A 114,562-nucleotide genomic window follows, 5' to 3' on the forward strand; every position below is an offset into this window, starting at 1 on the left:
GGAAACTCGTATCCAGCGCCTTGAGTCTCGGAACGGTCACCACTCGCCAGGCATCGAAATGCTGACCCATGTCGCCGAGGTACGCAGCAAACTGCGGATGCTGGAAGATGGTTTGCTTGATGGCCGCTTTGTCCACCGCCAGGGTCACATAACCGTCGCGCAGCGGCTGGAACAGCGCATCCTTCAGTTGCGGGCACACGGCCCAGTAGTCGTTCAGGGCGTCCACGTCCGCCAGAGGAATGCCGCCTTGCAGATGGCCCTGAATGTCCTGGATATCCTCCGCCACACTGCTGTCGATATAGCGTGGCAGGTTGAGGTTGAAGTCGTTCCTCTCGATCTCATCAAGGCCAACCAGACGCGCAAAACGCAGATCGCTTTCATCCTGGCGGGTGAACACATCCACGATGCGATGGATATCCTGTTCGCGCAGGCGGTTCTTGGGACCATCCTTGATGAAGCCGCTGCTGGCATCGACCATGAAGATGCCCTTGCGAGCCTGGGCGTTTTCCTTGTCGATGACGACGATGCAGGCGGGAATGCCGGTGCCATAGAACAGGTTCGCCGGCAGACCAATGATGCCCTTGATGTAGCCGTGGCGAATCAGGTTGCCGCGGATCTCGGCTTCAGCATTGCCCCGGAACAGCACACCATGCGGCAGGATGCACGCGCCCTTGCCAGCAGATTTCAGGCTACGCACGATATGCAGTAGATAGGCATAGTCGCCCTGCTTGGCTGGCGGCACGCCAAATGTGTCGAAACGCCCGTGCGGATCGCTAAGCGGATCAAGCCCCGTGCTCCAGCGCTTGTCGGAGAACGGCGGATTGGCGACTACAAAGTCGAAGGTCTTCATGGCCGCACCATCCAGAAACTTCGGATCGGTCAGCGTATTGCCCTGGGCAATCAGCGCCGTGGGGTTGTCGTGCAGGATCATGTTCATGCGCGCGAGGCCGCTGGTCGCTGAATCCTTTTCCTGCCCGTACAGGGTGACATCCGTGTGCGCGGCATCGCCGACCTTCAGCAACAGCGAGCCGGAACCGCAGGTCGGATCGTATATGGTGGTGTCCGTGCTGGTCTCGGCATTCCCGATGCCGATGACCGCAGCCAGGATGCGACTGACTTCGGCCGGCGTATAGAACTGTCCCTTGCTCTTGCCACTTTCAGTGGCGAAGTGGCGCATCAGGTATTCGTAGGCGTCACCGAGAATGTCATCGCCGTCTGCCCGGTTCTTCGAGAAGTCCAGTTCCGGGTTCTCGAACACAGCGATCAGGTCGCTCAGCCGCTTGACCATTTCCGCGCCGCTACCGAGCTTGCCGGTGTCGTTGAAGTCCGGCATGTCCGACAGCCTGTTGGCCGTGGCCAGCGGGCCGACGATCTTCTTGTTGATCTGGTCGCCGATGTCCGGCTTACCCTTCAGGGCCACCATGTCCGCGAAGCTTGCGCCGTCGGGAATCGTGATCGGCGCATAGCGCTGCCCGGCGTATTTATCGCTGACGTACTTGATGAACAGGAGGACCAGTACATAGTCCTTGTACTGGCTGGCATCCATGCCGCCGCGCAACAGGTCGCAGGATTCCCAGAGGGAAGGGTAAAGCTCGGATTTCTTGATTGCCATGGGTTCGAGGGAGCGGAAGTCGGTATCTGCCGGACAGCTCAGGCGGTGGATTGGCTGGGATTTTAATACACGACTACGGGGCGGCAGTCTGGCTCTTTCCTCCTGCCCGGATGATCGTGTCCTATTTTTTGAGGACCTATTTCACTTCTCTGATACAGGAAGAGTTTCGCGTAACGCAACGCCGAACCGAGGAGCCGCCCTGATCGCCGGCGACGAAACCACCACGTAGCACAAACCACGCACCGCGACGCCCAATGGCAACCGTCCCGCTCCCGCCAACCTTCCCCCAATCACCTAAACTTCCCCCAACGACCCGCAGCACCACCGTGCGCGCAGGCCAGCACCAAAGAAGCCGCCCACCCACGCGGCAAACGGAGGCCGTCATGTCCGGTCCGCAAGTGCCGTTTCAGAAGTTCGATTACGAAGGATTCGAGATCCACGTCGCGCCGGCTCCGGCGGACGATGGCAGCAGCCGTTACACCTACACCGCCTACGTTTGCCACCCTGGCGCGAACCCAGCGCTACCGGGTCACACGATAGCGTTCCACCCGAACGGCGACGAGACGTTCCGCAGCGCTGAGGAAGCGACGGAAGAGGCGATCCACGTGGGGCACAGCATCGTCGATGGCACGCACCCCGACCTGTCTGTCCTGTCGCTCGTCACGCACGGTTTCTAGCCGGTGGCAGTTAGCACGAGCATGCGGCAGCAAAGAGGAAAAAGGCCCGGACACGAGGTCCGGGCAAAGCCACCGGAGGCCCGGCGGCGGAGGTATCAGCTTGAGCGCCGTGCCCAGTGGCTCGACGCAATAACAACGGGTCCGCTGACCAGATCAGATCGAACTGGAGAGCAGACCCGTTATCACAATCCTCGCACGCGCAATTCGCGCGCGCCGCGCGAGGGGCTTAGTGGCCCGACGCGTTCGAACCACATCATTGCCCGAAGTAAACCGACTTCACGTTCTCACGCACCCCAACCTGGGTCGATCCATTGGCCGGAGCACCGTAGGCGGTAGCCTGCGCCGCGTCCTTGTTCGCTGCAACGCGAGCCATGGCGGTCTGGATGTCCTGCGGATAGTACGGGCTCGAGAGTCCCGGGTTATAGCCGACCTTTTCCAGCTCAGCGAGTTCTGCGCGGATCTGTGCGCGGGTCACTGGCTGCTGGCTTTGCTGAGCGAACGAGAGAGCCGGCGCGGCGAGGACGGTAGCGGCAAGTGCTGCAGCGATCAGGGTCTTCATGGTAACTAACCTCCAAAGATTATATTTCGGCTCGTAACAATCAAGTGATTGGAACGATTAAGTGGAACTGTATTCCAGCGATAATCAAAGAAAAATAGCGCCATGCGGCAAACATAATTACGAGTTCCGTGAAAATTGCTCACCTCATCTGCCGTTTGATCCCATGCGGCTATCTGCCGGGTAGCCCAAACTTCATTGCCGCCGATAGGGCAAAATGCTGCGATTAAGCCGCACGCGTCATATGCGGCATTAACGACATACGGGATTCAAGGAGCCGCCGCATGAAGAACAATCTCAGCCGCCAGGCGTTGATCGCGGCCGCGTTGGCGGGCCTTGCGACGGCGGGTGTTGCGCACGCGGACGAACAGGTGAACTGCTACGGCGTCGCAAAAGCCGGTCAGAACGACTGTGCGAGCAAGACCGGCGTGCACGATTGCGCGGGACAGGCGAAGGTCGACCACGACAACGGCGACTTCAAGACCATGCCTAGGGGCACTTGCGAGAAGCTCGGCGGCACGCCGGAAAAATGAGCGGCGACCGTTGCCGCGTAGCGTGCGCGCGACGAGCGCCGCGCGTGCACCAGCGGGCGTCGGCGTCGGCCTGCGTCACGCGCACTACGATGCGTTCATGGCGGCGCCACCTGCCGTCGACTGGGTCGAGGTCCACAGCGAAAACTATTTCGGCGATGGTGGCTACGATCTGCACGTCCTTGAAACGGTGCGCCGCGACATCCCGGTGAGCCTGCACGGTGTCGGGCTGGGTCTGGGGTCAGCTACGCCGCTTGATGCGGGCCATCTCGCTGCGTTGCGGCGCCTCGTCGAGCGCATCGATCCCGCTGTTGTCTCCGAGCATCTCTGCTGGGGCGCGACGCCGCAAGGTGCGCTGCATGACCTACTTCCGATGCCGCTCAACGCGGTCTCACTCGATCATCTGTGCGCCCGGGTCGAGCAGGTTCAGGACGTTTTGCAACGACCGATCCTTATCGAAAACGTTTCGGTCTACGTGAGGTTTCGCGGCGATACGCTCGGCGAAACCGCCTTTCTCGCCGAACTCGCGCGCCGCACGGGCTGCGGTGTGCTACTCGACGTGAACAATCTCTACGTCAACCAGTGCAATCACGGCGAGGACGCTTTCGCGGCAATGGCTGCATTGCCGCGGGACCTGGTGGGCGAAATCCATCTCGCGGGCCATCGCGTGACGCAGGCTGCCGTGATCGACGATCACGGTTCGCGCGTCGCGGCCGCCGTGTGGTCGTTGTACGAGTCCGCGCTGCAACGCTTCGGCGCGACGCCGACGCTCATCGAGTGGGACACCGATGTGCCGCCGCTCGATGTGCTGCTCGACGAGGCGCAGCTTGCGCGCACGCGCATGGTGTCGATGTGCGGCGCCGCGAGCGCTCGGGCGCAGTCATGACTCGCCACGACAACGACACGCTCGCGTCGCTGCAGGAGGCGTTTGCCGCCGCGCTAGCCGATCCCGACGCCGACGCCTCGCTCGCCGGGCGTCTGCAGGCCGTGCGTGCGAGCGACAGTTCGCAAGCGGATGCGTTGCTGCGTGAGCGTATCGGCCTGTACCGCGGCAATGTGCGTGCAGCGCGGCGTCAGGCGCTGGTGCATGCGTACCCGGTACTGGCGGAGCTGACCGGCGAAACCTACTTCGATGCACTCGCGCTCGCGTACGCACGCGCATATCCGACGCGCGATGCAGATCTCAACCGCTTCGGCGCGTCGCTGCCGTCGTTTATCGAAGGTTACGAACGCGATCCGCGCTATGCGTACTTCGGCGATGTAGCGAGGCTCGAATGGGCGCTGCACGTTGCGGCGTACGCGGCGAATGTCGTGCCGCTCACGCCACAGGCGTGGACGGACCTCGGCGCCGAACGTCTTGCGACGGCGCGCCTCGCGGTGCATCCGGCGTGTGCGGCGCTAGCGTCGTGCTACGCCGTGGAGGCGATCTGGCGCGCGCATCGTCCGGGCGCCGAGTGGCCTGGGTGCATCGATACACCGTCCTGGACACTGGTCTTGCGTCCGCAGTGGCGTCCAGCGCTGGTCACGCATACCGAAGCAGCCCACGTCGCGTTTGTCGCGCTGCAGCGTGGCGACACGCTCGGCGAAGCGCTCGATGAAGCGTTCACCGTCGATGCCGGTTTCGATTTTGCACGCCTGTGGCGAGTGTGGATTAATTCGGGCGCGATTACAGGGCTGCGCGATGGTTGAACCGTCGGCGGTGAAGGCGTCGATCGAGTTTTTCGGCGATCGCAATGCGCATCCGATCGAGTCCAATCGGTGCTGATGATGGCGCAGCTACAACGCAGGCACAAAAAAAACCGCTCAGGCCGTGAAGCATGAGCGGGAAGTCGGAGAGTTTACAGCTAACAACCTCTGCATGAGCTGTTAAAGGGTCACGCAGAAAGGCCAGTGTATCTGAGGCCCTATAGGTGACCCATAGGACGAGTCTGAAAGCAACACGTAAACCCTCGGGCAGACTTGGGTTTAGCGCGGCTTGCCACGCGAGTTCCGGCTCCGTACACTCGCGCCTGGATTTCCCTTAAGCGCGTCGTCGGAGTTCGCGCTTGCGTTACCGATCACCCTCAAACAATCACACGCAGCTCACGCAGATAAGAGGAGCCCTAATGTCAGATTCCTATTTCCCCCGCTGGCGCGAGCAATCGAGCGCCGCGAAGAGCATCGTCGCCACCGACGAGCGCCTGCCCTGGCCGCAAATGTTCGCGATGGGCGTGCAGCACGTTGTCGCGATGTTCGGCTCGACTGTGCTCGCACCGCTGCTCATGGGCTTCGATCCGAACCTGTGCATCTTGATGTCCGGTATCGGCACGCTGCTGTTCTTCGTGCTGGTGGGCGGGCGGGTGCCGAGCTATCTCGGGTCGAGTTTCGCGTTCATCGGTCTCGTGATCGCCGTCACGGGCTACGCAGGGTCCGGGCCGAATCCGAACATTCCGATCGCGCTCGGCGGCATCATCGCGTGCGGCGTGGTCTACGCGATCATCGGGTTGATCGTGTCGGCGGTCGGCACGAAGTGGATCGAGACGCTTATGCCGCCCGTCGTCACGGGCGCGATCGTCTGCGTGATCGGCCTGAATCTCGCGCCCATCGCCGTGAAGGGCGTGAGCGGTTCGTCCTTCGATTCGTGGATGGCGCTCATCACGGTGCTCTGCGTCGGCGGTGTCGCGGTGTTCACGCGCGGCATGCTGCAGCGGCTCCTGATTCTCGTCGGCTTGTTGATCGCCTATGTGATCTACGCAGTCGTCACCAATGGCATGGGTCTCGGCAAGCCGATCGACTTCTCGGTTGTCGGCAACGCGGCCTGGTTCGGCATGCCGCAGTTCGTCTCGCCCGTGTTCGATCCGCACGCGATGACGCTGCTCGCGCCGATCGCCGTGATCCTCGTCGCTGAAAATCTTGGCCACATCAAGGCCGTTTCCGCGATGACCGGCACGAACCTCGATCGCTACATCGGCCGCGCGTTTATCGGGGACGGTCTTGCCACGATCGTTTCGGGCTTCGCTGGCGGCACGGGCGTCACGACCTACGCCGAGAACATCGGCGTGATGGCCGTCACGAAGATCTACTCGACGCTCGTTTTCGTGATTGCCGCACTGATCGCGATCGTGCTCGGCTTCTCGCCGAAGTTCGGCGCCGTGATCCAGACGATTCCGGGGCCTGTGCTGGGCGGTGTGTCGATCGTCGTGTTCGGTCTCATCGCCGTCACCGGCGCGCGCATCTGGGTCGTGAACAAGGTCGACTTCTCCGATAACCGTAACCTCATCGTCGCGGCCGTCACGCTCGTGCTCGGTGCAGGTGACTTCTCGCTGAAGCTCGGCGCGTTCGCGCTCGGCGGCATCGGTACCGCTACCTTCGGCGCGATCATTCTCTACGCGCTGCTGCGCCGCAAGCCCGCGCAACAGGCAGCGGTCTGACGCCGCGCTCAGCCAGTGCGGTAATCAAAGGCGGCATACGTGCCGCCTTTTTTTATGTGCGTTTGGTCGAAGCGAGGCGCAAACCGGCACCTTGCGCAGCCCCTCGATGCGCGCTCACGCGCGGCCACGCGCGCGCGATTTCAACGCCGTTTCGGTCAAATCCACTTCGCGCATCAACTTCGCCATCGTCTCGTCGTTGATCTTTTGTTGATTGCGCAGCGCGAGCAGCGTCGCGCGTTCGGCGCGCATCGCGGCGAGTCGCATCTGCAGTTCGAGCGTCTCCGCGCGGCCCGCGTGCGGGCTGCGGTCCTTGTCGAGCGTCGCGAGCCGTCGGCGATACAGGTCCATTACGCGTGCCGTCGTGTCGGCGGCATAGGCAGCTTCGGATTCGTCCATGCCACGTGTGGTTTCGTCGTACAGCGCGTCGACCGCGCGGATCGCGGACTGCGCGGCCTGGATGCGCGCCGCGCGTTCCTCGGCGGCGTGTGGCGGTACGCGGCCGCGTCTTGCGCCCCGCAGCAGGAGCGGCAGTCCGACAATCGCCACGAGTAGCGAGGCCAGGATCACCCCAGTCGCGATGAAGATGGCGGTGGCGCGTCCCGGCAGGGGGCTGCCGTCTGCGAGCACCACGGGCAGCGAGAGCACGCCCGCGAGCGTCACGGCGCCGCGCACGCCCGCCACCGTAGTGATCGCGACGGTACGCAGCCCCGGCACCGCGTTGACGAGGCCGTGACGCGCGGCGCCCCGGCTCGCGAACCAGCGCAATACCCAGACCCACGCGAAACGCATCGCGTAGAGCGCCGCCAGGACGGCAGCGATATAGCCGATGAGCCTAAGCATCTCGACGTTGCTCGTCTGATGCGCGTCGAGCAGCGCCTTGCCGAGAATGCCGGGAAACTGTAGTCCGAGCAGCGTGAACACCATGCCGTTGAAGACGAACTCGATCATGGTCCAGGTGCTCGTCGCGCGTATGCGCTCGGACACGGGCCCCATGTGCGCGGCGCTCGTGTAGTTCATCATCATGCCCGCTGCGACAGCGGCGAGCACGCCGGAGCATTCCAGATGTTCGGCGAGGAGATACGCGGCGAACGGGATCAGCAGGGTCAGCACGACGCCGGGCGCGGGGTCGCCTTCATCGGTGGTGTTGAGAAATTTCGCCGACACGAAGCTGAAAAGCCAGCCGATCGCTGCACCGATCGCGAGGCCGCCCGCCGCGATCAGGACGAAGCTGAGTGCCGCTGCGCGCAGGGAAAAATATCCCGTGAGCGCCGCGGCAATGGCGAACTTCAGCGCGACGAGGCCGGAGGCGTCGTTCATGAGCGCTTCGCCTTCGAGGATGTGCATCAACTGGGCGGGTATCCGGTCTTTGCCGGCGATGGCCGAGAGCGCGACGGCGTCGGTGGGCGAGAGTACGGCGGCGAGCGCAAAGGCGACGGGCAGCGAAATCTGCGGCACGAGCCAGTGCGCAAAGTACCCCACCGCGACGACGGTGATGAGCACGAGGCCGAGTGCGAGCATGAGGATCGCGCGGCGCTGCAGGAAAAATTCGCGCTTTGGGATGCGCCAGCCGTCGGCGAACAGCAGCGGCGGAATGAACAGCGCCATGAAGATATCCGGATCGAACGTGACGTGCGGATTGACACGCGGAAACGTGAGCAGCGCGCCAATGCCGATCTGCACGAGCGGCAGCGGCAACTTCACGCGCACGAGCCGTACGATGACGCCCGAAAGCGCCACGGCGAGGAGCAGAATGAGGACTGTGAGCAGGATTTCCATCGATCAGGCGAAGGCGGGGATGCTGATGCGTCCCTTCAAGGCGGCACGATTGCGGAGTGTTGCGTTTGGCTTTAGAGCCAGAACGGTCGTCGGACAGTGTAGCCCGAGGGCGACTGCGGGCGCCGCGAAGCGAGCAGGGCGCAGCGGCCTGCGGAGCCGCTGGTGTCGGGGTGCCGGAGCAGTCCGGCACGCTGCAGCAGGATTGCTGCGGCGCGACGCACGCGCATCGGCTACGCACGCTTATGGTGCGTGGTGTGCCTGTTTGCGGCGCAGCGCAGCACGTGGCGCCCGCATTTCGTTGCTCGCCGCCATGAGTGGAAAGCGCGCACGGACTTTGCTTACACGCAGCCTGTGACGCAATGAATCTGGCTGGCTACCTTCCCGCGTGTGAGCGTCACGCGGATGCCAGCGATGACCTCGCACGAGAGGCACGCATGACCACAGAACAGCAGGACAGAACGGCCGTTGTACCGCACGGCTTCAACATCAGCGTCACCTCGGGGTTTGAGCGCTATAGCACTCAACACGGCGATCTCACGCTGACGAGCGTGTTCCAGCCCGTCTTCAGCCTTTCGCACATGCGGGCGATCGGCTACGAGGGGTTGCTGCGCGCGCACGATGCGCTCGACCGGCCTGTGCCTCCGCTCGACGTGTTCGGCGAGGCGGCGCGTATCGGTGAGGCGCTGCAGGTGGATCGTCTCGCACAGGCGCTGCATCTGGAGAACTTCAAGCTGCTCGGCGCCGAGCGCGAATGGCTCTTCCTCAACGTGCATCCGGGTACGCTGATCGAGCCGTATCACGCGGCCGCGCTGCTTGCGAATCTCGTGCGACTCGACTTGCCGCCGCGGCGCATCGTGCTCGAAGTGCTCGAAGATCCCGCCACGGATCTCGACGCATTGGCGCAAGCCGTCGCGTCGTTTCGCGAGCGCGGCTTTCTTGTCGCGCTCGACGATTTCGGCGCGGGCCACGTCGATATCGGTCGCGTGTGGCAACTCAATCCCGACATCGTGAAGCTCGACCGCATCTTGCTTCTGCACGCGGCGCATCGCGCGGACATGGCGGCGACGCTGCCTGCGCTCGTCGCGCTGCTGCACGAGGCGGGCAAGCTCGTGCTCTTCGAGGGCGTCGAAACCGAGCAGGAAGCGCAGCTCGCGCTCGCCTGCAATGCCGATTTCGTGCAGGGTTTTTTCTTCGCGCGTCCGGCGCCCGGGCTCACCGATGCGGCGCTGGCGCGATCCGTGATCGCAGAGGCGACCGAGCGCTTCCGCTCGCAGGCCGAAGAGCGCGAGCGCGGCACCGCCAATCGCCTCGCGCCTCACGTGCGGGCGATCGAGCGCGCGGCGGAGCGGCTCGCCGCAGGTGAGCCGCTGGAGGAGGTGTGCTGGAATTTCCTCGGACTCACTCACGCGGCGCGTTGTTTTCTGCTCGACGCGAATGGACGGCAGGCGGGGCGCAATATCGTGTTGCGCGTCGATCGCGCACAGCACGATGCACGGTTTCTGCCGCTCGACGATGCGCAGGGCGCTAACTGGCTAAGACGTCCTTACTTTCGTTCAGCGGTTGCGGTGCCGGGTCATGTGCATGTGACGGCGCCGTATCTGTCGATCAACGAGGCGCTGCCGTGCGTGACGCTTTCGATTGCGGTTCATGTCGGAGAACGGTTGTGCGTGCTGTGCGGTGACGTCGACTGGATTTTCGACGAGGTTGTTTGAACACCGCTCGCGTCACAAAGTTAAAAGGGCGGCTTTTCGAAGCCGCCCTTTTCGCATTCACACGCGTTGTACGCGTTACTTCGCGACCACCACCGGAATGCCGCGCAACGCTCCGGCGCCCTTGAACGAATCGAGTGCTTTCTGCACCACCACACTCGTTTTTACGTCGAGTTGAAGGCGCCCCGCGAGTTCGCGCTCGCTGCGCTTCACTGCCGCGAGGTTCGCGAGCTTCACGTGACCGTAGCCACGCACCCGCTGATGGAGGCTTGCGAGTGCCGCGATATCGGAGGCGTTGTGCGCGTTGATACGAGTGAGTGCGCCGCGCATGGTCGCCTCGTAGTCGTCGGCGAGCGCGCGCTCCATGCGACGCTCCACTGTGCGTCCGAACGGATCGAACCACGTTCCGCGTATGCCGCGTCCCTTTGAGAGCAGCGCGAGTACGCCCCAAAGCCACTGCCCGAACTGCATCTTTCGCGGCGCTTCGCCGTGCTTCGCGCGCGCGACGAGCGGCGGCGCCATGTTGAACTTCACCGTGAAGTCACGGCCTGCAGTGCCTTCGAACTGCGCTTCGAGCGCGGCGCGGAAGGCAGGATCGGTGTGCAGTCGCGCGACTTCGTATTCATCCTTCACGGCGAGCAGGCGATAGAACGTCGTCGCGACGGCGCGCGTCAGCGCATCGTCGGTGCTCTTGTCCGCGCTTCGGGTTGCATCGACGAGCGCACGGAAGCGCAAAGCGTAACGTGTGCCGCCATACGCGACGAGACGCGCTTCGCGATCGGCGATCAGGTCGTCCAGCGTCTGGGTTAGCGACGGCTCGCTGGCGGACCTGCGTTTGGCGTCGAGCGTATCGAGGGCTGCCGCGTCGGCGGCTGCGAGACGGCCGACCGAAAACGCGAGCAGGTTCGCGGGCACGGCCACGTTGTTCAATTCGATCGCTCGCGTGAGCGCTGCAAGCGAGACGGGCACGAGACCGAGTTGCCACGCGAAGCCGAGCATCAGGACGTTCGCGCCGATCGTATCGCCGAGGAAACGTTGCGCCAGCGCCTGCGCATCGCACGTCGCGAGCGGGTCTTGCGCGCCCTTCGCCGCGCCGCCCGTCGCCGCGTGGCGCATCTTCGCGAGCAGCGCGTCGGCGTGAAGGTTCGCATCGGGGTTCTGCACGAACGAAGCGTTCGGAATCGCGTGCGCGTTCACGACGATGCGCGTGCGGTCGTGGCGCACCGTTTGGAGGGCGTCGGCGCTCGCACCGACCACCATGTCGCAGGCGAGCAGCAGGTCGGCCTGCTGCGTGTCGATGCGGACCTGGTTGAGCAACGCATCGGTTGCGGCAAAACGCACGAACGAGAGCACGGAGCCGCCCTTTTGCGCGAAGCCCATGAAATCGAGCACCGACGCACTCTTGCCTTCCAGATGCGCAGCCATGCTGATGAGCGCGCCCACCGTCACAACACCGGTGCCGCCCACGCCCGTCACGAGGATGTCGTAGGGAGCATTGTCGAGCGGCGTCTGCGGCACGGGCAGCGCGCTCACGCGCGCGGCGAGCGCTTGCGGATCGAACGCTGCGCCCGCGGCCTTCTTGAGCTTGCCGCCTTCGATCGTCACGAAGCTCGGGCAAAAGCCGTTCACGCACGAGTAGTCCTTGTTGCACGACGACTGGTCGATGCGGCGCTTGCGGCCGAGTTCGGTCTCGACAGGTTCTACCGAAAGACAGTTCGACTGCACGCCGCAATCACCGCAGCCTTCGCATACGGCTTCGTTGATGAAGAGACGCTTGTCTGGATCGGGGAATTCGCCCTTCTTGCGACGGCGGCGTTTTTCGGCGGCGCAGGTCTGGTCGTAGATCAGCACGGTTACGCCTTGCGTGTCGCGCAGTTCGCGCTGCACGGTGTCCAGTTCACGTCGATGGTGGAACGTCGTGCCCTTCGGGAAGATGTCGTGGTGGCCATCGTACTTCTCGGGCTCGTCGCTCACGACGACGAAGCGCGAGACGCCTTCGGCTTCCACCTGACGCGCGATCTGCGGCACCGAGATGCTTCCGTCGACGGGTTGTCCGCCCGTCATCGCAACGGCGTCGTTGTAGAGGATCTTGTAGGTGATGTTCGCCTTCGTCGCCACGGCCTGGCGAATCGCAAGGATGCCTGAATGAAAGTAGGTGCCGTCACCGAGATTCTGGAAGACGTGGCGCGTGTTCGTGAACATCGAGTGCGCGGCCCAGTCCACGCCTTCGCCGCCCATCTGGATCAGGCCCGTCGTGTCGCGCTCCATCCACGACGCCATGAAGTGACAGCCAATGCCGGCCTGTGCGATCGAGCCTTCAGGCACCTTCGTGGACGTATTGTGCGGACAACCCGAGCAGAAGTACGGCGTGCGGCGCACGGCGTCGGCTTCGTTCGAGAGGATCTGATGCGCGATGAGATCGACCACGCGTTCGCGCCGGTCGAGCGTGCTCTTGTGCCTCGCGAGCCACTCTGCAAACACAGGCAGGATACGCGACGGGCGCAGTTCGCCGAGTTCGGAGAGTTGCGCTGCGCCGTCCTCGGTCTCCTTGCCGGTGATCGTCGGGCGTGCGCCCGCCTTGCGGTTGTAGAGATGGTCCTTGATCTGCTGCTCGACCACGGGGCCTTTTTCTTCGATCACGAGCACGTCGGTGAGACCGGCGACGAAAGCGTCGATGCGCGACATCTCCAGCGGGAACGAGAGCCCCACCTTGTAGATGCGCACGCCCGCCGCGTCGAGATCGGCTACGGAGAGGTCGAGGCGTCGCAGCGCCTCCATCAGATCCAGATGCGCCTTGCCGCACGTGACGATGCCCACGTTCGCATGCGGGCTCGGCGCGATCCACTTGTCGATGCTGTTCGCGCGCGCGAAGTGGCGCACGGCGTCGAGTTTCGCGGCGAGGCGTGCTTCGATCGCGAGGCTCGGCAGATCGGGCCAGCGGTTGTGCAAGCCACCTGGTGGCGGCGTGAAGCCATCGGGTGCGGGCCAGTCGGTGCGAATGGCATCGAGATCGACAGTCGAGCCCGATTCGACGGTCTCCGATATCGCCTTGAAGCCGACCCATGCGCCCGAGAAGCGCGAAAGCGCCCAGCCGTACAGGCCGAATTCGAGCATGTCGGCGACGTTCGACGGATTCACGATGGGCATGTGCCACGCCATCATCGCGAAGTCGCTCTGATGCGGCATCGACGACGACACGCACCCGTGGTCGTCGCCCGCCACGACGAGCACGCCGCCGTGCGGCGACGAGCCGTAGGCGTTGCCGTGCTTGAGCGCGTCGCCCGCGCGATCGACGCCCGGGCCCTTGCCGTACCACATCGCGTAGACGCCTTCGACGGTACGCTCGGGATCGGCTTCGACGCGCTGCGTGCCGAGGACTGCCGTACCGCCGAGTTCCTCGTTGATCGCGGGGAGAAAGCGCACGCTGGCCGCGTCGAGCAGCTTTTGCGCCTTCCACGCTTGCTGATCGACCATGCCGAGCGGCGAGCCGCGGTAGCCGCTGATGAAGCCTGCGGTGTTCAGGCCACGCGCGCGGTCACTGGCGTGCTGCATCAGCGCGAGGCGGATCAGCGCCTGCGTGCCGGTGAGGAAAATGCGGCCGCGCGTCGCCGTGAGGTTGTCGCTCAGACGGTAGTCGGCGAGAGGCGGGTTGGTCGAGTCGCCGAATTCGGGGCGGGCGGTCATGGGAGGGTCTCCGTTATTTGGCGCTTACATGCCCTTCGGGCATGTGGCCGGAGCAAGTGCTCTGCGTGGGGCTGGAATACGTGCGTACGCACTAACTCCGGTCGACAGCGAAAGCGCCACTCCGGACAAAATGTCGCAGGAGGCTCTATTTTTCAGCGCCAATGACGGAAATGTTTTGCTAACTACCCTCGCGAATGAGGCGTGTGCGCGAGATGCTCCCCGAAGATCGTTATTTTTGAGGACGATCTTGCCGGCCCACCGTAACGGCCCGGCTCAGACCTCTTGCGAGCCTTGCGCGGGCGGCCCGTCGTAAGGCTCGACGTCGTGAAATCGCGTGTAGTCCATATGACTCACGCCGTCGATGTCGTGCAGCATATCGACGTAGCGGTAATGCCAGCGGATCTGGTTGTCCGACCAGCTATGTCGCGCCTGCATGGTCTGCGCGGTCGATTCGTCGGAGCCTTCGATCATCACGAGCAGCGACGCGTTCTGACGCGCAAGCGATTCCGGCGTTTCGCCGTAGAGCGGGCTCGATTCGTCGATCACGTGCATGAGGTTCCAGCCGAGCGAGAAGATCGGATGCTGGTCGCGGACGAGCTTGAGGTCGTAGATGCGGCGCGCAGTGTAGCCATCCGACGAGGTTTCGAGGCGCATCAGCCGCAGCTTCGCGCTCGCTTCGGCGATTACGTTCTGGCGCGCATTGGCGGCACGCGCCATGAGCGTCGTGCGGCCTTCGAGCGGATGCACCACCACCCTGCGCGCGAACACGATCTTCGCGTGCGGGCGCGAGAAGCGCGCAAAGATGAGCCCCGTGGACAGCGCGATCCCCGACATGCCGATGAAAATCTCCAGCGTCGCGATGATGTGCGCGTAGAGCGTCTGCGGATGCATGTCGCCGTACCCGACCGTCGCGAGCGTTTCGACGCTGAAGAAAAACGCGCCGCCGAAGCCGGCTGGGAACTGGTTGGCGATGGGCGCGTGGCCAAGCAGGTAGAGGCACGCGAAGAGCGTGTTGAGGAGCAGGAACAGCGCCGCGAGCGATGCGAAGAAGGTGGGCCACCGCATGGTGAGCGCGCCGTGATAGAAGTCGCGCCAGCCGGTTGCCGGCATGCCGTGGACCATGACCACCCGGTTGCCGATGCGCAACTTGCGCGGCGCGCCGCGTTTGGGCGGTGCGGATGCGCTGGTCGGCTGGTCGACGTTCTGATTGGCGCTGCGCTCCGGTGGCTCGGGCGTCATGGTGTTCCCTTCGGGCTCGACTCGAAATGGGAAGAAGGGTAGCAACGACGGATGGGCTGGACAAGCGCGCGGACGGTGCTTGTGTGGCATGCGCGCGTCGTATGCAGCGCGCTGCCTTGCGATGCGGTGCTGAATGGCCGCAATGGCCGGGGCTTGCGCAGCCAACGCGCACAACGAACTTGCACGCGCGGCGCTAACCGCTCACACAAGACAAGCGGTGCGCACAGCCTCAAGGAAAAGTATGCGGTTTAGGGATGCCCGCGCCATGCTCGATATCGGCGATGGCCTGGCGGCGCGCTGCATCGACGGCGACGGTTACCGCATCAAACCCCGCGTTGCCGCCGACGGTGATCCACGGCTGCACGGGTTTATCGCGGTGCGTGATCTGGTATTCGGCGTCCCAGCGCGCCCCCTGCAACTCCAGCGGATGCACATGAATGGCGTAGACGCCGTAGAGAAAGAGCTGTTCGGCCATGATCGCCTCCAGCCGGATACAGGTAACACAGCCAGGTAGCACAACCCGAACATAAAGCCGCGCAATGCCGCTTTACAGTTCGAGCTCGCCAAGGATGCGATGCGCGAGGGCCTTGGCTTCCTCCAGCGCTTCTTCCGGCGTGCCCGATGTGCCTTCCACTTCGTAGACGGAGTTCTCGAGTTCCTCGCCGTCGTCGCGCTCCAGCGAAACCACGCCCTGGTAGAGTCCGCTGTCCATGGTCCGCGTCGTTGCGACCGCTGTGTAGATACCCTTGGTATAGCTGACGTCTTCCATAGCGTGCTCCTGGTCGAAGGAAACGCCGTCCCGGAGCAGCGCGGGCGCACAGTGCCGGAAAGGAATTTCCATGCTAGCACGTTGCCCGCGCGACTGCGGGGCACGGATGTGTCAGCGGGACTTCACTTTCGTGTCACACCCAGCGTGACGTCGCTCAGACGATTGGGCGGCTCTCATCGCCTTCAGTCGGCGAGCAGCGCCACCACTTCGTCGAGCGTCGGTGAATGCGCGCCCGGTCGACGGCACGCCGCCGCGCCCGCTGCCAACGCGAAGTCGAGATGCTGGCGCCACGTGCGCCGCGGCGCACTCATGAGGCTGAAGAGCAGCCCGCCGATCGACGCATCGCCTGCCCCTACCGTATCCGCCACCTCGACGCGCGGCGGCGCGGCTTCGATGACTTCCCCTGCGGCGTAGAGCGTCGCCGGATGCGCACCACGCGTCACGAGCAGCGTGGCCGCCGGATTGAGCGAGCGCATTGCGTCGATCGCCTCGGCTTCGCTGTGACCCGGGAACAGCATGCGCAGGTCTTCGTCGGAGACCTTGATGAGGTCCGCGAGCGCCGCCATGCGATGCAGGATCGGCTCGTAGCCGTGTGCCATCAGGTTGCGGTAGTTCGGATCGAAGCTGATCTTGACGCCCGCGTCGCGCAGTTCAGCGGCGAGCGTCGCGAGCGTTTCGCCGAGCGGCTGACGCACGAGGCTGATGCAGCCGAAGTGCGCCCACTTTGCTTGTGCGCGCCAGCCAACGGGCAGTTTCGCGGGATCGAATGCGAGGTCCGCACTTTGCTCGCCGATGAAGTAATACGCAGGTGGATGCGTCTGATGCACGATCGCGAGCAGCGGCGGACGCTCGACGCGCTGCATGAAGCGCATGTCGAGGCCTGCGGCGACGCTTGCGTTCCAGAGTTCGTCGGAGAAATTATCGGTGCCGAGTGCGCCGGCGCATGCCGTCGGCAGGCCGAGCCGCGCGACCGCACGCGCGACGTTCCAGCCTGCGCCGCCTGGATGCGCGCGCCATTGGGAGTCGGCCTGGAGCGGCGTGCCGTCCGGCGCGGGGACGCGCACGAGATCAGTGAGGATGTCGCCGGCCGAGATGAAGGCCGGGAAGCCCGACGAGAAGTCGGGGCCCGTGTTGCAGGTGCTCATGGTGTGGCTCCCTCATGCTGGGCGTCGCCAGCGCCCAACGCCTGTGCGAACGCGCCGCGGCGGCCAGGAACCGGCGCCATGCCGCGTCCCGGCAGTGCGTTGAGCGTCTCGTAGCACGCGCCCATCGTGTGATAGTCGGTCTTGCCCGCAGGGCTCTTTTCGTCGCCGTACTTGCGGTTGTCGCAGGTGAGAATGCGGTACCACGCGCCGTAGCGGTGATCGACGAAATACGTCCAGCTATAGCGCCAGAGTTCGTCATACCAGTCCCAGAAGCGCTCGTTGCCCGTGCGTTTCGCGAGCAGTGCAGCCGTCGCGAACGTTTCGGCCTGCACCCAGAAGTACTTGTCGTGATCGCAGACCGTGCCGTCCGTGCCGAAACCGTAGTAGAGCCCGCCGTGATCGTTGTCCCACGCGCGCGCCATCGCGGCGTCGAACAGTTCGATTGCGCGCGGCAACAGCCACGGCAACGGACGATGGCGCTCGAGGATCAGCAGCAGCTTCGCCCACTCCGTCTGGTGTCCCGGCTGGAAGCCCCACGGACGGAAGATGTTCGAACTGTCCTCTTCGTTGTAGTGCCAGTCCACCGACCAGTCCGCGTGATAGTGCTCCCACACGAGACCGTACGAGAGCTTCGCCTGGCGCAGCGTGAGGTTCGACGCGAGACGTTCGGCGCGGTCGAGATAGACGAGGTGGCCGGTCGCCTCATACGCGGCGAGCAAGGCTTCCGTCGTGTGCATGTTCGCGTTCTGGCCGCGATAGCTCGATACGACCCAGTCGGCGCTCGCTTCGTCGGCGTAGAGGCCCGCAGCGGCATCCCAGAAGCGGTGGTCCATCAACTCGAACGTCGCGCCGATCATCGGACGCGCTTCTTCGATGCCCGCCATCGCAGCGTGCGAGTAAGCGAGCAGCACGAACGCGAGGCCGTAGCAGTGGCGCGTGGCGTCGAGCGTGCGCTTCTTGCCGTCGCGCCAGTCGATCTCCCAGTCGTAGCCTTCGTGCTGCGGATCCCAATGCCCGTCGCGCAGGAACTGCAGGCCGTGGCGTGCGTACTCGAGATACTGAGCGTCGCCGAACTCGCGATACGCCATCGCATAGTTGAAGACGAAACGGCAACTGCTCACCAGATGCCGCGAGTGCGCGTTGTAGACCGTACCGTCGTCGCGAAAGTAGTGGTAAAAGCCGCCCGATGCGTCAAACACGTTGGGCGCATAGAACCGCAGCGTGTCCTTCACGTGCGAAAGCAGGAAAGCGCGGTCGCGAAAATTTTCGACTGGCGGCACGCCCGCTTGCGGCGAGTGCGCTTCGGGCGTGGTGACAGCGGCGGTCTTGGTGAGCTTCGTCATGGCGTTCTCATCATGGCGTTAGCGTGGTTTCAGCGCGGCACGCGCTGCGGTGCCGCGCGTGGACGGTGCGGCGGCGGTGTCTTCTTCGGCGATCGCGTCGTCCGCGCCATCGCAGGTGAGCATGGCGTTCGGCGCGGCGGCGCGGTCGGTCATCTGCAAATCCGGTTGCGTAGCGCGCGTACCCTCGGTCACTGGGCGTGCCCCGGCTGTCGTGCTGCCGCGTGCGATCAGTTGCACCGGCAGGCGGATTTCAGTGACCGTGGGCGCTTCTTCGAGCAGCAACTCGACCCCGCGCCGCCCGAGCGTTTCCTTGTCGACGGCGATCGTCGAGAGCGACGGCACCGCATGGGCCGCGCCCGCGATGTCGTCGAAACCGATGATCGCGATGTCCTCCGGCACGCGCAGGCCGCGCGACTGGCACACGCGCATCGCGGCGAGCGCGGCGGCGTCGTTGTAGGCGAACACGGCGTCGGGTGCAGCGCCGCGCGTTTCGTCGAGCAGACGTGCCATCGCGCGCGCGGCGCCGGTATCGGGGTCGAGCCCGGCGTCGATCGTCACTTCGAGCGATGGATCGAACAGGAGCCCCGCTTCGAAGAACGCGCGCCGGTAGCCGAGCGCGCGCTGCGCGATGCTGAAGTGCGCGAGCGATCCGCCGATGAACGCCACGCGCCGGCGCCCCATTGCGAACAGGTGATTCATCGCCAGCGTGGCGCCCGCGACGTTGTCGATGTTCACCGAGCGCAGGTCCGGTGCCCACAGGTCGATCAGCACGAGCGGCCGCTGCAGCGCGACGAGCGCACCGAGCGTCTCCGGTTCGACGAAGCCTGCTATGGCGATCGCGTCAGGCGCGTGCAGGCGAAGCTGGCGGATGGTGTCGTCGGCGGGGCCGGCGGTGAGCAGCGCGGGCACGATGCCGTGCTCGCGGCAGGCGTCCTCGACACCGTGCAGCACGTGCGAGAAGAACGGGCTTGCAGCGAAGTTGTTGTGCTGGCGATGCAGCAGGAACGTGAGCCGGCGGATGCGCGGGCGCAGTTGGGCGCAATCGTAGCCGAGCGATTGCGCGACTTCAACGATGCGCGCTCGCGTGGACTCGGAGAGGCCGGACTGGTTTTTGAGCGCGCGTGAAACCGTGCCGATCGACACGTTGGCTGCCTGCGCGACGTCGCGAATGGTTGTCCCCATGACTCCCGGCGGGCGGCGCGCCACGGCGCCGCGTGGTGTTCGTCAGATATCGGGGCGATTGTATAGTAAAAATTCGGCTAAACAACCGGCGTTGCGCCACAGTTATTCCCGTAAATAACCGAAGCGGAAGCGATAAAACTCAAATTAAGTGTTTAGTAAAAACAACGAAACAAAGGCCGTTGGTCAGGTCGGACGCGCAAGGCGGCGCGTCGCGGATCGCGTGAGCGGCGCGTTGGTGCGCTTCGGTTTGCAACGGTAGTGGAGGCGTGCGCCGTCCGCCGCCGCGTGATGTTCCGAGGGCGTGCTGATGCGCATGGGGCTGCCATAGCGCCCCATGCGTGCCGCGCGGCGAGTGCCGCTGGAAAGAGAAAAAGCGGGCGTTAGCCCGCAGGCGAAGCAAGTTCGCCGTGCACAGGCAGTCGCGCCGCGCTGTCGCTGCCGTCGATCACAACGAGGCCCGCCGCCTCCTGCTTGGCCTGGCGTTTGGCGCAGGCCGCGAGCGACGCGATCGCCTCACTGGTGTGCCGCCCGCTGCTGCCAGGCGCGATGTGCACGCAGCCGATCGCCATCGTCACGAAGCCAAAGAACACGCGATTGCCCTGGCGGTCCTCGCCTTCGATGCCGCCCGCGAGCCGGTCCGCAGGCGCGTAGAAGCGCTGTGCGCCCGCGTTGAACGTCTCGATCGCACATCGCGCGCGTTCGAGCCACGTCTCGCTCTGGAACAGGATCAGGAAGTCGTCGCCGCCCACGTGGCCGAGGAAATCGCGCGTCGGGTCGCATGCGTCGGCGAGCACGGTCGCGGCGAATTTCAGCACCTCGTCGCCCTGCCAGTACCCGTATTGATCGTTGAACGGCTTGAACTGGTTCAGATCGACGTAGCACGCGTAAAAGCCCGCATCGTTCGAGAGCAGCCGCTCGATGTGCGAACTGATCGGAATGTTGCCAGGCAGGAACGTGAGCGGATTCGCGTAGCGCGCGGCCTGAATGCGCACCTCGGTCACCGCGCGCACGAGGCTCTCGCCGGTGCCGAGGCCCGCGTAGCGGCCGTTGTCGGTGATGACGAAGCCATCGGCGAGATAGCGCTGGTCATCGCTCGCGAGCAGCGTCGCCATCTGCTCGACCGTCATCGACTGCTCGATCAGCACCGGCGACACGTTCGCGAACTGCATGCACGCCTTCTTGCCGAACAGTTCGCGGTGATAGGGCAGCGCATAGCGGTCCATGAACGCGCGGCGATTGATGAGCGCGACCGGCTTTTCGCCCTCGACCACCGCAAGCGCATGCAGCTCGGGCGCGCCGTTGAAGACCTGGAGGACGTCGTTGTTGGTGGCGTGACGCGGCAGCGTCGGTGCGTGAACCATCATCTTCGCCGCGGGCGAGCCGCTGCCCGCTTGCACCGTCGCGGCGCGGCGCGCGGCTTCGGGAAATACGGCGATGTGATCGGCGCGGATCGCTTCACGTGCGTCGTGCGCGAGCGCGAGCGTGGGACGCGTCTCGGGGCGGCCGAAGAAATAACCCTGCCCACTGCCGATGCCCATGTCGCGCACCACGATCAGATCGGCTTCGCATTCGATGCCCTCGGCGACGATCCGCGCGCCGCTCGCCTGCGCGAAGTGCTGCATCGCGCGCACGGCTTCGAACTTGAGCGAATCCTTCGCGATGCCGTCGATGAAGAAACGGTCGATCTTCACGATGTCGGGGTGGAGGCGCACCCACAGGTTCATGCTCGAGTTCGCGGTGCCGTAGTCGTCGAGCGCGAATTGCGCGCCGGCCGAGCGCAGGGCCTCGACGACGGGGATGAAGTCGTCGCTGTGGTCGATGGCGCTCTGCTCGGTGAGTTCGATCACGATGCGGCGGGCGTCGAGCGTGCCGTCGAAGAGCGCGAACATGTCGCGGCCGGACGCGGTGAGTTCGCGCAAGGCGTCGGCGCTGAAGTTCAGGAATAGCTTGCCCTTGCCGCCGAACTGCGAGAAGGCGTCGATGCAGACGCGCGCCGCAGCGTGTTCGAGCGCGGTCGTACAGCGTTCCTGGTGCGCGCGCGCGAAGAGCGCCGCGGGCGATTCGAGCGGCGATCCGGCGGGGCCGCGGATCAGGCCCTCGTAGCCGAGGATCGCACCGTCCGCGAAATCGACGATCGGCTGGAATACGGCGCGCAGATTACACCGTGCGATCAGATCTGCGGTGCGGGGCGGGATGGACGGTGAGGATGCGCAAGCAGACATAAGCGAGCCACTACAGGCAGTAACGACACGCTTAACGGCAACAACGCCCGACTATTAAGTGAATTTTTGGTGACACGTGCTCGCAATCGTTAGCGAGGCTAAGCAACGGGCGATATGCGGGGAATGGGTCTGGTGGCGAGGCGTTGCTTCGTGAAAGGCGGGGGTAAGAGGCGGGGGTAAGAGGCGGGGGTAAGAAGCAGGGGCAGGAAGCAGTGGTGAAAAGTAGAGCGGGCGACAGCCGAAGATCGCGCGCGCCCGCCCCGGACGGCGCAAATCTCCCACGCGATTTAACGCCGCACCGCAGCCGCCGTGCGCTTCGTGCCGCCTGCGCGCGATTCGTCGCCCGCGAGCGCGTCGCGCTCGCTGCTCATGTCGCGCGCGCCCCAGTGCTGCGCGAGCGCGGCGCAAACCATCAGCTGGATCTGGTGAAACAACATAAGCGGCAGCACGACCGCACCGACCGCGCTCGACGCGAAAATCACCTTCGCCATCGGCACCCCGGCCGCGAGACTCTTCTTTGAGCCGCAGAAAATGATCGTGATCTGGTCCGCTCGCGAGAAACCGAGCTTCTTGCTGGTGAATATCGTGATGCCGAGCGCGAGCGCGAGCATCAACGCACACACGACGATGATGCCGGCCAGCGCTGAAAGCGGAATGTGGTGCCAGAGCCCTTCGTTGACGGACTCGCTGAATGCGCCGAAGACGACGAGCAGGATCGACCCTTGGTCGACGAACTTGAGCACGCCGCGATAGCGCTCGATCCACCGGCCGATCACGGGGCGCAGCAGTTGCCCGGCGATGAACGGCACGAGCAGTTGCAGCACGATGTTCCAGATCGTGTGCCATGCGGAGCCGCCGCTCGCGGCCTGGTTCGTGATGAGAAGGCTCACGAGCGCGGGCGTGACGAAGATGCCGATCAGGCTCGACGCCGACGCGCTGCAGACCGCGGCGGGCACGTTGCCGCGCGCGATCGACGTGAAGGCAATCGACGACTGGACGGTCGAGGGCAGCGTGCAGAGGAACAGCACGCCCGCGTAGAGCGCGGGGGTGACAAGTGGCGAAAGTACCGGCTTGAGCGCGAGGCCGAGCAGAGGGAAGACGACGAAGGTGCTCGCCAGCACGACGAGGTGGAGGCGCCAGTGCGTCGCGCCCGCGATGATCGCTTCGCGCGAGAGCTTGGCGCCGTGCAGGAAGAACAGCAGGCCGACGGCGAAGTTGGTCAGCCAGTTGAAGGCCGTGGCGGCCTGGCCATGCACCGGGAAAAGGCTTGCGAGGATCACCACGCCGATGAGGGACAGGGTGAAGTTATCGGGAATGAATTTCGGACGGGCCATCGGGGCAATCTCAGGTGCGCATCGGCGCGGCGCGGGTTGCTATGCGACGTCAGGTCGTGCGCCGCATTCATCAAAAACGCAATTGTCCCCGCAAGCCTATTGAAAAAGCAAATTCATTTGAAGAATTGATTAATGATACTAACGCATGAGCCGGATGCGGCCATGCTCCAGCGGCATCGCGCGGCCGCACGCATTCGAGATACCTCGGCACCGGTGCGGCACTCGTCCGGCACCTGTTGTGCGGGCATCAATCGGACCGGCTCGAAGCGCCTTTCCCGATTACCCTCCGAAGCCCGAAAAACCGTGCAGTAACATGGCGTTACAACCCTACTCGCGGCATAACATCTTTTGGCTCGACACCCATCCGGGGCGCCCATAAATTACCGTCAAAGGGCGCTCGGGCCCGTCGCGGTGGCAATCATTGTGCGCCACGCGAGTGCCCGCGTCAGAACAGGCCCCGCCACGGCCCGAGTGGCGGACCTTCACGCGGAACGTCGGGCGGACGATCGACACAATGCACGCAGGTTTGTCACGAATGGGACGGTGGGTCTTCGGTGCCGGATTGATGGCGCTGGTCGCGTATGCCCACGCGCAGCCTGCGTATTCGTCGTCGCATTACGGCGGAGGAGGCGGCGGCTTTCAACGGGCACCGATGGCGAGCCCGCAGTCCGGCGGCGGAGGGCGCGGCGGCATGCCGTGGGCGGGCCGCGAGCGCGGCGCCTGGGGCGCGCACGAGCCGTCCCCCACGGGCCGTGAGGCGGGCGGCTATCGTGGCGGCTATGGCGGCGGTTCGGGCCGCTACGGCGCAGGCTCCGTGCGTGTCGCCGACCAGGGCGGCTTGCGTGAGCGCGGCGGCCGAAATGCCGGAAGCGTAAATGGTCAGCCCGTTCGCTCGATGGGCGGCGGCTATGGAATCTACCGCAACGGGCCGATCACACCGGTCAGCGAGCCGATGCGTCAGGTACCGCATCCACCGGCAGACTCGCCGGTGCGGGCGGGCTCGATCCGCGAAGACGTGGCGCGCTACAACGAGGAGCGCGGCTCGTTCCGGCCTTCCCCTCGTGGCGGCGGTGAAGTGCCCCGTCCGCCGATGCCGTCCCCCTATCGCAACTAGCACTCCCTGGCGCTTTGGGTATGGAGCTGGCTGCCATCGCCCGACATAAGCCCCTCTCAAAAGCGCCTGGCCGCGCGCCGGCCGCCGCATCAATAACCTCCCGTCGATTTCCTCCTTCTGGCGACGCGTCCCGTTGCGCGCGCATCGATCTCCTTCGCTATTGCACTGCGGATTCGCAAGTCCCCGGCGCGAATCGGCCCAATCTGACGCGCGGATACCACACTTTTTGAAAAATCGCTCGCCGTACACAACCCTTTCATCATCAAATCTCGGCTTCGATTTCGCAGTGCGTCAATAGCGGTCCGGGGCGCCCGGAAAAAACCCGCAAAAGCGGTTCAAATGCCCGAAAAGGTGCACGCTGCAACGCAGCGCAATGCGGCCGCCACGCGGCCGCTGTGGCTCACCCTGACGGCGATACCCTGCCCCACATAACGGTGGTAACCGCGGACATTTCTGGCCGCGCAGCCGGTCCGCGAAGGTGGCCGGGCCTCGCGCCCAAGGCCCAGGGCCTCAAAACGGCCACGCCTGCGAACGACGAAAAACAATTATTGGTTTGCGCGAGCGTCATCCGCCGCGAGCCCCGTTTTTATTTTGGAAAGGTCTGGAGAGTTCATGAAAACAACCGTTAGCCGCGCGCTGCGCACCACCCTGAAGGCGAGTGCACTCGCCGCCGTTCTTGCTGCTGCTTCGTCATCGGCGTTTGCGCAGTCGAGCGTCCAGCTCTACGGTCAGGTCGATGCGTGGGCCGGGGTTACGAAATTTCCGGGCGACAACGCAGCGGTGGGCGTCGGCGGCGGTGGCATGTCGACGTCTTACTGGGGCCTGAAGGGCTCCGAGGATCTCGGCGGCGGCTACAAGGCGATCTTCACCCTCGAAAGCTTCTTCCGTCCGCAGAACGGCCAGTTCGGCCGCTTCCAGGGCGACACGTTCTTCGCCCGCAACTCCTACGTCGGCCTCGAGACGCCGTACGGTACGCTCACGGCAGGCCGCCTGACCACGCAGCTGTTCGTCTCGTCGATCCTGTTCAACCCGTTCATCGACTCGTACACGTTCTCGCCGATGGTGTACCACGTGTACCTCGGCCTCTCGACGTTCCCCACCTACACGACCGACCAGGGCGTGGTGGGCGACTCGGGCTGGAACAATGCGGTTCAGTACTCGACGCCTGACTTCAACGGCCTCTCGGGTTCGGCGATGTACGCGTTCGGCAACCAGGCCGGCGAGAACGGCGCGAAGAAGTGGAGCGTGCAGGGCCTGTACTTCCATGGCCCGTTCGCCGCGACGGCTGTCTATCAGTACGTGAACTTCGACCAGAAGCCGGGCGACATCGGCACGGTCTCGGCCGATGGCGTGACGGCGCTCGGCCTGAAGAGCCAGGGTGTCGGCCAGATCGGCCTGTCGTATGACCTGAAGTTCGTGAAGTTCTTCGGCCAGTACATGTACACGTCGAACACGCAGCAAGTCGGCAGCTGGCACGTCAACACGCTGCAGGGCGGCGTGTCGGCGCCGGTCGGCCCGGGTACGGCGATGGCCTCGTACGCGTACTCGCGCGACACCGGCGGCTTGAACCAGACGCGCCAGACCGCGGCGGTCGGTTACGACTACCCGCTCTCGAAGCGCACCGACGTCTATGCCGCGTATATGTATGACCACTTCGACAACATGTCGTCAGGCATGACCTACGGCGCCGGTATCCGCGCGAAGTTCTAAGCTTCCGGGACCGCATCGACCAACCCCGCGCTGCTCCGCAGCGCGGGGTTTTTCGTTTCTGAAACCGGCGCGCGTTGGCGGCTCTGCACACCCGGAATTGATAAGGCGCGCACAATGGCGGCGATTGATTCCCCGTGTTTCACGATGCTCAACCTGCCATACCCGCTCAACCGTTAAGCAAGCGCCCGATGGATACCCTCGTCAGCATGAAAGTGTTTCGCCAGGTCGTCGAGTCGGGGAGCTTCGTCGGAGCGGCCGAGCGCATGAACCTGTCCGCGGCGATGGCGAGCAAGCACGTCGCGCATCTCGAACAGCAACTGGGTGCGCGCCTGCTCAACCGCACGACGCGCCGCGTCGCGCCCACCGAAGCAGGGCGCGAATACTACGAGCGTCTCGCGCAGGCGCTCACCGAACTCGACGAAGCCGGTCAGGCGGTCGGCGCCGCGAGCGTGGTGCCGCAGGGGCGGTTGCGCGTGTCGTCGTTGACCGCGTTCGGGCTGCGCCACGTGATGGGCGCGGTTGCCGACTACGCGGCCGGTTACCCGCAAGTCACCGTCGATATCACGCTCTCCGACCGCGTCGTCGAACTGATCGAAGAGGGCTTCGACGTGGCGATCCGCGCGGCGCCTTCCGGGCTCAAGTCGTCGTCGCTGATTGCGAGGCCGCTCGCTACCGCGCACATCGTGCTGTGCGCGTCGCCCGAGTATCTGCGCCGACGCGGCGTGCCGAAGACCGTCGCCGACCTTGCGCGTCACGACTTCGTTCATTACGCGGGAGCGTCGGCGCAGGAACTCGCGCCAGTCTCCGAAGCACTCGCGCGCCCGATGCCGCGCGGCAACCTGATCGTGAACCACCTCGAAGCGCTGCGCGTGGTCGTGCTGCAGGGCGGCGGGCTGTCGATGCTGGGCACTGAGGTGGTCGGCGACGACATCGCCGAAGGCCGCCTCGTGCCACTGCTCGTCAATGCGCTGCCGCTGCGCGAGTTGCCCATCTACGCCGTGTATGCGAGCAGGCGGCATTTGTCGGCGAAGGTGCGCTCGTTCGTCGATTTCCTGGCGGAACGTTTCGACGATCGCGGTCTATGGCCCGGTGTCGAAGCGATTCGCGCGATGGCGGCTTCGTAGACGGCGGGAGCGTCCGGATCGCGCGTTGCGGGCTTGCGTTGGCTGTCCGTGACGCTCTCTACGACCTTCAGCGCCCCACGCCGAGCCGCGAGCGCGTCTCGTCGTACTCGCGCCTGAGCCGCGCGACGAGTTCCGCAACAGTCGGAATGTCGTCCATCAGCCCCACGCCCTGGCCCGCGCCCCAGATGTCCTTCCACGCTTTCGCTTTGTCGCCGGCGAAGTTCATCTTCGTTTTGTCCGATTCGGGCAGCGCGTCCGGGTCGAGCCCGGCGTTCATGATGCTCTCCCGGATGTAGTTTCCGTGCACGCCGGTGAAGAGATTCGTGTAGATGATGTCGGCGGCTTTTGCCGAGAGGATCGCGCGTTTGTACGCTTCGACCGCGTGCGCCTCCTGCGTGGCGATGAAGCGCGTGCCCATGTAAGCGAGGTCCGCGCCCATTGCCTGCGCCGCGAGAATCGAGCCGCCGTTTGCGATTGCACCCGATAGCACGATCGGCCCGTCGAAGAGTCGCCGCACTTCGCCCACGAGTGCGAACGGCGACGTCGTGCCTGCGTGGCCGCCCGCACCCGCCGCGACGAGGATCAGCCCGTCGACGCCCGCTTCGAGCGCCTTGCCGGCATGGCGCAGGTTGATGACGTCGTGCAGCACGATGCCGCCGTAGCTGTGCACGGCGTCGATGATCTCGCGTGCCGGTGCGCGCAGGCTCGTGATGAAGATCGGCACCTTGTGCTCGATACAGACGCGCACGTCATGTTCGAGGCGCTCGTTCGACTGATGGACGATCTGGTTCACGGCGACCGGTCCGATCGTGGCGCCGGGGTTCGCGGCTTTGTACGCGGCGAGTTCGGTTTCTATCTGCGTGAGCCAGGCGTCGAGCTGTTCGGCGGGGCGCGCGTTGAGCGCGGGGAACGAGCCGACGATGCCAGCCTTGCATTGCGCGAGCACGAGTTCGGGATAGCTGACGATGAACATCGGCGAGCCGACGACGGGCAGCGAAAGATTTTGCAGGACGGCGGGTAGTGCCATGGCGAGCGTCTCCTTGTGCGCCTCGCGACCGGACGATATGCGCGGTGCGGACGGCTTCTTCAGCTTTCAGGACATGGACAACGGAACCGGCGACGGATCGGATCCGTTGGAGCAGATCGTACCGCCTCGATGTTCGATGTGTTCGAAGCGTTCAATGCCGTCGATGGGGTAACGCACGTGGCCGTTATCCGCATTTAAGAACGAACGTTCGATTATATGCACGTATCTGCCGCTGGATGGCCCGTTCGACTTTCGAGCAAGTGCTCGGTTTCTACGGTTGTGGACCCAAAATCGCGCGGGACGATTGCGCACGCCTCATACAATGTCGGGACACTAAAAAGCACATTGGAGATGCCATGCCGTTTCAGGGATTCACGCCCTTCACCGTTCGCACGGCGGACGGAATCGACATTCATGGCGTAAAGGGCGGCGAGGGCCCACCGCTTTTGCTGCTGCACGGCCACCCGCAGACGCACATGATCTGGCATCGCTGCGCCGACGAACTCGCGAGGCACTTCACCGTGATCGCGACGGACCTGCGTGGCTACGGTGCATCGTCGAAGCCGGCCGGCGATTCTTCGCACGTCACGTATTCGAAGCGCGAGATGGCCAACGATCAGGTAGCGGTGATGCGCCACTTCGGTCACGAGAGGTTTCTCGTCTGCGCTCACGATCGCGGCGCGCGTGTCGCGCATCGCATGGCGCTCGACCATGCCGATGCCGTCGAACGCCTGATGCTGCTCGACATCGCACCGACGCTCGCGATGTACGAGCAGGCCGACCGCAAGTTCGCCACGCTCTACTACCACTGGTTCTTTTTGATTCAACCTGAACCGCTGCCCGAGTCGCTGATCGGCGCGAACACCGATCTCTACGTCGAGCGCGCGATGGGCAATCGTCACGCCGGGCTTGCGCCGTTTGCGCCCGAGGCGCTCGACGCCTATCGCGCGGCGCTGCGCCAGCCCGGTGCCGTACATGCGATGTGCGAGGACTACCGCGCGTCGGCGACGATCGACCTCGAACACGACCGTGCCGATATCGAACGCGGCAACAAGGTGGCGTGTCCGCTGCGCGTCCTTTGGGGTGCGGAAGGCGTGATCGAACAGTGTTTCGATGCGCTCGGCGAATGGCGCAAGGTCGCGCGTGACGTGAGCGGTCGCTCGCTCGCGTGCGGCCACTACATCCCCGAGGAAGCGAGCGGCGAACTCGTGGCCGAGATGCTCGCGTTCTTCGAGTCAACCGATCGCTGACAGGGCGTCGTCACTTCGGTCGGTCGACGGGTGCGAGGTGCTGGGGTGATTGTTGCGACAGCAACGCACCTTCAGGCCCCGTGTGCGGGCTGTCCGACGCAAGTCTCGCGGCAGCGATCCGTTCCAGTGCAGGAATGCATGGCGGTGATGGAATACCGCCGGCCTGGCGCATGCAAATCGCCAGGGACCTGCTGCAGCGGAATCGTTGCACGGTCCCGAAATCGCAGAATTGGGCGGCTATCGCTCAGTCAGCGCGTTCAGTGTGGCATTCGGTCACCACGTCGGACTTCCGGCAGCCGCGCTATGCGCGCGAGCGTTGATGTCCAGACCCTTTTGTAACCGAGTACCGACCGGCTTATGCGTCTTTCCGACGGTATGGTTAGTGACTCTCAGCCCGAACAAGTCGTTGCGGGCGCATCTCAATTTAACGATTGCCTGACAAAGTCTTTCTTGATTCTGACGGCCGTCTCGATATACTTGAAGCCAGTGAAAGGTTGTTGAAAGACATTATCCGGTTGCAACAAGCCTCGACTGAGACACCGCGAAAGCGGCTGACATCGGGCAGACGACGCAGCAACGAGTCGTTGCGCAAGCAACATGGTTCCACCGGCAGCCTGAATTAAATATCGTTAGGTTTGCTAACTTAAATATTTTGGGATCTACCATGAAAAAGCATCTTCTCGTCCTCGCCCTCGCCGCCGTTCCTGCGTTTGCTTTTGCGGCCCCGAACACGATCAACTTCCAGGGCGAAGTCACCGATCAGACCTGCCAGGTTACTGTCAACGGCAACCCGGGCAACCCGACCGTCCTGCTGCCGACCGTGCCAGCCACGGCCCTGAGCGCCGCAAACAGCACCGCTGGTCAGACGACGTTCACGGTAGCGGTCAGCGACTGCATGGCGCCAGTGAGCACCACGCAGGCGATCAACACCGTCTTCGTCGGCAACCTCGTGACGACTGCCGGCAACCTCGGCAACACCGGCACGGCAACGAACGTGGCGCTGCAGCTGCTTGACCCCGCCCTGCCGGCTGCTCCGTTCGATCTGAGCGCCGCCGGTGGTGTCTACGCTCCGGGCCTCCAGCTGCAAGTTGGTGATACGGCCGCTGCGCACGACTTTGCTGTCCAGTACATCTCGGAGACAGGCGCCGCGACGGCGGGCTCGGTGCTCGGCAGCGTGCAGTACTCGGTCAACTACGAGTAACCCATGAAAATCATGGGGTAGCCTGCAGAGGTCGCCCCATGAAATGCCGGACTTCGACGTCATCTGACTATCACAATTAATTAGCATTACTAATATTTGCAACAGGGATCTACCATGAAAAAGCATCTTCTCGTCCTCGCCCTCGCCGCCGTTCCTGCGTTCGCCTTTGCGGCCCCGAACACGATCAACTTCCAGGGCGAAGTCACCGATCAGACCTGCCAGGTCTCCGTCAACGGCAACCCGGGCAACCCGACCGTCCTGCTGCCGACCGTGCCAGCCACGGCCCTGAGCGCCGCAAACAGCACCGCCGGTCAGACCACGTTCACGGTAGCGGTCAGCGACTGCATGGCGCCGGTGAGCACCACGCAGGCGATCAACACCGTTTTCGTCGGCAACCAGGTGACGACGGCGGGCAACCTCGGCAACACCGGCACGGCAACGAACGTCGCGCTGCAGCTGCTTGACCCCGCCCAGCCGGGTACTCCGTTCGACCTCACGGCGGCAGGTGGTGTCTACGCCCCGGGCCTCGTGCTGCAGGATGGTGCGACGAGCGCTGCGCACGACTTCGCCGTCCAGTACATCTCGGAGGCGGGCACCGCGACGGCGGGCTCGGTGCTTGGCAGCGTGCAGTACTCGGTGAGCTACGAGTAACTCGCTGACGATCAGGGGTTTGCCCGAAAAGGCAGCCCCTGACGTTCCACGCTTTCGCAATTAATCCTGTGGCTTTTGCCACTGCAACGGACATTAATCCGATGCCATTAGTCACGTGATTTTCCGTTGCTCGAATGAGAGCGCGGTTTGCTAGCTTATTCGAGCGCGGTCATGAAAAAGCAACTCCTTGCTCTCGCCCTCGCTGCTGCGCCTTTTGTCGTCTTTGCGAGCGGCGCACACGCACGCGACTTCCAGAGCGGCGTCGCCGATCAGACCTGCCGGATCAGCGTCGACGGCGATGCGGCCCGCCTGTCGGTGCTACTGCCACCGGTTTCGGCGACCGAGCTGACAACTGCGGGCGACACCGCTGGCCACACAGCCTTTGCGTTGACAATTAGCGACTGCATCGTGGCGCTCGCGATCCCGCAGGCGATCAGCACCGCCTTCGTGGGCGATGTCGTGACCGCCGGCGGCAACCTCGGCGGCTCCGGCAGCGCGACGAACGTCTCCCTGCAACTGCTCGACCCGGCCTCTTCCGCTGATCCGGTCGATTTCACCGCGAGCGGCGGGATTCACGTCACGAACCCCACGCTGCAGGACGGCTCGACGTCCGCTTCGCACGACCTCGCGGTTCAATACATCACAGAAGAGGGCAGTGCATCCGCCGGTTCGGTGCTTAACAGCGTGCAATACCGGATGACCTACGAATAACTCGCGGCGTTGATGGACGGCCTGCGGGAGGCAGGTCGAATAACTCTGAGATACTGTCTCCGCACACCCGGGAGGACTCAGAATGTCCACTCAACGGCTTCGGTTGTCTCTTTTCCGCGCGATGGTGGTCGTTGTGTTGCTTTCGCTCGCGGACTTGTCCGGTGCGGCGGTCAGCATGATCGGCACGCGCGTGATCTACGACGCCAGGTCCCAAGGGCAAACCCTGTCATTCAACAATCCCGACAGCGCCCCGAGCGTCATGCAGGTATGGGTCGACTCGGGTAACGAGAAATCCACGCCTGAGACAGCGGATGGACCGTTCGTCGTCACACCACCGATATTTCGCATCGATCCGGGCGCCGGGCAGACGGTTCGCCTGCTCTTTACGGGCAAGGAACTGCCACAGGACCGCGAATCGGTGTTCTATCTGAACACCCTGCAGATTCCGTCGCTGAACCCGGCCACCGCCGAACAGAATCAGATGCTGGTGATGGTGCGTAACCGGCTCAAGATTTTCTATCGTCCACCGGGCATCGAAGGCAGTCCGGCCAGAGCCGTCGACAGACTGACCTTCCGCGTGAACGGACAAGACAAGGATCGACGGGTCGACGCCAATAATGCGTCGGGATACTACGTATCTGTCGCGAACGGCAGTCTGACCTGCGGTTCGCATACCGCGCCGCTCAGGGCCGTGATGTTTGCTCCTCGCTCCGAGACGGCACTGAGCCTGGAGGGTGACTGCCCGCTGGACGCAACGCCGATTCGCGTGAAGATTCGATACATCGATGACCACGGCGCCGTTCGCGACGCGGAGTTTCCGGTAGCAGCACACGGCACGCAATGACATGCGCGGCGTGCGAACCGATCTCGGGCCGGCTCATGTACATGGAAGATCCTGTTGGTCGCTTCTTCTGTCTGCCGCCGCAGCGGCGTCGGGCTTCGTCGTACCCGCGAGCAGGGTTGTCGCCGCACCGGTAGTCAGCGATGTGCCGCCGTCGGACACGGCGCCGGCGAGCGCCGTGCCTGGCGAAAGCGGTAGTTCCGCTGGTGCGCATCGCGAGAACGGTACGGCGGGTAATGCACCTGTTGAGAAGGCTTCTGCTAAGAACGCTCCTGCGGAAAGCGCTCCCGCTGGAAATGCGCCTGCTGGAAATGCGCCCGCTGGAAATGCGCCTGCTGGAAATGCGCCTGCTGGAAATGCGCCTGCTGGAAATGCTCCCGCTGGAAATGCGCCTGCTGGAAATGCGCCCGCTGGAAATACACCCGCTGGAAATGCGCCCGCTGGAAACGCCCCCGCCGAAAATGCCCCCGCCGCAAACGCCCCAGCCAGCAAAACCGCCACCAGCACCGCGCCCGTCGAGTACCACTTCGACAGCAAACTTCTGCTCGGTTCATCGCTCGGTGTAGCCAACATCGAGCGCTTCAACAAGCTCAGCGCGATCGAACCTGGGAATTACCAGGTCGACATCTTCGTCAACAGCCTTTTCTTCTCGCGTCGTACGATCGATTTTCGCTCCGTGGAAGGCGGACCCGTCAATCCGTGCCTGAGCGACGAGATGCTGACCTCGATCGGTGTGCTGTTGCCGGAGAGAGGTTTTGACGACGACGTCTCCGACGAGGTATTGCCTGAGACCGATTCGTTCACGGAAAAGCATGCCTCGGAAGAACCCGAGTGGAAACCCGCAGCGTTGTCCGCCCAATGCGTTCCGCTCACAGAGCGCGTGCCGGGCGCGAGCGCCAAGTTCGATATATCGCGCCTGCGTCTTGACATCAGCGTTCCGCAGGCGCTGATGAAGCGTGTGCCCCGCGGCTACGTCGACCCGGAAAGCCTCGACCCGGGCAACTTGATGGGGTACCTCAACTACGACTCCAGCTTTTACACGGCGTCGTCCTCGGGAAACCGGACGGATTCGTTCTACACCGGCATGAATGCCGGCGTGAATATCGGGCTGTGGCGTATTCGCGATCAATCGGCATTCACGTATCTCAACAGTTTCGGAGGTAGTACCTCACGCCGGAACAACATCCGCACGTACGCCGAACGGCCGCTGATTTCGTGGCGCAGCCGGCTCCTGATCGGCGAGGACTTCACTGGCGGCAACCTGTTCAGTTCGGTCGGCTATACGGGTGTTCACCTCGAAAGCGACGACCGCATGCTGCCGGACTCGCTGCGCGGATACGCGCCCGTGATCAATGGCATCGCGAACACCAACGCGCGGGTCGTGGTCACGCAAGGCGGCAACACGATCTACCAGACCACGGTCGCGCCCGGCCCATTCTCGATCACCGACCTCAACCCGACCGCATTCCAGGGAGACCTGACGGTCACGGTGTTCGAGGCCAACGGACAGGTCACCACCTTCACGGTGCCATTTTCCGCCGTGCCGAGCTCGCTTCGTCCCGGCATGTCGCGATACAGCTTCACAGCCGGCGAAGTTCGGCAGATCCAGAACCTGCATACGCCGTTCGCAGAAGCAACCTACGAACGCGGCCTCACCAACTCGCTCACCGCGAACGGCGGCGTTCGTGTGTCGTCCGATTATCAGTCGGTGCTCGGCGGCATCGTGCTCGGCACGAAGTTCGGCGCATTCGGGCTCAACGCCGCATGGTCGAACACGACCGAAGTCGGGGGGAACCGCGTGAACGGCTGGAAGGCGGCACTCCTCTACAGCCACACCATCACACAGACTGCGACGACGTTCTCGCTCGCGAGTTACCGGTATTCGACGAGCGGATATCGCGATTTCACCGATGCGCTGAATGAACGCGCATTTGCCGAGCACGGTGAGTCCTTCACCTCAGCGACGTTCCAGCAACGCGATCAATTCGTCGTCAACCTGAACCAGAATTTCGGGCGGTATGGCAGCGTGTCGATGTCCGCGTCGATCAGCGACTATTACGGCAACCGGTCGCGCGATACGCAGTTTCAGTTCAGCTATACGAACCACTACAAGCAGATCAGCTTCAACCTGTCGTTCGTGCGCCAGCAGACCGGAACCCTGTTCGGCCAGAACGTGCCACCCGGTCAGGAGGCGACGCTGACGCCCGAGCAGACACGCCTGACCAACGCCGTGATGTTCATGGTGTCGATCCCGCTCGGCTCCGGGCCGCGTTCCGCGTCTGTCTCGGCCGGCGTGACGAACAGCACCGATCAGGGCACGTCATTCCAGGCGTCACTGAGCGGCATCGCCGACAAGGCCCAGACGCTCAGTTACGGCCTGTCTGCTACCGGCGAACCGAACAACGGCGCGAAGAGCTTCAGCGGCAACGTGCAGAAGAGCTTCCCGGTCATCACAGTAGGCGCAAACTACTCGGACGGCTCGGGCTTCTCACAGGCGGGCGCGAATGCGCGCGGCGCGGTGGTCGCGCACGAGGGCGGCATCACGTTCGGCCGGTTCCTCGGCGATACGTTTGCAGTCGTGGAGGCGAAGGGCGCGGAAGGCGCGACGCTACGCAATACACAGGGTGTATCGATTAATAGCGCCGGCTACGCGATCGTTCCGTCACTCACGCCGTATCGCTACAACGACGTCGCGATCGATACGAAGGGCATCAATCCGAACGCGGAGCTGTCGGGTGGACAAGTCCGGGTCGCACCGTACGCTGGTTCGGCCGTACTGTTGAGGTTTGCGACACTGACCGGCCGCGCACTGCTGATCACCGCGAGCGCGCCTGGCGGGGAACCGCTGCCGCTCGGCGCGGATGTGCTGGACGATACGGGCGCTGTGATCGGCGTTGTGGGTCAGGGCAGCCTGGCTTACGCGCGGGTGCCCGCCGATCAAGGCACGCTGACGCTCAAGTGGGGCGAGCGCGACGAAGATCGGTGCATGATCGACTACGATCTGAAAGGCACGGATCCGAAGGCGCCGATCACGCGCCTCGAAGCGCAATGCAAGCCGCTCACTGTTGCGGCACCGACGGCGGCGGCACCGGCAACGGCGCCATCCGCGGCACCAGCGCCGGCAACGGCACCAGCGCGAACAGAGTAAGGGCATGCGCGATCTCCCGCACACGCATCCGCTCGATCCGGCAACACCGGCGGCGACGAGGAGGATCGGTCCATGAACAGTTGGCTTGTGAACCTGTTGCTCGCCAGTGGCCGTCGCGGTCGCTGCGCACTGCCTGCCACGCTGATGCTTGTCGCCGCCGTGCTGATGCCGATTGGAGCGTCGGCTCAGTCGACTTACACCGGATGCTGGACGATCACAGGGGCGACGACCGACACGAATTCCTATCTGCACACAGACGCGGGTGCTGTGGTGGGTAGTTGGATCGGTGCGACCGACACCGCAGGGCAAGGCGCGTTTCCGATGACCGTGAACGTCAACGTCCCCGCGTTCGTGCCGGACGGCACGTTGCTCGGCAGCGGCATATCGCCGATGTATAACCTCGGCGCAAATGGCGTGGGAGGCTACAGTCCAGAGCAGATTCTGTTCCGGTGCTCGCCCAATGCCGACGGGACCATCTACGAGTATTACGCGACGAATGGGGACTCGGCTTATGCCGGTGCAACGGACGTAAGCGCGCAGTCCGGCATTCCAGGCACCTACCTGTCGTATTACACCGGCATCGTCACGCGCGTAACCAACATGACCACAGGGGAATATCTGACCCGCTACTGGAACGCGCGACCGCTCACGGGTCTGGATCACGACAGCCAGGGGTGGATTCTCGTGAAAGCCAAGAATTTCAGCCAGTTCCAGCTGGAACTCTTTCAGTGCACCGCCTGCGCGGCCGGCGGCACGAGCGGCACCGGAAGCTGGGCACAATCGCAACCGCAAGGCTACGTGATTTTCGTCGGCGGAGCGACTGGCAGTACCAACGTCATCCAGGGCAACATATCCGTCGGCGCCGACTCGGCCAACCACTACGACGGCTGGTATGCCGACTGGCCCGGCGCCATCAACGCGTACCTGACGGTGAACGTGAGAAGAGACGCCACCTGCGCGGTCACGAACGCGACGCCCGTCGTGCTATTCCCGACGATCACCGCGGTGGAACTGAACCAGGGCGGATCGCGCCAGGCGCCGGTCACGATCCAGATACAGTGCCAAAGCACGGCCCCTACCGGCATGAGCGCGTTCGCAAGTGGCACGGCGGCAAACCAGACGGCGCTCGGCATACTCGCGTCGCCCGCCAATGCGCAAAGCGCTACGAATGCCGGTCTCACGACGAGCGGCACCGCCGTGACCTATCTGCTGTCCGATAACTACGGCACGCCGGGCATCGCAACCGGTGTCGGCGTAGCGTTGACGAGACCCAACGGTACGGCGCTCAATTTTCTGACCAACCAGTTCGTGACCACCGGTGGCGCTGCGTACGGCTGGGACGCTGTGCTGAACGACGCCACCGCGGATGGCCCGACAAGCGGCGGATACACTTCGTACACCAGAACGATCTACGCGACGTTCAAGGCGTTCGCGCCCGGCACGACGCCGGTCACACCCGGAAGCTACGATGCGACCGCGACGGTGATCGTTCGCGTGCAGTAATGGCGATGATCCGATGAGGAGCCTATGAACGACGAAACTTCCGCGCCCACGCTCGGCAGACATCGACGCTTCGGTGCGTTCGGTTTCGCATTAATCGCTGGCCTCGCCGCCGTCATGATGGCGTGGCGGACGCAGGCCGTTGCTGGCGTTGCGCCTGAGGTGTCGCGTGTCGTGTTTTCCGAGGGTGCCCACGAACAATCGCTGCATGTATTCAACGTCAACAAGTATCCGGTACTCGTTCAGACGTGGATAGACGACGGCAATATTCTCGCGTTACCGCAGGATTCGAAGGCCCCGATTGTCGCGCTGCCGCCGATCTTTCGCATGGACCCCGGCGACCAGATGAGCGTGCGGCTCATCAATTCGGGCGCGAAACTTCCTGAGGATCGCGAGTCGCTGTTCTGGCTCAATCTGTATGAAATTCCGGCGACGCAGAAGATTGCCGCGCCTGACAGCGAAAAAGTCACGGTCACGATGCGTACACAGATCAAGGTTTTCGTGAGGCCTGAAAAGCTCCCGTTTCCGGAGACGGATTTGCCGAAGCACCTGACGTTCGCGCTTGTCCATCGGCCCAACAAGGTCACACTCGAAATCGGCAATCCCACGCCGTATTACGCGACGATCGGCGCCCTTCAAATCACGATCGAAGGGGCGCCGCGACCGGAAACGGTCGACATGATCGCGCCGTTTTCGCATGCCGACGTCGATCTCGGCGGGCTTGTCGGTACACCGGGCGAGCATGCGAAGGTGCTTTTCACACTGCTCAACGACGAAGGCAATCCGATGCTCGGAGAGCGTGAGCTTGCCGTCAGGAATGCGGGAAAGTCGCCACCGCAGTGAGATCGCGCTGGGCCGCGCGGTCCAACTCACGCATGACCATTGAATCCGTGATCTGAATCGATTCCGAAGACTCGGCGTTGATTGGAAGTCGTCTCGGTGGACATGACCGAAGACTACTCAGTTGTTCTGATCATGAGCGTTCATTCGACAAGCAGGCTCACCCACATCCGCCGCTATAAGCTCGCGCAGTTCGATCGCGTGATGCGCAAGGGCGTCGCTGCAGATGGACACAATCTCTATCCTGGCGATGCCGTACCCATGGTTTGCGAAGCTGAAAGTGGGTTGGCTGAGTTTGACGAAAGCTCAAACGGGAAAACAATCAGTGCTTTGCCTCATGATTCAACGCTTGCAATTCCATAACGATCGAAATCCAGTGTTGGCGATCTGTAGGGAAATTACCGATGCGTCGAACAAGCAGCCGCGAGTATGATGGCCCGATAGTTTGATCACGTCAGAGCAAGACACTAACGCTCGTCCCGCAACGGATGGGCGTTTTTTTTCGCTCACGCAGCCGACGCAGGCGCGTCGATACGATCACCGCCCAGCGTCAGCGCACCGCTCTTCGCGAGTTCGCCGGTCAATTCCCGCAGAAGCGCGGGCCATGCCGCCCGCGGCGCGAGTTGCGACGCCGCAGCGCGCATGGCCGAAGCGTCATCGAGCATCGCCTCCAGCATGGCGAACGTCATCGAGCGCACTTCGAGCAGCTTGAACACGATCAGCACCTTGAGCGCGTTGCGCGGATTGCGCATGGGATCGGCGCGCAGCCACGCGAGACGCGAGAATGCCTTTTCGAGTGCCGCCTCGACATTCGCGAACGGCGCGCCGTGGCCCGGAATTACGGTGGCGACATCGAGCTTCGAGATCGCTTCGAGCACGGCTTGTTGTTCGGCAAAGCCGCTTTCGCCGTCGAGTTCGGGAAAGATCACGCCGAAGCCGTTTTCCCAGAGCGCGTCGGCGCTGATCAACAGACGCGGCTCGGCTGCGTAGAGCATGATCGAATCGGGATCGTGACCCGGTGCGCCGATCACTTGCCACTCGAATCCGCCGAGCGTGATGCGCTCGCCCGGCGCGAGCGTGCCGGTGACGCAAAAGCGCTCGCAGGTCTGCCCGGTCGCGAGAAACGACAAACGCGCTTCGTCCCATTCGCGCGCCGCGTCCGCGCCGCCTGCTGGAATCAGCGTTTCGCAGGACCAGGCCTTTTGTAGTTGTGCGTTGCCGCCGCAATGATCGGAATGCAGGTGCGTGTTGACGACGAGATCGAGCGCGCGCTCGCCCAATGCGCGTCGCACGAGCGCGACCGTCTGCGCGGCGTGCGTGGCGTAGCCGGTATCGACGAGCCCCGCGCGCGCGTCGTCGACGAGCAGCACGTTGTTCGACGAGAGCCAGCCGCGCTCGAACACGCGGATCGACGGCGGGAGTGAAACAGTGGCGCTCATGGCTTTGGCATCACGAGAATCGTTGCAGAACCGGTGACGACCGTTTCGCCATCCTGATTAACGGCCGTGCCCGCGAGCTTAACGAGATCGCCGTTCAGGCTTGGCTTCCACCATGCGTCTTCCACGCGCCACTCGAAGGTGAGCACGTCGCGCGCGTAGGTGGCGCGCTTGAGTTTGATCTCGAACTCGAGGCCAAGCGGTTGCGCAAACGTCGAGTAATGCGTCGCAAGTAGCGCCATGAAATGCGCGGAGGGCTGCGTGCCCGATGCGATCAGTCCGCCAAAGCGGCTCTCTTCTGCGTAAGCGTCGTCGTGATGAAGCGGGTTCAGGTCGTTCACGAGCATGGCGAACGACTTCACCGAATCGGGCGAGAGTGCGAGCGTCGAACGGATAGTCTCGCCGATTTTGACAACCCGTGGCGGCGCGTTCATTGCGTGCCTCCGCGGTTTGCGTCCGTCGAGTCGAAGCGCTGCGCCATCCACTGCGCGTGGCGCGCGTCGATGGCGTTCCAGACCGCGCGCTTTGCGTCGTCGTCGAGCGTGGACCATGCCGCGATCTCGTCGATTGTGCGCAGGCAGCCTTCGCACAGGCCGCTCGCTTCGTTCATGCGGCAGATGTTGATGCACGGCGAAACGGGCGTCCCAACAGCGGAAATCGCCGTCATGCTCAGGCGTCGCGCTGTGCGACGTCGACCACGGGCGCGCCGGTCAGCGCGGCCAGTTCGTGCGGCGACAGGTTGAACACGGCATGCGGGTGTCCCGCCGCGGCCCACAGGCTGTCGAGTTCGAAGAGGTCTGCGTCGATGAGCGTGACGGGGGGCGTGGCATGGCCGATCGGGCACACGCCGCCAATCGCGTAGCCGGTCTTCTCGCGCACGAACTTTGCGTCGGCACGGCCGATGTCGCCCACGTGAGCCGCGACTTTCTTTTCATCAACGCGATTAGCGCCGCTCGCGATCACGAGCACAGGGGCATCGTCTTTGCGGCGGCGAAAGAGGATCGACTTGGCAATTTGCGCGATTTCACAGCCGAGTCCCGCTGCGGCTTCGGCGGAGGTCTTGCCGGTTTCGGGCAGCATCACGACACGTTTCGCGTGGCCGCGTTCGCGCAGCAACAGGGCGACGCGCCGCGCCGATTCGGGCAGTGCATCGAGATCGTCTTGAGAGGGGGAAAGGGTTTCCGTCATGTGGCTGTTTCATTCGTACTGCAATTCAATATTCGATGTGTCACGCACACGCCGGTTCGCTGCGCTGTTTCGCGAGCAGTGCCTTGCCGGCGCGCGAGACGTTGGCGCGGCCGATGGCGCTCGAAATGAAGTCGCCCGCCGCGACGACCTGGTTCAGGTCGATGCCGGTATGAATGCCGAGGCCGCTCATCAGATAGAGCACGTCTTCAGTTGCGACGTTGCCGGTCGCGCCCTTCGCATACGGGCAGCCGCCGAGCCCTGCGACGGACGCGTGAAAGATCTCGATGCCTTCCTGCAGCGCCGCGTAGATGTTCGCGAGCGCCTGGCCGTAGGTGTCGTGGAAGTGCCCCGAGAGACGCTCGCGCGGAAACACCTTCGTCACGGCCTCGAATACTTCACGTGTGCGTTCGGCTGTGCCGACGCCGATCGTATCGGCGATATCGATTTCGTCGCAGCCGAGCGCGGCGAAGCGCTCGACAACGTCGACTACGGATGCAACCGGCACGTCGCCTTGATACGGGCAGCCGAGCGAGCACGAGACGCTGCCGCGAATGCGAATGCCGTGATCCTTCGCAGCTTGCGCGACCGGCACGAAGCGCTCGATGCTCTCCGCAATCGAGCAATTGATGTTCTTCTGCGAGAACGCTTCGCTTGCGGCGCCGAAGATCACGATCTCATCCGCGCGCGCGGCTAGCGCGCCTTCGAACCCGCGCAGATTCGGCGTGAGCACCGAATAGACCGCACCGGAACGCCGTTCGATGCCGGCCATGACTTCGGCGCCGTCGGCCATCTGCGGAACCCATTTCGGCGAGACGAACGAAGCCGATTCGATGTTCGGGAAGCCGGCCGCCGAGAGGCGATTGATCAACTCGATCTTGGTCGCGGTCGGAACGAAATCCTTTTCGTTCTGCAGACCGTCACGCGGCCCGACTTCGACGATCTTTACTGCTTTGGGTAGTGTCATGGGTGTCTCCAGCCTTTATTGCCTTTGTCACGGATTATGTGCGCCGCCACGAATTGCCGGTGCAGTCGATCCGCGTGCACGACGCGAACCTCGAAACTTCAATACCCGCGTCCGAGATGCACGATGCCGCTCACGGTCTCGCCGCGAGCGAGCGCTTCAATCTTGTCTGCGACCTGAGAAATGGCTTCGTCACGCAACGTCAGCGCCGAACTGTGCGGCGTGATCGTGATGCGCGGTTCGCGCCAGAACGGATGATCGGCCGGGAGCGGTTCCTTGCGGAACACATCGAGTGTCGCTGCGGCGAGCGTGCCGTAGGCGAGCGCATCGAGCAGATCATGCTCGACCAGATGCGAGCCGCGCGCCACGTTCACGAGATACGCGCCGCGTTCGAGCTTCTCGAATACCCGCGTGTCGAGGATGTCCTCGGTATCGGGCGTGGCGGGCAGCAGGTTCACGAGCAGCTTCACGCCGTCGAGGAACGCGTCGAACTGCGGGCCATGCAACGCGCCCGAATAAGTCTCGATGCCGTCGAGCGTCTTCGCGCTGCGCGAGAAGCCGCGCACGGGCACGCCAAGCGAGGCGACCGCGCGCGCGACCTGCGAGCCCAGCACGCCGAGTCCGAGCACGCCCACCGTGAACGCTTCACGCGGATGCGGCGCGAGCACATGCCATTCGTGCCGCGCCTGCGCCGCCGCGTATTCGTCGAATCGGCGCAGATAGCGCAGCACCGCGTGCTGCACGTATTCGCTCATCTGCTGCGCCATTCCGGAGTCTTCGAGGCGCACTAGCAGCACGTCGCTCGGCAACGTTCCCGGCTTTTCGTGTTCGAGACCGAGAATGGCATCGACACCCGCGCCGAGGTTGAATATCGCGCGCAAGCCGGGCCGCGCGGCCAGCAGTTCGCGCGGCGGATGCCAGACGACGGCGTAATCGGCGGGGGCGGTGTCGCCCGGTTGCCATTCGCGCAGTTCAGCGCCGGGCAGCGCGCGAGCGAGACCGTTGAGCCATGCGGACGCATCGGCCTGCGGCAGCCAGAACAGGATTTTCATTGTGACGGATGCCTTACTTCGCAAAGAGCTGGCCGATATCGGCGAATGCCTTGAATTCGAGCGCGTTGCCGCTCGGATCGAGGAAGAACATCGTCGCCTGCTCGCCGACCTGACCCTTGAAGCGGATATACGGCTCGATCACGAACTTCGTGCCCGCGGCGCTAAGGCGGTCTGCGAGGGCGTGCCAGTCGTCCATCGAGAGTACGACGCCGAAGTGGCGCACCGGCACGTCGTGGCCATCGACCGGGTTGCGGCTGCGGTGGCCTATTTCGTCGGGGGCGAGGTGCGCGACCAGCTGATGGCCGAAGAAGTCGAAGTCGACCCAATCGGGTGAGCTGCGCCCTTCGGCGCAGCCGAGCAGTCCGCCGTAGAACGCGCGCGCGTCGTCGAGGCTCGTGACCGGAAAGGCGAGGTGAAACGGCTGCAGCGGACGCTGATTGATGCTCGTAGCCTGCGACATGGGATCCCCCGTGGCTGGTGGTACTGCCCACATTCTACTTTTTCAGGACCTTGCCCGCCGCCCTTTCACCGCGCGAGGCGCGGTGCCACGGCCGCAGGCGGGCGATGCTGCAAAGCAAAGCGAAAAAAATTGGTTTGGCGCGCGGGCGCTGCGGATCACAATCGATTCACGCTTTGTCGCCACAAGGAAAAAATCATGCTTTCGAGCGGAGGGACGCCCTGGCCGCCGGGACTCGTCACCGTGCCCGGGCTGCACGGCAGCGACGGCGCGCATTGGCAGACCTGGCTCGAGGGTCAGTTTTCGCGTGCGCTGCGGGTCGAGCAGGCCAACTGGGATGCCCCGGATCTCGCTGTCTGGAGCGCTGCGCTTTGTAGCTTGCTCGCGCGTGAGCGCGGGCCGTTCGTACTGGCCGCGCACAGCTTCGGCTGCCTCGTTGCGGCACATGCGTTGCAGCACGGTGCTGCTCGCGCCGATGTCGTGGGCGTTCTGTTTGTTGCGCCTGCAAGCCCGGAGAAATTCCGCTTCGCGGGCGCGTTCGATGCGCGACGCCTGAGTGTGCCGTCGATCCTGATCGGCAGCGAAACCGACCCGTGGATGCCGCTTTCCGGCGCACGCGAGCTTGCGCAGCGTCTGGGCAGCGCGTTTGTGAATCTCGGCGACGCGGGGCATATCAACACGGCAGCGGGCTTTGGGCCGTGGCCGCGTGCGAAGGATTTCATCGACACGCTTGTGCAGTGCGAGGCACCAAGGTCGCTGCACCATGCGCCGAACGCGAGCACCGAGGGCGGCCAGCGCGCGCTCGTGTGAGCCAGAGCCCGTCTTTCAGGACTTCAACATCTCGCGCAAGAGACGCGCCGTGTGCAGCGCGATCATGCCTTCCTCGTCGGTGCGAATGGCGAAGACCGGCACGCGGCTTTCGCGCGTGCTGACGTGATCGTGATTTGCGGCGTTCGCTTCCGGGTCGATTTCCATGCCGAAGAGCGGCTTGAGCCGCTCGACGACCTTCGCGCGGATCGGCGCCGAGTTTTCGCCGATGCCAGCCGTGAACACGAGTCCGTCGATTCCGCCCAGCCCCACCGCGAGCTTGCCGATCTCCTGCGCGATACGGAACGTGTAAAAGTCGACGGCGAGCTTCGCGTGTTCGCTGTCGCTCGCGAGCAGTTCGCGCATATCGCTGCTCACGCCCGACAGGCCCTTGAGCCCCGAGTCGTGATAGAGCAGCTTTTCGATCGCGTCGTGATCCATGCCGCGTTCCATCATCCACAGCACCACGCCCGCGTCGAGCGCGCCGCAGCGCGTGCCCATCGGCAGGCCGTCGAGCGCGGTCAGGCCCATGGTCGTCTCGACGCTTTTGCCGTTGTTCATCGCGCACAGGCTCGCGCCGTTGCCGAGATGCGCGACGATCACGCGTCCACGTGCGATGTCGGGCGCAACGAGATGCAGATGCCGCGAGATGTATTCATACGACAGGCCGTGAAATCCGTAACGGCGGATACCGTCCGCGAAATAGCTGTACGGCAACGCGAAGAGTTGCGCGAGGGTGCCCGTCGTCGCGTGGAAGGCCGTGTCGAAGCACGCGACCTGCGGAAGTTCGGGCGCGGCCTCGCGTACCGCACGGATCGCCGCGAGGTTGTGCGGCTGGTGTAGCGGGGCGAGCGGCGTGAGCGCGTCGAGCTCGTCGATGACTTTGTCGTCGATGAGCACCGCGTCCGCATAGTGCGGACCGCCGTGCACGACGCGATGTCCGATCGCGGCGGGCGGCGTTTCTCGCAGACCCACCGCGAGCACGAGGCGCAGGAGGCGGAAGGCGCCGTCGTGGTCGGCGACCTGTGCGACGGGAAAGTGCTCGTCGACGATGAGCTTCCCGTCGGCCATATGTGCGACCACGCGCGGCGCGACGCCGATGCCTTCGATCTGGCCGCCCGCGCCATGGATCGCGCGCATGCCGCCCTCGACGTTCGGATCGTCGATGACGCGATACACCGAACACTTGATGCTCGACGAGCCCGCGTTGACGACGAGCACGACATGGCCTTCATCGTGATGCGGATGCGCTGGTTGTGTACTCACGTGATCTCCTGTTGGCACGAGTCAGTGCTTTAGCTGTCGGGCTGAGTTAGCGCTTCAGCACTTACTCCGGCCCCACGCAGGGCACCTACTCTGGCCTCATGCAGCGTTGTTCTTGCCCGCGCGCCGCGCGTGCGCGACCAGCACCGCGATCGCGCAACTGCCGATGCGCGATCGCACAGTGTCGGCGCGGCTCGTGAGAATGATGGGCACGCGCGCGCCGAGGACAATACCGGCCGCTTCCGCGCCGGCAAGGAAAGTGAGTTGCTTCGCGAGCATGTTGCCCGCTTCGAGGTCGGGCACGAGCAGGATGTCCGGGTCGCCCGCGACCTCGGAGACGATGCCCTTGATATGTGCCGCTTCCTTGTTGATGGCGTTATCGAAGGCGAGCGGACCGTCGAGCATGGCACCCGTGATCTGGCCGCGGTCGGCCATCTTGCAGAGCGCGGCGGCGTCGATCGTCGAGGGCATCTTGTCGGATACGGTCTCGACTGCGGCGAGAATTGCGACCTTCGGCGTGACCATCCCGAGCGCCTGCACGAGTTCGATCGCGTTGCGTACGATGTCGGCCTTGTCGGCGAGCTTCGGGAAGATGTTGACGGCCGCGTCGGTGATGAAGAGCGGCTTGTGATACGAGGGCACGTCCATCGCGAAGACGTGCGACAGACGGCGCTCGGTGCGCAGGCCCGTGGTGGCCGATGCAACTTCGTGCAGGAGTTCGTCGCTGTGCAGGCTGCCCTTCATGAGCAGTTCGGCTTCGCCCGAGCGCACGGCGAGCACCGCGCGCGCCGCCGATGCATGGCTATGGGGCGCGTCGATGATCGTCACACCGTCGAGCGAGTGCTGTGCCTCCTCGGCCACGGCGCGAATCCTCGCCTCGGGTCCGATGAGCAGGGGGACGATCAGGCCGAGGCTCGCGGCGTCGAGTGCACCCGTGAGCGAAGAGACGTCGCACGGATGCGCCACGGCCGTGGGCACGGGCGCCAGGCTGCTGCAACGTTCGAGCAAAACCGAATACTTGTCGTGCGATGAAGCCATGGGGTGTCTCCAGGCTGTACCACGGAAGGACGGCGCCGTGCGTGGGGTCGGATGCTGCGGCGCGCAACGCGCTGACAGTGTAATGCAGCGCATCGCTTGCCGGCCGGAAAATGCGACGCACTGACGCTGCAGGGCGCGCAGCGCCGTGTCACGCGCCGTTCACGCGGTCCAGCGATGATGAACGATGGGCCATACGCTGTAGCCCTTTTTTACCTGCCTTGACTTTCGACAAGTCGCTGCCTACATTGGGATATTGCAGTGCAGCATAAATGCTGTGTCCCTACGTTATTCGGGCCCCCATGCGTCAAGCGCCGCGTTTTTTTCGCGTGCGCACATTGGCAGTCTGGCCGTGCTGAGCGCAGGCCGTGCGCGATGCGGCCGGTGGTTCCCCGTTAAAGGAGATTCGTGTCGTGGCAGTTTCCGCCCCTACGTCCGCCGCCGTTCCGTCCCTCGCTTCCTTTCCCGGCGTACCGGTTCCGGTCCCGGTTGCGATGCAGCCGCTCTATGAGTACCTCTACGACGCCTGGCAACGCAGCGTGCTGTTCCTCGACGTCCTGCGCGAGCGCGGCAATGAGACCTATCTGCACGAGAAAGCCGGCATGCCGCCGGTGCTGCGCTTCGAGTACGAAGTGATCGCCGATGGCCGCGAACTGAGCGATCCGTGCAACTACGCGCTCCTGCGAATGTTGCCCGAGGAGGGTGCACCCACCGATCCGCGCAAGCGTCCCTTCGTCGTCATCGATCCGCGCGCCGGCCATGGCCCCGGCATCGCGGGCTTCAAGATGGACAGCGAAGTGGGCATCGCCTTGCGCAAGGGGCATCCGTGCTACTTCGTGACGTTCTTCCCGGCGCCGTGCGAAACGCAGACCATTCAGTCGGTCGCGAAGGCCGAAGCCGTGTTCATCCGCAAGGTGCGCGAACTGCATCCGCAGTCGGATGGCCTGCCGTTCATCATCGGCAACTGCCAGGGTGGCTGGGCCGCCGCGCTGCTTGCGGCGTCGGCGCCGGAACTCGTCGGGCCGCTCATGCTCGCAGGCTCGCCGCTCTCGTACTGGGCGGGCGTCAAGGGCAAGAATCCGATGCGCTATTCGGGCGGCATGCTCGGCGGCACGTGGATGTCGTCGCTCGCGTCGGACCTCGGCGACGGCCACTTCGACGGCGCGCATCTCGTACAGAACTTCGAGAACCTCAATCCCTCGAACACGTTCTGGGGCAAGCTCTACAACCTCTACGCGAACGTCGATACGGAGCGCGAGCGCTTCCTCGAATTCGAGCGCTGGTGGGGCGGCCACTTCCAGCTGAACCGTGCCGAGATCGACTGGATCGTGCAGAACCTGTTCGTCGGCAATCACCTGACGCGCAATGAGGTGTATGCGAAGAACGCACGCGCGCCCGTCGATCTGCGCAACATCCGCACGCCGATCATCGTGCTCGCTTCCTGGGGCGACAACATCACGCCACCGCAGCAGGCGCTGAACTGGATTCCGGACCTCTACGCGAGCGTCGATGAAATCATCGCGAACGAACAGGTCATCGTCTATTGCCTGCACGACAAGGTCGGACACCTCGGCATCTTCGTTTCGTCGAGCGTGGCAAACAAGGAGCACACCGAACTATTTTCGGCGCTCGATTTGATCGACGTGCTGCCGCCGGGCCTCTACGAGGCGAAGATCACCGACACGAAACCGGAAGCGGGCCGCCTCGAAGCGCAAGAAGGGCGCTACGAGATCCGCTTCGAGCGGCGCGAGATCGAGGACATCCTCGCGCTCGACGACGGTCGCGACGACGAGCAGCCGTTCGAGGTGGTGCGCCGCTTCTCCGAGGTCAACCAGCGGAATTATGACCTGTATGCCTCGCCGTTCGTGCGGGCGTCGAGCAATGCGTTCTCCGCGCACATGCTGCGCGAGACGCATCCGTCGCGTCTCGAGCGCAGCGTGCTGAGCGACGCGAATCCGGCGCTACTCGTGCTGCCCGCCGTCGCGGAGCAAGTGCGCGAGCATCGTCAGCCCGCCGCGCCCGACAATCCATTCACGCTGCTCGAAAAGCAGATGTCGGCGAGCATCGAATCCGCGTGGGACACGTTCCGCGATACGCGCGATGCATGGATCGAGAGCACGTTCTACAACGTCTATACCGCGCCGTGGGTGCAGTCATTGCTGGGCGTCGCGCCGAACCAGCCGCTCGATCCGATCGCGCCGCCGATGGTGGAGCTGCGCAAGGAGCTTGCACAGCTGCGCTTGCGCGCGGCGCGCGAGAACCTGCGCACGGGCACGATCCTCGATGCGTTCATGCGCATCAGGGCGTACATCGTCGACGAGATGCGCACGGTGTCATACCGTCCGTTCCAGCGTATGCGTGAGCTTGCGCGCGAGTACCTCGGCGCGAAGGAGCCGACCATCGCCGAACTGAAGGAGGCTGCGCGACGCCAGGGTGCGATCGTGCAGCTCGATCCGAAGGCCGCGATCGCGGCGCTGCCCGACCTCGTGCCCGAAATGGCCACGCGGCGCGCGCTGCTCGCGGCGGTCTATCGCATTGCGACGGTGGCGGGTCCGCTCGAAGGCGAGCGCCGCGAGCGTTTCCGCGACGTGCAGCGGGCGCTCGGCATCGAGCCGGGCAGCGAGCGTGGTGAGTTGCCGCCGCCGAACGGTGGGGCGGCGTCAGGTGGCGGCGTGCCGGTGTCGGGTACGGTGGGTTCGGGCAACGTTGCGGGTGCCACGGGGCAGGTTGGCGCCGCTCAGGCTTTCGACCGTGTGGTGATCGCCGCGCCGGGTGACGGCGCGCCGAAGCAACCTGTCGCGAAGACGCCGGCGCGCGAGGCTGTCGCCACTGCCGATGCCACCAGCAAGAAAACGAAGCGCACACCGGCGAAGGGCAAGGTGGCGGCGAGTCGTGCCCATGCAAGTGCCGCGGACGCGCCCGCCGCCAAGACCGCGCGCCGCGCGCGTGCGGGTGCTGCGCCGTCGTCGGCGCGCGCCGCGGGAACGGCACCCGCACGCCGCCGCGCTACGCGCGCGTCGGGCGCATCGGACGAGTAACGTTACCGGCCCGGCGCTCGCCGGGGCCGCTCAAGTCGCGCGCGGCGTCGGGACTGCCCGACGTCGACCCGACGGTCGCCCACGCCGTCGAGGGCGTCAACATCACGGATGTGGGCGACACCTCGGCTTACCGCTCGCCGCGCTACGCGTGCCACATGAGCGGCAACACGGTCTGTATCGACGGCGGCGCGCACGTCACGGCGTGCGCGCCGCGCCGCTTATAACGAAACGGCAGAAGCTACATTCGAATCAATCTAACGAGCGCGTGGGATCCCGCTAGAATCGGTCGTCCGTTGTCAGCCGTATGAAAACAGCGGTAAACGACGACGCTTTCTTTCGACAGACGGGGACCATCATGGCAGGCTGGGGACGCGCATCGCGCTGGGTAGGCGCGGGCATCATCGCACTGGCGACGGGTGCTGCGCATGCGGACACGTCGCTGCTCAACGTCTCTTACGACGTGACGCGCGAGCTGTACAAGGACATCAACGCAAGCTTCATCGCCGACTATCAGAAGAAGACCGGCGAGACCGTATCGATCAAGCAGTCGCACGGTGCGTCGAGTGCGCAGGCGCTTTCGGTGCTCCAAGGCCTGCAGGCCGACGTCGTGACGATGAACCAGCCGAACGACATCGACTTGCTCGCGGAGAAAGGGCACATCGTGCCAGAGAGCTGGCGCGCTCGTCTGCCCAACGACAGCGCCCCGTACACCACGACGATGGTGTTCCTCGTGCGCAAGGGCAACCCGAAGCACATCAAAGACTGGGATGACCTCGCGAAGCCGGGTGTCCAGGTCGTGATCGCGAATCCGAAGACCTCGGGCAACGGCCGCTATACGTACCTTGCGGCGTGGGGCTATCGCAAGCTGCACGGCGCAACCGATGCGCAGGCGCTCGATTTCGAACGCGCGCTGATCAAGAACGTGCCGGTGCTGGACGCGGGCGGCCGGGGTGCCACGACGACGTTCACGCAGCGCGGTATCGGCGACGTGCTCGTGACGTTCGAGAACGAAGTGTCGCTGATCGACACGGGCGCCGATGGAAAGGAGTTCGAAGCAGTTTATCCGTCGGTGAGCCTGATTGCGGCGCCGCCGGTGACGATCGTCGACAAGGTCGTGGACAAGCGCGGCACGCGCAAGCTGGCGCAGGCGTATCTCGACTATCTGTACTCGCCGGCAGCGCAGGAAATCATCGCGCAGCACCACTTGCGTCCGCGCGATGCCGGCGTACTCGCGAAGCACGCCAGCGAATTCAAGCCGATCAAGACCTTCACGGTCGAGCAGATGTTCGGTGGCTGGCAGAAGGCACAGGCCACGCACTTCGCGGATGGCGGCACGTTCGACCAGATCGTCACCGGACGTGAATAACCGTCGATAACCGCCGCGCCGTTGCGCGCAAAAGAAAAAACGCCTCGCAGGTCACAGCCTGCGAGGCGTTTTGCTATTGGCGACCGGTTATCGGCTGGCCGCGCGCATCACCAGCGCCGCGGACCGTACCACTCGCGGCGGCCCGACCAGCGGCGGCCGTCCCAGTAGCGGTCGCCGTGCCAGCCGACATAGACGGCCGGCATCATCACGGGCGCAGGCTGATAGGCGGCGACGCGGACCGGCGGCGGCGCGACATACACCGGTGCGGGTGCAACGTACACCGGTGCGGGCACCCCAATGCTCAGGCCCACGGACACATGTGCCATTGCGGCTTGAGATGCGGTAAGGACGAGCGCCCCAGTGGCCACGGCAGCGAACAGTTTCGTTTTCATTGAAGCCCCCTTCGGTGGAAGAACGATTGCATGGCTTCAATCTAGCGGAGCGCGTTTCGCCTTGAGTTACCAAACTGCAACCATGTTCGACGAATTGTTCCAGGCTTGCTGGCGCGCTTTGGCGCTGTGCGATACACCATGCGCCCACGGCTGCCGCACGTTAATCGGCGCGTCGTACTGCGGTGCGTTGTAGCCGCGTTGATGGTGACCGCATGGCGTGCCCCACGCCTGAATAGGGCCGCTCGTGCAGAGGCCTGTAAGGCGGCGTAATAAAAGGGGGGCATTTCGTAATGAATGTAAAAAACCCGTAATTTAGAATAAGTACTTCATTAAGACGCGAAGCTTTCAGGGGTTCGCTTCAGCGTGAGGTATGTGATGCTTAACAAAATAGGTGTGCGGCAGCCCTCGCGTGCAGGCGAAGAGGCGTACAGAAAATCGCGCACATGGTCTGCGCCTGCACGGCGCGCCAGGAATACGTTTTTCAAGCTGTTCTACCGCTGGACCCACACGTGTGCGTTTCGCCACAACGAGCGGATCGCACATGGCGTCGAAATTTCGCGCGACGAAGGTGGCCGCCTCACTGGCATGAGCATCCGGGGCCACGCGCTCCCGTGCGTGAACGGCGAGCCGCATGTCGCGCCCGATCCGGCGGGCTGGCATCTCATTGCCACGGGCCCATCCGTCAACGAAATCGATTACAGGGCGCTGCCCATGCGCCGCGTGATGGGCGTCAACGGCGCCATTGCGTTGCAGGAGCGGCAGGGCGTGCGCTTCGACGACTACTGCATCGTGGATTGCGGCTTCGTACGGAATCGGCCCGACCTCGTCGAACGCATTATCAACGAGCCGCTCACGTTGTACGCGACGCCGTTCGTGCTCTGGTGCATCGCGGAGAAGTTCGACATCGCGCAAATGCGCTGCCGCGTGTTCCTGATCGATGAACTGTTGCGTCCCGCTGGACAGCGTGCGCTCACCGTCGATGACTTGCGTGCTGCGCACGACTACACATCACTCGCGCTGTTCGACGCACCCGAGGCGCTGGGTTTCAGTCTCGATATCCGGCGCGGTGTCTTCGAGGGCCGCACAGTTGCGTATGCCGCGCTGCAGGTGCTCGCCTCGCTCGGCGCGAAGCGCATCTTTTTGCACGGCGTCGATCTCTCCGATGCCGCACGCACGCCGCGCTTTTATGAATCGCCGGGCCAGATGCAGCCGAACCATCTCGACTGCAGTTTCCACGACTTCATCGAGCCGTCCTTTCGTCACGCGGCGGCGCTGCTGCGCAGCCGCGGTGTGCATGTGATGAATCTCTCGATGAAGAGCGCACTAAGCGAGGACGTCTTTCCGAAGGTGCGCTGGCAGACGCTCGCGCACGCGGCAACTGTGTGCGAGCCTGAACTCGCGGGACAAGCCGCGTCGGTATGATGTGACGCGCGTCGCGCGAACCGGGTGCTGCGGGGCGTGGCAACACCGTCGCTGCCCGCAACCTGGTCTCGAATTACTGCACCGAGACGTCCGCGAAGTTCTGGCGCCCGAACGGACTCACACGATAACCGCTCACATTCGTGCGGGTGATCGCCGCGGCGGTCGGGTAGCCGAGCGGAATCCACAGCGCCTGATCGTGGATGATTTTCTGCGCGGCTTCGTAGAGCTTCACGCGTTTGGCCTGATCGGCGGTGGCCTTGCCTTCGGAGATCAGCTTGTCGAGTTGAGGATCGCAGAAGCGCGCGAAGTTGATGCCCGATTGCACCGCATTGCAGCTGAAGAGCGGCGAGAGGTAATTGTCGGGGTCGCCGTTATCGCCGGCCCAGCCCATGAAAAGCGAGTCGTGCTGGCCTTGCTTCGCCTGCTTGATCAACTCGCCCCATTCGATCACCTTGATGTCCGCCTTCACGCCAATCTTCGCGAAGTCGGCCTGCAACAGTTCGGCACCGGCGCGCGGATTCGGATTGAGCACACTGCCGTTGGGGCGCACCCAGATCGTCGTTGAAAAGCCGTTCGGAAAACCCGCCTCGGCGAGCCATTGCTTCGCCTTCGCCGGATCATACGGATACGGCTGTACAGACTTGTTGTAGCCCCAGGTGATCGGCGGCCACGGATTCGTCGCCGGCGTCGCCGTGTTGTCGAACACGGTCTTCAGGTACGTCGTGCGGTCGAACGCCATGTTCAGCGCTTGACGCACCTTCTGGTTGTCGAGCGGCTTCTGCTGCGTGTTCAGCGCGACGAACGCCGTCATGAACGCGGGCGTCTCGACCACGTTCAGCGTCTTGTCGGCCTTCGCCGCCGCGACGTCCTGCGGCTTCGGAGAAAGCGCGATCTGGCATTCGCCGGCCTTCACCTTCTGTGCGCGCACTGCGGCGTCGGGTGTGATCGCGTAGATCAGACGTTCCACCTTCGGCTTCGGCCCCCAGTACGCCGGGTTCACGTCGTAGCGGATCAACGCGTCCTTCGTGTAGCTCTTCAGCACGAACGGGCCCGTACCGACCGGCTTCGCGTTGAGGTCGGTTTCATTGCCCGCTTTGTGGAGCTGGTCGGCGTATTCGGCGGAATAGACCGACGCGAAGCCCATCGTCAGGATCGCGAGAAACGTGGCGTTCGGCTCGGTCAGTACGAAGCGGACAGTGCTGTCGTCGACTTTGGATACGGACTTGATGAGCTTCGGCAATCCCATCGACTGTGCGTGCGGAAAGCCGCTCGCGCCCGCCACCTTGTGCCACGGATTGTTCGCATCGAGCATGCGTGCGAACGTGAAGACGACATCGTCGGCGTTCAGCGCGCGCGTGGGCTTGAACCATCCGGTCGTCTGGAATTGCACGTTGGGGCGCAGATGGAACGTGTACGTGAGGCCATCGGCGCTTACGTCCCACTTGTCGGCGAGCGCGGGCGCGACTTTCTTTGCAGCCTCGTCATACGCGACGAGCGAGTTGAAAATCACGTCCGCGGACGCGTTGGTCGTCACGAGCGAATTGAACTGCACGACGTCGAAACCGTCCGGGCTCGATTCGGTGCAGACCGTCAGTGGCTTCGCGAGCGTGCTCGCACTTGCGCAGGCGAGCGTGGCGCCGAGGACGCACAATGCGGCGGCGCGCAGGCCGACGAGCGCAGGGACGGGCGAGATGAGGCGCATGGATACTCCGGTTGTCTGCGGTAGCGTTCTGGCACACCCCGTCACGTGGGGTTGTTTTGCGCGCGACGCGGAATGGACGACGTGCGGTGTGGCGAGCGTGGGACGGCCCGATCGGGAAAGCTTATCGAAGGGAAATTGTCGGGACAACAACTTAATCCGCCTGGCCCGTGTGCACACGCGTTTTTTTCACCGCGTGTACCGGGGCCGCGCGGGCGTGCACGGCTCAGTGGTCGGCGGTGGCGCGCGGCTTGCGCGGGGCCTTCTCGAACACGCGGTCGTAGAGCCAGCGCGGCAGCGCGCGCAAGAGCGTTGCGGCCACGCGCATCGGCCACGGAAAGACCGCAAACGACGTGCCGTGCGCGATCGCATCGGCGGTTTTGGCGGCGAAGCGGTCGACGTCCATGAGAAACGGCATGCGATACGGATTCTTCGCCGTCATCGGCGTGCGGATATAGCCCGGCGCGATCGTGACGACGTTCACGCCGAACGGACGCATCTCGACGCGCAGCGCTTCGAGATAGGTCAGCGCCGCGGCCTTCGATGCGCTGTAGGCCCCCGAGCCTGGCAGCCCGCGCACACCGGCCACGCTCGCAATGCCGACTAGCGCGCCGTGCCGCGCTTCGCACATTGCGGCGGCGAACGGCTCGAAGGTGGCGACCATGCCGAAGTAGTTGGTGTCCATCACATCGCGAAAGGTTGCGAGGTCGCCGTGACCGGTGAGGGCGCCGCGGCTCACGCCCGCGTTGGCGATCACGACGTCCGGCAGGCCGTGCTCCGCGATGAACGCGCGCGCGGCAGCGGCGAGCGCATCGGCGTCGCGCACGTCGGCGGGGTAGATGGCGATGGGATGCTGCGGGTGGGACTGCTGGAAGCCAGCGATGGCATCGGCGCGGCGCGCGACGAGCCCGAGAATGGCGCCGCGCCGCGCGTATTCGGCGGCCAGCGCCGCGCCGATACCGCTCGACGCGCCGGTGATGAAGACCTTGAGCGGTTGACTCATACGGGCGCGCCGGGACTTACATCTGCTTCGCGCGGACTCGCGAGACGAGGTAGTCGAGCACCTCGAGCGTGCGCGGCAGGCTGTTGGTCTGGCCCGGGCCGGTCAAGTACTTGCCCTGAACGGCGAGCGTCGGGACACCGTTGATGTTGAACGCGGCGGTGACTTCCTTGTCGCGCTGGAGGGCGCTCTGCACCGAGAACGAGTTGTACGCCTCCATGAACTTCTTCGGATCGACGCCTTGGGTCGCGAGGAACTTGGCCTGATCCTCCGGCGTGAGCAGGTAGTTCTTGTTCACGTGGATTTCATTGAAGATAGCGGGCGTGAGCTTCTGCGAGAGACCCAGCGAATCGACCGCGTAGAACAGCTTCGAATGCGGGATGAAGTCGTCGCGGAACGCCACCGGCACGCGCTTGAACACGACGTCCGGGGCTTGCTTCTTGATCCAGGCTTCGAGGAGCGGATCGAATTCGGCACAGTGCGGGCAGCCGTACCACATGAACTCGATGACTTCGATTTTGCCCGCGGGCGCATTGACCGGCTGCGGAGTCGCGAGGGTCGAGTAGTCTTTGCCGGCCACGGGCGCGGCAGGCGCCGCATGCGCGAGCCCGACGAACATCGAGAGCGAGAGCAAAAGCGAACCAAGAATTCGTTTCATGTTCTGTTGACCTTCGTTGACTTGGCCGGCATAGCCGGCGTTGAACCGCATTGCCCCTTGCGCGAGCGACGCTCGTACCGGGCTTGCTCCGACATGCGGGGTTGCTGCGTTGCTTGTTGCCCGCGGGGTGCGCCGCCCGCGCGCCCTGCAAGCGGGCGGGACGGCGGCGCGGTGCGGGCGCCTGGGTTACTGCTTGCTGAAACGGATAACGGCTGTATCGATTCCCGCGTCTGACAGACGCTGACGCGTGGAGTTCATCTCGTCGAACTTCCCGAACGGGCCGATGCGGACTCGATAATACGTCACACCGCCCGCGTCGCGCTGGGTGACCTTCGATTCGAAGCCCTGAAACGCGAGACGCGCGCGCTGCTGCTCGGCGTCGGACGAGGTCTTGTACGCGCCTACCTGCAGGAAGTAGCCGGCGTTCGCGTCTGCGGCGCCAGGCGCTGCCGCGCTGCTCTGCGCAGGCTTGGCGGCCGGAGCGGGGACGGCCGTTGCGGACTTTTGCGGCTCATTGTTCGCGAGCGTCTGCGGCGGAATACCCGTCGACGACTTCTTCACGGGATTGGCCGCGTTGGCGTTGGCCACATCATTCGAACCGGCGGCGGGCGGGGCGACGGCAATGCCGTTCGCGCTCGCCGGGGCCGATCCCGGCACTTCGACGATCTGCGGCTCGTCGAGCATGCCCGGCTGCGACGGGTTCGCGGATTGACCCGGTGCTGTATTGGGCGGCGTGGTTTGCGCCGTCTGCGGTACCGGCTGGCCCGGCGACTTGCCCTGCAGCGCGCGGTTCGGGTCGTACTGGGCGTCGGGCTGGCTCGCGTCGGAGGCGGCCGGCGGGGCGACCTTCGCAACGAACGGCGTCGGCGCGCGCGTGATGTAGAGCGCTACCACCACCGCGATCGCGAGGCCGACAATCAGCCCCAGGACGACACCGAGAAACGTACCCCCGGACTGCTTCGACTGCTGTTTTGTAGTGCGGCGCGGTTGTGCCATCGTCTGAATCACCTGCAAACAAGGAATCCTGGAACTACCGCCCGCAATCAAGCGGACGGCCCCATACATGTCGCTTCGCGTGTCGCTCTCGCGCGTGGTCGCTGTTACATGCGCTCGGGCGCGGAGACGCCGATCACCGCAAGACCGTTCGCGAGCACCTGGCGCGTGGCCGCGAGCAGGGCGACGCGGGCGTCGCGCTCGGCGGCATCATCGACGAGTACGCGTTCGGCATTGTAGAACGAGTGAAACTCGGCGGCGAGTTCGCGCAGATAGAACGCCACGGCGTGCGGTGCGAGTTCGGCGGCGGCGTGCGTGAGCATGTCGGGGAACTCGCCGAGCTTCGCGATCAGTGCGAGCGAGCGCTCGCTCGACAGCGGCGCGAGACCGACCTTGGGCAGCGCAGCCAGGTTGCCGCCGTGCTTCGCCTGCCAGTCGTTCAGGATCGACGAGATCCGCGCGTGCGCGTACTGCACGTAGTACACGGGGTTTTCATCGTTCTGCTTGAGCGCGAGGTCGATGTCGAACACGAATTCGGTGTCGGCCTTACGGGAGATGAGGAAGAAGCGCACGGCGTCGCGGCCGCGGCGGATCGTGGCCTCGTCGAGCAGTTCGGGCGAGACTTCGCTGTCCGGCGTGGCGCCGCCCGACCATTCGATCAGATCGCGCACCGTCACGTAACTGCCCGCGCGCTTGGAGATCTTCACTTCCTGGCCGTCGCGCATCACGGTGACCATCTTGTGCAGCACGTAGTCGGGATAGCCCTTCGGAATGCCGATGCCGAGCGCCTGCAGGCCCGCGCGCACGCGTGCGATGGTGCCGTGGTGGTCCGAGCCCTGCACGTTGATGACCTTCGTGAAGCCGCGCTCCCACTTGGTGACGTGGTAGGCGACGTCGGGCAGGAAGTACGTGTAGGTGCCGTCGGACTTGCGCATCACGCGGTCCTTGTCGTCACCGTAGTCGGTGGTCTTGAGCCACAGCGCGCCGCCCTCGTCGTAGGTCTCTCCCGACGCGACCAGTGCCTCGACGGTCTTCTCCACGCGGCCTTCGGTGTAAAGCGACGATTCGAGGTAATAGCGGTCGAATTTCACGCCGAACGCCTGCAGATCCAGATCCTGCTCGTGGCGCAGATACGCGACGGCGAAGCGGCGGATTGCGTCGATGTCTTCGGGATCCTGCGCGCCCTTCACCGGCTCGCCGTCCTTCGCGGCGACCGTTTCGCCCGCGAGATAGTCCTGCGCGATATCGGCGATGTACTCGCCGTTGTACGCGGATTCGGGCCAGCCCGCGTCGCCGGGCTTCAGGCCGCGCGCGCGCGCCTGGGTCGAGACGGCGAGATTGTGGATCTGCACGCCCGCGTCGTTGTAATAGAACTCGCGGTGCACGTCGTAGCCCTGCGAGGCGAGCACGTTGGAAATGGCGTCGCCGAGCGCGGCCTGGCGGCCGTGGCCGACGTGCAGCGGGCCCGTGGGGTTCGCGGACACGAACTCGACCAGCACGCGCTTGCCCGCTTCCAGCTTCGAGCGGCCGAACGCCTCGCCTTCGGCGAACACGGCGCCGATTACGTCGCGTTTCGAGCTCGCCGTGAGGCGCAGGTTGATGAAGCCGGGGCCGGCCACTTCGGCCGCTTCGACGAGGCCCGCGGCTGCAGGCAGCGCGAGCGCGGCATCGACGATCTGCTGCGCAAGCTGGCGCGGATTGGCGCGCAGCGGCTTGGCGAGCTGCATCGCGACGTTGCAGGCGACGTCGCCGTGCGCGGCGACCTTGGGTCGCTCGAGCGTGATGGCGGGCATGACGAATGCCGATTCGGTGGCCCCTTCGATGGCTTTGGCCACCTGACCAACTGCGTCGGCGAGCAGGGTCTCCAGGGTGTGTTTCTGTGCGGGCAGCATGCTTGTTGCAGATCCTGTGCGGGTGATTGGGTGCGGTCCGATGACACGGGCCGGGGCGTGCCGTCAGTGTGCCGTCGACTGCGACGGGTGAGGGCGGGCGTGGTGGCCGTGGCTCGCGCGCGCTGTCTGGCGCGAATCCGGCCCGCGCCTTGCCGGCCGCGCCCTACGGGTAATTCGTTCAGAGGGATTTTAGCAGGTGCTAATATGTGTAATGCGATGCCCTGCAAGGGCGGACGCGGCCCCGCAGGCAGCCGCCGCGCGGGTGCCTTGCCGGGTGGGCTTGTCGGCTGCGCGATGGGCGTGTTTCGCGGTTTGTCGGCCGGAAGGTGCGGACCTCAAAAATCAAAAGGGAGCAGTCATGCTGGTTACATTCAAATGCCATGCGGCGCCTGATGTCATGATGATGGACAACCTCGCACAGTACCTGCTCGGCATCATCGGCAAACGGCTTGCAGCGCGCGGCGTGATTACCCACGACGAACTCGATACCGCGATCACGAAGCTCGAAACGGCGATCGCCACGGACAAGAAGGAGGGCGCCGAGCACCAGGGCCACTTCCACGAAGGCGAGGACGATCACGCTCCCCACGAGTTGCCCGTTGGCCTTGCCCAGCGCGCGTTCCCGTTCCTCGACATGCTGCGCGCGGCGCGCAAGGAACAGAACGATATCGTGTGGGGCCTTTAAGGGCACACACGGGCCGGTCTGGCTGATGGCTTCGCGGGAGCGCGACCCGCGTTGCGTTGGCGCCGGTTTCTTCAGGACAAAAAAGAGCCCGCATTTGCGGGCTCTTTGCTTTTTGCGGGCCGCGTGACGCGGCATTGGACGTGGCTGCTGGCGGCTAGGCCGCGGCGGCGGTCGAGGCCGCGTCTTTTTTCGCCTTTTTCACCTTCGGTTTCTTCACATGCTTTTCAGTGGGCGCCGAGTACGACGACACGGCACTCGATTCCTGCGGCGCAACCGCCTGGGCAAACGACGGCTGGGCAAGCGCGGCGACGCCCAAGGCTGTCACCATCAACATCAGCTTCTTCATACGATTACTCCGTCGGTAGTTGCTTTTCATGACTTGCTGATGGGCCAGCCGGTATGGCGCCGGAGACGACGCAACGCGTCGCCTGCCGTAATCGCTTGACCGATACGGCCCTCAGGCCTGTGGAGGTGTCCCATCTTACAAAGACGAAGCGCCGCGTGCAGCAGAACGTTCAGGCCGCCGCACGCGCGCTTCCAGTTGTCACAGCAGCGGCGCGAGCGCGCGGCGGGCGTCCGCGTCGGAGAGTGCCATCCGGCGTGCGTAGTCTGCGAGCTGGTCGCCGCCGATCTTGCCCACCGAGAAATACGTGCTGTCCGGATGCGCGAGATAGAAACCCGAGACGCTCGCGGCCGGCAGCATCGCGAGCGATTCGGTCACGCTCATGCCGACTTCGTCTGCCTGCAGGAAGTCGAACATGTCGCGCTTCACGAGGTGGTCCGGGCACGCTGGATAGCCCGGGGCCGGACGGATGCCCGAATACTTCTCTGCGATGAGCGCGTCGTTGTCGAGCGTTTCGCTCGTCGCGTAGCCCCACAGGTCGCGGCGCACGCGTGCGTGCATCGCTTCGGCGAACGCTTCTGCGAAGCGGTCCGCGAGCGCCTTGAGCATGATCGCGCTGTAGTCGTCGTGGTCCTTTTCGAACTGCGCTTCTTTCACGTCCACGCCGATGCCCGCCGTCACCGCGAACATGCCGATATAGTCGGCCACGCCCGATTCCTTCGGCGCGATGAAGTCGGCGAGCGAGCGGTTCGGGCGCATCACGCCGTCCACCACAGGACGAACCGACTGCTGGCGCAGGTTGCGCCACGTGAGCGCCACCTTGCTGCGCGACTCGTCGGTGTAGATCTCGATGTCGTCGTCGCCCACGGTATTGGCGGGCAGGAGCGCGATCACGCCGTTCGCCTGGAGCCAGCGGCCCTGGATCAGGCGCGCCAGCATCGACTTCCCATCGGAGAACACCTTACGTGCCGATTCGCCGACGACCTCGTCGTTGAGAATCTGCGGATACGGACCCGCGAGATCCCACGTCTGGAAGAACGGACCCCAGTCGATGTAGTTCGCAAGTTCGTTGAGATCGAAGTTCTTGAACACGCGGCGGCCGATGAACTTCGGCTTCACGGGCTGATAGCTCTTCCAGTCGATCTTTGTTTTGTTGGCGCGCGCTTCTTCGAGCGTGACGAGCGGCTGTGCCTTCTTGTTCGCGTGCTGTTCGCGAATGCGCTCGTAGTCGCTCTTGAGTTCGTCGATGTATTTCGTCGCGCCTTCGTCCGAGAGCAGGCTCGACGCCACCGACACCGAACGCGACGCGTCCGGCACGTACACCACCGGTCCTTCGTAGTGCGGCGCGATCTTCACCGCGGTATGAACACGCGACGTGGTCGCGCCGCCGATCAGGAGCGGAATCTTCTTCACGCGGAAGTAGTCGTCGCGCTGCATTTCAGACGCGACATAGGACATCTCTTCGAGCGACGGCGTGATGAGCCCCGAAAGCCCGATGATGTCCGCGCCCTCGATCTTCGCCTTCGCGAGGATCTCGTTGCACGGCACCATGACGCCCATGTTGACGACTTCGAAGTTGTTGCACTGGAGCACGACCGACACGATGTTCTTGCCGATGTCGTGCACGTCGCCCTTCACGGTCGCGATCACGATCTTGCCTTTCGCGCGCACGTCGCCGCCTGCTTCGGCGAGCAGACGCTTTTCTTCTTCGATGAACGGAATCAGGTGCGCGACGGCCTGCTTCATCACGCGCGCCGATTTCACGACCTGCGGCAGGAACATCTTGCCCTGACCGAACAGGTCGCCGACGATGTTCATGCCGTCCATCAGCGGACCTTCGATCACGTTGATCGGGCGTCCGCCGCCGCCCATGATCTTCTGGCGCGCTTCTTCGGTGTCCTCGACGATGAAGTTCGTGATGCCATGCACGAGCGCATGCGCAAGACGCTTCTCGACATCCTGGTTACGCCATTCGAGGTTTTCTTCCTTCTTCGCCGCGCCGGTCTTGAACTTGTCTGCGATTTCGAGCAGACGGTCGGTCCCGTCGGCGCGGCGGTTGAGCACGACGTCTTCCACGCGCTCGCGCAGTTCCGGATCGAGGTCGGCATAGACGCCGAGCTGGCCCGCATTGACGATGCCCATGTCCATGCCAGCCTGGATCGCGTGGTAGAGGAACACGGTGTGGATCGCCTCGCGCACCGGATCGTTGCCGCGGAACGAGAACGACACGTTCGACACGCCACCGCTGATCTTCGCGTAAGGCAGGTTCTGCTTGATCCAGCGCGTCGCTTCGATGAAGTCGACGGCGTAGTTGTTGTGCTCTTCGATGCCCGTCGCCACCGCGAAGATGTTCGGGTCGAAGATGATGTCCTCGGGCGGGAAGCCCACTTCGTTCACGAGGATGTCGTACGAGCGCTTGCAGATTTCGGTTTTGCGCGCGAACGTGTCGGCCTGGCCCTGTTCGTCGAACGCCATCACGACGGTCGCTGCGCCATAGCGGCGAATCAGCTTCGCATGGTGAACGAACTGCTCCGTGCCTTCCTTCATCGAGATCGAATTGACGATCGCCTTGCCCTGCACGCATTGCAGGCCCGCTTCGATCACGTCCCACTTCGACGAGTCGATCATGATCGGCACGCGAGCGATATCGGGCTCGGACGCGATGAGGTTCATGAAGCGCACCATCGCCGCCTTCGAGTCGAGCATGGCTTCGTCCATGTTCACGTCGATGGCCTGCGCACCGTTTTCGACCTGCTGGCGCGCGACGGCGAGCGCTTCGTCGAACTGGGCGTTCAGGATCATCCGCGCGAAGGCCTTCGAGCCGGTCACGTTCGTGCGCTCGCCCACGTTGATGAACAGCGTGCCTTCCGTGACGTTGAAGGGTTCGAGGCCGGAGAGTCGCAGGGTATGGTCAGTCATGGCGTGGGGCCGGGTCGTCGGGTTGTCTTGGGTGGCGGCGGGGCTTGCACCCCGCGCGATTGCGGCACCGCGCTTCGCGGCCGCATCGTGAATCGTGAGTTCAGGCGGCGTCGCGATACTGGCCAGGCCAGCGGCGTGGTTTCACCTCGGCAAGCGCCTTGGCGATCGCGGCGATGTGATCGGGCGTCGTGCCGCAGCATCCGCCCGCGATGTTCACGAGGCCCGCCGAGGCGAATTCCTTGAGCAGTCCCGAGGTGTCGGCGGGGAGTTCGTCGAAGCCGGTGTCGCTCATCGGGTTCGGCAGGCCCGCGTTCGGGTAGCACGACACATACGTGTCGCACAGCTTCGCGAGTTCGGCGATGTACGGGCGCATCAGCGCCGCGCCGAGCGCGCAGTTCAAGCCGAACGTTAGCGGCTTCGCATGACGCAGCGAGTTCCAGAACGCCTCGACGGTCTGCCCCGAGAGAATGCGGCCCGATGCGTCGGTGACGGTGCCCGAGATCATGATCGGCAGTCGCTCGCCCGTGTCCTCGAACAACTGGTCGAGGGCGAACAGCGCGGCCTTGGCGTTCAGCGTGTCAAAGATCGTCTCGACGAGGAACAGGTCGCAGCCGCCGTCCATCAGGGCCTTCGCCTGCTGGTAGTACGCGGCGCGCAGTTCGTCGAACGTTACGTTGCGCGCGGCCGGATCGTTCACGTCGGGCGAGATGCTTGCGGTCTTCGGCGTCGGTCCGATCGCACCCGCGACGAAGCGCGGCTTGTCGGCGCTCGAGTACTTGTCGCACGCAGCACGCGCGAGCTTCGCCGATTCGAGGTTCATCTCGTCGACGAGGTCTTCCATGCCGTAATCGGCCTGGGCGACGGTGGTCGCGCCGAACGTGTTGGTTTCGATGATGTCGGCGCCCGCGGCGAGATACTGGTCGTGGATCTCGCGGATGATCTGCGGCTGCGTGATCGAGAGCAATTCGTTGTTGCCCTTGATATCGCGCCCGAAGTCCTTGAAGCGTTCGCCGCGATATGCGGCTTCGTCGAGCTTGTAGCGCTGGATCATCGTGCCCATCGCACCGTCGAGGATCAGGATGCGCGACGCGAGCAACGCGGGCAGGGCGGCCCCGCGCGTGTACTGGGCTGGAGCGGCGCTAAGAACGTTATCGGCAGGCTGGTTCATGGAAGGCGGAGGGCTTGGCGCCGGTTGAACGGTGAAACCCAATATTGTAGCCGCTGACGGGCAGATTCGCCGGGCGGCGGCGCTGTCCGCCGCGTAGGCGGCGCGGTGCGTGCGCGGATGGCTGCAGAAACCGGGGAACGCGCTGATACGGGCGGACTGCGGCGCGAACACGCTGCGCGACGAGCCTCAAACGTCCGCGAAAGACGCCAGGCTTCAGTGCGCTGGCTGAATGATTCCGTCGATCCGTTGAATCTTCAGGAGGAATGCGACGTTTCGGCGGTACAGTTCTTCCGGTTGAATTGCTGAATTGCGTAAGGACGTCGGCGTAACGCCATCACGAACGAGGACCACCATGAGCCTGTATCTGATCAAAAGCCAGGACATCGCTGAGATGGAGGGCACGAGAAAGACCCATTTCATCAACCCGAACGCAAAACGTATCAACAAGTCGCTAGGGGAAGCGACCGGCCTCACCGGATTCGGCTTCCATCTCATCGAGGTCGAGCCGGGCGATGAGACGACGGAGCATCACTTTCACCATCATGAGGACGAGTGCGTCTTCGTACTGAGCGGAACGGCGACCGCGGTGATCGGGGATGATGAATACCCCATCGGGCAAGGGGATTTCATCGGCTACAGGAAGGGGGGCTTGCCTCACTCGATCAGGAATACCGGTTCGGAGACCTTGCGCTGTATCGTTGTCGGAGAACGTCGTGCCCATGACGTTTGCGACTATCCTCGCCAAAACAAACGGCTGTACCGCAATTCGGACATGCCGAGGAATCTCGTGAACTGGTCCGATATCGAGGAGCCCGGTGGCGGTGTCGGCAAAAAGTGATGCTGCCGATCTCCCGGCAAAGAAACGAAGAAGCAGAAAAAGAAAACCCCGTCCGGCGATGCGGACGGGGTTTTCTGGGCGGATGTGGAGCGTCGCTAACGTGGGAGGTCAGTGAAGCACCACTGGATGCATCATGAGACTGTCGAATTGCCCGAGGAACTCGTCGACTTCATCGAGCGACGGTTCTTCCTCGATGAGCTTCTGCACATGCTCGCGAAAATGTGCCGCCATCACGCCGTCGATGAAGATCTCGCGCCGTGCATTCTTGTCGACGATTTCATAGCCACCCGACTTCATCGCGCCGTGACCATCCTCCGGCGGGAATTCGACGACACAATAGTTTGGACTGTTGTAGATCATTTGCATGGCGACACTCCTTTTTCCTGTGCTCCCTGGCTTCCTTACTGCAATACATGGAGCGTTGGTTCTGGAATTCAAGGGGGTCCCTCATTACTGCTCTTGTGGGCTGCTCTCTTTCTCGTTCTCGTGCTGCTTCCTGTATCAGGTGCTTCCGTTAGACCGATTGATGCAGAAACGTTTCAAGCAACGCCGTGAATCTGTGGGATTCCTCTACAGGGGCCAGATGTGCCGCGTCGAGGATCTCGAAACGTGCGTCCGCGATGGCGTCAGCGAGCGCTCGTGTGGCAGCAGCCGGCGTGCCGCTGTCGTAACGTCCGGCGACGGCGAGCGCTGGTACGCGCAGTTCTGCGAGCCGCTCGTGCGCGTCGAAATCACGCAGTGCCTCGCAGGCCATCGCATAACCTTCTGAAGCTGTCCGTAATAAAACGTCACAAATTACTTTGACGGTTTCGCCGTGTGCCTGGCGGAATTCCGGCGTGAACCAGCGCTCCATCGTGGCGTTCGCGAGCATCACTGTGCCTTCGCGGCGCACGAGCGCGGCACGTTGGGTCCACATGTCGCGTGCTTCGTGTGGCGTGCGGCTCGACGTGTCGCAAAGCGTCAGCGAGAGCACGCGCGCCGGATAGTCGATTGCAAACTGCTGCGCGATCATGCCGCCCATCGACACACCGACGAGGTGCGTTCTCGTTACGCCGTTCGTATCGAGGATGGCGTTGAGATCGGCGGCAAGCTGTGCGAAGCCGAACGGTTCGCGCGAAATCGCGCTGGCTCCGTGACCGCGCACGTCATAGCGCAGCACGTTGTAGCGATGACGAAAATGACCGGCCAGGTGGTCCCACACGGTGTGATCGCCGCCCAGTTGATGCACGAACGTGAGCGCGGGTCCGCCACTTCGCGCATCGAGGACGTAGTGCGTATCGATGCCGTTGACAGTCACTTGCATGGTTTCCTCCTTCACGTTGCCGGGTCGGGAGTCAGGCCGTCTGCGAGGTGCTGCGTGGACGTGATGCCGGTGGAGCAACCCGCGCGCTAAAACGTGCGCGGGACGGTATGGGGTGCGGTCCCCGGAATTCATATTGGCAGCGCGCTTCGATTTTTTCGTCTGTTCTTTTCTTCAGATTGAGGCGGTGCGAAGTGCAATGCTGGAAGCTGTGATGACGATCGAGGATGCAGTGAATGGACTGCCAAATGTTCCCGATAACGTTCGCTTCCGGTGTTTGCAGTATGCGCTATTTCACGGCGACTTGCCGAGTGATGAACCGCACTGATCGCGTTCGATTGTGAGCGCGTGTTACCGCACGTTTCGACTGGGCGTTGCTGATACGTGCTTCGACGTTCAGGGCTTGATGGTGTCACTCATGCCAGGTATTGCATCCCGGCCTGCGTGTATTGGCGAAGGCGCAGCCGGTAACGCTTCCGATTGCGGCGCCATGTCGGGAGGCGATGAAGTTTGCGATCCGGTCACGGGCGTCACTGATGCGGGCGATTCTGGCGTCGCGTTGCCCGCGGACGCTGCCCCTGTTTCGCTCGATGGCGCTGCTTCGATCGCAGGCGCCGCCGCGCTCGCACCGTTGCCTGCCGTGCCTGTGCCGCCGGTGTCGTTCGATGCGACCGGTTTGACGGCACCACGCCACAGCAATTCGAATTCCGTACCATTGGGCTCGGTCTGCACGAGCCGTACCGGCAGCCAGCCAAGCGACGGCGCGAGCCACACATCGATGCGCCGCTTGTCGCCCTCGCGGCGAGGCAGTCGCATGAAGTGGCGCGCCGTGAGATACCCGTGATATGTCCGCACCGTCTCGTCGCCGATCGTCGTTACGGGCCAGGTCTCGGCACTGTCGTTGTCGGCGACGTAGAACTCGCGCGTGACGCCGGGCTGGTATGCGGCGGGGTCCCCGCGAACGAGGCTCGCGAGTTGCATCACCATGCTGAAGCGATCCTGCGCGGCGTCGGGCAACGCACGCGAGACCGGCGTGCGCGTGAACACGATCTGCTTGTCGCTGCGGTTGAAGTGGGTGACCTCCTCGGGGCGATGACCTCGCTTCTCGACGTACTTGTCAGGAGCCAGGCCGAACGCGTCCACGTGTCCGCTGCTCGTCCAGCTGAACGTGCCGACGAACGGCAGCGGCACCGATACCACCATGTCGTAACGCTCGCCATCGCTCATCCAATGGATCGTGCCCGGCTGGTTGCGCACGCCGTTATAAAACGTGTCGTACTGCAGATCGCCCGAGGGCGGGATCGAGAACTTCACGCCGTGCGACGCGTTCGCAGCGGGCGCCGAAGGCGTATTGCCGGTGCCCGCCGCAGCGTTCGCGTTGGCGTTCTGATTCAGGCTCGCGGCCGTCGATGTGCCGGTTGCGGCGGTGTCCGACGCCGCGGTATCGGCGGCGGCGCTTGTCGTGGGCTGTTCCGCCGGCAACGACGCATGCGGCTGCGGCGGCGTAATGGCACGGAGCGTGTGTGGGTCAGGCGCTTTGCGGTGCACGGGACGCGGGGCCGGTTTCAGCGCGTGCGCGGACAGCGACGCGGGATGTGCTTCGCGTTCGATACGCGCGGGCTTCAGCAGGGCGACCTGGACCGGCACGTGCACCGTGGTGACGGGTGGTGGAGCATCGCGATGACGCTCGAACCACTCGCCGGCGACCCCGTGCAGGATCGTCACCGCGACGAACGCCGTCACCCAGCGCCACGCGTATGCGCGGCGCGGCCGGACAGGGCCGGGGCGGGTGGGGACGGTGGCGGTCGACATGGGTTGGCGCGTTGGCGATGACGATGAACGTTAATGTGACATGAACCGGGTTCGACCGTGCACAGCGACGCGACGTTCCACTCCGGCGGTTGCGTGCCGATGGTGGTTCAGCGTTCGTCTGGACTGTACCCCAATTCCCAGGACAGCTTCTGCGCGCACGCGCGCAATGCCGTATCGACCGAGCCGCTCCAGCGGATGTCGAACGCGCCTTCGTGACCGAGCGCGATCAGGCCGAGCGCGAGGTCGCCGGTTGCGTCGAAGACCGGTGTGCAGAACGCGTGGATCGTCGGCAGAAGCATGCCTTCGACGCGCGCCGCGCCGTGTTCGCGCACTTCGGCCAGTGCGCGTTCGAGTTGCTCGGCCGTGCGCGGTGTCGAGCCCGTCGTGAAGTGCTGCGCGCCGCTGAGTTCGCGCTCGATCAACGGGCCGGTCTTGCTGCGCGGCAGGTACGCGGCGAACAGCAGGCCGGTGGCGGAGCTGAGCATCGGCATCACGTCGCCGAGCTTGAGCGATGCCTTCGCCGGATGGCTCGACTCGATCCAGTGGACGACGGTGGGCCCCTGATTGCCCCACACGGCGATGCCGAGCGTGACGTCGAGCGCATCGTGCATTTCTGCCAGCGCCAGTCGTGCGAGCTTGACGCCATCGACGCGAGCGAGTCGCGCGAGGCCCAGCTGCAGTGCGAAGCCGCCGAGTTCATAGCGCCCCGAGAGCGGGTCCTGCGCGACTACGCCGAGCCGCAGAAAACTCACGAGATAACGGTGCGCCTTGGCCGGACTCATGCCCGCGCGCCGCGCGAGGTCGCGCAGCATCATCGCGCGCGGCTCGCTGGTCAGCACTTCCAGTAGACGAAAACCCACCTCGATCGACTGGATGCCCGATCGCAGTTTTTCTTCGCTGCCAGCGGAGGCGTCGGGGTTGTCGTGGGCGTCGGCGAGGTCGTCCGGGCCGAGGTCGTCCGTGGCGGCCGGGTCGGTCGGACCGGCGGCAAAGCGCGGGGCGGTGCGTGCGGTTGGTGGCATGGATATCGTTCTGGTCAGGGCAACAGCGAGTGGCGTAACGGGCGGCAACACGGCGAGCAAGACAGCGCGGGCTGGGCGCGTCGGCGTAGCCTGGCCGCAGAGACGGGCGGCGCGGCTACGGTTTCAGCGGCCATCGCCCGCGGTGGCTGCCAAAGCCACCGCAAGCCCCGAGCCACGGCCCCAGCGCGGGAGTGGCCTGCCACCCATGTGCCGCCACCACTTTGGCTGCGCGGATTCACCATCGTAGAATACATTTCCTCTATCGTCATCCGGACAACGCCCGCTTCCATGAAACTTGCCACACTGAAGGACGGCACCCGCGACGGCCAGCTGATCGTCGTTTCCCGCGACCTGCGCACCGCCGCCATCGCCGACCAGGTCGCGCCCACGCTGCAACGCGCGCTCGACGACTGGCGCTTTTACGCGCCGCAGTTGCTCGATCTCTACGATGCGCTCAACCAGGGCCGGGCCCGCAACGCCTTCAATTTCGATGCCCGCGAGTGCATGGCGCCGCTGCCGCGTGCGTATCAATGGGCGGACGGATCGTCGTATGTGAATCACGTCGAGCTCGTGCGCCGCGCGCGCGGCGCCGAAATGCCTCCGGAGTTCTGGACCGATCCGCTCATGTACCAGGGCGGCAGCGATGACTTCATCGGCCCCGCCGACGACATCGTGTGCGCATCCGAATCGTTCGGCATCGACTTCGAGGCCGAGGTCGCGGTGATCACCGGCGACGTGCCGATGAGCGTTACGCCCGACGAAGCGCTCAAAGCCGTGCGTCTCGTCACGCTTGTCAACGACGTTTCGCTGCGCAACCTGATTCCAGCCGAACTCGCGAAGGGTTTTGTCTTTTTCCAGAGCAAGCCGGCCACGTCGTTCGCGCCGGTCGCGGTGACGCCCGACGAACTCGGCGGCCACTGGCGCGAGGGCCGCGTGCATCTGCCGATGCTCGTCCACTGGAACGGCAAGAAGGTCGGCCAGCCCGACGCGGGAACGGACATGGTGTTCCACTTCGGCCAGTTGATCGCGCACGCGGCGAAGACCCGCAATCTGCGCGCGGGCGCGATCGTCGGGTCGGGCACGATCTCGAACAAGGACGCGAAGCGCGGCTACTGCTGCATCGCCGAGAAGCGCTGCCTTGAAATGATCGAGCATGGCGAGGCGCGCACGGAATTCATGAAGTTCGGCGACTCCGTGAAGATCGAAATGCTCGACGAGGCTGGTAAGTCGGTTTTCGGTGCGATCGATCAGGCGGTGGTGCCGTTGCATGAAGCGGCCGGAGTGTGACGTGAGCGTGGCGCGCTTGTATAGGAGGCTCGTGCGAGATGCCCTCCGAAAGGGTTTCGCCGGATGCCGCATCCGGCACGCGCCGCTACACTGAAAAACGCACCCGACAGGGCTCGCGCCGCGCCGCTGCTGGCACTATCCGGTAACGGTGCGGTGAACGACGCGATACGAAGAATGCGCACGCACCATAAATCTGGAGACACCATGAAGCCCTCTCGACTGAGTCGTGCGGCCGTGCTGCTTGCATCCGCGTTCCGCCGTGCGCTGCGCGACGCGCTCGAATCGACGCGTGGTCTCGTCGATGCGAATGGCGTCGTCAACATGAGCACCACCGATCACCGCGGCCTCGACGGTCGCGCCCGCGTGATGGTCGAGATCAGCGACGGCAAATGGGTTTGTCAGCCGCACTGAGTCGCGTCGCAGGCATTGCAGTCCCGTCCAACCAATCAGTAATACGAAGCAAGGAGTATCCGTCCATGAACGATCCTTTTTACGCCAGCTATCGCGCGCTTCGCGTAGAGCGGCACGAGCACGGCATCGTCGAGATCGTGATGAGCGGCGAAGGCACGAACAAGAGCGGCCTCGCAACCGCCGACGCCAGCATGCACCGCGAACTCGCCGAAATCTGGCGCGACGTGGACCGCGACCCCGATGCGCGCGTCGCGCTGATCCGCGGCGAGGGCAAGGGGTTTTCGGCGGGCGGCGATCTGAAGCTCGTTGAGGACATGGCCACGCATTTCGACGTGCGCGCGCGCGTCTGGCGCGAGGCGCGCGACCTCGTCTACAACGTGATCAACTGCAGCAAGCCCGTCGTGTCGGCGATGCACGGGCCGGCCGTGGGCGCGGGGCTCGTCGCGGGCCTTCTCGCCGATATCTCGATCGCGGCGAAAACGGCGCGCATCATCGACGGGCACACGCGTCTCGGCGTAGCAGCGGGCGACCATGCGGCGATCGTCTGGCCGCTGTTGTGCGGCATGGCGAAGGCGAAGTACTACCTGCTGCTGTGCGAGCCGGTGAGCGGCGAGGAGGCTGAGCGCATCGGCCTCGTGTCGCTTGCGGTCGATGAAAACGATCTGGTGCCGAAGGCGTTCGAAGTCGCGAAGCGGCTCGCGAACGGCTCGCAAACGGCGGTGCGCTGGACGAAGTACGCGCTCAACAACTGGCTGCGCATGGCTGGGCCGAATTTCGACACGTCGCTCGCGCTCGAATTCATGGGCTTCTCGGGCCCGGACGTGCATGAGGGCGTGAAGTCGCTGCGCGAGCGCCGTGCGCCCGATTTCCCCGGCGGCGATCCGTTCGGGGCGTGATGGCCGTGGCCTCACGGTCCACGAGTCGCGCGAGCGGCACGATGGCCTGAATGCATCGGCCGCGCGAGCGCCGACCGTCGCGCACGGTGCGGCTCGCGCGGTATGATCGGAACGCATGTCTCTTGACCTCCAACCGTGCGAGGAGATCCGCATGACCGAAACAGCTGGTTCCGTGCCGCCGTTCCCGGGATTTCCCGGTTTCCCGCCCGCAGAAATGCTGGACCGCATGTGGGGGATGATGCGTCTCACACCGTTCGGCAGCGCGTTCCCGGGTAGCGAGCCGGGGATGGCGCAGGGCTTTGGGCCGTCACTGTCGATGATGTCCGACATGATGACCCCGCTCACCAACATTGAGGAACTCGACAAGCGCATTACCGACCTGCGTGCCGTCGAGCAGTGGCTCAAGCTCAACCTGAGCATGTTGCAGTCGTCGATCCAGGCGCTGGAGGTGCAGCGCGCGACGCTCTCGACGCTGCGCGCGTTTGGCGCGTTCGCGCAATCGCAGATGACGCCGCCGCCCGCGTCGTCGAGGGAGTCTTCGCATACGTTCACCCGCGCCGCGCCCGAGCCGGAGCCCGCGGCTGAGGCGTCCGCTTCGGACAGCCCGCCGCCCCCGGGTTTCGACGCCTCGGCCTGGTGGAATCTGCTGCAGGCCCAGTTCAATCAGCTCGCGCAGTTCGCGGCGGCGCAGCCCGTCATGGCGACACAGGAAGGCGACGCTGCGGCGGCGAAGAGCGCGGACGCGAAGCCCGCGGCCAGGCGCACCAGCGGCACGAGCAAGCCGTCCGCGTCGCGCCCAGCGAAGAAGGCGCCGGCGAAGCCTGCGTGAGGCGCGCGGCGCAGGCCTGAACGGCGCGAGAGCGCATACGGGGAGCGTCGGCATCATGCGGCTTGCGCTCGTGATGATGGGTGGTGGCGCACGCGCGGCCTACCAGGCCGGCGCGTTGCGCGCACTCGCCGAGCTGGCGGAAGCGGCCGATCCCGCGCGCCGCGCGATGCCGTTCACGATCGTCTGCGGCACATCTTCGGGCGCGATCAACGCCACGTCGATCGCCAGTCACGCCGACCATTTCACGCAGGGCGCGGCACGCCTCGTCGACGTCTGGTCGAACATCTCGGCCGATCAGGTCTATCGCACCGACTGGCCCGGCATCGCGGCGGCGGGCGCGCGCTGGCTCGGGGCGCTCGCGTTCGGCTGGGCCACGTTCGGCCTCATGGCGCGCCGCGTGCCGCGCACGCTGCTGGACAACACCCCGCTCGAACACCTGATCGCGCGCACCCTGAGCTTTCACCGCATCGAGCAGATGCTCGACGAGCGGCGTCTCCATGCGCTTGCCGTCACGGCGCTCAGCTATTCGTCGGGACGGCATCTCACCTTTTATCAGGCGAGCGAACCCATCCACGCCTGGCGCCGCGCCCAGCGCACGGCGCGCATGGTGGCGCTCACGCCCGCGCATCTGCTTGCGTCGGCGTCGATTCCTTATGTGTTTCCTGCGGTGCGCCTCGAACTCGACGGCCATCACGAATATTTCGGCGACGGCTCGATCCGCCAGATCGCGCCGCTCAGTCCCGCGATCCACTTCGGCGCGCAGCGCATCGTCGTGATCGGCGCCGCCGCGCCGACGCCCGAGGTGCCTGCCGCGGGCCCCGACATCGACGTCTATCCGACGCTCGCGCAGATCGGCCAGCAGGTGCTCGCGAGCGTGTTCCTCGATTCGCTCGGCGCGGATATGGAGCGCCTCGAGTACATCAACCGCGTGGTGCAGCAGTTGCCGCACGCGGTTGAGCCCGAGAGCGGCTGGCATCACGTCGACGTGCTCGCCATCGCGCCCAGCGAGCGTATCGAACTGATCGCCGCACGACATCTGCTGCGCTTGCCCGCGTCGGTGCGCATGCTGCTTGGCGCGGTCGGCGGCAATCGCGCATCGGGAGCGGCGTTCGCGAGCTATCTGTTGTTCGAGCAGGCGTTCACGCGCGAGCTGATCGAACTCGGATATCGGGACACGCTGGCGCAACGCGACCTGCTTTTGATCTGGCTCCAGGCGCCGACCGGCGCTCCGGAAGCCCATCCCGAGGCGCGCCGGGCCTGAAAGACCGCCGTGCTATCATTCCGTAATGTTTTAATGCGAGTTTTTTGACGCTGTTGGACCCGGTTTCACCCACTTCGGCAACTTTTCAGGTAAGGCGCCGGGTGTTCGTGAAGCGGCGGATGGCAGCGTTGCGGCAATCTGTCGCAGTGGGCGATGGCCCGCAGGACGACGCGAGGGACCAGCGGTAAGGGCTAAGCCCGGCGGACACACCGGCAGCCCGGATTGAGGTGCGGATTCCACCACGGCCTGCCAGGCCGTCTTTCATTCGGATATCGCGGATTGTTGTGCGGCAGGCGGGAGACTGCATGCTGCACGCATCTGGGCGGCCGATTACCGCGTAAAATTAAATGCTTTTCGCCTGCGCGCCGCGTTGTCCCGCGGGCTCGCGGCACGCTATGAAATCGTCATGCGCACGTCATGCGCAGATCTGGGGCGGAACTATGAACACGATGCTTTATCCGGAACTTTACAAATCGCTCGAATCGGTCCGATGGGACATGGAGAAGGACATCCCCTGGGACAAGTTCGACGCATCGCTCCTCACCGACGAGCAGGCCAGGACCATCAAGATGAACGCCATCACGGAATGGTCGGCGCTGCCGGCCACCGAGATGTTTCTGCGCGACAACCATAACGACAGCGACTTCTCGGCGTTCATGAGCGTGTGGTTCTTCGAAGAGCAGAAGCACGCGCTCGTGCTGATGGAGTACCTGCGCCGCTTCAAGCCGGAAATGGTGCCGACCGAGGAAGAGCTGCACGCCGTGCGCTTCGAGTTCGATCCGGCGCCGCCGCTCGAAACGCTGATGCTGCACTTCTGCGGTGAAATCCGCCTGAATCACTGGTATCGCCGCGCAGCCGAATGGCACACGGAGCCGGTCATCAAGGCCATCTACGAAACCATTTCGCGCGACGAAGCGCGTCACGGCGGCGCGTATCTGCGCTACATGAAGAAGGCGCTCACGAACTTCGGCGACGTCGCGCGCGCGGCGTTTGCAAAGATCGGCGTCCTGATGGCCTCGGCGCGCCGCACGGAAAAGCCGCTGCACCCGACGAACCTGCACGTGAACCAGTCGCTGTTCCCGCGCGACACCGTGCAGTCGCGCCTGCCCGATCCGGAATGGCTCGAGCGCTGGCTCGACGAGCAGATCCGTTTCGACGACGGTTGGGAAAAGAAGGTCGTCGAGCGCATTCTGCACAACATGTCGATCCTGTTCGAGCGCACATTCACCACGGCACAGGAACTGAACCGCTATCGCAAGGAAGTGGTTCTGCGCCTGCAGGCCGAGCAGGGCACGCAGCAGCACGCCTGACGCAGCAGATCCGCGAGGCGCAGGCGCTTGCCCGCACCTCGCCCGAATCAGGACACGGCCCGGAGCGCTCGCGCGTACCGGGCCGTTTTCGTTTTCTATTGGCTCTTCTTCTTTTCGATTCTCATCCGATGCCCGCTTCCTTCGAACGCAAGATCACGACCCGCGAGGCACTCGCGCAACTTCGCTCCTCGCTCGCCGGCCCGGTGGTTTTCACTAACGGGGTCTTCGACATCCTGCACCGCGGGCACGTCACCTATCTCGCCGACGCGAAGGCGCTCGGCGCGACGCTGATCGTCGGTGTGAATAGCGACGCGTCGGTGCGCATGCTCGGCAAGGGCGACGATCGTCCGATCAACACGGAAGGCGACCGCATGGCGCTGCTGGCGGCGCTGGAGAGCGTGGACTGGGTGGTGTGTTTCGGCGAGCGCACGCCGGTCGAGCTGATCGAGGCGCTCCGTCCCGACGTGCTGGTGAAGGGCGGCGACTACGACATGGATGCGCTACCCGAGTCGGCGATCGTGCGCGGCTGGGGTGGACGGGCGCTCGCGATTCCTTTCGAGCATGACCGCTCGACGACCAAGCTTCTCAAGAAGGTGCGCGCGCAAGAGGAGTAAGCGGGGGAAACCGTCGTCAGCGGTGCTGGCCGCGTCGCACGCGCGCCGCGTGTGTACGACTGCTTTACTGCGCAAGCGGCGTAGACTGCACGGCAGGGTCCGAAACAGGGCCGCCGACCACCGGCACATCGACCGATTCGGACGCCACGATCGGCCGCACCGAGAGACGTTCCGGATGGATCTGCCGGGCGAGCGGCGCGCTGTCGCGCGGTCCCGAAGCGGGCGTCGGGCCGAATACGCCGAGGTTCGCCGCAGCAGCGGCGCCGTTGGCGAGAATCAGGAGAGGGATCACCCAGCGCAGCATCGTGTGAAGCTCCGTCGCAATTGTTCGTCAGTTAGTCACAGCGCGGGCCGCGCGGTGCTTGTTTCTGCTGGTTTCCGTTTGTTTCATGCGTCACCGGCGCTCGCTCAGGATTGCGCCGCGATCAGCGCGAGCCCCGCGAGCACGAGCGCGTCGTGGCGAGTATGCGGCACCTTGAGCGCCGTTGTCACTTCGGCGGCTGCACCGCCGCTTACCACGAGCCGCACCGGCACCTTCCAGGCATCGTTCAGATCCGCCCACGCGCGCTCGATCAGCGCCGCCTGCGCGAGCGCGCAGCCCGCGGAGATGGAGCGCTTTGTGTCGGTGGCGAAGAGCGGGCCGCGTGTCGCAACACCAGCGTCATCGTTTCCGGCAACGCCACCAAGCTCGCGTGCCGTGCCCGCATCGATTACCGGCAACTGTGCGGTGTGCTCGCCGAGCGAGCGCATCATCAGCGACCAGCCCGGCGCGATCAGTCCGCCGACGAACGTGCCGTCCGCACGCAGCGCCTCCAGCGTCGTCGCCGTGCCGAACGTCGCGATCAGGAGCGGCTCGCCCGGGAACGCAGCGCGCGCGCCGATCATGCCTGCCCAACGGTCGGTGCCGAGCGCATCGGGTGTCGTGTAGCTGTTGGTTACGCCGCACTGCTGCGGGCATGCGCGGATCACCGTGCGCGGCAGGCCGGGCCAGCGCGATTCGATCAACGCGTCGAGCCGCCGCGCGACGGCGTCGCCCGCGACGTTCGAGATCCACGCGCTGGTGGGCGTGGGTAGTTTCGACCAGTCGGAGAGAACCTGCGTGCCGTCCGTCACGCTGTCATGGCTCGCCGCACCGGCGTGCGTGCGCACGCCAGCGGCGTCGGCGATGGCCCATTTGATCCGGCTATTGCCCGCGTCGATGAGCAGAAACGGCGACCGTTCCGGCGCGCGCTTCATGCGTGGCCGTCCGCGATACGCAGCGAGACGTCGCCGGTCGTGACGGTTTCGCGCCCCTGCGCGGTATCGACGAGCAGCTGGCCGCGCTCGTCCACACCAACCGCGATGCCGCGCATCAGTTCCTTGCCCTGCTCGAACAGCACCACCTCGCGGCCCGCATACGCGTGGCACGCGTTCCAGCGCGCCTGAAACGCGGCAAAGCCCGACTGACCGAAACGCTGCAGCGCCCCGTCGAGGGCGTTGAGTTCGGCGGCGAGCGTGTCGGTGAGATTCGCGTTCGGCCACGCGCGTGACAACGCGGTCGGCGTCGTGCCGGGCACGGACGGTGCGGCCGCGCCTGTATTCAGCGCGTCGATTTTCGCGGCGAGTTCGTCGGCGCCGCGCACGTTCGTGCCGATGCCGATCACCACCGCCGTTGCGTCGGGCGTGCTCCACGCGGTTTCGATGAGGATGCCGACCAGCTTGTCGCCCTCCAGCAGCACGTCGTTTGGCCACTTGAGCGCGATCTGGCCGGGGGCGGCGACGGGCAGCGTGCGAAGGCCATCGACGAGTGCCGAGCCGATCGCGAGGCTCAGGCCCGCGAGGCCGTCGATCGGACGCGGCAGCACGCAAGCGATCGAGAACAGGAGGGCGTCGCCGGGTTGCGCGACCCAGCTGCGCCCGCGCCGGCCGCGGCCGGCAGTCTGCAGGTAGGCGACACGCACGATTGGCCGCGCGAGTGCATCGCGGCGCTGCGGGAGCGCCTTCATGCGCGTCATCAGGTCGGCATTGGTGGAACCGGTTTCCTCGACGATCTCGATGGGCCAGTCGTGGGCAGCCGGGCCGAACAACGTGACCGCGTGGTCGCGGTCGATGCGCCAGTCGCTGGCGGGTGGGGTATCGGGGGAAGAAGACTTCGCGTTCATGAGCGCTATTGTAGTAGGTGGCGCCGTAGTGGAAGCGGGGCGATTGCCGCTGTCCGGGTGGTGCGCCGGCGCTGCGCGCTGCGGGAATAACACCGTCCCGGCAGCCGGCGCACAAGCGAGAGCAGGCGAGGCCGACCGCTTGTGCCAGCTATCCACTCGCGCGGTCAAACGATCAGGCAACCCACCCTGCGCTCCAGCACGGCCAAAACAGGGTGCGTTCGATACAATGACTGGTCACTTTCCTCACCTTTTGCCCTCAGAGCGCCGCCCCTTGACTCATGAGACGCCCCCCGGCCTCGATATCTCGGCCGGTACCCACGGAAAGATCGTCCGCCTGTCCGGCCAGTGGACGGCGCTCGCGCTTGCGCGCGACCGGGAGCTGGGCGGAGCGGTAGTGCGCCTGCGCGCGCTCACGAGCGAACAGGTCGGCCAATGGGACCTCTCGCTCGTCGAACGCATGGACCACGTGGGCGGCCAGGCGCTCTGGCGCGTCTGGGGGCGCAAGCTGCCGCCCAACCTCGTCGCGCTCACCGACACCCAGCACGACATCTTCGAGCGCATCGCGCTGCTCGACGCGGCCCGCGAGCCGGCGGAGAAGGTGATCCGCGTCGATCCCGTCACGCGGCTCGGACTCGCGATCTTCTCGTTCTTCGATCACCTGTACGGCGGCATCGGCATGCTTGGCCGCGTGGTCCTCGACCTGCTGCTAGTGCTGCGCAAGCCGAAGGTCACGCCCTGGATCGAGATCTCCTCGAACATCTACAACGCCGGCGCGCGCGCACTGCCCATCACGGCGCTCGTCGCGTTCCTGATCGGCATCGTGCTTTCGTATCTGTCCGCGCAGCAGTTGCGGCTCTTCGGCGCGAACCAGTTCATCGTCAACATCCTCGGGCTCGCGATCATCCGCGAACTCGGGCCGGTGCTCTCGGCGATTCTCGTCGCGGGACGCTCGGGATCTGCGATCACCGCCCAGATCGGCGTGATGCGCGTGACCGAGGAACTCGACGCCATGCGCGTCATGGGCATCTCGCACGGCTTGCGGCTGATTCTGCCGCGCGTCCTCGCGCTCGCCATCGCGATGCCGCTCCTCGTCATCTGGACCAACATCATCTCGCTCTTCGGCGGCGCGCTCGCGGCAAACTGGGTGCTCGACATCAGCATGATGTACTTCGTCCGCTCGCTGCCCGAGGCGGTGCCGATCTCGAACCTGTGGTTCGGCCTCGGTAAAGGCGTGGCGTTCGGCATGCTCATCGCGATCATCGGCTGCCACTTCGGCTTTCGCATCAAGGCGAATTCGCAGAGTCTCGGCGAGGGGACGACGACGTCGGTCGTCGCATCGATCACGATGGTCATCCTCGCCGACGCCGTGTTCGCAATGCTGTTCCAGAACGTGGGGTTCTAGTGAGTACGCCGCTCAAAGACGCCGTGCGCGATCTGCCGCTTCCCGCCATCGGCGAGCCGGTGATCGAGGTGCGCAACCTGACGAAGCGCTATGGACGTAATCTCGTGCTCCAGCATCTGGATTTCGATGTCCGGCGTGGTGAGATCGTGACGCTCGTCGGCGGTTCGGGCTCGGGCAAGACGACGCTCGTGCGGAACATTCTGGGGCTCGAAAAGCCGACGTCGGGCGCGATCAGGCTGTTCGGCGAGGATCTCACGCAGATCGCCCCGGCAGACGTGCGGCTCATGCGCACTCGCACGGGCATGCTGTTCCAGCATGGGGCGCTGTTTTCCTCGTTGTCGGTGTTCGACAACGTCGCACAGCCCGTGCGCGAACTGGGCAAGGTCCCCGAAGACCTGCTGCGCGACATCGTGATGCTCAAGCTCGAGATGGTCGGGCTGCCGTGCAAGCACGCGTCGAAGATGCCGGCGGCGCTATCGGGCGGCATGATCAAACGCGTGGGCCTTGCGCGCGCGATCGTGCTGGAGCCCGAAATGTTGTTTCTCGACGAACCGACGGCGGGGCTCGACCCGCGTTCGTCGGACGAAGTCGTGGATCTGATCAGCACGTTGCATCGCGCGCTCGGGCTGACCGTCGTGCTCGTCACGCACGATCTCGACGCGATGGTCGCGCTTTCGACGCGCGTGGCCGTCCTCGCCGAGCGTCGCGTGCTCGTTGCGGCGCCGGTGGAGGAGGTGGCTGGCGTGAACGATCCGTTTATCCGCGAATATTTTCTCGGCACGCGCGGACGGCGCGCGCTGCAGGCGCTGCCGCCCGGGCGGCGCGCGAAGCTGCCGAGCGCGGCGCTCGCGCCGGCGTTCGGCACGACAGGGGGAAGCCCATGCTGACGCGGCGCGGGATGTCTCGTCGCGAACGAAGCGGCGCGCAGTGTGCAGCGGCTGCGAGCGCGCCGCGAGTGCAGGCGGGCCAGGCTTCGCGTGCGGGAACGCCCACGCAACGCCGCGTGCGGTACGCGACGCACAGCGCTGATAAGGCGTTGCGCCGTCCGGCGCGCGCACGCACACACGGCAACATGAAGCGAGGCGCGTCGTATCGCGCTACGGCCGCCGCAGAGGAAACCTGACGATGGAAAACAAACCGCATGCGTTCTGGGCTGGCCTGTTCACGATCGGCCTCTTGGTCGTGATCGGGCTGGTGGTGTTCTACTTCAGCGTCGACCGCACCGTGCGCGAGCCTTTCGACCTGATCTCGCGCTCGAACGTGACGGGCCTGTCCCCCGACGCGGCCGTGCGCTATCGCGGTCTGGACGTCGGCCGGGTGGAGTCGATCAAGTTCGACAGGAAGCGGCCGGGTCAGATCGTGATTCGCATCCTCGTCGACAAGCGGGCGCCCATGACGCGCTCCACCTTCGGCACGCTCGCACTGCAGGGCGTGACGGGCATCGCGTTCGTGCAGCTCGACGATTCCGGTCTCGATGAGACGCCGCTCCAAACGTCGGAAGCCAACGTCGCCCAGTTGCCGCTGCGTCCGGGCCTGCTCGATCAGCTGCAGCGGCGCGGCGACGCGCTTCTGCGCAAGCTCGACGCCATCGCCGACGACATCGACGCACTGCTCTCCGAGCAGAATCGCACGCAATTGGTGGCCGCTGTCACGAGCCTTAAGCAGGCCGCCGACAGCGCGAGCACGCTCGCGAAACAGCTCGAACCGACGACGAGCCGCCTGCCCGCGGCGGTGAGCGATCTTCAGCGCACGCTGAACTCGACGAACCAGCTGGTCCAGAACATGAACCGCCCGGACGGCCCGTTCCAGACGAACCTGAACAAGGCCGGCACGGCGGCGGCGCAGGCCGGTGTTGCGCTGCAGTCGATGGATGCGTCGATTCAGAGTCTTTCGGCGCGTCTTGGCTTTGACACGCTGCCGCGCGTCGATTCGCTGACCGACGACGTGCGCTCGGCGATGCGCTCGGTGGATCGCGCGGCGGGCACGTTCAGCACGAGTCCGCGCAGCGTGCTGTTCGGCGGTGCGCCGCAGGCCATGCCGGGGCCGGGCGAGGCGGGTTTCGCCTGGCCTGCGGCGGGCGGCGGCAAGTGATGCAACGCACGGTGGCGGCGGTGGAGATCGCGAGACGCGCCGGTGTCGCGAGTCCGGTGCGCGAAGCCGACTGAATAACGTTCGATGCACGAAGCGCGGCGCCATGGCGCCGCACGACCCTGAAGGAGCAGTAATGTCTCGCTCGATCTTCCATTGCCGTACCGCCTTGAAGGCGTTCGTGGCATTCGCAGCCGTCGTGCTCGTCGCGGCCTGCGCGGGCAATCCGGCCGTGCTCAACGATATCCGCTACGACCTCGGACCGCCGCCCGCGACGTCGATCGCCGGCACGCTGCCGCCGCTCAAGGTGCTCGAAGTCAGCGCACCGCCGCAGCTCGACCACGACGGCATTCTGTATCGCCTGAGCACCGATTCGCTGCGCACGGCGCGCTACGCGAACAGCCGCTGGACGATGTCGCCCGCCCGCCTGCTCACGCTGCGTCTGCGGACGTCGCTCGGCGCGCACGTGACGGTACTCTCGGGCGCCGACGCCGTGCGCGCGCCGATGCTGAAGATCGAACTCGAACAGTTCGAGCAGGTGTTCGACAGCGCGACCGAAAGCGCCGGCGTGCTCACGGCACGCGCGACGTTGATCGAGGGTGGCAGCGTGATCGCGCAGCGCGTGTTCGTCGCGCGGGCGCCGGCAGCTTCGCCGGATGCCGCTGGCGGCGTGCGCGCGCTCGCGGCGGCAAGCGACGATTTCGCGGGCCAGCTTGGCGCGTGGCTCGGCACGCAGCGACTGGCGGGAGGAGCGTAACGACGCCGCGCTAACTGCGGCGCGCGACGAAGGACGGCCGTAATCTGCGGCCACATCGATGGTGCGAGGGTTTGCGCCGCGCTCGTTATAATCGGCTGGATACGATATGCCGCGCGACATGCCTCGCGCGCGCACCAGACAAACTGCACAAACCGCAACGCCAGGAACCGGGCGCGAAGCCCTCACCGGTACCCCACGCCATGACTGATTCGTTCTACAAGTACCACGTCTTTTTCTGCCTGAACCAGCGTGAGCCCGGCGCCGACCGCCAGTGCTGCGCGAACTGCAATGCAGCGCCGATGCAGGAATACGCGAAAAAGCGCGTGAAGGAACTTGGCCTCGCGGGCCGGGGTCAGGTGCGCATCAACAAGGCGGGTTGCCTCGACCGCTGCGAGGAAGGCCCGGTGGTCGTCGTGTACCCGGAAGGCACCTGGTACACCTACGTCGACGAGACCGACATCGAGGAAATCGTCGTCTCGCATCTGCAGAACGGTCAGGTGGTCGAACGCCTGAAAATCGACCGCTAAGGACCGCCGCACGATGAATGCTCAGACGCAGAAGTTCCAGATCGACGGCCCGGTCGGCAAGATCGAATGCGCGTTCGACCTGCCCGACGCAGGGACGGCACCGCGCGGCATCGCCCTCGTGGCGCACCCGCATCCGCTTTTCGGCGGCACGATGGACAACAAAGTCGCGCAGACGCTCGCGCGCACGCTCGTGCAGCTCGGCTACATCACGTATCGCTCGAATTTTCGCGGTGTCGGCGAAACCGCGGGCACGCACGACAACGGCATCGGCGAGCAGGACGATCTGCTCGCACTCATCGCGCACATGCGCGCGCAACCGGGCCAGGCCGACGTGCCGCTCGTGCTCGCGGGCTTTTCGTTCGGCACGTTCGTGCTCTCGCACGTCGCGAAGCGCTACCGCGAAGCGGGTGGCGTGGTCGAGCGCATGGTGTTCGTCGGCACGGCGGCGAGCCGCTGGGAAGTCGCGCCGGTGCCCGAAAATACACTCGTCGTGCACGGCGAACTCGACGACACCGTGCCGATCCTCTCCGTCTTCGAATGGGCGCGGCCGCAAGAGATGCCCGTCGTCGTGATTCCGGGGGCGGAACACTTCCTGCATCGCAAGCTGCATATCCTCAAGCGCATCATCGTCGACGCCTGGCGATAGCCGCCCACCGCCCCTCCAGTCGTCCCCCTTTTTCACCCATGCGTACAGCGGCGCTCGCCAGTCGTGCCGCCGCTGATCGCGTGCGAAAAATGCATGACAGGTCTGGAAAAAGGCGGGATTTGCAAAAAAACGCTGCAACGCGACGCGTATAATGGCCGTTCTTTTTGTGGATGCCACGGCCCGCGGTTAGCGGCGCTCGGGCGCCGTCCGACCTTGCTTGTGCGCAAGCGCTGTGCGCGTACCAACGCGAACGCGCGCGAACCAACGCGCCGCGCAGCGGGTCCAACGGGCCGTTTGCGTTGCTTGTGCCCCGCTTTCGCATCGTTCTTGCGGTTTCCTTGCTGTTGGCGAGGGCCCAGGCGTCCACTCACCGAATTCCCCAGACCGTGCGCCGCATGGCGTGCGAAGTTCATCCAGCCCGACACGAACTTATGCGCTTTCTCTCCACTGGCCGACTGTCTTCCTCCGCTTCCGTTTCCTCTTCGCTCATTCGTACCGTCACGCTCGGCGCGCTGCTGCCGGCCACGCTGCTCGCGTCGGCCAGCGCCTTCGCGCAGGTGCCGCCGCCCGCGGTGAACGCGCGCTCGTGGGTGCTCGTCGATGCCACGGCGAACCAGGTCCTTGCTTCCGCTAACGCCGACGAGCGCGTCGAACCGGCATCGCTCACGAAGCTGATGACCGCTTACCTCACGTTCGAGGCGCTGCAGACGAAGAAGATCTCGATGGACCAGGTCATCGAGCCGAGCGAGGCCGTGCGCCGCGTGACGAACGCCGAATCGCGCATGTTCATCGAAGCGAACAAGCCGGTCTCGGTGCACGACCTCGTGTACGGGATGATCGTGCAGTCGGGCAACGACGCGGCGATCGCGCTTGCCGAACTGGTCGGCGGCAGCGAGGCGAATTTCGTCAACATGATGAACGCCGAAGCGCAGAAGCTCGGCATGACGCACACGCGTTTCGCCGACGTCAACGGCATGCCCGACCCGAACCACTACACGACGGCCGGCGACCTCGCGACGCTCTCGACGCACCTGATCCGCGACTATCCCGAGTACTACAGCATCTTCTCGGTCAAGGAATTCAAGTACAACAACATCAAGCAGCCGAACCGCAACCGTCTGCTGTGGCTCGATCCGACCGTCGATGGCCTGAAGACCGGCCACACGCAAGCGGCGGGCTACTGCCTGATCTCGTCGGCGAAGCGTCCGCTCGCGGACGGCGGTGCGCGCCGTCTCGTCTCGGTGATGATGGGCGAGGAGAAGGAGCACGACCGGGTGCAAGACAGCCTGAAGATGCTCAACTACGGCTATAGCGCTTACGACACCACGCGCATTTATCAGGCGAACCAGACCATCGCGACGCCGCGCGTCTTCAAGGGCGCCGCCGATACCGTGAAGGCCGGCGTGACGAAGGACCAGTACGTGACGCTGCCGAAGGGCGCCGCCGACAAGGCGAAGCCGCAGGTCGAACTCACGAGCCCGCTGATCGCGCCGATCGCGCAAGGCCAGCAGGTGGGCACGGCGAAGTTCGTCGCCGCCGACGGCAAGGTGCTCGCGCAGATCCCGGTGATCGCGCTCGCCGCTGTGCCGCAGGCCGGCATCGCCGGTCGCGTGTGGGATTCGTTGATGCTCATGGTCAGCAAGAAGTAATGAACACCCAGCCCCCGACGCCCGCAGACGCAACGCCGGAGCCGATCGTCTGGCTCAACGGCGCGCTGACGCCGCTTTCGGAGGCGCGTGTGCCGGTGCTCGACCGGGGTTTCATCTTCGGTGACGGCATCTACGAAGTGGTGCCCGCCTACGCGCTCGAAGCGCAAGACGCCTCGGGCGCCGCGGCGATCGTGCGTGTGCCGTTTCGCATGGCACAGCATCTCGCGCGGCTCGCGCGTTCGCTCGGGAAGGTCGGCATTGCAAATCCGTTCGACGAGCGCGGCTGGCGTGAGCTGATCGCGCGGGTCATCGCGGCGAACGAGGCCTCGGGTGCGCTTCTGCGCGACCAGCACGCGAACGTCTACGTGCAGGTGACGCGCGGCGTCGCGAAGCGCGGCCACGCGTTTCCGGCGGACACGACGCCCACGGTGTTCGTGATGGTGAACCCGCTCGTTCTGACAACGGACGCGCAGCGCGCGGACGGCGTGGCGTGCGTTACCGCAGAGGATCGCCGCTGGCTCAATTGCGACATCAAGTCGACGTCGCTGCTCGGAAACGTGCTGATGGCGCAGTATGCCGTCGAGCACGGCGTGTTCGAGACGATCCAGTTGCGCGATGGCTTCCTCACCGAAGGGTCGTCGTCGAACGTGTGGATCGTCAAGGATGGCGCGCTGTATGCGCCGCCGAAGAGCAACCTGATTCTCGAAGGCATCCGTTACGCACTCGTCGAGGAGCTGGCGGGCGAATGCGGCATTCGCTTCGAAGCGCGCGAGATCGACGAGGCTGCGCTGCGCGCGGCCGACGAGATCCTCGTGACGTCGGCGACGAGGGAAGTGCTGGCGGTGGTCGCTTGACGGCAAGGAGGTCGGCGACGGCAAGCCGGGGCCGGTGTATGCGGCGCTCTACGCGGCGTATCAACGCGCAAAGGCGCGGGCGGCCACAGAGGCTCTCGCGCAGCGCAATCAGACAATCGCGGCCGGATCGCTGCAAGGAATGGAAAAATGAACGAGGCGCAGAACGCCAGCCCGAAGGAATCGCTGATCGAATTTCCGTGCGATTTCCCGATCAAGGTAATGGGCAAGACCCACCCGGAATTTGCGCAGACCATCGCGATGGTGATTCGCACGTTCGACGGCAGCTTCGATGAGGCTGCGATCGAAACGCGTCCGTCGAGCGGTGGCAACTACACCGGCCTCACGGTGTCCGTACGCGCGACGAGCCAGGCGCATCTCGACGATATCTATCGCGCGCTTACCGGGCATCCGATGGTGAAGATCGTGCTGTAACGGCGTGTGCCGGCGGTTGCCATATCACGCGATGAGGGCCGCTTTATGCGGCCCTTTGTTTTTGCGCTCGGGCATGGGACCCGAGCAAGCGCTAGCGTTCGTCGACTCGCAATGCAGCCGCCGCTGCCGTCATCAACGGCCCCGCCTCACAAGCGTCCTCGTAGAGCCGCTTGAAGCGTGCGACTTCGTCGAATACCCAATCGTGGAACGCCCGCACGCGTTCAGTCTGCATGCGCTGCGGCGAGCAGATGAAGTAGTAGCGCCACGGGCTCGGACCGTCGATGTCCTTGAAGAGCCGCACGAGCCGCCCCTGCGTGATTTCGTGCATCGCGAGCGAACGCCGCACGAGCGCGACGCCCTGGCCGTCCATCGCGGCTTGCAACAGGTTCGACGAATCCTGGTAGAGCACGCCGCGCTTCGGCTCCGGCATATCCTGAAGACCCGCCGCGTCGAACCACGGACGCCAGAGTTCGTCGTCCGAGCGCAGTAGCGGCAGATTCGCGAGTTCGCGCGGATCTTCGGGCAGCTTGCCGCCGTTGAAGCCGGGCGCGCAGGCGGGAAAGAAAATCTCGTCGAGCAGCAATTCCACATGCAGGCCGGGGTAGTTGCCGAAGCCGAAGCGGATCGCCACGTCCACATCCTCACGCGTGAAATCGGTGAGCTGGTTCGTCGATTGCAGTTCGACGTCCCACTGCGGATGCGCCTCGATGAAGCTGCCGATGCGCGGCGTCACCCAGCGCGCCGCGAACGACGACAGCATCGACACCACGAGGCGCCGCTCGCGATCGCCCGCACGGATTTCCTGGGTGGCCTGGGCGAGCCGGGTGAGCGCGTCGGTCACCCGCGTTGCGTAGCGGCGGCCCGTGTCGGTGAGGCGTACGCGCTTGCCGTCGCGCGCGAAAAGCGCGACGCCCAGTTCGGCTTCAAGCGCGCGGATCTGGTGGCTCACCGCGCCGTGCGTGACGAAGAGTTCGTCGGCGGCACGCGAAAAGCTTTCGTGGCGGGCGGCGGCTTCGAACGCTTTCAGGGCGTTCAGCGCGGGGAGCTGGCGGAGATCCATCGTAGTTTTTCTCACATAGCCGTGAAAATTGATCGTTTTTCCTGAAGCCTTGCTGTGACTACGATTGTAGCCATTGGTGCAGTATCGGCGGAGGCGGAAATGCGAGAAATTTCTTCGGATGTCACGTTTGAAGTCCCCATGGATCGGGTCGCGTCGGTGCGTGTTGCGCGCAGCACCCGGTTGACGGTGAAGTGCGGCGCAGTCTGGCTCACGCGCAGCGACGACGTTGCCGACTACTGGCTCGAACCGGGCCACACACTGCGGCTGCGGCGTGGCGAGCGGCTGTGGATCGGCGCGGAGGGCGGCAAGACCGCGTGGGTCGCATTCGCGCTGCCCGTGGGCGTGCGCCAGCAGATGGTCGACGTGGTGACGCGCGCCGCGGCCCGCCTCGGTGTGCACGCGGGCGATGGGTGGCGCGCGGTTTGATGCGTTGAGCGGTGGTGTGGCGCGCGACGGGCAACGTCGCGCGCTGCTCGCCGGAGCTGCTGTTTTGCCACGGTGTTTGCGTGATTTTTGGCCAGATCGTCGGCCGGGTCTTTATCCCCAACTCGGGCGGGGTTGTCTCGATTTCGGTAAACTCGCGAAATCATGTGCGCGACCCCGGTTTCACCTCTTCCAGTCTCATCCGACCCCGATATACCGGGGACGGGCTCCCCAGCGAATCCCGGCTCGATCGTGCTGACCGCACCGATCGTACTGCGCTGGCGCGGCGTCGAGCCCTATCAGATCAGCTTCGACGCGATGCGCGAGTTCACCGCCGCCCGCACCGCCGACACGCCCGACGAAATCTGGCTCGTCGAGCATCCTCCCGTTTTCACGCTGGGTCAGGCCGGCAAGCCTGAGCATCTGCTCGTCGCGAACAGCGGCATCGAACTCGTGCAGATCGACCGGGGCGGCCAGATCACGTATCACGGTCCGGGGCAGGTGGTCGCGTATTTGCTGCTCGACCTTCGCCGCCGCAAGCTGATGGTCCGCGAACTGGTCACGCTCATCGAGGCGGCCGTGATCGAAACGCTGGCGGCGTATAATCTCGCCGGTGTTCGCAAGGACGGCGCGCCCGGCATTTACGTGCCAGATGATGCACAAAGCGACGCGAGCGCCGCGCACGCTGGCGCGAAAGTCGCCGCACTCGGCCTGAAGATCCGCAACGGCTGCAGCTACCACGGCGTGAGCCTGAACGTTTCGATGGACCTGAGCCCGTTCCTCGCCATCAATCCGTGCGGCTACGCGGGCCTCGAAACCGTCGACATGGCGACACTCGGGGCCACTGCGAGCTGGAACGATGTGGCTGCCACGCTTGCCGCGCGGCTCGAAGCGAATCTCGATGGACATGCACGCGCGCACAACGCACCCGATCTTCCGGTAGCCGAAGCGGCTGCCGCAGACCCCGCAGCCGAAGCGGCCGCAGGGGACCCGGCCGCACAGGCGGCCTCAGGCGGGCAACCGCCGCAACCGCAGGCCGGCACTGTACCGGCGGCCTGACTGGATCTCGACAGAATGACTGACGCAACGCCCACCTCCGGCGCGAACGCCGCAGGCACCCCTGCCACCGACGCCCAACAATACGACGCCACCGCGAAGCAGAAAGCGCAGGCGAAGACCTCGCGCATTCCGATCAAGGTCATCCCGATCGAGAAGCTCAAGAAGCCGGAATGGATCCGCGTGAAGGCGGCCACCGGCAATTCGCGCTTCTACGAGATCAAGGAAATTCTGCGCGAGCACAAGCTGCACACGGTCTGCGAGGAAGCGAGCTGCCCGAACATCGGTGAATGCTTCGGCCACGGCACCGCGACGTTCATGATCATGGGCGACAAGTGCACGCGCCGCTGCCCGTTCTGCGATGTCGGCCACGGCCGTCCCGATCCGCTCGACGTCAACGAGCCGGCGAATCTCGCGCGCACGATCGCCGCACTCAAGCTCAAGTACGTCGTGATCACGAGCGTCGACCGCGACGATCTGCGTGACGGCGGTGCTGGCCACTTCGTCGACTGCATCCGCCAGGTGCGCGAGCAGTCGCCGCAGACGCGCATCGAAATCCTCACGCCGGACTTCCGCGGCCGTCTCGATCGCGCGCTGGAGATCCTGAACGCCGCGCCGCCCGACGTGATGAACCACAACCTCGAAACGGTGCCGCGCCTTTACAAGGAAGCGCGTCCGGGTTCGGACTACGCGCACTCGCTCAAGCTCCTGAAAGACTTCAAGGCGATGCATCCCGATGTCGCGACGAAGTCGGGCCTGATGGTGGGTCTCGGCGAAACCACGGAAGAGATTCTTCAGGTGATGCGCGACCTGCGCGCGCACGACGTCAACATGCTGACGATCGGCCAGTACCTCCAGCCGTCCGAACACCACCTGCCGGTGCGCGAATACGTGCATCCCGACGTGTTCAAGATGTACGAGGAAGAGGCGTACAAGATGGGCTTCACGCACGCGGCCGTCGGCGCGATGGTGCGTTCGAGCTATCACGCCGATCTTCAGGCGCACGGTGCTGGCGTGGTTGACATTTCCAACGATTAACGCGACTTAACAACGATCGGCGCGACTACACAAAGATAAAAGCGACTGGGAGACTGGGTGAGTCGGACGATTCCACCGATAAAGGAGTTTCCGAAGGACGGCCGCGTCTGGCGTGTGGACTGGTTTGGGGCTGTCGAGCGGAACTACGACATCCCCTCCGAACCTTACCTCCAAGTCGTCATCAGCCCGCTACGTGAAGGGGCGACCGACTACGCGTCGAACAGTTCTGTCGTCCATGACGACCGCAAGACGATCCTGATCGGCGTCGGCCAGCTTCCGCTGCTCTCCATCGGCTCGCTGTGGCAGGACGGCCACTGCCTGCCACAGCGAGCCGGGATGACGACGACGCTCGACGGTCTCGACATTTCTGACGAGACGACCTGTGTTGTCCGGGCCAACCTGGTCGAAGCTGGCCAGCAGCTCATACCGTTCAGCGCTCATCGCGTCGGCGGCGCGGGTTTGGAAAGCAGGTGCATCGCTGTCGCTTGGAAGGGCGACCCCTACGGCGTGCTCATCCCGATGGCCGAGATCGTGCGTTTCTACTACGCCACCTCCACTGATCTTGCACACGCACTCTTTGCCGGCGCATTTCGGCACGACCTTAATTCGTTAATCAACGCAGAAGAAAGCGGCTACGTGTCAGCCGAAGATCGCTGTGTCCTCAAGCTGCGGCAGCATCTAGAGGACGAGGACGGCTGGATCACCGGACGCATACTGAACTCGGAAGAGGCTTGGCACGGCGCTACGCTTTTGCACGACACTCTTATGAAGGAGTCCGTGAACCATCGTCGGGTTCATATGGAGACCTGTTTCCCGTTCGGCGGCCCGACGAATCTGACCGTGCATTACAAGCCCATCATGTCGATGGGCCGACGACGGCATTTGGTGTTCGCTATCGATCGCTGTACCGCACCTTTTCCGTTCCGGAACCTCTCGATTCTGCGCGACAACGACAGCCGCCAGGGAGACCCGTCGACGGATCTGCCGGAGGACGAGAAGTTGCCGGCCTTCATGCAAGTCGCGAGCTCGCGTACCGACGCCGGGAAGACGCAGTTGCAAAGCCGAAACGAGGCGAGCAGCACCTTCGTGCCGGTGAAGCTGCTGTTCCCGACTGATCGCTTTGCCGACATCGCAGGCAAGGTGCCCGACAAGCCGCTTAAGGACCATTGCCAGTACAAGGGCCGGGGCATGAAGACCTTTCGTCCGGCTGAAGTGGCAGAGCTAAGCACCGGCGGAGGCTCGGGCGCCGAGCAGAATATCGCGCGAGCCAAGGTGGTAGGGCCTATCGTGAGGCGCACTGGATTGCTACAAAGCTTCGAATCGTTTGTCGCTGCAATCGCCGAGTTGAACAGGCTTCCTGGTGTTTCGGCGGCGGTCCGTTCGCCCGTCACAGGCACGGAGTTCGTACCGCTGCTGAGGTCGCCGCATACTAGGCAATGGTCGTATCTGCAGTCGGAAACGAAGGCTCGGCGGCGGGTCATTGTGGCGGATGCCCGCGTCGAGACAATGCATTTCAGTCTGATCGAATTCGAGTGGCGGAAGGGGGAGAGTTACAAACTCGGCGTGGTCTGGAAGACCGACACTACTCGACTTTGCAACGCTGAACTTCATGAGGTATTGTTCTCACTCGCAAATGCCGAAGGGTGCTGGGAGAACGCAAAAATTCCGAATGGGATAGATCTTCAAGCGCTAAAGCATACTTGGCCGACTATCGCAAACTGTAGCAGCAGTTTACTCATGCGGATGACGAGCCTCGTCTCGGGTTCAGTGTCACTACCGTAAGTTGTCCTGATATGCGGTTGGTAGATTAGTCAGCGAACACCGTCAAAATTCGTGTCAGTAAGGTAGACTCGCTGCAAAAATCAAACTGGCAAACTGCTGAGTCAAATGGAGATTCACTATGGCTACCGAGGTTATCGGAACCGCCTCACGGAAAAAAGTCGTTCGGACTAGGAAAACAACGGCTTATCCGGCGTTGCTAATGACACAAAACAAGCACCGCTTCTACTTCACAACTATTCCTGTCGACGACATTTTCAACTATTGTTTCGTCGCGAGGCGCGACGAAGACCCCGGAGCAGGCTTCCAACGGGCATTGAACGAGTCCCGAGCTGATGACATCGCTGCATATTTGGCAGTTGGTACCGGTTCGATTCCGAGCAATGTGGTGCTGTCCGCTCAAGACAATGCGAATTTCGCTTACAACCGAAAGACGAAGTCGATCTCGTTCGCTCGAGAGACTGCCGCGTTCTTGGTACTCGATGGTCAGCATAGGCTGTGGGGTTACCAAAAATGCTCTGTGCGCCATCGCGTACCGGTGTGTAGTGGTCAACTAATCCCGGACACTGCGTTAAGTTTTTCTTCCGCAACAGCCGGCGCCAGTCCGTCATTGAACTGATGCGGCCGTATCCAGTTGTAACGGTGCATCAGGTAGTGGCTGATATCCCGGTGTGCTTCCTGCGTCGACGTGTACCCCACTGACGGCAGCCATTCCGTCTTGAAGCTGCGGAACAGCCTTTCCATCGGGGAGTTGTCCCAGCAATTTCCACGACGGCTCATGCTCTGCTGAATCCGATAGCGCCACAGGCGCTGACGGAATTTCCGGCTTGCATACTGGCCGCCTTGATCCGAGTGGAACAGCAAGCCTTGCGGACGACCACGCTGCTCATAGGCCATCTCCAACGCCTGCACGACCAGATCGGCATCCGGGCGTGTCGAGAACGCCCAGCCAACAACCCGACGCGTGAACAGGTCGAGCACTACGGCCAGATAATGCCAACGGCCCTGCGCCCAGACATAGGTGATGTCACCACACCAGATCTGATTCGGCGTACCAACCTCGAATTCACGATTGAGATGATTCGGGATATCGATCCGCTCGACCGTGGCCTGCTTGTAGGCATGGCGACCCGGCTGCTTGCAGATAAGCCCGAGTTCTTCCATCAGGCGGCTGACCTTGAAGCGGCCAATCACCGTACCTTCTTCGCGCATCATGCCCATGATGCTGCGGCTGCCGGCAGAGCTTCGACTCTCGACGAACAGCTCGTGTACCCGGCTACGCAGTGCCATGCGCTCGGCGTCAACGCGCTGGGCGCGCTCCCGGTACGCATACAGGCAGGATCGCGATACGTCGAATACCGCGCAGATCAGTTCGACCGATTCGCTTGCGCCAATCTGATCAATTACTTCGTACGTTCGATGCCTTCCGACATCAAGAGCGCGGTAGCCTTTTTTAAAATGGCCTTCTCACGCTCGAGGCGTTCGATACGCGCCTCGAGTTCCTGAATACGCTGTTGATCCGGCGTGATTGCCTTGCCCTGCGGCGTGACGCCCTGGCGTTCCATCTGAAGTTGCTGCACCCAGCGACGCAGCACCGTCTCGCCGACACCGACCGAGCGGCTTGCCTCCATATGGCTATAGCCCTGGTCGAGCACCAGACAGGCGGCTTGCTGTTTGAACTCCGGGGAAAACGTACGTCGTTGCTTGCTCATCAGACACCTCTTCATGGCGACCATTCTCGCCTAAATCAGTGTCCGGATTCATTAGACCACTACAATCAGCGCTGGCTTGTAAATAAGCGCCGCTTTGCGCACCAGCACGGCCTGATTTCGACTGGAGCTCCATGGCCTTGCTGAATTTGCTGCCAGCATGTAGAGGCAAATTCTGTCCCGTGCATAAGGTGCACAACACCCATCCCGCGTTCATCTCTTACCCAGACCACCGCGTACAAGCAAATTTAGCACCTGACCGCCGGGCACAAGACTAATTGAAGCGTGTCGGTGTGCCAGCGCCACCGGAACAATCGCATTGTCGTATAGGTCCATCTCGAAGTGCCGGATCACGTCGCAAGCGCGTTGCACCTGGTCACCGTAGCGCTCGATCTCAGTTTTCGCAAGTGCGAAAGCACGCCCACCGCCGTTATGGCTCTTGTCCGCAAACGGGTACGGAAGCGCGAAATTGAACATTCGGCCCCGTTCCGTCTTAAATAGGAAGTCCTGACCGTAATAAGTTTCATTGCCGAAATTGGCAGCCGGGTTGTCCGAGCCGGTGACGTAGGTGTTGCGATAGTCGTCATCGACTATTCGCAGCATGCCGTCACCGAGGAAGCGTTCGAGCAGGAGAGCATGATTCATGAGCCCTCCAGTCTTTTGCAACCCTATAACGAGCATCGGACTCAAGCCAAGTTCGGCGAGACGGGTGTTCACTTTATGGATGAGCGCCTGCAAGCGGAGCGAGAGCTTAGCGGGTTCGCCGAACACGGCCAGCGGCCCATCCAGCACGAACGCGATGTCCGACAACGCACCTGGATGTACATCGAACACTTGCAAAATGTAGGCGCCGAGCATGAGGTGTTCGACGGCGTTCATCATCCGCGTCATCGCGCTGCTGTTGTCGCCGTAATCGCTGATACCTTCGTGCAGGCGAAGCCAATCCGTAACGAACACCTCCGCGCCGCAATTTGCGCACTGGACCACATCGCTCGCATTGAATTCGATGCGAGCATCGTCATGCCCGCACGATGGACAAGCGCTGATCGTCGGCGTCGTCGTGCCGATCAGTGCGCGTAGCGTCTTGGTCAGGTGCATTGGTGCTTGAGCATCGCCGCGATTGGTGCTCATTTGGTCGAACAACGCCCGCCGGAAGCCATGCTTGACGCTAAAAATGCCCTTGTAGCGAATATTGCTGCCCGGCATAGTGAATGTAATCGGCGAAGCCGACCGGTGCATGTCCGCGACCTTGAACGGATCAACAAAGTGGTTCGATGGGTCAAGCAAGTCGGCGTACGTGTCTATATTGACAAGCACGTGACTTACTTTCAGAAAGCCAACTTGGGTGCTCGGTAGCTTGTCGCTGATCGGCGTATCGCTCTTGCTGGCGTCCGACGCTACTACAAAGCGCGGTAAGCGCGGAGGTGTGCTGCGGGGCGCAGGCTGAAAACGTGATGCCAGAGCACGCCCCTCCTCATCGGATGGTTCGCGCAGGTAACTGCAGTTCGAAAGGAAAGTCTGCACATCCGGGTTGCGGACAAAGTCTGCATGCCCGCCTTTACCTGCTGTTTCTCGCGCATAGGGCATGTTAGATACCTGCCTTGTCCTGCGGACCAACCTTAATTTGCTCGATGTGCGCCTTAATTGCTTGTGGAGTGAACCGGTTGATCTGCGTCGGGATCACGAATGGAGCCGACAGCGTCTTGATGCGAGCGAAGCCGACATCCTGGGCACTCTTGAGAGACGGCAGAAAATCCTCGAAATCGTAGAATTTGCCTAACGTTTTCAGTTCGTCGTCGTTGTTGAGGTGCGTGACGAACCAGTTCTCTGTGTTAGCAAGAATGTTGGGGTGGACCGAAGATGGCTCCTGCGTGGCATACACGAAAGCTATTCTGGCTTTCGCCCCCTCCTTGGCAATACGTGGCCACGTTGTGTCTAGGTCAATCTTTTTGCCGACGAGGTTGTGTGCCTCCTCAACATAGAGCACGATATTCTGCGGCATCTCACCACGGTTTAGTGTGCCCATTTGACGCTCGAAAATCTGTTTTGCAATGCGTTCCGATAAAACTTTGCGGATTTCCACTGGACCAGCGGACAAATCGAGAATCACAATCTTGCCTGCATCGAGATGCCGCACGATTTCCGCAGTGACATCCTGAACGCGCCGCGACGAATGATATGGCAGATACTTCTGTATCGCACGCCACCCACCAAACGACTGCTTACGGCTTGTCTCCCGCGCCAACATGTTCAACATGGCTTCGAGCAACGGATCAACCCAAGAGTTTCCTGCCGTAGACGACGATAATCCGATGGTTGCTTGCCGTTGCGTTGCTTGGTTTTCCCGAACAGCCAAATTTATCGCGCGGATCTGTTCGAACCATGCAGCTGCTTGTGCAGGCGGAAGTTTGTCCGTCGTCGGCACTGCAACATCGGGATTTCCCTGTTGCTGTTGCCAGGCGTTCATTTGATCGATCAAGCTCTTGGAGCGGGGTACGTCAACCTTGAATCCAGAAGGAATGGGATACCGAGCTCGCGACAAAATGCACTGGAAGACAGCTACATGACGTTCCCAGCGCAAATGCTCGCCCTTTTCTGAAGCATCGGGCTCTTCGAGTGTAGCCGACATGAAGGCATCGAGGTCCTGTCCCGTGAACGGCGAGGATTCCTGCTTGAACAGAGCCTGGATGAGATTCAATCCCTGCCCAGGCTCCGAATAGAAGTTGGTGCGCAAGTCTTCGAATCCCGGCGTATCGAGCGCGCGGTAGCGCACAACGCGGTCTCCGAAGACATCAGCAATTGAGCTGCCGTCGTCTTGGTGATTGGCGTTCGCATATTCGCCGTTGATATCGAAAATCAGTTGTCCAACATTGATGCCAGATTTCATGGCCGCCAACGTTACTGCCGAAACCGTCGTTTTGACGGTGTTTGATTTACCAGTACGGGTCATCCCAAGGACGGCGGTACGCCGAGCGAGGAAGTCCGCCGGCTGGATTTCGACGTGGACATACTCACCGCTTGCGCGTTGCAACCGGTTCGTAGAGGTGTATCGAACTGTTCCGATGTCAATAGGTTGAGGGACATTGTGAAAACCCGCCTTCTTGGCCTCCTCTGCCGCCTTAGCTCGAACCTCCGGGTTTACGTGGTTCACGATGCGCGCCAGAGCATCGCTACGCGGCTTGTACGCCCGCATGCGCGGAAGGCTCATGAACGTCTCGACATCGCTACCAAGGCGCAGTAAATCATCCTGCATGAAAAACGTGCCGAGTACTCGGCAGCGCAGCCCACCCCATTGCAATTCGCTGCGGGTCATCGGGTCGAGGCCGTCGTTACCGTTGCCGGGAAGCCTTTCTTCGGCACGTCGGCGCTGGTGGTGCTCAATGCGAGTGCGCACCATGTCAGCATCTTGTGGCAGGGCAGCCGGTTCAAGCACGCGCAGCAGTACCACCTCCTGATCAATAAGCGGAGCTTCGTTAAAACGCGTCGGATCGAAGCCGGCCGCGACCAGGAAGGAGTTATGCGCCAAACCGTCGACGGCATGTTTAAAGCTGTCGTTGGTTTGAACATACGCCTCGTCGTAGCGAAGGTTGTAGACATAGCCAACGAAAGACCGATCGATGTCACCGATCAGCAGACTAAGCGGATGGCTGGCAGTGATTTGGTTGAGGATGTTGTTCATGGCGACGCCATCCATAGGGGGTATGCTCGAAATTGATATGTTGATGTAAATCAAATCGTTCTGGCAAACTAACTTCCACCGAGTTTGCCAATTGACCACGTTCTGAACCGCTCCCCTCCTTTGCTTGGGCGGACGGGATCAAAGCGCGCTTACCCGCATGGCTACAAGCCCTCAAGTCGGGCTACCACTGTCTCCGCAGGCGGAGAGCAAATGTTTATGCGGAATGAGAATTTTGTGGTGAAGCTAGGTGATTGAATTTAAATTAAAATAAGACTTTTGTACAGCCGACGCAGTGTTCTTGCTTGCTAGTTTGGGCGTGAAGTGCGAAATAGGAATCGCCTGATCTGTTGATTGTGTCTGTCGATAGTCGTAAATTCGCCGCACACGAAAAAGGGGCGATACGCCCGCGACGTCGGCCTTCATGTTTAGGGGTGACCATGCGATACGATGCTGTTCCGCTAGAAAAACTTGAGTTCGATCTAAACAATCCGAGATTTGAGCCTTGCAACAATCAGTTGGAAGCGCTGGCGCTGCTTTGTTCGGATAGCGGAAAAATTTCAACGTTGATGCGGCATATCGCTGAAAACGGGCTGAATCCGACTGAGCGAATTATTGTTGTGCCGTCAGGGAAACGGGGGAAATTTGTGGTGCTGGAGGGAAATCGGCGCTTAGCAGCATTAAAGCTGCTCTCGAAACCGGAGATGGTTGACGCGATTGACATCTCGGACGCTGCCAGCAAAGCCCTTCGCAAAAGTGCATCAGTTGATTTTGATGACTCAGAAATCGAGAGAATCGAATCTGTAGTGTTTGATGGCAAGGATGAAGCCAACATATGGGTTGACCTTAAACACACGGGTGAGAATGGTGGCGCGGGTGTGGTTGGATGGGACGGCTTGCAGACTGCAAGATATCGGCAATCGGATCCAACGCTAGCGGTTATCGAATTCGCGATTGGAGCTGGGCTATTGCCTAAAGATGACGCCATTGCGAAGTCATTCCCAATTACAAATCTCCAGCGGCTACTCGCAGATCCTTATGTGCGGGCGGCGTTGGGGATCCATGTTTCAAGGGGAGAAGTCACCTCTGATTTGAGTCGCACTGAAATGGAAAAAGGTCTCCGCCGAGTTTTGACCGACCTTGCGAGCGGAAAAGTTACCGTAACGGACATCAAGCGCAAGTCTGATCGAGCCGCGTACGTTGACAAGTTGCCAAAGCGGGAATTACCAAATTTATCGGCAAAAGTGCCGCAATGGTCGTTGAAAAAGCCACAAAATGCGGCTGAGGATGTCAATGGCGCATCGAAAGTGACGGTTGGCACTCAGCGGTCCAGCAAGGATCGCTTGTATCTTATTCCGCGAGAGCTGAAGCTCGAAATTAACGACCACCGGCTGAACAAAATTTACTGGGAGCTCAAGCGAGATTTGAAGCTCGGCGTTGTAGCCAATGCCGCTGCCGTCCTGTTTCGAACGTTCGTCGAATTGACGCTGGACTTGTACTTGGAGACGAACGGTCTTCCCACAACGAGGAAGGGCTATGATCTGAAGCTCGATGACAAGATCGGTAGCGCGATCACGCACCTCGAATCGCAGGGAGCGTTGACCGCAAAGGGTTCACGCCTCGCGCGCATGACCACGCACCAAGACTCAGTTAGCAATCCACTAACGTTTCACGCGTTCGTTCATGATCGGACTGCACAACCTACGGCCGTTGCCCTAATCGCCATGTGGACACACGTCGAGCCGTTGCTTGTCGCCATTTATAAGGCGATGAAGTAATGCTGGCCAGCGCGGTCGCGGCCTGTTAACATTCACTTGTCAAAACATTTCCGCTACTCCGTGTCCGCCTACTTCACCCCTCTCAGATACCCCGGTGGCAAGGGGAAGGTCAGCGCGTTCGTCAAGGCGATATTCCGTGAAAACGGGATCGTGGGCGGTACGTATGTTGAACCCTATGCCGGTGGTGCGGGTGTCGCAATGGAACTCGTGATACACGAGTTTGCAGGACACGTTCACATAAACGACATCGATAGATCGGTTTGGGCATTTTGGCACTGCGTGCTAAATGAAACAACGAGGCTGTGCGATCTCATTGAGAACAGCCCGGTGACAATTAAGACTTGGCATAGGCAAAAGGAGATCCAGCGGAACGCAGCACGTGCGGACGTCTTGGCTCTTGGCTTCTCGACTTTCTTTCTGAACCGGTGCAACCGATCTGGAATCCTGAACGCAGGGGTCATCGGTGGATTGAATCAGACTGGGGAGTGGAAGCTGGATGCCCGATTCAACAAGGAAGATCTGATCCGACGGATTAATCTGATTGCGCGTCACCGGAATCGCATCTCGTTGACGAGGATGGACGCAGTTGCATTTGTTGAACGTCTTGCGCCTGCGCTGGGGGACGACTCGTTCATATACTTGGACCCGCCGTATTACGAGAAGGGCGGCGACCTGTACGAACATCATTATCGGCACGACGATCATCAGCGAGTTGCAGATTCGGTCGCTGGGTTGGCAGGCAATGTGCGCTGGATGGTCTCATACGATGACCATCCGGCAATTCACGAGTTGTACGCGGACTTTCGGTCGCTTCGATACACGCTGAGCTATACCGCACAGGCCCGATGTCGCGGTAGAGAGGCCATTTTCTTTTCGCCACAACTCCAAGTCCCGGAGTTACAGGGATCAATGAAGGCGGCATGAAACGGCCTGCCCTCCTATTCGGAGGTACGGAGTCCGGTCAGTCCGAGGACAGTGGTCTTCGCTGGCAGAGGGATTCGATGAGACTCCCTATGCGCTCCAACTCCCTTTTTACGTGTCGTGGCTAACGCGCTCTTGAGGCCTGGTAAGGTGGCAAGACAGCGAATTGGCAAAAACCCGGTACCAATTCGGGGCGTGATTGAAATCCCGCAGCAGCCAGTTGTATCGTAGCGCACGGCGTCGCCATGCGGCTTTCAGGCGGCTCGGCCACCTGTCGATCAACCACCACGCCAGCCCAACCACATGGTGCCGCTCGGCGAGTCCACAACCCTCGATTGGTACCCGGTTCGCCGCTGCATTTGGGACCGCCTGCCCGGTTTTTGACGCGACGTATCGTGCCAATCTTCGGTTCTTCTCGTCGCTCGTTAGCAGTTTGACCATCTGATGCAACACCGCCAACTTGCCATAGTCGAAATGCGCCGAGGACGGTGCGTCACAGTCGGTAATGCGTAACGCCTTTGTCCAACACTCGAATGTCCGCTCGTTCCACTTGTCGGCTATTGTGGTGCCCGACTCGCGATAGTCGTAGCCACACGCCCAGCAACGGCAGAGCGGCTCGGTACTCGTGACGTCCGGGCGGCCCAATTCGATGCGGTGGTAGGCGACCCCCTGTCCGCACTGCGGGCATCGGTCCAACAGCATGCAATCGTGCTTCGGGCAGTAGGTGTAGAACGCGACCCGCCAGGCCAGGCGGAAGTAGGGTTCGGCGTCTTCAGCCAAGCAGCGCGGACAGAACTGCAGGCCGTAACCAAGCCGCTTGCGGTGGAACATCTTCAAGGACAGCACCCATTGCAACTGGCCGGATGCCTTCCAATCCTTGAACAGCTTGCCACGGTAGATCATCAAGGTGGTCCTCCAGGCGCGGCTGAGCGGCGTGCCGGTTCGCGCGCTCATGGTCTCGACCAGCGACGCAGGAGCAAGCCGGTCGATGTCACGGTTCCAGACTTGTCTATCGTTCCCGAACGCGAGCCTGCAGAACGTCTGCACCTTCAGCCCATTGGCATGGGCCACGCGCACCAGCCACGACGACAACAGCTCGCCGCGGTACGGGTGCGGATGGGCTGGCCAAAGCCGATCCTCGTTCATTTCACGTGGCTCGATCGATCTGGCGCTTGCGATCGGAGGGCGAGACCCAGTCGATCCGGTCGAGCACCTTGCTGTCGATACGCTCGGCAGCCGATTCGACGGCGTAGGTAGCCGCCTTCGTCAGCACGCGAGACAGCTCGCCGATGTAGCCTTCGCTCATCGAGAACAACCGACTAGCCAATGCTTCGCTGTGCAGGTCAGAGGCCTCGCGAAGCGGAAGCATGCGCTCGAAGCTGGCAAGAAGGCGCAGGAACTCGTTGTTGATTTCCCACCGAGGCAGCAGATCCGGCTCGAAGCGGTTGGCAAGCTGCGGGTCCGTCTGGAGCGCGCGGAAGGCGTCGCGCGTACCGACCGCGACGATGGGGACCTGCAGTTCGTTGCCGAGGAACTTAAGTACGTTTAGGAACGCGCGCTGCCGGTTCAGGTTGCCGGCGAGAACGTGGTGGATCTCGTCGATGATCAGTATCTTGAGGCCGACGTAGCGCAGCAGCTTGACGACCTGAAGCTGCTTCTTGTCAACTCGGTCGTTCGGCTTATACGGTGCAAACAGCAACTCGAGGATGGCGTTGTAGAAGCGCCCCTCGTCCGGGACCGGCGGTGCCTGGATCGACAACACCGGGATAATCACACCGTCTCCGCCGGGATTGTCGTCGGCGGGATGCTGGGCGCAGAAGCGCTCGATCAGCATGGTCTTGCCGTTGTTGGTGTCGCCGACGATCAGCAGGTTCGGCATACGGTGTGACTTCGGGTAAATCAGCAGGTCCTCGAGCTTGGCCAGCACCTCCTTGGCGCGAGGGTAGCCGATCCAGCGCGGCGAGCGGATGCGCTCGATGCGCGCCGCGTCGTCGAGGTCGAGTAATCTGGAGGTCGCCTCGGTCAGGTGATCGACGTTCATGCCATGTCGTCCAATTCGTCGAAGGGCTGGATACTCGCCGGTTTCGCAGGCGGAACTTCGGCTGCCAATGTGATCGTCGGCGTGACGCTACCCCACGGCTTCGGCGCGGCGAGCCCGAGCTTCCGCCGTTGCTGGGCGCGGCGGGCCGAGGTAGTCTTCGCCTGTGCCACGCGCTCGATTTCGCGCATGCGCTCGTAGGCATCGAAGATGGAGCGCTCGTCGACGTGCTGCCGACCCTGATCTTCAAGTACCTTCTTCGCTTCGCGCAGTTCCCACACGCTGATCGGCGGATGCGATGTATCCCGGTACGGTATCGTGAAATATTGTCCTAGTTCCGGGTCGTAGAACCAGATCGCGCTGATGTCGCGCGGGTCACGACGGAACATGAGTTTGCGCTTGTACTTCGGCTTCTGCGGGTCCGGCGCGTTGATCCAGCGGCGCAGCACGTCGCTGTAGTAGTGGATATCGTCGATCACGACGCCGTAGTCCTGGACTGTCCGTTCCTCGAACGGCATCAGGTCGAGCCGAAGCCGGTCCTCGTCCTGGATGCGCACCGGCAGGCCGACGCCTGGCTGGCGCTCGTCGCCGAAAATGCCCTTGCGATACATCGCCATCGGTGGCATTCCTATGCCGGAGTGCATGCGCAGGTGGTACACCTTGACGACGTAGGTGGTCAGCCACTCCTCGAACTCTGACAGCGTGAGTGTCGCTTTAGCCACCGAGTCGTAGTCGCCGCGCTCCTTCACGTTGGAAAACGTGGTGCCCGGAAGTGTCTTGATCTCGGTCGACAGCGTCCCGAGCAGCCGTTCAACGTGCGCACCGAAATGCGGCCTGGCGACCGGCCGCCACTCGATGTCGACGCCGTATTGCCGGCAAGCGCGTTCCAGCATCCGGCCGCGGAACTCGCGGGCGTTGTCCATATGCAGTTTCCGCGGCAACCCGTAGCACGGCCAGCTTCCGTCGATACCGCGTTTGGCCAGCCACTGGTCCTTAGGCAGGATCGTGTGGGCGAGGCAGAGACCAGTGGCCAACGCACCGGGCGGGTCGAAGGAGACGTAGAATCCCGCCACCATGCGGCTGTACACGTCGATGGCCAAGGTGATCCATGGCCGCCCGATCGGGCGCCGATGCACGTCGTCGACGAGGACGATGTCGAGCTTGGTGTGATCGATTTGCACGACGGCGAGCGGTGCGTTGGCACCTGGGAAGCTGCCCTCGACGGGCGAATACGCCTGCTCGGCCGCCTTGCGACCTTGGCGCTTGGTCACGGTCAGCTCGGCGGGCAAGGTCTTCACGCGGTTGCGTACGGTGTTCGCGTGCGGTGGTGCGATGCCGGCCGCACAGCATCGACGTCGGACCTCGTTGCAGACCCATTGTTTGGATTTCTTCTGCGTCGTCAGGAATTCGCTCTTGATGACGTCTTCGATGATCGCCTCGATCTCGGCCTGGAGTTTGGTCGCGCCTTTGTCCTTGCGCTGCTGCTTGGGAAGCAGGGCGGTCACGAGACCCAAGGACTCATACGCCTTCAGCCATTTGTACAGGGTGCTCGCGTGCAGCCCGAATTCCGCAGCGCGCGCCTCGACGTCTTCGCGCTTGCGCTGGCGCTGGCCGAGCAGCGGCAGGATGATCGCTTGGCGGCGTTCGGCCTCCGACCAGTCGGATTCCGCTACCGACAGCAAGTCCGGTCGGGGTATCGCGGGTATGGGCTGAGCGGCTTGGAGCTCGGCGAGCTTCGCGCGCACCAATTGCTTGGTTTCGAGGTCGCGCAGCAGTACCTCGTCGAAGTCCACAGCCTGCGCAATGCGGTGGGGACGGCCGAGAAACAGCACCTCGGTTCCTGGGATGAAGGCCATCTGGGTCAGGGTGTTCATACGGGAAGACTCCAGATCGGTGACGCCATGGTCAGCTTCTCGTCTAGGTCGGTGCCGATTTGACGCGTCCCGACCAGGTACCATAGGGTCGGGATCAAGGCCGCTCGGTGCCATTCGTCCTGGTAGCAGGCCGCCAGTAGGTCGGCTGGCGTGGTTCGATGCATCATCTCGGCCAGTCGGTCAGTGAGCAACGCCATGTGTGCTTCTTCCGATGGCCCTCGCCGCATGAACGGCAGTAAGAAGGTCGCGTTATCGAGGTACGGTGTGCGAATCTCGACTTCGGTCACGATCTTGAAACGCCAACCTTGCTGCCGCGCGTACCTGATCGAGGCCTTGAATTTCTGGCGCAGGTCGGGCCAGTTGGCATGCAGGTCGCTTCGGTACTTCACTTCGTACAACACAGTGCGGCGTGGCTGGCCGTGCAGCTTAAACGTCGCGATTGCGTCCGGCGTATAGCTCCTGGCGCGACCTTGGTCGTCGGACCAGTCAAGCGTAATCGGTTGCACCTCGAAGCGCTCCACGGCGGGGTCGAACTCGAGTAAGGCGATGAAGTCCCGCTCCAGCGTGGATTCGAAAGAGGCTGCGCCCTCTGCCTTGCGATGTGCGGCAACACCGGTGACATTGCGGTAGTTCTTGGGTATTTTACGGACAGGCATCCTTTCCTCTGCGTTTGCTACGCGAAATGTCCCATGGCTCCGTGGGAGCTATTGAGGCGACGCGCGCAGTCGCGCCAGCCTTCGAAAATTCGACGAAGCCGACGCTTGAGACATTGATACCGAGAGCCAATGTCCATCAAAAGTCAGCCGGCCGGGTCGCGATATTCGCGCGCGGGGGCTCAAAATCGATAGCGGCTCCTTCGGGCATAGCCAGGGCATCCGCGATGTTGCGGCGCTGATGTGTAATCTTCCGATATTCTTCGACGCTTAGCAGGACGTGGGTAGGCTTGCCGCGATCAGTGATGAATACCGGGCCGTCCTTCGTGGCCCTCTTCGCCTTGGACACGTCCTGGTTGAATTCCCTGCTGGATAGGGTTGTAATCGCCATCGTCTTTTCCTCGCAAATGATTTCTTAACGTTACGCGCGCGATAAATGTAGGCACGTTACTACCGTGGTCGAGCCGGTAGGACCGTCGTCTCCAGTCGCCGATATCGTTGTATAGTCGCATTTAGCGTTGGAATTCACAGTGGTCTGATTTACAGCCCGATTCGTCGTCAGATTGAAAGGGGCGGTGAAAGCCGTGCCGAAAGCATCGGGTCCGTCACGGCGGTCCATGCTCCGAAAAGCCCGCTAAACGCGGGCTTTTTTGCGACTATGCGCGGCGCGATTGCAGTGCACGATAGACGATCCGCACTGTACCCATCATGCACGCCCGTTTTTGCGGCAAAAGCGCGAAAAGCAATGCTCAAACAGCGTGAAATGCTTACGCGAATAAGTTGGAACCGGTCGCCGTCAGACTCCCTATAGTCGGGTTCTGCCTTCTTTCGAACATCCTTGCTTGCGGAGTCTGCCCAGATGAAACACGCCTTTTCTTCGTCGCGCCTGGTGCGCTTATTCACTGCGACGGTCGCCGTGCCCGCCGTGCTTGCTGCCACGTTCGGCGCCAGCGCCGCACACGCCGATACCGGCGCGCAGCGTGAAGTCGTGATCGCCTACCAGGACATGGTGGTGCCGTGGCGCTATGCGCAGGCGACGGGTGCCGTCGAAAAGGCCACGGGCTACAAGGTCACCTACCGCAAACTCGCGAGCGGTGCCGACGTGATCCGCGCGCTCGCATCGGGCTCGGTGCAACTCGGCGAAGCGGGGTCGAGCCCGATCGCAGCGGGGCTTTCGCAGGGCGTCGATATCTCGCTCTTCTGGGTGCTCGACAACATCAACGATGCCGAAGCGCTCGTCGCCCGCGACGGCTCCGGTGTTACGAGTGTGGCCGCGCTCAAGGGCAAGACGATTGGCGTGCCGTATGTGTCGACGTCGCATTTCCATACGCTCGTCGCGCTCGAACAGGCGGGCGTCAATCCCTCGGATGTGAAGATCGTGAATCTGCGTCCGCCCGAAGTCGCGGCGGCGTGGCAGCGCGGCGACATCGACGCCACTTACATCTGGGACCTCGTGCTCGCGAAGGTGAAGCAGAACGGCCGCGTGCTGATTACCTCGGGCCAGGTGGCGAAGGCGACGGGCAAGGCGACTTTCGACGGCTTTGTCGTCGATCGCCGTTTCGCGAAAGACAATGCCGATTTCGTCGCGAAGTTCGTGAAGGTGCTCGCTGCAACCGATGCCGATTACAGCGCGAATCGTGCTGCGTGGAACGCTGCATCGCCCAAGGTGGAGGCTGTTGCGAAGGAATCCGGAGCGAATGCGCAGGACGTGCCAGCAAGTCTCGCGCTCTACGCTTTCCCGACTCCCGCCGAGCAGGCATCGAAGACCTGGCTCGGTGGCGGCGCGCAGTCGGGCGCGGCTCAGTCGCTCCTCGCGACCGCGACGTTCCTCAAGGCGCAGGGCACGATCCAGAACGTGCTGACCGACTATTCGGTCGGCGTCGATCCGCAGTTCGTGCAGCGCGCCGCAGCGCACTGAGGTCGATCAGGCCGATTGCCTTCGCACAGGGATGCTAAATGAGCACGCTTGAAATCCGCGATCTGAGTGTCGTATTCGAAGGCGCGACGCGCGGCGCACCGCCGACCGTTGCCCTCGCGAACGTCGATCTCGCTGTCGAGAGCGGCGAGTTCGTCGTTGCGCTCGGCGCGTCGGGTTGCGGCAAGACCACGCTGCTCAACTGCATCGCGGGCTTCATCCCGCCTACGCAGGGCGAAGTGCGAGTGAACGGTACGCGCGTGACGGAACCGGGCGCCGATCGTGGCGTCGTGTTCCAGAAGCACGCGCTGATGCCGTGGCTCGACGTGCTCGACAACGTCGCGCTCGGGCTGCGCTTTCAGCGTGTGCAGAAAGCCGAGCGCGAACGCGTCGCTCGCGAGCAGCTCGCGCTCGTGGGCCTCACGGCGCACGCCCGCTCGCGCGTCTATGCGCTATCGGGTGGCATGCAGCAGCGCGTGGGCCTCGCGCGCGCGCTCGCGAGCGACCCGCAGATGCTCCTGATGGACGAGCCGATGGGCGCACTCGATGCGATGACGCGCGAGTCGATTCAGGAACTCGTGCTAGACGTCTGGGGCCGCACGCGAAAGACGGTGTTTTTCATTACTCACGACGTCGAGGAAGCGCTCTTTCTCGCGACGCGCCTCGTCGTGATGACGCCGGGGCCGGGCCGCATCGAACACGAATACACGCTGCCGTTCGCGCAGCGCTATCTCGAGACGCGCGATGCGCGCGCGGTGAAGTCGTCGGCGGAATTCATCGAGTGGCGCGAGCGACTGATCCGACTGCTGCATGCGCGTTCGCTCGCGCTGGCTATGTCGTAAGGGGGAGCGCATGGACGTGCCTCAAGAATCGATACTCGACTCTGCATTAACGGCGCGGGCCGGTAATGCGCAACAGGATGCGCGGAACACGCGCGCCGCAACGCCTGCGAAGGTCTGGCGCATGCCCGGCGAAGGCCCGACTGCGGCGCTTTCCGCAGCGTCCGTCGCCGTGCTCGCGCTGCTCTGGTGGCTCGCCACACATCTGCACTGGCTGCCGCCACTCTTCCTGCCGACGCCGGAAGCCGTCTGGCAGGCTTTCGCCGATGCTTGGCAAGGCCGCATCCAGGGCGGTTTGCCGCTCTCCGAGCATCTCGCGTGGAGCGCGCTGCGCGTGTTCGGCGCGTTGGCACTCGCGGCGGCGACGGCGATTCCCGTCGGCATCCTGATGGGCGTCTCGCGCGTCGCGCGCGGGCTGCTCGATCCGCCGCTGGAGTTCTACCGTCCGCTGCCGCCGCTCGCATATCTGCCGCTCGTCGTGATCTGGTTCGGCATCGACGAAACGGCGAAGATCGTCGTCATCTTTCTCGCCTGTTTCGCGCCGATCGCTATGGCCGCGCGCGCGGGCGCGAGAAGCGCCACCGTCGAGCAGATCCGCGCGGCGAGTTCGCTCGGCGGCAGCTTCTGGCAGATCGTGCGCTTCGTCGTGCTGCCTGCCGCGCTGCCCGAGATCCTCACTGGCTTACGCATCGCGATTGGTTTTGGCTGGACGACGCTCGTCGCCGCCGAGATGGTCGCCGCGACCGCGGGACTCGGTCAGATGGTGCTCAATGCGTCGAGTTTTCTGCGCACCGATGTCGTTGTGATGGGCATCGTGCTGATCGGCCTCATCGCATGGGGATTCGATCTTGGCATGCGCGCGCTGGAGCGGCGGCTCGTGCCGTGGAAGGGGAGAGCCTAAGCGGGCGCGTTCGGGGCTGGCCGTCGCGCAACGGCGTCGCGCGGTCCGCTCATCCCGGATCACCGAACAAACAACGCGCCTAGTCAGCGACCGTCACCGACACGCTGGCTGCGGCCAGGCGGCGATATAAATTGCGGCGTCTCGCAATCGGCCACCAGTCGTAGAGGAAAATTTCCATCGGTCGCCAGTTGGCAACCCAGCCGAAGATGATCAATCCCTCGGCGACCAGCATGGAAAACCGCTCGTCTGGAAGATTCTCCGCCAGTCTGCCTCCCAGGTGACACAAGGTCAGCACCGTAAGTCCGATCACGAGCGAGCGCCGGCCATCCCGGAACAACGCGCGCAGCGAGCGTTGTGTGGCGTCGGCGCGTTCTCTGAAGTGACCCGTGATCGCGTCCTCCAGATGCGTTGTCACCTGAGACGTGGATTCCCGCCGCGGCAGATGAACCACAACGTGGAGCGGCCGCCTGGAGCGCAGACTTTCTATATGGCCGACGATGTAGGCTTCCGCAGCCGGATCGAGGCTGCGTTCCCTGAACGGATACGGATCGTGAGTTTCGAAGAGTTGCGTGACCTGGTCGACGCGTATCTCGATGATTTCAGCTTCGGGAAGGCTGGCCATGGTGTGCAACGCCTCGCTGACAAGTCTGGTTCGATTTTCGCGTCGGACCGCGAACGCGCCCAAGGGGTGATGCCCGCCCGGCTGCCGTCATGCACGCCATCGTGAATCGCAGCAGTCGCTGTGTTCTGTAACTGTAGTTCCCTGCGCATTGCGTGAGCTGGAATCCGGGCGTCCCGCGCCGCCGTTTCCCCTCGTCAGTGAGCGGCGCGGATTCCGGAAAGCCATACACCTTACGTCCAGCTTTCCGGAAATCCGGATTTCCACCGGTTTGCTGGAACAAAAACTCGTTAAAAATCAACGGTCTCAGCGCTCCATTCAGCTGGCATCAACCTTGCAAAAGCATGCGCACGGCCGCCAAGGCCCGACAACTACAGCAAGGAGACAGCCTATGTCCGTTACCCCCACCCGGTTCTGCTGATTCCCCGTTCTGTCGCGGCCCGCGTCGCGCGAACGCCGTCCGGATAGACCATCCGGCCCGCTCGCTCGCGCCCGGCCACTGGCTCACTTACGCATGCAGGAAAAACCGTGAAAAAACCCTTCCACAAAGTGCTCTACGTCCAGGTGATCGTCGCGATCGTCGTGGGCATCATCCTCGGCCACTACTCGCCGTCGCTCGCCATCGACATGAAGCCGCTCGGCGAAGCCTTCATCAAGCTCATCAAGATGGTGATCGGGCCGATCATCTTCTGCACCGTCGTGACCGGCATCGCTGGCATGGAGGATATGAAGAAGGTGGGCCGCGTGGGCGGCAAGGCGCTGCTGTACTTCGAGATCGTCTCGACCTTCGCGCTGGTGCTCGGCCTGCTGGCTACCCATCTGCTCAAGCCGGGCGCGGGCTTCAACGTCGACGTGGCAACGCTCGACGCCAAGGCCGTCGCCTCGTTCGCCGAAAAGGCGCATGGCCAGAGCACGGTCGACTTCCTGATGCACATCATCCCCGACACGATGTTCTCGGCGTTCGGGCAAGGTGAAATCCTGCAGATCCTGCTTATCGCAATCCTGTTCGGCGCGGTGCTCGCGCAGATCGGTGAGCGCGGCCGCGTGGTGACGAACTTCATCGAAAGCATTTCGAGCGTGCTGTTCGGCATCGTCAAGATCATCACAAAGCTCGCGCCGATCGGCGCCTTCGGCGCGATGGCGTTCACCATCGGCAAGTACGGCGTTGGTTCGCTGATCCCGATGATGAAGCTGATCGGCACGTTCTACCTCACGTCCATCGTGTTCGTGCTCGTGGTGCTCGGCGCGATTGCGCGTTTCGTCGGCTTCTCGATCGTGCGCTTCGTCGCGTACATCAAGGAAGAGCTGCTGATCGTGCTCGGCACGAGCTCGTCGGAATCGGCGCTGCCGCAGCTCATGGAGAAGCTCGAGCGTCTCGGCTGCTCGCGCTCGGTGGTGGGCCTCGTCGTGCCGACCGGCTATTCGTTCAACCTCGACGGCACCAACATCTACATGACGATGGCCGTGCTGTTCATCGCCCAGGCCACCAACACCGACCTCACGCTCACACAGCAGCTCACGCTGCTCGCGGTGACGATGCTCACCTCGAAGGGCGCAAGCGGCGTGACCGGCGCAGGTTTCATCACGCTCGCGGCGACGCTCGCCGTGGTGCCGACGATCCCGCTTTCGGGCATGGTGCTGATCCTCGGTATCGACCGCTTCATGAGCGAGTGCCGTGCGCTGACCAACATCGTCGGCAACGGCGTGGCGACGGTTGTCGTCTCGGCGTGGGAGAAGGAACTCGACCGCTCGAAGCTGCGCCGTGTGCTCTCGGGTGAAGTCGAAGTGAAGGAAGGCGTGGAGGCCTGAGGCCACACGTAGTAAGGCGACGCGCCGTGTGTCCTGCGGCGCGTTGTCTCGTTTAAAGGCGTGCGTTCGTCGTGATGGGGCAGTGGGCCTGTGCCACAATCTTTACTTTCCCCCGCTGACCGTCTGGAAACCGCCCTCGTGACGCGCCGCCTGCTTATTCTCTTTGCGCTCGCTGCCGGGCTCGCCGCGGTCTGTACACTCACGTGGACGCTTGCCTGGCGAAGCGGCATCGAAACGCTGCGCCGCGACGCCGCCGTGCGCGGCGACCGCACGACGGCCTCGCTCAAGAGCACGCTGGAGCGCTACGAATCGCTCCCCTATATCGTCGGCGAACATCCGCTCGTGCAGGACGTGCTCGTTAATCAGAAGGACGAGTGGGTCGACGCGGCGAATCGCTATCTCGAGCGCGTCAACCGCTACGCACGCGCGACCACCACCTACATCATCCGGGCTGACGGCTTGTGCATCGCAGCCAGCAACTGGCGCGACCCCGACAGCTTCATCGGCGTGAACTACCGTTTCCGGCCTTATTTCATCGATGCGGTGAAGGGCGGCGTTGGCCGCTTTTTCGGCATCGGCACGATCTCGCACGATCCGGGCTACTACGTTTCGCAGCCGGTGCGGCGCGACGGCAAGATCGTCGGCGTCGCGGTCGTCAAACTCAATCTCGAATGGTTTCCGGGTTCCGACGCTACCGAGCCGCTCCTCGTCACGGACGATCACGGCGTGATCTTCCTGTCGTCGGTGCCTGACTGGAAATACCACACGGTGCGGCCACTGCCCGCCGACATCGCGGTGTCCATCGACCAGACGCAGCAGTACGCGCGCCAGACGCTCTCGCCGCTGCCCGCGCGCATCGAACGCGTGCTGGGCGATGATGCCGACATCGTGCGCATCGGCAGCGGCATCGGCGCGCCGCGCTATATCCAGACGCGCCGCGCGCTCGGCGTGCCGGACTGGGACCTCGTGACGATGTCGCCGGTGCGCCCCGTCGTCAACGCCACGCGCACCGCGACGATCATGACGGGCTTCGGCTTTGCGCTGCTGTGCCTGCTCGTCTTCTATTGGCGGCAGCGGCGCCAGCGCGTGAAAGAGGTGATGAAGAGCCGCGCGATGCTGCAGAAGGCTTACGCGATGCTCAACGAACGCGTCGCCGAGCGCACCGCCGATCTTTCGCAGGCGAACGTTCAGTTGCAGCGTGAGGTGCAGGAGCGTGCGCGCGCCGAGTCCGACTTGCGCGCCGCCCAGGACGAGCTGATTCAGGCGAGCAAACTCGCCGCGCTCGGCCAGATGGCGGCGGGTATTACGCACGAGCTTAACCAGCCGCTCGCTGCGCTGCGCAGCTTCTCCGACAACACGCGGGTGTTTCTCGAACGCGGCCAGTACATGGCGGCGCACGAGAATCTGGAGGCGATCGGATCGCTCACCGAGCGCATGGGCAAGATCGTGAACCAGCTCAAGCTCTTCGTGGGCCGCGCGCGTCCGCGCAGCCTACGCTCGCCTGTGGCGCCCGCATTGCGCAACGCGCTCGCGTTGCTCGGCACGCGTCTCACCGGCGTGGATCTCACGCTCGCGTTGACCGACCGCACGGTTGACGCGACGGCTGCTCCCTTCGATCTGCGCGGCGAGTACGCGGACCTCGTCGCGCAGATCGACGGCTTGCGCCTCGAACAGGTTCTCATCAATCTCGTCGGCAACGCGCTAGATGCGGTGGCGGACGCGGCGTCGCCGCGCATCGCGATCGATATCGAGGTGCTTGCCGCAACGCTTGCGATCAGCGTGCGCGACAACGGACCCGGCATTCCCGACGACGTGATGCCGCGCCTCTTCGAGCCATTCTTCACGACGAAGGAGATGGGGCAGGGGCTTGGCCTCGGGCTTGCGATTTCTTCGTCGATCGCGCGTGACTGCGGCGGCTCGCTCGTCGCGCAAAACGAACCGGACGGCGGCGCGCGCTTCGTGCTGACGCTGCGCCGTGCGCAGGTGAGCACGGCGCGGGTTGCCGCCACCGATGTCTGAATCAGGAAAGTAAGGAACGCGAACTAACATGATGCCTCCAGATTCAGGCAATGGCCGGGTGCTCTACGTCGAGGACGACGAACTGGTGCGGCGCGCGGGCGTGCAGAGCCTGCAGCTGGCCGGTTTTGACGCGACCGGCTTCGCCACGGCCGAGGCCGCGCTGCCATTGATCGATGCGCAGTTCGCGGGCGTCGTGGTGAGCGATATCCGGCTGCCGGGCGCGAGCGGACTCGACCTGCTCGCGCAGTGCCACGAGTGCGCGCCGGACGTGCCGGTGATTCTCGTCACGGGGCACGGGGACATCACGATGGCCGTGCAGGCGATGCGCGATGGCGCCTACGACTTCATCGAAAAGCCGTTTGCTTCCGAGCGCCTGATCGAAACCGTGCGCCGCGCGCTGGAGCGCCGCACGCTCATGCTCGAAAATCTCGCGTTGCGCCGCGAACTGGCGGGGCAGGACACGCTCGCGCCGCGCATCATCGGCAAGAGCCTCGCGATGGAACAGGTGCGGCGCCTCATCGCGAATGTCGCGCCGACCGATGCCGCCGTGCTCATCAACGGCGACACCGGCGCCGGCAAGGAACTGATCGCGCGCAGCCTGCACGAACTCTCGCCACGACGTGACAAGCCATTCGTCGCGGTGAACTGCGGTGCGCTGCCCGAACCGATGTTCGAATCGGAGATGTTCGGCTATGAGGCCGGCGCGTTCACGGGGGCGTCGAAGCGGCGAATCGGCAAGCTGGAGCACGCATCGGGCGGTACGCTGTTTCTCGATGAAATCGAGAGCATGCCGCTCTCGTTGCAGGTGAAGCTCCTGCGCGTGCTGCAAGACGGCGTGCTGGAGCGGCTCGGCTCGAACCAGCCGGTGCGCGTCGATCTGCGCGTGGCCGCAGCCGCGAAGGGCGACATGAATGAGCACGTCGCAGCTGGCACGTTCCGGCGCGACCTGCTGTACAGGCTGAACGTCGTGACGATCGCGCTTCCTCCGCTCGCCGAGCGCCGCGAGGACATCGTGCCGCTCTTCGAACACTTCCTGCTCGACGCGGCGGTACGTTATCAGCGACCCGCGCCGCTTCTCACCGAGCGCGACCGAATGCGTCTTGCGCAGCGCGACTGGCCGGGCAACGTGCGCGAGCTGCGCAACGCAGCGGACCGCTACGTGCTTGGAATTCCCGATGATGCCGCGACGCTCGCTGGCGGCAGCGAGGCCGCGACGCAGCCGCTCAAGGAGCGCGTGGAGCAGTACGAGCGCGCTTTGATCGCAGATGCCTTGCAGCAGTCCGGCGGAGCTGTCGCTCAGGCAGCGGCGCAATTGCAGGTGGCGAAGGCGACGCTCTACGAGAAGATCCGCCGGTACGGGCTGGCCGTGCGCGGCGAGCAGTAAACGCTCTTCCGAAAACACAAACTACAGCGGGAAAACCGCCTCGCGCATTCGCTTGTTCGAATTAATTAGCCATGCTACCTAATTAATTCTGCGATATCGACGTACGAGCCGCGCTGCCAGGTACTGCTGCAACGAGCGAGGCAAACGTCGGGCAGAGCCGTCTTTGCGCGCAAGCCCCGCGACCCGCCAAATTCCACACGCGGCCCCGGTCGTTCAGATTCACACCACCTTACCTTCACAAAGGCGCTCCTTGCGCCTTCGTACGCACCAGCAAGGACTCGTAAGGCACCCGTTAAAGGGACCCTTTGATTCGTGCTTCATCGAAGTCGCGCAGACGCGATGATTCTCTCGTCGGTCCCCGACATAACCCGTGGGTACTACGCGGGGCGCGCCCCCTCCTCTTCATCCCCTTTGGCGCGCCCCTTTTTTTTCATTTTGCCAAGGAGCCTCATCATGACCAGCCCTATCGGCCGGAGCAATGCTGCATTGCCGTCGTCCTTGACGTCGCCGATCGGCAACCGCAACGAAAAAAACCCCGGTGGTGAAAGCGACGGTGGTGATACCACCCCGCGCCGGGAAACCACGCTTCCAGCGACACCCCTCGGTCCGGTCGGCCACCACATCAATACCACCGCATGACGACATCGCAGTCCATGGAGGCTGCGCTGCCGCGCAGAATCACACGCTTGCGGTTCGGCCTGAAATCGTATCTGCCACGTGTTGTGCCGGCCATTGCTCTCGCCTTCGTCACCATGCCGCTCGACGGTTGCGCGGTGGCGGCATTTCCGTGCCGGATCGCTTCGGCGACGCTGAAGATCGTGCCCGTCGTCGGGCATGCCACAGCGGTGCCATTCGACGCGTGTGCAGCGGCGATCGACTGAGTGAGGTTCACTTGATGAGGCGTGCGACGTTCATC

Annotated in this window: 101 protein-coding genes and 3 pseudogenes (1 of these 104 only partly in view); 55 read left to right on the top strand and 49 right to left on the bottom strand. The window is 63.7% G+C overall.

Annotated features, from left to right (window positions below):
* A protein-coding gene (locus L0U80_RS00820) for a type I restriction-modification system subunit M (RefSeq protein WP_233861872.1) crosses the window boundary here: on the bottom strand, positions 1–1,612 show its 5' portion. Its footprint begins 812 nt before the window's first position; only the first 1,612 of its 2,424 coding nucleotides appear in the window; the start codon lies at positions 1,610–1,612; its stop codon lies off the left edge, out of view.
* A gap of 383 nt (positions 1,613–1,995) precedes the next feature.
* Here L0U80_RS00820 and L0U80_RS00825 point away from each other — a divergent pair, with 383 nt between their 5' ends.
* A complete protein-coding gene (locus tag L0U80_RS00825; protein WP_233861874.1) occupies positions 1,996–2,289 on the top strand; it encodes a hypothetical protein in 294 nt (97 codons plus the stop codon).
* A 253-nt stretch (positions 2,290–2,542) separates the two neighbouring features.
* Here the strand turns inward: L0U80_RS00825 and L0U80_RS00830 are convergent, their stop codons facing one another.
* A complete protein-coding gene (locus L0U80_RS00830; RefSeq protein ID WP_233861876.1) occupies positions 2,543–2,848 on the bottom strand; it encodes a DUF4148 domain-containing protein in 306 nt (101 codons plus the stop codon).
* Positions 2,849–3,129: 281 nt separating this feature from the next.
* Between L0U80_RS00830 and L0U80_RS00835 the strand changes: the two genes are divergently transcribed.
* From L0U80_RS00835 to L0U80_RS00850, 4 genes are all read left to right on the top strand, one after another.
* A complete protein-coding gene (locus L0U80_RS00835) occupies positions 3,130–3,378 on the top strand; it encodes a BufA1 family periplasmic bufferin-type metallophore (protein WP_233861878.1) in 249 nt (82 codons plus the stop codon).
* Positions 3,379–3,388: 10 nt separating this feature from the next.
* On the top strand, positions 3,389–4,261 hold the full coding sequence (gene bufB, locus L0U80_RS00840; RefSeq protein WP_233861880.1) for an MNIO family bufferin maturase: 873 nt from the start codon (positions 3,389–3,391) through the stop codon (positions 4,259–4,261).
* Positions 4,258–5,064 (top strand): HvfC/BufC family peptide modification chaperone, encoded by an 807-nt coding sequence (locus tag L0U80_RS00845; protein ID WP_233861882.1) that lies wholly within the window; start codon positions 4,258–4,260, stop codon positions 5,062–5,064. Before bufB ends, L0U80_RS00845 begins: the two co-directional genes overlap by 4 nt.
* Before the next feature lie 416 nt (positions 5,065–5,480).
* Complete coding sequence (locus L0U80_RS00850; RefSeq protein ID WP_233861884.1) at positions 5,481–6,785, top strand: solute carrier family 23 protein; 1,305 nt, start codon at positions 5,481–5,483, stop codon at positions 6,783–6,785.
* A gap of 114 nt (positions 6,786–6,899) precedes the next feature.
* On the opposite strand, the gene L0U80_RS00855 is transcribed toward L0U80_RS00850, so the two are convergent.
* Positions 6,900–8,561: a Na+/H+ antiporter gene (locus L0U80_RS00855; RefSeq protein WP_233861886.1), complete on the bottom strand. Its 1,662-nt coding sequence runs from the start codon at positions 8,559–8,561 to the stop codon at positions 6,900–6,902.
* A 434-nt stretch (positions 8,562–8,995) separates the two neighbouring features.
* Between L0U80_RS00855 and L0U80_RS00860 the strand changes: the two genes are divergently transcribed.
* On the top strand, positions 8,996–10,273 hold the full coding sequence (locus tag L0U80_RS00860) for an EAL domain-containing protein (protein WP_233861887.1): 1,278 nt from the start codon (positions 8,996–8,998) through the stop codon (positions 10,271–10,273).
* Positions 10,274–10,348: 75 nt separating this feature from the next.
* On the opposite strand, the gene L0U80_RS00865 is transcribed toward L0U80_RS00860, so the two are convergent.
* The 9 genes and pseudogenes from L0U80_RS00865 to L0U80_RS00905 form a co-directional block, all read right to left on the bottom strand.
* A complete protein-coding gene (locus L0U80_RS00865; RefSeq protein ID WP_233861889.1) occupies positions 10,349–13,954 on the bottom strand; it encodes an indolepyruvate ferredoxin oxidoreductase family protein in 3,606 nt (1,201 codons plus the stop codon).
* Positions 13,955–14,227: 273 nt separating this feature from the next.
* Positions 14,228–15,193 (bottom strand): ion channel, encoded by a 966-nt coding sequence (locus tag L0U80_RS00870; RefSeq protein WP_233861891.1) that lies wholly within the window; start codon positions 15,191–15,193, stop codon positions 14,228–14,230.
* Between the two features lie 229 nt (positions 15,194–15,422).
* The gene (locus tag L0U80_RS00875; RefSeq protein ID WP_233861893.1) at positions 15,423–15,668 is read right to left on the bottom strand and encodes a hypothetical protein; all 246 of its coding nucleotides are present in this window, start codon (positions 15,666–15,668) and stop codon (positions 15,423–15,425) included.
* 72 nt (positions 15,669–15,740) lie between these two features.
* Positions 15,741–15,962 carry a hypothetical protein gene (locus L0U80_RS00880; RefSeq protein WP_233865557.1) on the bottom strand — a complete coding sequence of 74 codons (222 nt, stop codon included), beginning with the start codon at positions 15,960–15,962 and terminating at the stop codon, positions 15,741–15,743.
* A gap of 182 nt (positions 15,963–16,144) precedes the next feature.
* Complete coding sequence (locus L0U80_RS00885; RefSeq protein ID WP_233861894.1) at positions 16,145–17,107, bottom strand: carbohydrate kinase family protein; 963 nt, start codon at positions 17,105–17,107, stop codon at positions 16,145–16,147.
* Positions 17,104–18,450 carry an AGE family epimerase/isomerase gene (locus L0U80_RS00890; protein WP_233861896.1) on the bottom strand — a complete coding sequence of 449 codons (1,347 nt, stop codon included), beginning with the start codon at positions 18,448–18,450 and terminating at the stop codon, positions 17,104–17,106. The genes L0U80_RS00885 and L0U80_RS00890 overlap by 4 nt, the downstream gene beginning before the upstream one ends.
* Before the next feature lie 186 nt (positions 18,451–18,636).
* A pseudogene (locus L0U80_RS00895) lies at positions 18,637–19,632 on the bottom strand (LacI family DNA-binding transcriptional regulator); the annotation flags it as partial.
* A 380-nt stretch (positions 19,633–20,012) separates the two neighbouring features.
* Positions 20,013–21,854 (bottom strand): EAL domain-containing protein, encoded by a 1,842-nt coding sequence (locus tag L0U80_RS00900; RefSeq protein WP_233861898.1) that lies wholly within the window; start codon positions 21,852–21,854, stop codon positions 20,013–20,015.
* 287 nt (positions 21,855–22,141) lie between these two features.
* The gene (locus L0U80_RS00905) at positions 22,142–23,188 is read right to left on the bottom strand and encodes a bile acid:sodium symporter family protein (protein WP_233861900.1); all 1,047 of its coding nucleotides are present in this window, start codon (positions 23,186–23,188) and stop codon (positions 22,142–22,144) included.
* A gap of 535 nt (positions 23,189–23,723) precedes the next feature.
* Between L0U80_RS00905 and L0U80_RS00910 the strand changes: the two genes are divergently transcribed.
* The 3 genes from L0U80_RS00910 (at position 23,724) to L0U80_RS00920 (ending at position 27,136) form a co-directional block, all read left to right on the top strand.
* Positions 23,724–24,302: a hypothetical protein gene (locus tag L0U80_RS00910; RefSeq protein WP_233861902.1), complete on the top strand. Its 579-nt coding sequence runs from the start codon at positions 23,724–23,726 to the stop codon at positions 24,300–24,302.
* Positions 24,303–24,914: 612 nt separating this feature from the next.
* Complete coding sequence (locus tag L0U80_RS00915) at positions 24,915–26,012, top strand: porin (protein ID WP_233861903.1); 1,098 nt, start codon at positions 24,915–24,917, stop codon at positions 26,010–26,012.
* 188 nt (positions 26,013–26,200) lie between these two features.
* Positions 26,201–27,136, top strand: a complete 936-nt coding sequence (locus L0U80_RS00920) for a LysR family transcriptional regulator (protein ID WP_233861905.1) — start codon at positions 26,201–26,203, stop codon at positions 27,134–27,136.
* A 67-nt stretch (positions 27,137–27,203) separates the two neighbouring features.
* On the opposite strand, the gene L0U80_RS00925 is transcribed toward L0U80_RS00920, so the two are convergent.
* A complete protein-coding gene (locus tag L0U80_RS00925) occupies positions 27,204–28,163 on the bottom strand; it encodes an NAD(P)H-dependent flavin oxidoreductase (RefSeq protein WP_233861907.1) in 960 nt (319 codons plus the stop codon).
* 356 nt (positions 28,164–28,519) lie between these two features.
* Between L0U80_RS00925 and L0U80_RS00930 the strand changes: the two genes are divergently transcribed.
* The 5 genes from L0U80_RS00930 (at position 28,520) to L0U80_RS00950 (ending at position 32,820) form a co-directional block, all read left to right on the top strand.
* Positions 28,520–29,413, top strand: coding sequence for an alpha/beta fold hydrolase (locus L0U80_RS00930; protein ID WP_233861909.1), 894 nt, complete (start codon positions 28,520–28,522; stop codon positions 29,411–29,413).
* 664 nt (positions 29,414–30,077) lie between these two features.
* Entirely contained in the window at positions 30,078–30,614 is a 537-nt protein-coding gene (locus L0U80_RS00935; protein ID WP_233861911.1) for a fimbrial protein, read from the top strand.
* Between the two features lie 114 nt (positions 30,615–30,728).
* Positions 30,729–31,265 carry a fimbrial protein gene (locus L0U80_RS00940; RefSeq protein WP_233861913.1) on the top strand — a complete coding sequence of 179 codons (537 nt, stop codon included), beginning with the start codon at positions 30,729–30,731 and terminating at the stop codon, positions 31,263–31,265.
* Between the two features lie 171 nt (positions 31,266–31,436).
* Positions 31,437–31,976: a fimbrial protein gene (locus L0U80_RS00945; protein WP_233861915.1), complete on the top strand. Its 540-nt coding sequence runs from the start codon at positions 31,437–31,439 to the stop codon at positions 31,974–31,976.
* 82 nt (positions 31,977–32,058) lie between these two features.
* Complete coding sequence (locus tag L0U80_RS00950; protein WP_233861917.1) at positions 32,059–32,820, top strand: fimbrial biogenesis chaperone; 762 nt, start codon at positions 32,059–32,061, stop codon at positions 32,818–32,820.
* Between the two features lie 257 nt (positions 32,821–33,077).
* Here the strand turns inward: L0U80_RS00950 and L0U80_RS31765 are convergent, their stop codons facing one another.
* Positions 33,078–33,371, bottom strand: coding sequence for a pentapeptide repeat-containing protein (locus L0U80_RS31765; protein WP_373322173.1), 294 nt, complete (start codon positions 33,369–33,371; stop codon positions 33,078–33,080).
* A 17-nt stretch (positions 33,372–33,388) separates the two neighbouring features.
* On the opposite strand from L0U80_RS31765, the gene L0U80_RS00960 reads away from it, so the two are divergent.
* From L0U80_RS00960 to L0U80_RS00975, 4 genes are all read left to right on the top strand, one after another.
* Positions 33,389–35,965: a fimbria/pilus outer membrane usher protein gene (locus tag L0U80_RS00960; protein ID WP_233865559.1), complete on the top strand. Its 2,577-nt coding sequence runs from the start codon at positions 33,389–33,391 to the stop codon at positions 35,963–35,965.
* Between the two features lie 72 nt (positions 35,966–36,037).
* Positions 36,038–37,468 (top strand): fimbrial protein, encoded by a 1,431-nt coding sequence (locus tag L0U80_RS00965; RefSeq protein WP_233861919.1) that lies wholly within the window; start codon positions 36,038–36,040, stop codon positions 37,466–37,468.
* A gap of 24 nt (positions 37,469–37,492) precedes the next feature.
* On the top strand, positions 37,493–38,308 hold the full coding sequence (locus tag L0U80_RS00970) for a fimbrial biogenesis chaperone (RefSeq protein WP_233861921.1): 816 nt from the start codon (positions 37,493–37,495) through the stop codon (positions 38,306–38,308).
* 96 nt (positions 38,309–38,404) lie between these two features.
* Positions 38,405–38,668, top strand: a complete 264-nt coding sequence (locus L0U80_RS00975) for a hypothetical protein (protein WP_233861923.1) — start codon at positions 38,405–38,407, stop codon at positions 38,666–38,668.
* Positions 38,669–38,811: 143 nt separating this feature from the next.
* On the opposite strand, the gene L0U80_RS00980 is transcribed toward L0U80_RS00975, so the two are convergent.
* The 7 genes from L0U80_RS00980 to L0U80_RS01010 all read right to left on the bottom strand — a co-directional run bounded on the left by L0U80_RS00980 (position 38,812) and on the right by L0U80_RS01010 (position 43,402).
* Positions 38,812–39,744 (bottom strand): MBL fold metallo-hydrolase, encoded by a 933-nt coding sequence (locus L0U80_RS00980; RefSeq protein WP_233861924.1) that lies wholly within the window; start codon positions 39,742–39,744, stop codon positions 38,812–38,814.
* Positions 39,741–40,175: a MaoC family dehydratase gene (locus tag L0U80_RS00985; protein WP_233861926.1), complete on the bottom strand. Its 435-nt coding sequence runs from the start codon at positions 40,173–40,175 to the stop codon at positions 39,741–39,743. Before L0U80_RS00985 ends, L0U80_RS00980 begins: the two co-directional genes overlap by 4 nt.
* The gene (locus L0U80_RS00990; RefSeq protein WP_233861928.1) at positions 40,172–40,408 is read right to left on the bottom strand and encodes a DUF1289 domain-containing protein; all 237 of its coding nucleotides are present in this window, start codon (positions 40,406–40,408) and stop codon (positions 40,172–40,174) included. Before L0U80_RS00990 ends, L0U80_RS00985 begins: the two co-directional genes overlap by 4 nt.
* A gap of 2 nt (positions 40,409–40,410) precedes the next feature.
* On the bottom strand, positions 40,411–40,929 hold the full coding sequence (locus L0U80_RS00995; RefSeq protein ID WP_233861930.1) for a YbaK/EbsC family protein: 519 nt from the start codon (positions 40,927–40,929) through the stop codon (positions 40,411–40,413).
* 40 nt (positions 40,930–40,969) lie between these two features.
* A complete protein-coding gene (locus tag L0U80_RS01000) occupies positions 40,970–41,893 on the bottom strand; it encodes a hydroxymethylglutaryl-CoA lyase (protein ID WP_233861932.1) in 924 nt (307 codons plus the stop codon).
* Between the two features lie 98 nt (positions 41,894–41,991).
* Positions 41,992–42,942 (bottom strand): 2-hydroxyacid dehydrogenase, encoded by a 951-nt coding sequence (locus L0U80_RS01005; protein WP_233861934.1) that lies wholly within the window; start codon positions 42,940–42,942, stop codon positions 41,992–41,994.
* A gap of 13 nt (positions 42,943–42,955) precedes the next feature.
* Complete coding sequence (locus tag L0U80_RS01010; protein ID WP_233861936.1) at positions 42,956–43,402, bottom strand: VOC family protein; 447 nt, start codon at positions 43,400–43,402, stop codon at positions 42,956–42,958.
* Positions 43,403–43,597: 195 nt separating this feature from the next.
* On the opposite strand from L0U80_RS01010, the gene L0U80_RS01015 reads away from it, so the two are divergent.
* Entirely contained in the window at positions 43,598–44,209 is a 612-nt protein-coding gene (locus L0U80_RS01015) for an RBBP9/YdeN family alpha/beta hydrolase (RefSeq protein WP_233861938.1), read from the top strand.
* Positions 44,210–44,224: 15 nt separating this feature from the next.
* On the opposite strand, the gene L0U80_RS01020 is transcribed toward L0U80_RS01015, so the two are convergent.
* Together L0U80_RS01020 and L0U80_RS01025 are read right to left on the bottom strand one after the other, a co-directional pair.
* Positions 44,225–45,472: an acetate/propionate family kinase gene (locus L0U80_RS01020; RefSeq protein WP_233861940.1), complete on the bottom strand. Its 1,248-nt coding sequence runs from the start codon at positions 45,470–45,472 to the stop codon at positions 44,225–44,227.
* Positions 45,473–45,568: 96 nt separating this feature from the next.
* A complete protein-coding gene (locus L0U80_RS01025; protein WP_233861942.1) occupies positions 45,569–46,507 on the bottom strand; it encodes a bifunctional enoyl-CoA hydratase/phosphate acetyltransferase in 939 nt (312 codons plus the stop codon).
* Positions 46,508–46,917: 410 nt separating this feature from the next.
* Between L0U80_RS01025 and L0U80_RS01030 the strand changes: the two genes are divergently transcribed.
* Positions 46,918–49,542 (top strand): DUF3141 domain-containing protein, encoded by a 2,625-nt coding sequence (locus L0U80_RS01030; protein WP_308444836.1) that lies wholly within the window; start codon positions 46,918–46,920, stop codon positions 49,540–49,542.
* 355 nt (positions 49,543–49,897) lie between these two features.
* Positions 49,898–50,908, top strand: a complete 1,011-nt coding sequence (locus L0U80_RS01035) for a sulfate ABC transporter substrate-binding protein (RefSeq protein WP_233861944.1) — start codon at positions 49,898–49,900, stop codon at positions 50,906–50,908.
* A 107-nt stretch (positions 50,909–51,015) separates the two neighbouring features.
* Here the strand turns inward: L0U80_RS01035 and L0U80_RS01040 are convergent, their stop codons facing one another.
* On the bottom strand, positions 51,016–51,300 hold the full coding sequence (locus L0U80_RS01040; RefSeq protein WP_233861946.1) for a hypothetical protein: 285 nt from the start codon (positions 51,298–51,300) through the stop codon (positions 51,016–51,018).
* Between the two features lie 375 nt (positions 51,301–51,675).
* Between L0U80_RS01040 and L0U80_RS01045 the strand changes: the two genes are divergently transcribed.
* On the top strand, positions 51,676–52,722 hold the full coding sequence (locus L0U80_RS01045; RefSeq protein WP_233861948.1) for a WaaZ-like lipopolysaccharide core biosynthesis protein: 1,047 nt from the start codon (positions 51,676–51,678) through the stop codon (positions 52,720–52,722).
* 73 nt (positions 52,723–52,795) lie between these two features.
* On the opposite strand, the gene L0U80_RS01050 is transcribed toward L0U80_RS01045, so the two are convergent.
* The 5 genes from L0U80_RS01050 to argS all read right to left on the bottom strand — a co-directional run bounded on the left by L0U80_RS01050 (position 52,796) and on the right by argS (position 58,964).
* Positions 52,796–54,424, bottom strand: a complete 1,629-nt coding sequence (locus L0U80_RS01050; protein WP_233861949.1) for an ABC transporter substrate-binding protein — start codon at positions 54,422–54,424, stop codon at positions 52,796–52,798.
* 223 nt (positions 54,425–54,647) lie between these two features.
* Positions 54,648–55,424 carry an SDR family oxidoreductase gene (locus tag L0U80_RS01055; protein WP_233861951.1) on the bottom strand — a complete coding sequence of 259 codons (777 nt, stop codon included), beginning with the start codon at positions 55,422–55,424 and terminating at the stop codon, positions 54,648–54,650.
* A gap of 16 nt (positions 55,425–55,440) precedes the next feature.
* A complete protein-coding gene (locus tag L0U80_RS01060; protein WP_233861953.1) occupies positions 55,441–56,079 on the bottom strand; it encodes a thiol:disulfide interchange protein DsbA/DsbL in 639 nt (212 codons plus the stop codon).
* A gap of 186 nt (positions 56,080–56,265) precedes the next feature.
* A complete protein-coding gene (locus tag L0U80_RS01065) occupies positions 56,266–57,093 on the bottom strand; it encodes an SPOR domain-containing protein (protein ID WP_233861955.1) in 828 nt (275 codons plus the stop codon).
* An 86-nt stretch (positions 57,094–57,179) separates the two neighbouring features.
* Entirely contained in the window at positions 57,180–58,964 is a 1,785-nt protein-coding gene (gene argS, locus L0U80_RS01070) for an arginine--tRNA ligase (protein ID WP_233861957.1), read from the bottom strand.
* A 358-nt stretch (positions 58,965–59,322) separates the two neighbouring features.
* Between argS and L0U80_RS01075 the strand changes: the two genes are divergently transcribed.
* Positions 59,323–59,649, top strand: coding sequence for a DUF1840 domain-containing protein (locus L0U80_RS01075; protein ID WP_233861959.1), 327 nt, complete (start codon positions 59,323–59,325; stop codon positions 59,647–59,649).
* A 154-nt stretch (positions 59,650–59,803) separates the two neighbouring features.
* Here L0U80_RS01075 and L0U80_RS01080 read toward each other — a convergent pair whose 3' ends face one another.
* From L0U80_RS01080 to L0U80_RS01090, 3 genes are all read right to left on the bottom strand, one after another.
* Positions 59,804–59,995 carry an acid-shock protein gene (locus tag L0U80_RS01080; protein WP_233861961.1) on the bottom strand — a complete coding sequence of 64 codons (192 nt, stop codon included), beginning with the start codon at positions 59,993–59,995 and terminating at the stop codon, positions 59,804–59,806.
* Between the two features lie 198 nt (positions 59,996–60,193).
* A complete protein-coding gene (gene metH / locus L0U80_RS01085; RefSeq protein ID WP_233861963.1) occupies positions 60,194–62,911 on the bottom strand; it encodes a methionine synthase in 2,718 nt (905 codons plus the stop codon).
* Between the two features lie 100 nt (positions 62,912–63,011).
* On the bottom strand, positions 63,012–64,079 hold the full coding sequence (locus tag L0U80_RS01090; protein WP_233861965.1) for a homocysteine S-methyltransferase family protein: 1,068 nt from the start codon (positions 64,077–64,079) through the stop codon (positions 63,012–63,014).
* Positions 64,080–64,431: 352 nt separating this feature from the next.
* Between L0U80_RS01090 and L0U80_RS01095 the strand changes: the two genes are divergently transcribed.
* Positions 64,432–64,917, top strand: coding sequence for a cupin domain-containing protein (locus L0U80_RS01095; protein ID WP_233861967.1), 486 nt, complete (start codon positions 64,432–64,434; stop codon positions 64,915–64,917).
* Positions 64,918–65,025: 108 nt separating this feature from the next.
* On the opposite strand, the gene L0U80_RS01100 is transcribed toward L0U80_RS01095, so the two are convergent.
* The 4 genes from L0U80_RS01100 to L0U80_RS01115 all read right to left on the bottom strand — a co-directional run bounded on the left by L0U80_RS01100 (position 65,026) and on the right by L0U80_RS01115 (position 69,051).
* Positions 65,026–65,283: a BTH_I0359 family protein gene (locus L0U80_RS01100; RefSeq protein WP_124152353.1), complete on the bottom strand. Its 258-nt coding sequence runs from the start codon at positions 65,281–65,283 to the stop codon at positions 65,026–65,028.
* 148 nt (positions 65,284–65,431) lie between these two features.
* Positions 65,432–66,220, bottom strand: a complete 789-nt coding sequence (locus L0U80_RS01105; protein ID WP_233861969.1) for an alpha/beta fold hydrolase — start codon at positions 66,218–66,220, stop codon at positions 65,432–65,434.
* A 393-nt stretch (positions 66,221–66,613) separates the two neighbouring features.
* Positions 66,614–68,029: a DUF3108 domain-containing protein gene (locus tag L0U80_RS01110; protein ID WP_233861971.1), complete on the bottom strand. Its 1,416-nt coding sequence runs from the start codon at positions 68,027–68,029 to the stop codon at positions 66,614–66,616.
* A gap of 107 nt (positions 68,030–68,136) precedes the next feature.
* Positions 68,137–69,051, bottom strand: a complete 915-nt coding sequence (locus L0U80_RS01115) for an IclR family transcriptional regulator (protein ID WP_233861973.1) — start codon at positions 69,049–69,051, stop codon at positions 68,137–68,139.
* A 288-nt stretch (positions 69,052–69,339) separates the two neighbouring features.
* Here L0U80_RS01115 and L0U80_RS01120 point away from each other — a divergent pair, with 288 nt between their 5' ends.
* From L0U80_RS01120 to rfaE2, 7 genes and pseudogenes are all read left to right on the top strand, one after another.
* Entirely contained in the window at positions 69,340–70,338 is a 999-nt protein-coding gene (locus tag L0U80_RS01120) for a fumarylacetoacetate hydrolase family protein (protein WP_233861975.1), read from the top strand.
* A 252-nt stretch (positions 70,339–70,590) separates the two neighbouring features.
* Positions 70,591–70,749, top strand: a pseudogene (locus tag L0U80_RS01125) (ABC transporter substrate-binding protein); the annotation flags it as partial.
* Between the two features lie 65 nt (positions 70,750–70,814).
* Complete coding sequence (locus L0U80_RS01130; RefSeq protein WP_233861976.1) at positions 70,815–71,645, top strand: enoyl-CoA hydratase/isomerase family protein; 831 nt, start codon at positions 70,815–70,817, stop codon at positions 71,643–71,645.
* 151 nt (positions 71,646–71,796) lie between these two features.
* Entirely contained in the window at positions 71,797–72,474 is a 678-nt protein-coding gene (locus L0U80_RS01135) for a PhaM family polyhydroxyalkanoate granule multifunctional regulatory protein (RefSeq protein ID WP_233861978.1), read from the top strand.
* A gap of 55 nt (positions 72,475–72,529) precedes the next feature.
* A complete protein-coding gene (locus L0U80_RS01140) occupies positions 72,530–73,735 on the top strand; it encodes a patatin-like phospholipase family protein (RefSeq protein WP_233861980.1) in 1,206 nt (401 codons plus the stop codon).
* A 440-nt stretch (positions 73,736–74,175) separates the two neighbouring features.
* Complete coding sequence (locus L0U80_RS01145; protein ID WP_233861981.1) at positions 74,176–75,045, top strand: ferritin family protein; 870 nt, start codon at positions 74,176–74,178, stop codon at positions 75,043–75,045.
* A 128-nt stretch (positions 75,046–75,173) separates the two neighbouring features.
* Positions 75,174–75,659, top strand: coding sequence for a D-glycero-beta-D-manno-heptose 1-phosphate adenylyltransferase (gene rfaE2 / locus L0U80_RS01150; protein WP_233861983.1), 486 nt, complete (start codon positions 75,174–75,176; stop codon positions 75,657–75,659).
* Positions 75,660–75,723: 64 nt separating this feature from the next.
* Here rfaE2 and L0U80_RS01155 read toward each other — a convergent pair whose 3' ends face one another.
* The 3 genes from L0U80_RS01155 to L0U80_RS01165 form a co-directional block, all read right to left on the bottom strand.
* Positions 75,724–75,963 (bottom strand): hypothetical protein, encoded by a 240-nt coding sequence (locus tag L0U80_RS01155; RefSeq protein WP_233861985.1) that lies wholly within the window; start codon positions 75,961–75,963, stop codon positions 75,724–75,726.
* A 104-nt stretch (positions 75,964–76,067) separates the two neighbouring features.
* Positions 76,068–76,895, bottom strand: a complete 828-nt coding sequence (locus tag L0U80_RS01160; protein WP_233861987.1) for a type III pantothenate kinase — start codon at positions 76,893–76,895, stop codon at positions 76,068–76,070.
* Complete coding sequence (locus tag L0U80_RS01165; RefSeq protein WP_233861989.1) at positions 76,892–77,800, bottom strand: biotin--[acetyl-CoA-carboxylase] ligase; 909 nt, start codon at positions 77,798–77,800, stop codon at positions 76,892–76,894. Before L0U80_RS01165 ends, L0U80_RS01160 begins: the two co-directional genes overlap by 4 nt.
* A 271-nt stretch (positions 77,801–78,071) precedes the next feature.
* Here L0U80_RS01165 and L0U80_RS01170 point away from each other — a divergent pair, with 271 nt between their 5' ends.
* The 9 genes and pseudogenes from L0U80_RS01170 (at position 78,072) to L0U80_RS01210 (ending at position 86,155) form a co-directional block, all read left to right on the top strand.
* Positions 78,072–79,202 (top strand): MlaE family ABC transporter permease, encoded by a 1,131-nt coding sequence (locus L0U80_RS01170; RefSeq protein ID WP_233861991.1) that lies wholly within the window; start codon positions 78,072–78,074, stop codon positions 79,200–79,202.
* Entirely contained in the window at positions 79,202–80,089 is an 888-nt protein-coding gene (locus L0U80_RS01175) for an ABC transporter ATP-binding protein (RefSeq protein ID WP_233861992.1), read from the top strand. The genes L0U80_RS01170 and L0U80_RS01175 overlap by 1 nt, the downstream gene beginning before the upstream one ends.
* 238 nt (positions 80,090–80,327) lie before the next feature.
* The gene (locus tag L0U80_RS01180; RefSeq protein WP_233861994.1) at positions 80,328–81,293 is read left to right on the top strand and encodes an MlaD family protein; all 966 of its coding nucleotides are present in this window, start codon (positions 80,328–80,330) and stop codon (positions 81,291–81,293) included.
* Between the two features lie 133 nt (positions 81,294–81,426).
* Positions 81,427–82,047 (top strand): ABC-type transport auxiliary lipoprotein family protein, encoded by a 621-nt coding sequence (locus L0U80_RS01185; protein WP_233861996.1) that lies wholly within the window; start codon positions 81,427–81,429, stop codon positions 82,045–82,047.
* Between the two features lie 200 nt (positions 82,048–82,247).
* Positions 82,248–82,574 (top strand): (2Fe-2S) ferredoxin domain-containing protein, encoded by a 327-nt coding sequence (locus L0U80_RS01190; RefSeq protein WP_233861998.1) that lies wholly within the window; start codon positions 82,248–82,250, stop codon positions 82,572–82,574.
* 13 nt (positions 82,575–82,587) lie between these two features.
* Positions 82,588–83,220 carry an alpha/beta hydrolase gene (locus L0U80_RS01195; protein WP_233862000.1) on the top strand — a complete coding sequence of 211 codons (633 nt, stop codon included), beginning with the start codon at positions 82,588–82,590 and terminating at the stop codon, positions 83,218–83,220.
* Between the two features lie 431 nt (positions 83,221–83,651).
* Positions 83,652–84,869, top strand: a complete 1,218-nt coding sequence (locus tag L0U80_RS01200; RefSeq protein ID WP_233862002.1) for a D-alanyl-D-alanine carboxypeptidase family protein — start codon at positions 83,652–83,654, stop codon at positions 84,867–84,869.
* Positions 84,869–85,874 (top strand): annotated as a pseudogene (locus L0U80_RS01205) (D-amino acid aminotransferase). Before L0U80_RS01200 ends, L0U80_RS01205 begins: the two are co-directional and overlap by 1 nt.
* The gene (locus L0U80_RS01210) at positions 85,871–86,155 is read left to right on the top strand and encodes a DUF493 family protein (protein WP_233862004.1); all 285 of its coding nucleotides are present in this window, start codon (positions 85,871–85,873) and stop codon (positions 86,153–86,155) included. Before L0U80_RS01205 ends, L0U80_RS01210 begins: the two are co-directional and overlap by 4 nt.
* 91 nt (positions 86,156–86,246) lie before the next feature.
* Here L0U80_RS01210 and L0U80_RS01215 read toward each other — a convergent pair whose 3' ends face one another.
* Entirely contained in the window at positions 86,247–87,215 is a 969-nt protein-coding gene (locus tag L0U80_RS01215) for a transcriptional regulator GcvA (protein WP_233862006.1), read from the bottom strand.
* Between the two features lie 99 nt (positions 87,216–87,314).
* Between L0U80_RS01215 and L0U80_RS01220 the strand changes: the two genes are divergently transcribed.
* From L0U80_RS01220 to L0U80_RS31770, 5 genes are all read left to right on the top strand, one after another.
* Positions 87,315–87,641, top strand: a complete 327-nt coding sequence (locus L0U80_RS01220; protein WP_233862008.1) for a DUF2917 domain-containing protein — start codon at positions 87,315–87,317, stop codon at positions 87,639–87,641.
* 162 nt (positions 87,642–87,803) lie between these two features.
* Positions 87,804–88,697 (top strand): lipoyl(octanoyl) transferase LipB, encoded by an 894-nt coding sequence (gene lipB, locus L0U80_RS01225; protein WP_233862010.1) that lies wholly within the window; start codon positions 87,804–87,806, stop codon positions 88,695–88,697.
* A gap of 15 nt (positions 88,698–88,712) precedes the next feature.
* A complete protein-coding gene (gene lipA / locus L0U80_RS01230; protein ID WP_233862012.1) occupies positions 88,713–89,732 on the top strand; it encodes a lipoyl synthase in 1,020 nt (339 codons plus the stop codon).
* Positions 89,733–89,789: 57 nt separating this feature from the next.
* The gene (locus L0U80_RS01235) at positions 89,790–91,514 is read left to right on the top strand and encodes a hypothetical protein (RefSeq protein WP_233862014.1); all 1,725 of its coding nucleotides are present in this window, start codon (positions 89,790–89,792) and stop codon (positions 91,512–91,514) included.
* Positions 91,515–91,632: 118 nt separating this feature from the next.
* On the top strand, positions 91,633–92,130 hold the full coding sequence (locus tag L0U80_RS31770; protein WP_373322081.1) for a DGQHR domain-containing protein: 498 nt from the start codon (positions 91,633–91,635) through the stop codon (positions 92,128–92,130).
* Here L0U80_RS31770 and L0U80_RS01240 read toward each other — a convergent pair.
* From L0U80_RS01240 to L0U80_RS01250, 3 genes are all read right to left on the bottom strand, one after another.
* A protein-coding gene (locus L0U80_RS01240) for an IS3 family transposase (RefSeq protein ID WP_233862016.1) occupies positions 92,061–93,223 on the bottom strand; the annotation gives its coding sequence in 2 pieces (ribosomal slippage) (positions 92,061–92,968 and positions 92,968–93,223; 1,164 coding nt in all). The genes L0U80_RS31770 and L0U80_RS01240 overlap by 70 nt on opposite strands.
* A 210-nt stretch (positions 93,224–93,433) precedes the next feature.
* A complete protein-coding gene (locus L0U80_RS01245; RefSeq protein WP_233862018.1) occupies positions 93,434–94,807 on the bottom strand; it encodes a hypothetical protein in 1,374 nt (457 codons plus the stop codon).
* 1 nt (position 94,808) lies between these two features.
* Positions 94,809–96,899, bottom strand: a complete 2,091-nt coding sequence (locus L0U80_RS01250) for an ATP-binding protein (protein ID WP_233862019.1) — start codon at positions 96,897–96,899, stop codon at positions 94,809–94,811.
* A 437-nt stretch (positions 96,900–97,336) separates the two neighbouring features.
* Here L0U80_RS01250 and L0U80_RS01255 point away from each other — a divergent pair, with 437 nt between their 5' ends.
* Complete coding sequence (locus tag L0U80_RS01255; protein WP_233862020.1) at positions 97,337–98,674, top strand: ParB/RepB/Spo0J family partition protein; 1,338 nt, start codon at positions 97,337–97,339, stop codon at positions 98,672–98,674.
* Between the two features lie 60 nt (positions 98,675–98,734).
* Positions 98,735–99,598, top strand: coding sequence for a DNA adenine methylase (locus L0U80_RS01260; protein WP_233862022.1), 864 nt, complete (start codon positions 98,735–98,737; stop codon positions 99,596–99,598).
* A gap of 108 nt (positions 99,599–99,706) precedes the next feature.
* Here L0U80_RS01260 and L0U80_RS01265 read toward each other — a convergent pair whose 3' ends face one another.
* From L0U80_RS01265 to L0U80_RS01285, 5 genes are all read right to left on the bottom strand, one after another.
* A complete protein-coding gene (locus L0U80_RS01265) occupies positions 99,707–100,741 on the bottom strand; it encodes a TniQ family protein (protein WP_233862024.1) in 1,035 nt (344 codons plus the stop codon).
* A 1-nt stretch (position 100,742) separates the two neighbouring features.
* A complete protein-coding gene (locus L0U80_RS01270; protein WP_233862026.1) occupies positions 100,743–101,636 on the bottom strand; it encodes a TniB family NTP-binding protein in 894 nt (297 codons plus the stop codon).
* Complete coding sequence (locus tag L0U80_RS01275) at positions 101,633–103,507, bottom strand: TnsB C-terminal domain-containing protein (RefSeq protein WP_233862028.1); 1,875 nt, start codon at positions 103,505–103,507, stop codon at positions 101,633–101,635. The genes L0U80_RS01270 and L0U80_RS01275 overlap by 4 nt, the downstream gene beginning before the upstream one ends.
* Entirely contained in the window at positions 103,504–104,163 is a 660-nt protein-coding gene (locus L0U80_RS01280; RefSeq protein ID WP_233862030.1) for a TnsA endonuclease N-terminal domain-containing protein, read from the bottom strand. The genes L0U80_RS01275 and L0U80_RS01280 overlap by 4 nt, the downstream gene beginning before the upstream one ends.
* 136 nt (positions 104,164–104,299) lie before the next feature.
* Positions 104,300–104,551: a type II toxin-antitoxin system Phd/YefM family antitoxin gene (locus tag L0U80_RS01285; protein ID WP_233862032.1), complete on the bottom strand. Its 252-nt coding sequence runs from the start codon at positions 104,549–104,551 to the stop codon at positions 104,300–104,302.
* A 468-nt stretch (positions 104,552–105,019) separates the two neighbouring features.
* On the opposite strand from L0U80_RS01285, the gene tauA reads away from it, so the two are divergent.
* Genes tauA through L0U80_RS01300 form a run of 3 tightly spaced genes read left to right on the top strand, consistent with a single transcriptional unit; the run spans position 105,020 to position 107,815 of the window.
* Positions 105,020–106,078: a taurine ABC transporter substrate-binding protein gene (gene tauA, locus L0U80_RS01290; RefSeq protein WP_233862034.1), complete on the top strand. Its 1,059-nt coding sequence runs from the start codon at positions 105,020–105,022 to the stop codon at positions 106,076–106,078.
* 38 nt (positions 106,079–106,116) lie between these two features.
* Positions 106,117–106,917 (top strand): taurine ABC transporter ATP-binding protein, encoded by an 801-nt coding sequence (locus L0U80_RS01295; RefSeq protein WP_233862036.1) that lies wholly within the window; start codon positions 106,117–106,119, stop codon positions 106,915–106,917.
* Positions 106,918–106,927: 10 nt separating this feature from the next.
* Entirely contained in the window at positions 106,928–107,815 is an 888-nt protein-coding gene (locus L0U80_RS01300) for an ABC transporter permease subunit (RefSeq protein ID WP_233862038.1), read from the top strand.
* Between the two features lie 79 nt (positions 107,816–107,894).
* On the opposite strand, the gene L0U80_RS01305 is transcribed toward L0U80_RS01300, so the two are convergent.
* Positions 107,895–108,500 (bottom strand): hypothetical protein, encoded by a 606-nt coding sequence (locus L0U80_RS01305; RefSeq protein ID WP_233862040.1) that lies wholly within the window; start codon positions 108,498–108,500, stop codon positions 107,895–107,897.
* Between the two features lie 462 nt (positions 108,501–108,962).
* Between L0U80_RS01305 and L0U80_RS01310 the strand changes: the two genes are divergently transcribed.
* From L0U80_RS01310 to L0U80_RS01330, 5 genes are all read left to right on the top strand, one after another.
* Positions 108,963–110,243 (top strand): dicarboxylate/amino acid:cation symporter, encoded by a 1,281-nt coding sequence (locus L0U80_RS01310; RefSeq protein WP_233862042.1) that lies wholly within the window; start codon positions 108,963–108,965, stop codon positions 110,241–110,243.
* 123 nt (positions 110,244–110,366) lie between these two features.
* Positions 110,367–112,262 carry a sensor histidine kinase gene (locus L0U80_RS01315; protein WP_373322174.1) on the top strand — a complete coding sequence of 632 codons (1,896 nt, stop codon included), beginning with the start codon at positions 110,367–110,369 and terminating at the stop codon, positions 112,260–112,262.
* A 31-nt stretch (positions 112,263–112,293) separates the two neighbouring features.
* Complete coding sequence (locus L0U80_RS01320) at positions 112,294–113,646, top strand: sigma-54-dependent transcriptional regulator (RefSeq protein ID WP_308444862.1); 1,353 nt, start codon at positions 112,294–112,296, stop codon at positions 113,644–113,646.
* 453 nt (positions 113,647–114,099) lie between these two features.
* Complete coding sequence (locus L0U80_RS01325; RefSeq protein ID WP_233862048.1) at positions 114,100–114,285, top strand: hypothetical protein; 186 nt, start codon at positions 114,100–114,102, stop codon at positions 114,283–114,285.
* 83 nt (positions 114,286–114,368) lie between these two features.
* Entirely contained in the window at positions 114,369–114,527 is a 159-nt protein-coding gene (locus tag L0U80_RS01330) for a DUF6726 family protein (RefSeq protein ID WP_373322175.1), read from the top strand.
* The last annotated feature ends 35 nt before the right edge of the window (positions 114,528–114,562 follow it).

It is taken from the genome of Paraburkholderia adhaesiva (assembly GCF_021390575.1).
Taxonomy (GTDB): Bacteria; Pseudomonadota; Gammaproteobacteria; order Burkholderiales; family Burkholderiaceae; genus Paraburkholderia; species Paraburkholderia adhaesiva.

Bases quoted from the DNA above. Each gene is read 5' to 3' on its own strand.
- L0U80_RS00825 (WP_233861874.1), top strand. From the start codon at position 1,996: ATGTCCGGTCCGCAAGTGCCGTTTCAGAAGTTCGATTACGAAGGATTC.
- L0U80_RS00830 (WP_233861876.1), bottom strand. From the start codon at position 2,848: ATGAAGACCCTGATCGCTGCAGCACTTGCCGCTACCGTCCTCGCCGCG.
- L0U80_RS00835 (WP_233861878.1), top strand. From the start codon at position 3,130: ATGAAGAACAATCTCAGCCGCCAGGCGTTGATCGCGGCCGCGTTGGCG.
- L0U80_RS00845 (WP_233861882.1), top strand. From the start codon at position 4,258: ATGACTCGCCACGACAACGACACGCTCGCGTCGCTGCAGGAGGCGTTT.
- L0U80_RS00850 (WP_233861884.1), top strand. From the start codon at position 5,481: ATGTCAGATTCCTATTTCCCCCGCTGGCGCGAGCAATCGAGCGCCGCG.
- L0U80_RS00855 (WP_233861886.1), bottom strand. From the start codon at position 8,561: ATGGAAATCCTGCTCACAGTCCTCATTCTGCTCCTCGCCGTGGCGCTT.
- L0U80_RS00860 (WP_233861887.1), top strand. From the start codon at position 8,996: ATGACCACAGAACAGCAGGACAGAACGGCCGTTGTACCGCACGGCTTC.
- L0U80_RS00865 (WP_233861889.1), bottom strand. From the start codon at position 13,954: ATGACCGCCCGCCCCGAATTCGGCGACTCGACCAACCCGCCTCTCGCC.
- L0U80_RS00870 (WP_233861891.1), bottom strand. From the start codon at position 15,193: ATGACGCCCGAGCCACCGGAGCGCAGCGCCAATCAGAACGTCGACCAG.
- L0U80_RS00875 (WP_233861893.1), bottom strand. From the start codon at position 15,668: ATGGCCGAACAGCTCTTTCTCTACGGCGTCTACGCCATTCATGTGCAT.
- L0U80_RS00880 (WP_233865557.1), bottom strand. From the start codon at position 15,962: ATGGAAGACGTCAGCTATACCAAGGGTATCTACACAGCGGTCGCAACG.
- L0U80_RS00885 (WP_233861894.1), bottom strand. From the start codon at position 17,107: ATGAGCACCTGCAACACGGGCCCCGACTTCTCGTCGGGCTTCCCGGCC.
- L0U80_RS00890 (WP_233861896.1), bottom strand. From the start codon at position 18,450: ATGACGAAGCTCACCAAGACCGCCGCTGTCACCACGCCCGAAGCGCAC.
- L0U80_RS00900 (WP_233861898.1), bottom strand. From the start codon at position 21,854: ATGTCTGCTTGCGCATCCTCACCGTCCATCCCGCCCCGCACCGCAGAT.
- L0U80_RS00905 (WP_233861900.1), bottom strand. From the start codon at position 23,188: ATGGCCCGTCCGAAATTCATTCCCGATAACTTCACCCTGTCCCTCATC.
- L0U80_RS00910 (WP_233861902.1), top strand. From the start codon at position 23,724: ATGGGACGGTGGGTCTTCGGTGCCGGATTGATGGCGCTGGTCGCGTAT.
- L0U80_RS00915 (WP_233861903.1), top strand. From the start codon at position 24,915: ATGAAAACAACCGTTAGCCGCGCGCTGCGCACCACCCTGAAGGCGAGT.
- L0U80_RS00920 (WP_233861905.1), top strand. From the start codon at position 26,201: ATGGATACCCTCGTCAGCATGAAAGTGTTTCGCCAGGTCGTCGAGTCG.
- L0U80_RS00925 (WP_233861907.1), bottom strand. From the start codon at position 28,163: ATGGCACTACCCGCCGTCCTGCAAAATCTTTCGCTGCCCGTCGTCGGC.
- L0U80_RS00930 (WP_233861909.1), top strand. From the start codon at position 28,520: ATGCCGTTTCAGGGATTCACGCCCTTCACCGTTCGCACGGCGGACGGA.
- L0U80_RS00935 (WP_233861911.1), top strand. From the start codon at position 30,078: ATGAAAAAGCATCTTCTCGTCCTCGCCCTCGCCGCCGTTCCTGCGTTT.
- L0U80_RS00940 (WP_233861913.1), top strand. From the start codon at position 30,729: ATGAAAAAGCATCTTCTCGTCCTCGCCCTCGCCGCCGTTCCTGCGTTC.
- L0U80_RS00945 (WP_233861915.1), top strand. From the start codon at position 31,437: ATGAAAAAGCAACTCCTTGCTCTCGCCCTCGCTGCTGCGCCTTTTGTC.
- L0U80_RS00950 (WP_233861917.1), top strand. From the start codon at position 32,059: ATGTCCACTCAACGGCTTCGGTTGTCTCTTTTCCGCGCGATGGTGGTC.
- L0U80_RS31765 (WP_373322173.1), bottom strand. From the start codon at position 33,371: ATGAACCGAGCAGAAGTTTGCTGTCGAAGTGGTACTCGACGGGCGCGG.
- L0U80_RS00965 (WP_233861919.1), top strand. From the start codon at position 36,038: ATGAACAGTTGGCTTGTGAACCTGTTGCTCGCCAGTGGCCGTCGCGGT.
- L0U80_RS00970 (WP_233861921.1), top strand. From the start codon at position 37,493: ATGAACGACGAAACTTCCGCGCCCACGCTCGGCAGACATCGACGCTTC.
- L0U80_RS00980 (WP_233861924.1), bottom strand. From the start codon at position 39,744: ATGAGCGCCACTGTTTCACTCCCGCCGTCGATCCGCGTGTTCGAGCGC.
- L0U80_RS00985 (WP_233861926.1), bottom strand. From the start codon at position 40,175: ATGAACGCGCCGCCACGGGTTGTCAAAATCGGCGAGACTATCCGTTCG.
- L0U80_RS00990 (WP_233861928.1), bottom strand. From the start codon at position 40,408: ATGACGGCGATTTCCGCTGTTGGGACGCCCGTTTCGCCGTGCATCAAC.
- L0U80_RS00995 (WP_233861930.1), bottom strand. From the start codon at position 40,929: ATGACGGAAACCCTTTCCCCCTCTCAAGACGATCTCGATGCACTGCCC.
- L0U80_RS01000 (WP_233861932.1), bottom strand. From the start codon at position 41,893: ATGACACTACCCAAAGCAGTAAAGATCGTCGAAGTCGGGCCGCGTGAC.
- L0U80_RS01005 (WP_233861934.1), bottom strand. From the start codon at position 42,942: ATGAAAATCCTGTTCTGGCTGCCGCAGGCCGATGCGTCCGCATGGCTC.
- L0U80_RS01010 (WP_233861936.1), bottom strand. From the start codon at position 43,402: ATGTCGCAGGCTACGAGCATCAATCAGCGTCCGCTGCAGCCGTTTCAC.
- L0U80_RS01015 (WP_233861938.1), top strand. From the start codon at position 43,598: ATGCTTTCGAGCGGAGGGACGCCCTGGCCGCCGGGACTCGTCACCGTG.
- L0U80_RS01025 (WP_233861942.1), bottom strand. From the start codon at position 46,507: ATGGCTTCATCGCACGACAAGTATTCGGTTTTGCTCGAACGTTGCAGC.
- L0U80_RS01035 (WP_233861944.1), top strand. From the start codon at position 49,898: ATGGCAGGCTGGGGACGCGCATCGCGCTGGGTAGGCGCGGGCATCATC.
- L0U80_RS01040 (WP_233861946.1), bottom strand. From the start codon at position 51,300: ATGAAAACGAAACTGTTCGCTGCCGTGGCCACTGGGGCGCTCGTCCTT.
- L0U80_RS01045 (WP_233861948.1), top strand. From the start codon at position 51,676: ATGCTTAACAAAATAGGTGTGCGGCAGCCCTCGCGTGCAGGCGAAGAG.
- L0U80_RS01050 (WP_233861949.1), bottom strand. From the start codon at position 54,424: ATGCGCCTCATCTCGCCCGTCCCTGCGCTCGTCGGCCTGCGCGCCGCC.
- L0U80_RS01055 (WP_233861951.1), bottom strand. From the start codon at position 55,424: ATGAGTCAACCGCTCAAGGTCTTCATCACCGGCGCGTCGAGCGGTATC.
- L0U80_RS01060 (WP_233861953.1), bottom strand. From the start codon at position 56,079: ATGAAACGAATTCTTGGTTCGCTTTTGCTCTCGCTCTCGATGTTCGTC.
- argS (WP_233861957.1), bottom strand. From the start codon at position 58,964: ATGCTGCCCGCACAGAAACACACCCTGGAGACCCTGCTCGCCGACGCA.
- L0U80_RS01075 (WP_233861959.1), top strand. From the start codon at position 59,323: ATGCTGGTTACATTCAAATGCCATGCGGCGCCTGATGTCATGATGATG.
- L0U80_RS01080 (WP_233861961.1), bottom strand. From the start codon at position 59,995: ATGAAGAAGCTGATGTTGATGGTGACAGCCTTGGGCGTCGCCGCGCTT.
- metH (WP_233861963.1), bottom strand. From the start codon at position 62,911: ATGACTGACCATACCCTGCGACTCTCCGGCCTCGAACCCTTCAACGTC.
- L0U80_RS01090 (WP_233861965.1), bottom strand. From the start codon at position 64,079: ATGAACCAGCCTGCCGATAACGTTCTTAGCGCCGCTCCAGCCCAGTAC.
- L0U80_RS01095 (WP_233861967.1), top strand. From the start codon at position 64,432: ATGAGCCTGTATCTGATCAAAAGCCAGGACATCGCTGAGATGGAGGGC.
- L0U80_RS01100 (WP_124152353.1), bottom strand. From the start codon at position 65,283: ATGCAAATGATCTACAACAGTCCAAACTATTGTGTCGTCGAATTCCCG.
- L0U80_RS01105 (WP_233861969.1), bottom strand. From the start codon at position 66,220: ATGCAAGTGACTGTCAACGGCATCGATACGCACTACGTCCTCGATGCG.
- L0U80_RS01110 (WP_233861971.1), bottom strand. From the start codon at position 68,029: ATGTCGACCGCCACCGTCCCCACCCGCCCCGGCCCTGTCCGGCCGCGC.
- L0U80_RS01115 (WP_233861973.1), bottom strand. From the start codon at position 69,051: ATGCCACCAACCGCACGCACCGCCCCGCGCTTTGCCGCCGGTCCGACC.
- L0U80_RS01120 (WP_233861975.1), top strand. From the start codon at position 69,340: ATGAAACTTGCCACACTGAAGGACGGCACCCGCGACGGCCAGCTGATC.
- L0U80_RS01130 (WP_233861976.1), top strand. From the start codon at position 70,815: ATGAACGATCCTTTTTACGCCAGCTATCGCGCGCTTCGCGTAGAGCGG.
- L0U80_RS01135 (WP_233861978.1), top strand. From the start codon at position 71,797: ATGACCGAAACAGCTGGTTCCGTGCCGCCGTTCCCGGGATTTCCCGGT.
- L0U80_RS01140 (WP_233861980.1), top strand. From the start codon at position 72,530: ATGCGGCTTGCGCTCGTGATGATGGGTGGTGGCGCACGCGCGGCCTAC.
- L0U80_RS01145 (WP_233861981.1), top strand. From the start codon at position 74,176: ATGAACACGATGCTTTATCCGGAACTTTACAAATCGCTCGAATCGGTC.
- rfaE2 (WP_233861983.1), top strand. From the start codon at position 75,174: ATGCCCGCTTCCTTCGAACGCAAGATCACGACCCGCGAGGCACTCGCG.
- L0U80_RS01155 (WP_233861985.1), bottom strand. From the start codon at position 75,963: ATGCTGCGCTGGGTGATCCCTCTCCTGATTCTCGCCAACGGCGCCGCT.
- L0U80_RS01160 (WP_233861987.1), bottom strand. From the start codon at position 76,895: ATGAAGCGCGCGCCGGAACGGTCGCCGTTTCTGCTCATCGACGCGGGC.
- L0U80_RS01165 (WP_233861989.1), bottom strand. From the start codon at position 77,800: ATGAACGCGAAGTCTTCTTCCCCCGATACCCCACCCGCCAGCGACTGG.
- L0U80_RS01180 (WP_233861994.1), top strand. From the start codon at position 80,328: ATGGAAAACAAACCGCATGCGTTCTGGGCTGGCCTGTTCACGATCGGC.
- L0U80_RS01185 (WP_233861996.1), top strand. From the start codon at position 81,427: ATGTCTCGCTCGATCTTCCATTGCCGTACCGCCTTGAAGGCGTTCGTG.
- L0U80_RS01190 (WP_233861998.1), top strand. From the start codon at position 82,248: ATGACTGATTCGTTCTACAAGTACCACGTCTTTTTCTGCCTGAACCAG.
- L0U80_RS01195 (WP_233862000.1), top strand. From the start codon at position 82,588: ATGAATGCTCAGACGCAGAAGTTCCAGATCGACGGCCCGGTCGGCAAG.
- L0U80_RS01200 (WP_233862002.1), top strand. From the start codon at position 83,652: ATGCGCTTTCTCTCCACTGGCCGACTGTCTTCCTCCGCTTCCGTTTCC.
- L0U80_RS01210 (WP_233862004.1), top strand. From the start codon at position 85,871: ATGAACGAGGCGCAGAACGCCAGCCCGAAGGAATCGCTGATCGAATTT.
- L0U80_RS01215 (WP_233862006.1), bottom strand. From the start codon at position 87,215: ATGGATCTCCGCCAGCTCCCCGCGCTGAACGCCCTGAAAGCGTTCGAA.
- L0U80_RS01220 (WP_233862008.1), top strand. From the start codon at position 87,315: ATGCGAGAAATTTCTTCGGATGTCACGTTTGAAGTCCCCATGGATCGG.
- lipB (WP_233862010.1), top strand. From the start codon at position 87,804: ATGTGCGCGACCCCGGTTTCACCTCTTCCAGTCTCATCCGACCCCGAT.
- lipA (WP_233862012.1), top strand. From the start codon at position 88,713: ATGACTGACGCAACGCCCACCTCCGGCGCGAACGCCGCAGGCACCCCT.
- L0U80_RS31770 (WP_373322081.1), top strand. From the start codon at position 91,633: ATGGCTACCGAGGTTATCGGAACCGCCTCACGGAAAAAAGTCGTTCGG.
- L0U80_RS01245 (WP_233862018.1), bottom strand. From the start codon at position 94,807: ATGCCCTATGCGCGAGAAACAGCAGGTAAAGGCGGGCATGCAGACTTT.
- L0U80_RS01250 (WP_233862019.1), bottom strand. From the start codon at position 96,899: ATGAACAACATCCTCAACCAAATCACTGCCAGCCATCCGCTTAGTCTG.
- L0U80_RS01255 (WP_233862020.1), top strand. From the start codon at position 97,337: ATGCGATACGATGCTGTTCCGCTAGAAAAACTTGAGTTCGATCTAAAC.
- L0U80_RS01265 (WP_233862024.1), bottom strand. From the start codon at position 100,741: ATGAACGAGGATCGGCTTTGGCCAGCCCATCCGCACCCGTACCGCGGC.
- L0U80_RS01270 (WP_233862026.1), bottom strand. From the start codon at position 101,636: ATGAACGTCGATCACCTGACCGAGGCGACCTCCAGATTACTCGACCTC.
- L0U80_RS01275 (WP_233862028.1), bottom strand. From the start codon at position 103,507: ATGAACACCCTGACCCAGATGGCCTTCATCCCAGGAACCGAGGTGCTG.
- L0U80_RS01280 (WP_233862030.1), bottom strand. From the start codon at position 104,163: ATGCCTGTCCGTAAAATACCCAAGAACTACCGCAATGTCACCGGTGTT.
- L0U80_RS01285 (WP_233862032.1), bottom strand. From the start codon at position 104,551: ATGGCGATTACAACCCTATCCAGCAGGGAATTCAACCAGGACGTGTCC.
- tauA (WP_233862034.1), top strand. From the start codon at position 105,020: ATGAAACACGCCTTTTCTTCGTCGCGCCTGGTGCGCTTATTCACTGCG.
- L0U80_RS01295 (WP_233862036.1), top strand. From the start codon at position 106,117: ATGAGCACGCTTGAAATCCGCGATCTGAGTGTCGTATTCGAAGGCGCG.
- L0U80_RS01300 (WP_233862038.1), top strand. From the start codon at position 106,928: ATGGACGTGCCTCAAGAATCGATACTCGACTCTGCATTAACGGCGCGG.
- L0U80_RS01320 (WP_308444862.1), top strand. From the start codon at position 112,294: ATGCCTCCAGATTCAGGCAATGGCCGGGTGCTCTACGTCGAGGACGAC.
- L0U80_RS01325 (WP_233862048.1), top strand. From the start codon at position 114,100: ATGACCAGCCCTATCGGCCGGAGCAATGCTGCATTGCCGTCGTCCTTG.